Raw genomic sequence first — 114,957 nt, 5'->3', positions numbered from 1 at the left:
TCCTGACCTGACTGTTTCATTACTCACCTTCACTCATCGTTTTGATGTGCCAACTTTTCTTGTTCACGGCGATACCAGTAATACGCACCCTTGGAGATCATCCGCAGCTGCAATACCAGCCGCTCTTCGAGCTGCTTGCGTTGTTCGATGCTGACGTCCAGCGCTTCGGCACCCGCGCTGAAAACAATGGTCACCATCGCCTCTGCCTGAGCTTCAGTAAACGCACGCGGCATATGGTTTTCGATTTCGAGATAGTCGGCAAGTTCCGCGATAAAATGCTGAATTTCACGCGCGACCGCGGCGCGAAACGCCGCCGACGTGCCGGAGCGCTCGCGCAGCAAAAGGCGAAACGCGTTAGGGTTATTGCCGATAAACTCCATAAATGTCGACACGGAGGTGCGGATCACGCTGCCCCCTTTGGCGATACGCTGACGCGCCTGGCGCATAAGCTGGCGCAGCATCAGACCGCTCTCATCGACCATGGTCAGGCCCAGTTCATCCACATCACGGAAATGACGGTAGAAGGACGTTGGCGCAATCCCGGCCTCGCGTGCAACTTCTCGCAGGCTTAAACTGGCAAAACTCCGCTCAGCACTCAGTTGACTGAATGCGGCTTCCACCAGCGAACGCCGGGTTTTCTCTTTTTGTTGTGCTCTTACGCCCATCACGATAGTTGAATCCTTCCAAAGGCCCGTTGGCACTATACCAGAGAATAAAATTAATCTGTTTGCTCAGCTTTGTGAATGATTGTTTACGCGCGGTTTGTGCTCCACTGCCCGAAAAAAGCACAACGATAATTGGGTTACCCCGGCAATGATGTTATGATTCTGTTGCTTTTATGTATAAGAACAGGTAAGCCTTGCCATGCCACATTCCTACGATTACGACGCAATAGTTATTGGTTCCGGCCCCGGCGGCGAAGGTGCTGCTATGGGTCTGGTAAAACAGGGAGCCAGAGTAGCGGTAATAGAGCGCTACCATAACGTCGGCGGCGGTTGCACCCACTGGGGCACCATCCCTTCAAAAGCCCTCCGCCACGCCGTTAGCCGCATTATTGAATTTAACCAGAACCCTCTTTACAGCGACCACTCCCGACTTCTTCGTTCCTCTTTTGCCGACATCCTGAACCACGCAGACACGGTCATTAACCAGCAGACGCGCATGCGTCAGGGTTTCTATGAGCGTAACCACTGTGAAATTCTGCAAGGAAACGCGCATTTTGTGGACGAACACACCCTGGCCCTGGAGTGTCATGACGGTTCGGTTGAGACACTCACCGCTGAAAAGTTTGTGATCGCCTGCGGTTCACGCCCGTATCATCCGGCAGACGTGGATTTCTCGCACCCGCGCATTTACGACAGCGACTCCATCCTGAGCCTGCACCATGAACCTCGCCATGTGATTATCTATGGCGCAGGCGTTATTGGCTGTGAATATGCGTCTATCTTCCGGGGAATGGAGGTCAAAGTTGACCTGATCAACACCCGCGACCGCCTGCTGGCGTTCCTCGATCAGGAGATGTCAGACTCCCTCTCCTACCACTTCTGGAACAGCGGCGTGGTGATCCGTCACAACGAGGAGTACGAGAAGATCGAGGGCTGCGACGACGGTGTGATTATGCACCTGAAATCCGGTAAAAAGCTGAAAGCGGACTGCCTGCTGTATGCCAACGGCCGCACCGGCAACACCGATTCCCTGCAGCTGGCAAACATCGGGCTCGAAACCGACAGCCGCGGCCAGCTGAAGGTCAACAGCATGTACCAGACCGCGCTGCCGCACGTTTACGCGGTAGGCGACGTGATTGGTTACCCAAGCCTGGCATCAGCCGCTTACGATCAGGGGCGCATTGCCGCTCAGGCGCTGGTAAAAGGTGAAGCGACCGCGCATCTGATTGAAGATATTCCGACGGGGATCTACACCATTCCGGAAATCAGCTCCGTAGGGAAAACCGAGCAGCAGCTGACTGCCATGAAGGTGCCTTACGAGGTGGGCCGTGCTCAGTTTAAACATCTGGCGCGGGCGCAAATCGTGGGAATGAGCGTGGGTACGCTGAAGATCCTGTTCCATCGCGAGACGAAAGAGATCCTCGGCATTCACTGCTTTGGTGAACGCGCGGCGGAAATCATTCACATCGGCCAGGCGATCATGGAGCAGAAAGGTGGCGGTAACACCATTGAGTACTTCGTTAACACCACCTTTAACTACCCGACAATGGCGGAAGCCTATCGGGTAGCCGCGCTAAACGGCTTAAACCGCCTGTTTTAACGCGCTGTCGAAATGGCCATCCATCGCACCGCGGATGGCCTCTGCCAGCTGCTCATAGCGGCTGCGCAGCGGTGACCCCGGACGATACACCAGGCCAATCGTACGACGCGGCTCCGGCTTAATGCACGGCAGATAGACCACGCCATCACGCTTACGCTCGCGCGGCACGGCCAGTGCAGGCAGCAGCGTAATTCCGCTTCCCGCCGCGACCATATTACGCAGCGTTTCCAGGCTGGTTGCGCGAAAATGGGTATCTTCGTCAGCGCCCGCCTCGAAGCAGAAGCCCATCGCCTGATCGCGCAGGCAGTGGCCATCTTCCAGCATCAGCAGCTTTTCACCGGCCAGATCGGCCATCGGCACGCGATCGCGGTTCGCCCACGGGTGATCTTCATAGATCGCCAGCATCATCGGCTCATCGAACAGCGGCACTTCAATAAAGGCTTCACTCTCTTTTACCAGCGCCAGAATCGCGCAGTCGAGCTTGCCGCTGTCCAGCTGCGCCAGCAGCTGATGGGTTTGCGCTTCATGCAGATACATTTCGAGTTTCGGGAACGTCTGGTGCAGCATGGGAATGATGTGCGGCAGCAGATACGGGCCAACGGTTGGGATCAGGCCGATGTGCAGCGGGCCGGACATCGCCTCCCCCTGCTGGCTTGCCATTTCCTTGAGCACTTTGACCTCGCGCAGCACGGTGCGCGCCTGATCCACCAGCAGCAGACCTGCCTGTGTGAACAGAACCTTACGACTGGTGCGCTCCAGCAGCATCACGCCCAGCTCGTCTTCCAGCTTGCGGATCTGGCCGCTCAGCGTGGGCTGGCTGACGTGGCAGGAATCTGCCGCGCGGCGAAAATGACGGTGCTCGGCTAACGCTACCAGGTATTCAAGATCACGAATATTCATTATTCATCCTCCGTCGCCACGATAGTTCATGGCGATAGATAGCATAGCAACGAACGATTATCCCTATCAAGCATTCTGTTGAATAATACATCACACAGACGAGGCGGAACGTGTTTGACCCTTGACGACCCGTCACCGTCATCGAGTTTCTCTCAAAACTCGAACAACTAAAGCCAACGTGAACTTTTGCGGACCCCGTGGTCCGCTTTTTTTTTGCGTAAAAAAGCCTGGCACTAAGCCAGGCTCTGTTTTTCTCCCTCTCCCTGTGGGAGAGGGCCGGGGTGAGGGCACCAGCCCGCACGGTTCAAACCAGCCGGCTCTTCGCGTCCGCTATCGCCTGCGCCACCTGCTTAGGCGACACGCCGCCTTTCGCCGCACGCTTGTCCAGGCAGGACTGCAGCGCCAGAATCGGATACACATCATCCCCGATAGCCGCGCTGAATTTTTGCAGATCGGCAAGCGGCAGATCTTCCAGCGGTTTACCCTGACGAATGGCTTCCACCACCGCTTCGCCCACGATGTGGTGCGCTTCGCGGAACGGTACGCCTTTCGCCACCAGGTAGTCCGCCAGTTCGGTAGAATTGGCATAGCCCTGCTGGGCCGCTTCCTGGCAGCGCGGACGTTTCACCTGAATGCCGTCCAGCACCAGCGCGCCCATGTGCAGGCAGTCCAGCCAGGTGTCGAGCGCGTCGAACAGCCCCTCTTTGTCTTCCTGCATGTCTTTGTTGTACGCCAGCGGCAGCCCTTTCAGGGTCATCATCATGCCGGTCAGCGCACCCTGAACGCGGCCACACTTCCCGCGGATCAGCTCCAGCGCGTCCGGGTTTTTCTTCTGCGGCATCAGGGAAGAGCCTGACGTCACGCGGTCGGACAGCTCGACGAAACCGGCTTCGCCCGAGTTAAAGAAGATCAGGTCTTCTGCAAAGCGCGACAGGTGCACCATGCCAATAGACGCGTTTGAGAGCAGCTCCAGCACGTGGTCGCGGTCAGACACGCTGTCCAGGCTGTTGCGGGTAGCAGAGGCAAAGCCCAGCCAGCCTGCCAGCTGTTCACGGTCGATTTCATACGCTGTTCCCGCCAGCGCACCGCTGCCCAGCGGGCTCACGTCCAGGCGCTTGAGCGTATCCTGAAGACGACTTTCGTCACGCGCCAGCATCTCAACGTAGGCCAGACACCAGTGCGCAAAGGTCACCGGCTGCGCGCGCTGCAGGTGGGTATAACCCGGCATGACCGCGTCCTGGTTGTTCTGCGCCGTTTCCACCAGCGCGCTCTGCAGCTGACGGTTAGCCGCCAGCAGTTCGCCAACGGTCTCTTTACACCACAGCTTCAGATCGGTCGCGACCTGGTCGTTACGGCTACGGCCGGTGTGCAGCTTTTTACCCAGCTGGCCCACTTTGTCGATCAGTTTGCCTTCCACCCAGCTGTGAATGTCTTCCGCATCGCTTTGCAGGATTTGCTGCGGATCCAGCCGCACCTCTTCCAGCAGTTTATTCAGCGCCTCTTCAAGCTGCTGCTGTTCATCTGCGGTCAGCACGCCCACGGTCACCAGCGCTTTGGACCAGGCCACAGAGCCGACAATATCCTGTTCGGCCAGGCGGTAGTCGAAGCGCAAAGAGTCATTGAACTGTTTGAACCGCTGATCCGCTGCCTGTGTAAAACGCCCACCCCAAAGTGCCATAACATGCTTCCTTAATATCTTTGAATGTCATTGCCCGGCGGTGCTGCGCTTGCCGGACCTGCAAAACAGAAAATCGATTACGCCAGAATACGCGTGCCAATCGGCGTGCCGTTAAACAGCGCCGGAAGCTGCTCCGCGTGACGCCAGGAGGCGATATCCACCGGGCGACCCAGCGTGCGAGCCGCATCCAGCGCGGCGTTGACTTTGACGATCATGCCGTCGGTAATAATGCCCTGCTCAATCAATTGCTCGGCTTTCGCGGCGGTCATTTCCGCAATGCGCTGGCCTTTGCCGTCCAGAATACCGCTTACGTCAGAGAGCAGGATCAGGTCTGCGCCCAGCGTTGCCGCCAGCGCGGTTGCCGCCTGGTCCGCATTCACGTTCATCAGCTCGCCCTCTTCGGTCACGCCGATAGAGCTCACCACCGGCAGGAAACCGCCTTCCAGCAGCGTGTTAATCAGCTCAGGCGAACCCGGCTGCGCCAGCCCAACGTGGCCGAGCGCTTCGTCGAGCTGGGTCACTTTTACGCTGTCGCCATCGCCGAGATAGAGCCCAACGGACGCGATACGGTGTTTCTTCGCCCACGCCAGCAGCGTTTTGTTCGCCGTACCCGCCAGCGCACCGGTAATGATGTCGATCTGGTCGGCAGGCGTGACGCGCAGGCCGTTTTTCTTTATCACCGGCAGGTTGAGACCTTTCATCAGCTCGTCCACCACGCAGCCGCCGCCGTGCACAATCACCAGCGGACGCTGGTGCGATTCGCGATAGTTAACCAGCGCGGTAAACAGACGCTCCAGCGCTTCTTCGCTGTCCAGCAGCACACCACCGAGTTTGATAATTAATGGGTTCATCATCACACCTTAAATAAGAGCCTGCGTTTCAGGGAAGCCGAAACGAATATTTGCACACTGCATTGCCTGTGCGGCAGCGCCTTTGAGTAAGTTATCTTCTGCGGCGACCACAATCAGGTGCTCGCCCTGAACGGCAAAGCCAATATCGCAGAACGGCAGGCCGACCACGTTTTTCAGCGCCGGCACGCCTTTGTCGTACAGACGCACCAGCGGTTTATCCGCATACGCCTGCGTGAAGGCTTCACTTACCTGTTCTTTGGTCACGCCCGGCTTCAGGCGGCAGGTAATGGTTTCGAGGATCCCGCGCGGGAAGCTGCCCAGATGCGGCGTAAAAATCACGTCCGCGCCCAGATGGGTGGTGATTTCAGGATGATGGCGATGGTTGAACACGCCATACGGCTGAAGGCTCACTTCGCAGAAGCTGTTGGAGATCGCCGCCTTGCGCCCGGCACCGCTCACGCCGCTGGTGGCGTTGATCACCGGCCACTGGTTCAGATCCAGCAGGCCCGCGTCGATCAGCGGCTTAAGGGAGAGCTGCGCCGCCGTCGGGTAACAGCCCGGCACGGCAATCAGATTCGCTTCCTTGAGTTTATCCGCGCTCCACTCCGCCAGGCCGTACACCGCTTTTTCGAGCAGATCCGGGTGCTGATGGGTAAAGCCGTAATATTTTTCGTAGAACGCACCGTCGTTAACGCGGAACGCGCCGGAGAGATCGAAGACTACACAGCCAGCCGCCAGAAACTGCGGCGCCAGGTCGTGGCTGACCTCGTGCGCGGTGGCTAAAAACACCACGTCGACGCCGTCGGTAAACTCGCTGATGTCAGACATTGGCTGCAGCGGCAGATCGACAATGCCCTTAAGCCACGGATGCAAATCGGAAATTAACTTTCCGGCATCATTGCTTTGCGCTGACACGGTCAAAGCGGTTATGGTCATATGAGGGTGGCGATTCACGTAGCTTACAAGCTCTGCGCCCGCATAACCGCTAGCGCCTACAATCAGCGTATTCAACATCGGGTTCCTTTATGCTCAACGTTAATGTATTTTTATTCACATTTATTGCATGAATATTGATACTATCACGACCTAAGGTGTGTCAACAATGAAAATGAACTTACCGCCATTTATCGAGATTTACCGCGCCCTGATTGCCACACCCTCCATCAGCGCGACCGAAGAAGCACTGGATCAGAGCAATGAGTCTTTAATCAATCTGCTGGCGGGTTGGTTTAGCGATCTTGGGTTTAACGTTGAGGTTCAGCCCGTCCCCGGAACCCGTCACAAGTTTAACCTGCTCGCCAGCACCGGTACCGGTGCGGGCGGCCTGCTGCTGGCCGGTCACACCGACACCGTGCCGTTTGACGATGGCCGCTGGACCCGCGACCCGTTCACCCTGACCGAGCACGACAACAAGCTCTACGGCCTGGGCACGGCGGACATGAAAGGCTTCTTCGCCTTTATCCTCGACGCGCTGCGTGACGTGGACGTGACGAAGCTGAAAAAACCGCTCTACATTCTGGCGACCGCCGATGAAGAGACCAGCATGGCGGGCGCACGCTATTTTTCTGAAAACACGTCGATTCGCCCGGACTGCGCGATCATCGGTGAGCCAACCTCTTTGCAGCCGATCCGTGCGCACAAGGGCCATATTTCCACGGCGGTGCGCGTGCTCGGTCAGTCCGGTCACTCCAGCGATCCGGCGCGCGGCGTGAACGCCATTGAGCTGATGCATGACGCCATCGGCCGCATAATGACCCTGCGCGATGACCTGAAAGAGCGGTATCACTACGACGCGTTCACCGTGCCGTATCCGACCCTGAACCTCGGCAGCCTGCACGGCGGCGATGCCTCCAACCGTATCTGCGCCTGCTGCGAGCTGCACATGGACATCCGCCCGCTGCCGGGCATGACGCTGAGCGATCTCGACGGCTTGCTGAACGAAGCGCTGGCTCCGGTAAGCGAGCGCTGGCCGGGCCGCCTGACGGTCTCCGAGCTGCATCCGCCGATCCCGGGCTATGAGTGCCCGCCGGATCACCAGCTGGTTGAAGTGGTGGAAAAGCTGCTCGGTGAGAAAACCGACGTGGTGAACTACTGCACCGAAGCGCCGTTTATTCAGACCCTGTGCCCGACGCTGGTCCTTGGCCCTGGCTCTATCAACCAGGCGCACCAGCCGGATGAATATCTGGAAACCCGCTTCATCAAGCCAACCCGCGAACTGATTACCCAGGTCGTGCATCACTTCTGCTGGCATTAAGACCGCACCGAAGAGTCCCCTCTCCCTGTGGGAGAGGGTTAGGGTGAGGGCAACAAATCCCGCGATCTCCGTCACATTCCCATAAGCATCTCTTATCTGACGCAAAGCGAATTAAATTTCGTAAATTACCCACATTTATTCATCTGCTGAACCGTTTTCGCAGCAATTGACGACGGGGGTTTTACGTGGCTTTATAAAGGGAGATGACAAAATATTGTCCAGAAAATTTTCGCCTGGGCATAAACAAAAATGATGGGGTGACTGGGTTTTTATGAACGAACAATATTCCGCGTTGCGTAGTAATGTCAGTATGCTCGGCAAGGTGCTTGGAGATACCATCAAAGACGCGTTGGGGGAAAACATCCTCGACCGCGTTGAAACCATCCGCAAGCTGTCCAAATCTTCCCGTGCCGGTAACGAGGCGAACCGTCAGGAGCTGCTCACCACCTTGCAGAACCTCTCTAACGATGAGCTGCTGCCCGTTGCCCGCGCGTTCAGCCAGTTCCTTAACCTGGCAAACACCGCTGAGCAATATCACAGCATTTCGCCAAAAGGCGAAGCGGCCAGCAACCCGGAAGTCATTGCCCGCACCCTTCGTAAACTGAAAGATCGGCCAGACCTCAACGAAGACACCATCAAAAAAGCGGTGGAATCCCTTTCGCTGGAGCTGGTTCTGACCGCGCACCCAACCGAAATCACCCGTCGTACGCTGATCCACAAAATGGTGGAAGTGAACAACTGTCTGAAGCAGCTGGATAACAAAGACATTGCCGACTACGAACGTAACCAGCTCATGCGTCGCCTGCGTCAGCTGATTGCCCAGTCCTGGCACACCGACGAAATTCGTAAGCATCGTCCAAGCCCGGTTGACGAAGCCAAATGGGGCTTTGCGGTGGTGGAAAACAGCCTGTGGGAAGGGGTGCCGAACTACCTGCGCGAGCTGAACGAACAGCTGGAAGAGAACCTCGGCTACCGCCTGCCGGTCGACTTTGTGCCGGTTCGCTTCACCTCCTGGATGGGCGGCGACCGCGACGGCAACCCGAACGTGACGGCGGACATTACCCGCCACGTTCTCCTGCTGAGCCGCTGGAAAGCAACCGACCTGTTCCTGAAAGATATTCAGGTGCTGATCTCCGAGCTGTCGATGGTTGAAGCCACGCCGGAACTGCGCGCGCTGGCCGGTGAAGAAGGCGCCAGCGAGCCGTACCGGTTCCTGATGAAAAAACTGCGCGGCCAGCTGATGGCCACTCAGGCCTGGCTGGAAGCGCGCCTCAAAGGGCAGCGCCTGCCGAAGCCGGAAGGTCTGCTGAGCCAGAACGAACAGCTCTGGGAACCGCTGTACGCCTGCTATAAATCGCTCCAGGCCTGCGGGATGGGCATCATCGCCAACGGTGAACTGCTCGACACCCTGCGCCGCGTGAAGTGTTTCGGCGTGCCGCTGGTGCGTATCGACGTACGTCAGGAAAGTACCCGTCATACCGAAGCGCTGGGCGAGCTGACCCGCTATCTCGGCATCGGTGACTATGAAAGCTGGTCAGAAGCCGACAAGCAGGCGTTTCTAATCCGCGAGCTGAACTCCAAGCGCCCTCTGCTGCCGCGCAACTGGGAGCCAAGCAACGACACTCGCGAGGTGCTCAACACCTGTAAAGCGATAGTGGATGCGCCGAAAGGATCGGTGGCCGCCTATGTGATCTCCATGGCGAAAACCCCGTCCGACGTGCTGGGCGTTCACCTGCTGCTGAAAGAAGCGGGCATCGACTATGCCCTGCCGGTGGCACCGCTGTTTGAAACCCTCGACGACCTGAACAACGCCAACGACGTGATGACCCAGCTGCTGAACATCGACTGGTATCGCGGCTTTATTCAGGGCAAGCAGATGGTCATGATTGGCTATTCCGACTCCGCAAAAGATGCGGGCGTGATGGCGGCATCCTGGGCGCAGTATCAGGCGCAGGACGCGCTGATTAAAACCTGCGAGAAAGCCGGCATTGAGCTGACCCTGTTCCACGGACGCGGTGGCTCAATTGGCCGTGGCGGTGCGCCAGCACACGCAGCGCTGCTCTCTCAGCCGCCGGGAAGCCTGAAAGGCGGCCTGCGCGTGACCGAGCAGGGCGAGATGATCCGCTTCAAGTACGGCCTGCCGGAAGTGACCATCAGCAGCCTGTCGCTCTATACCAGCGCGATCCTGGAAGCAAACCTGCTGCCGCCGCCGGAGCCAAAAGAATCCTGGTGCCGCATTATGGATGAGCTGTCTGACATTTCCTGCGACCTGTACCGCGGCTACGTGCGTGAAAACAAAGACTTCGTACCTTACTTCCGTTCAGCAACGCCTGAGCAGGAGCTGGGTAAACTGCCGCTGGGCTCGCGTCCGGCCAAGCGTCGTCCGACCGGCGGCGTTGAATCCCTGCGCGCCATTCCGTGGATCTTCGCCTGGACGCAAAACCGCCTGATGCTGCCCGCCTGGCTGGGTGCCGGTGCGGCGCTGCAAAAAGTGGTGGAAGACGGTAAGCAGAGCGAGCTGGAAACCATGTGCCGCGACTGGCCGTTCTTCTCCACCCGTCTGGGCATGCTGGAGATGGTCTTCTCGAAAGCCGACCTGTGGCTGGCGGAATACTACGATCAGCGCCTGGTGAAACCAGAGCTGTGGGCGCTGGGTAAAGAGCTGCGCGAGCTGCTGGAAGGCGACATCAAGGTGGTGCTGGATATAGCCAACGACTCCCACCTGATGGAAGACCTGCCGTGGATCGCCGAGTCAATTCAGCTGCGCAACATCTACACCGACCCGCTGAACGTTTTGCAGGCTGAACTGCTGCACCGTTCGCGTCTGGCGGAAGAGGAAGGTAAAGATCCCGATCCACGCGTTGAACAGGCGCTGATGGTGACGATTGCGGGCGTTGCGGCGGGCATGCGTAACACCGGTTAATGCTCAGTCCCCGGGGCGCTACGCCTGCCCCGGCCTGCGACAGGCAGGCCGGCTAAGCGTTAGCGCCGCCCGGCAATACCTCGGTATTTACACCATGCAGCACGATATTACCCACATCCTGACTGACCTGATCGGCGGCACGACGCCGCTGCGTCAGGTGCATTTCGCCAACCCAGCCCTCTGCGCACCCGAGCTCGCCCTGCAGGTCGATTTCCCCCGTCTGGAGATCGTGCTCGAAGGCTCGGTGAAAGACCCGGCGGCTTGCGTATTACAGCAGGGTGACGTTTTATACGTCCCGGCTGGCGGCTGGAACGATCCGCAATGGCACATGCCCGCGACAACGCTGAGCATCCTGTTTGGCAAACAGCAGCTTGGATTTAGCCTTTTGCACTGGGACGGCGTAGACGTTCGTAACCTTGCAAAACAGCACGTTGCCCGTCGTGGCCCCCGCATCGGCTCCTTCCTGCTACAGACGCTTCATGAAATGCAGATGCAGCCGCACGAGCAGCAGACGGCGCGGCTGGTTGTCGCCAGCCTGCTTAGCCACTGCGTCGACTTGCTGGGTAGTCAGATCCAGACCGCCTCCCGCAGCCAGGCGCTGTTTGAAGCCATTCGCGTTTATATCGATGAACATTATGCGACCCCGCTTACCCGGGAATCCGTAGCGCAGGCGTTTTACATCTCTCCGAACTATTTATCGCATCTTTTCCAGAAAACCGGCGCGGTCGGTTTTAATGAATACCTGACCCACACGCGGCTGGAGCACGCGCGTCAGCTGCTGAAAGGGTATGACTTAAAGGTAAAAGAAGTGGCGCATGCCTGCGGTTTTGTCGACAGTAACTATTTCTGCCGCTTATTCCGTAAAAATACGGAGCGCTCGCCGTCGGAGTACCGTCGCCAGTATCACAGCCAGCTGACCGGGAAAGCGGCTAGTCCAGAATGACCTGCGTATGCTGCGGTGCGGATACCATTTTTCGTACCGCTGCCATGACCTTTTGCGGATCCCGCAGGAAAGCATTAATCCCGCATTTCACATAGCGGGCGGATTCGAAGCGTTCGTTACCCGCCAGCTCAATATCCGTGATAAGCAATACGACATCGGCGCGGCGGATATCGTCCTCCGTCAGTTCACTTTCAATGCCTAACGCCCCCTGCGTCTCAATGCGCACTGACCATTTCTCCTGCTGGCAAATCCGCTCCAGCCGTTCTGCGGCCATGTAAGTATGCGCCACGCCGCTCACGCATGCGGTTACCGCCACCAGATGACGCCCTGCTATTACTGTCATTTTTAACCTCCAGTGGTGACATGAAACCCTTTATCTTCGGCCATACGGCGCATTGCCGCGACCTCGTCAGCTGTCGGAGGATTGACCTCCCGCATCGACCATTGTTGCCCAAGCAGACGGTATTTTGGTTCACCATAGGAGTGAAACGGTAATAAATGCAGCTGCCGTATCCCTGAAGGTAACAAAAATGCCAGCACGCGCGCCATGTTGGCGTCGGTTAGCGTATAGCCGGGAATAAGCGGCACGCGGGGGATGACGTTGATGCCTTCGGCCACCAGCTGCGTAAGGTTTTCCAGCACTCTGGGAAGATTTACTGCCGTCACCGCGCGCGCCTGCTCAGGATCCATAATCTTCAGATCAAACAGCACTTCGTCACACTGGCGTGCCAGCGGCAGCAGTCGGGACAGGGGCGCATCTCCCGCCGTCTCAATAGCGGTGCGAATACCGTAGCGGCGCAAACGCTTAAGCAGCTGCGTCGCAAAGGGTGACTGCATTAATACTTCCCCGCCTGACAGCGTCACCCCGCCTCCCGATGAGCGAAAGAAGACATCATCCTTCATCACCTCGCGTTCAAGCTCGTCCAGCGTCACGTCGCGCCCGATGCGCTCAAACGCCCCGGACGGGCACTCGTCCGCATCGCGCAGGCAGGGTGCGCAGTGCAGACATTTGCTCTCCCGGCGAACCGTCTCAATTTTCGGCGAGATCGACTCCGGGTTGGCGCACCACGGGCAACGGTGAGGGCAGCCTTTGAAAAAGACTACCGTGCGAATACCTGCCCCGTCGTTCAACGAATAGCGCTGAATATTGAAAATACGCGCTACGTCGGGGCGTGCTTCAACCACGTCACAGCTGATGCGCGGTCCGACGGATAATGTCATCCTGGATCTCCTTCGACAGCTCAACAAAGAAGGCGCTGTAGCCGGCAACGCGCACCACCAGCCCGGCAAAATCCTGCGGACGCCGCTGCGCCTCACGCAGGGTTTCCGCGTTGACCACGTTGAACTGGATATGCTGCAGCTTAAGCTGCGTAAACGCGCGGAGGAAGTCCGCCAGCTTCTGCAGCCCGGCATCGCCTTCCAGCGTGGCGGGGGTGAACTTAACGTTTAGCAGCGTACCGTTAGATAACAGGTAGTTATCCAGCTTGCTTACCGATTTCAGCACGGCCGTCGGCCCCTGCATATCCTGGCCGAGCATCGGAGAGAGCCCTCCATCCGCCAGCTGTTCGCCCGCCAGGCGGCCATCCGGCGTAGCGCCCACGACCGCGCCAAGCGGCACGTGCGCAGAGACGGTATACGAGCCAGGCGTGAAGATCCCACCGCGCGGGTTGCGGTATTTTTCGACCTCTTTACAGTAATGGCGCAGCAGCTCCGCGCTGATATTGTCGACATCGTCGATATCATTACCGTATTTCTCAAAGCGATTGATCAGCCGCGCGCGCACCTTTTCGCCCTCCGGGGTGGCAAAATTCGCTTTTAGCACCGCCAGCAGCTCGTCAAAACTTAAGCGCTGCTGTTCAAACACCAGCCCTTTCAGGGCATGAAGCGAGTCGCTCAGATTGGCAATGCCAATCCCCTGCACGCCGGAGAAGTTATAGCGCGCGCCACCGTCAGTAATGTCTTTCCCCGTTTCCAGACAATCGCTGATAAAGGAGGAGAGCAACGGCACGGGCGCCCAGTCGCGATGGCCGATATCGCAAATGTTGCTCCCTTCCACCATCAGCGCAATATAGTGATTAATCCTGCCGCGTATGTGTTCAATTAACCCCTCGTACGTCAGCCCGCTATTGCCTTCATTCTCCTGCATAGCGATTTCCATTACCTTCAGCAGGTTAAACATGGCGATATCGTGCAGGCCGTAAGTTTTACCTGGAATCGACAGTTCAACGCAGCCGACAACCGCGTAGTCACGCGCGTCTTCCAGCGACACGCCGCGATTTAAAAACGCAGGTACTATCACTTCATCGTTGAAAATCTGAGGAATTCCGGTGCCCAGGCGAATAGTCTCCGCTGTTTTCAGCAGGAAAGGTCGGTCGATCAGTTCGTTTACCCGTACGCCGAGGTTAGGCTGGGGAAGCTGAACGCTCTGGTAGGCGTCCAGGCACAGGAACGAAAGCACGTTCACCGCGCTACGCCCGCTTTCCGTCAGGCCGCCCAGCAGCGCGGTATACCCGGTCGGGAACCCGGCAAAATAACGGGCGCTGCTGGTCGAGCGCAAGAGCACCACGTCGTTACACTTCACCCACAGCGATTCCAGCAGCTCTTTCAGAAACGCCGGATCGTCTCCCTGCATTAACGAGGCCTGATAAAACGGCAGCATATACTGGTCAAAACGCCCGATGGAGAGCGAACTGGCGTTGGATTCGTACTGCAAAATGACGTTCATGTACCAGAATAGCTGACACGCCTGCCAGAAGGTTTGCGGCTTATGCTGCGCGTTATGCCGCGAGATGTCGGCCATTGCCAGCAATTCTTCGCGACGTGCCGCATCGCTGCTCTGAGCCAGTTCTTCAGCGAGCGTTGCATAACGCAGAATATGGCGCTGGGACGCTTCAAGCAGTATCAGCGCCGCCGCATAGAACGTGTTTTGCGCATCGCGAGCGCAGCGTTCACGCATTTCCGCCACCAGCGCTCCCAGCCCGTTATTGAGCAGGCGCGGATAATCAATAATGATATGCCCCTGCCCTTTATCCGTCTGGTTGACGCTAAAAATCTGCGTCCCGACCGCGGCTTTCACCTCATCCGTCATCTGGCCGTTGATAAAATCTTTCATCGACCGGTTTTCCCAGTAGGGATACAGCACTTCACGGTAGGTCTGCTTATCCTCATCGCTGATTTCAAAGCGGTCCTGTGGACGGGTGGCGAACTGGTCCAGCTCCTTGAGCAGCCAGTAGGGATCCATCTCCGGGGACATAATGCCTGCACGCGGCTTAACGGTGCGGTTTCCGGCAATCAGTTCTTCATCACGAATCGCGATTTCCACATGGTCGAGAATGTGTGCCGTTGCTTTCGCGCGCCGGAGAATAACCGGCTCGCCTTCCGTCTGCCGATGGCTGGCGGTATAGAGCAGCGCACGCTCAAGCGAGATTTCGCGAGGGTTGGCAAAGAGCGCATCTTTCAGGCGCGGTATACGATTCGTCATGAGGGAACTCCTGTAACGGAAAAAACCAGCCCGCCCCGAAGGGCGGGAGAGCATCAGGCGGTTTGCGCCAGGTGGGCATCGATTTTGTTCATGATGGCGTCGGCACGTTTTACCGCGTCGCTGATATTGACGCGCACGATGGTTTTCCCGGCAAAACGCTCCTCGAATTTAATGCCGATGTCTTTAGTCAGGATCGCGATATCTGCTGCGGCGATATCCTCCGCCGTCAGTTCGTTCTCAAGACCAATCGACCCCTGCGTTTCTACCTTCACTTCCCAGCCTTTGGCTTTTGCGGCGCTTTCCAGCGCTTCGGCAGCCATGTAGGTATGGGCTACGCCAGACGGACATGCTGTTACTGCGATAATTCGGGCCATGTTCTCTTCCTCACTCAGTTAATTTCGAAATCCAGATCCAGGTCATCCTCTTTTTCCTCGACCTGCTTTGTGTTCTTACGGGCAATACGCTTCAGCACGTTGACGCTGACTGCCGTCACCACTGCACCCACGGCAACCGCTGCGATATAGCCGAGCTTGCCGTCCACCACGGGAAGCACAATCAACCCGCCCCATCCGGCATAGCATTGCGCGCCCATAACGGCAGCCGTGACCGCGCCGCAGGCGGAGCCCAGCATAATGGAAGGAATCACGCGCAGCGGATCGGCTGCGGCAAACGGAATCGCTCCCTCGGTGACGCCCACGCAGCCCATCACCAGCGCCGCTTTACCTGCTTCACGTTCTTCACCGGTAAAATTTTTGCGGCCAATCAGCGTCGCCAGGCCTAACCCCAGCGGCGGTATGCAAATAGCCACGGCGGCAATCGCAACGATGGTGTAGACGCCCTGCGCGACGCAAATCAGCATGAAGGCGTACGCCACTTTGTTAACCGGGCCGCCCATATCGAACGCCAGCATGAGGCCGATAATGATGGCGAGTACCACGATGCTGCCCTGCTGCATTCCTTGCAGCCACTGGGTGAGACCGGTGGTAAGCGCGCCTACAGGTTCGCCAAGCCCCCACATCATGATGCCTGCCGTGATAAACGTGCCGATAATTGGGATGATGAAGATAGGCATGACGGAGCGCAGCACTTTCGGCACGGGCAGCTTTTTCAGATACCAGACGACAATGCCGCCGAAAATCCCGGCGATAATCGCGCCAAAGAACCCCGCACCGAAGCTGTTGCCCACCCAGGCGGCAATAGCACAGGGGGCCAGCGCGGCACGTTCTGCAATGGAGTAGCCGATATAGGCGGCGAGAAACGGCACCATCAGCGTCAGACCCGCCACGCCGATATCAAAGAGCTTTTTCAGATTGGGATCGGTTGCGGCGTCGGGTACTGCACCTTTGCCGTAAAGCATGACCGAAACCGCCAGCAGAATGCCGCCCGAGACCACAAACGGGATCATGTGCGACACCCCTGTCATCAGATGCTGCCGCGTGTTCTTGAGAATATGCACCAACGCTTTCATATGCCGCTCCAGGCCTTTATCCACAAAGATGTTGTGGCAAACAATAGGCAATCAGGAAGACGGCGGACAGGAGACAAAAAGGCCATTTACTGGATTTTTGTAATGTCGGAATGAAAATGCGATCCGCCTCGACATTTCGCACTGACCTCACATTAAGCAAACCGTCACAACCTGTGAGTGAAATCTCACTTTTAAGGTGACATTACATTTGTCCAGCTTTTGGCAGTTTTGTCACATGGCGCGCCTCATCATCACGCTCGTATGCTGTTTCGCATAATTGACGATTGGTTTCAGGAGTGTGTATGGCTCTGGTAGTGGAATTTACCTGTGAACTGCCCAACGGCGTTCACGCGCGTCCGGCAAGTCATGTGGAAACGCTGTGCAATACGTTTATCTCGCAAATTGAGTGGCATAACCTGCGTACGGATCGTAAAGGCAATGCCAAAAGCGCGCTGGCGCTGATTGGTACCGATACGCTGGCGGGCGATGCCTGCCGCCTGCTGATCGATGGTGAAGACGAGCAGCATGCCCGGCAGCAGCTGGAACGGTGGCTAAAAGAGGAGTTTCCGCATTGCGACGCGCCGCTTGAAGGGGTAATCAGCACGGAGCTGGATCCGTTGCCGGAATCGCTGACACGCCTGAACCCGACGCTGTTTCGCGCCACTCCGGTATGCAGCGGCAGCGCACACGGCATCCTGACGTTACTGACCTCGCTGGACCTCAACGCCCTGACCGATTTACCCGACGCGCAAAGCGTTGAAGCCGAGCAGTCGGCGCTGGATAACGGGCTGACGCTGCTGGTCAAACACATTGCGCTGCGCGCGCTGGACAGCGACAGCACCGCCAGCGCTATTCTTGAAGCCCACCGCTCGCTGGCTACAGATACCTCGCTGCGTCAGCACCTCCTGTCAGGAGTCAGCCAGGGCCTAAGCTGCGCCCAGGCCATCGTCGCCACGGCAAACCATTTCTGCGACACGTTCTCCCGTTCCAGCAGCGCCTATTTGCAGGAGCGCGTGCTGGACGTGCGCGACGTCTGCTACCAGCTTTTACAACATATCTACGGTGAAGCGCGTTTCCCGGCTCCCGGCCAGCTGACGCAGCCGGGCGTCTGCCTCGCGGACGATCTTACTCCCGGGCAGTTCCTTGAACTTGATAAAACGCTGCTTAAAGGGCTGCTGCTCAGAAGTGGCGGCACCACCTCGCATACCGTGATCCTCGCGCGCTCCTTTAATATTCCGACGCTTGTGGGCGTCGACAGCGAAAGCCTGCTGCAATGGCGCAATCAGCCTGTATTTGTGGACGGCAATGCCGGTGCGGTGGTCGTCAATGGCAGCGATGCCGTGGCGCGTTATTATCGGCAGGAAGCGCGCGTCCAGCAGGCGATACGCGAGCAACAGCGCGTCTGGCTTGACTGTGAAGCCAGAACCGCCGACGGCCTGCGCATTGAAATTGCCGCCAACATTGCCCACGCGGTGGAGGCCCGGGCAGCGTTTGGTAATGGTGCCGAAGGCGTGGGCCTGTTCCGCACTGAAATGCTCTATATGGATCGTGCCAGCGCACCCGGCGAAAACGAGTTGTACAACATTTTCTGTCAGGCGCTGGAAAGTGCAAATGACCGCAGCATTATTGTGCGCACCATGGATATCGGCGGCGATAAGCCGGTGGAGTACCTGAATATCCCGGCCGAGAACAACCCGTTCCTCGGCTACCGCGCCGTGCGCATATATGAAGAGTATTCACCGCTTTTCACGACCCAGCTTCGGGCGATCCTTCGCGCCTCTGCCCACGGAAACCTTAAGATCATGATCCCGATGATCTCCTCCATGGAAGAGATCCTGTGGGTGAAGGAGAAGCTCGCCGAAGCGAAGCAGCAGCTCCGTGCTGAACATATTCCGTTTGATGAGAAAATCCCGCTCGGCATTATGCTGGAAGTCCCTTCGGTGATGTTCATCATCGATCAGTGCTGCGAAGAGATTGATTTCTTTAGCATCGGCAGCAATGACCTGACGCAGTATCTGCTGGCCGTGGACCGCGACAACGCCAAAGTCACGCGCCACTACAACAGCCTGAACCCCGCCTTCCTGCGGGCGCTGGACTACGCGGTGCAGGCCGTTCACCGCCAGGGTAAGTGGATTGGCCTCTGCGGGGAGTTAGGCGCGAAAGGATCGGTACTGCCGCTGCTGGTGGGTCTGGGGCTGGACGAACTGAGCATGGGCTCCCCTGCCATTGCTGCCACCAAAGCACGCCTGGCGCAGCTTGATAGCCGCGCCTGCCGCCAGTTGCTGAACCAGGCCATGGCGTGTCGCACCTCGCTTGAAGTAGAGCACCTGCTCGCCCAGTTCCGCATGAACCAGCAGGATACGCCGCTGGTCACGCCACGCTGTATTTCGCTGGATAACGACTGGAACAGTAAAGAAGAGGTCATGAAAGGCATGACCGATAACCTGCTGCTTGCCGGGCGATGCCGCTATCCGCGCAAGCTGGAGGCCGACCTGTGGGCGCGCGAAGCCGTATTTTCAACCGGGCTGGGTTTTGGTTTCGCCATTCCACACAGCAAATCCGAGCATATTGAACAATCCACCATCAGCGTCGCCCGCCTGAAAGCGCCTGTGATGTGGGGGGACGAGGAGGCGCAATTCATCATCATGCTGACGCTGAACAAACACGCCGCCGGCGACCAGCATATGCGCATTTTCTCCCGCCTGGCCCGCCGCATCATGCATGAGGATTTTCGCAGTGCTCTGGTTAATGCCAGCTCTCAGGAGGCTATCGCTTCCCTGCTGCAACACGAATTAGAACTCTAAAACGAGGAAGAGTGATGGAACTGTATCTGGATACCGCCAACGTGGCGGAAGTTGAACGCCTTGCACGTATTTTTCCGATTGCGGGCGTGACCACCAACCCAAGCATCATGGCCGCCAGCGGCGAATCTGTCTGGGAGGTGCTGCCGCGCCTGCAGCAGGCTATCGGCCCGGAAGGCAGGCTGTTCGCCCAGACCATGAGCCGCGACGCAGAAGGAATGGTGGCGGAAGCAAAACGGCTGAGCAATGCCCTGCCGGACATCGTGGTAAAAATTCCCGTCACCGCGCAGGGGCTCATCGCGATTAAGGCGCTGAAGAAAGAGGGAATTACCACGCTGGGAACCGCCGTTTACAGCGCCGCTCAGGGGTTACTGGCCGCGCTGGCAGGTGCAAAGTATGTCGCACCGTATGTAAACCGCGTCGACGCGCAGGGCGGTGACGGCATTCGCACGGTACAGGAGCTGCAATCCCTGCTGGAACAGCATGCGCCAGAGAGCATGGTGCTGGCTGCCAGCTTTAAAACGCCGCGCCAGGCGCTGGACTGCCTGCTGGCCGGCTGCGAGGCAATCACGCTTCCCTTAGACGTAGCGCAACAAATGCTCGGCACGCCGGCGGTAGAGTCAGCTATAGAGAAGTTCGAGCAGGACTGGAAAAACGCGTTTGGTAACCTCAACCTCTAAGGGAGAAATGTTATGGACCGTATCATTCAATCGCCGGGGAAGTACATCCAGGGCGCTGATGTTCTCACTCGTCTCGGCGACTACCTGAAGCCGCTGGCGGCTCGCTGGCTGGTGGTGGGCGATAAGTTTGTGCTGGGTTTTGCCGAAGAAACCCTGCGCCAGAGCTTTAAAAAAGCTGAACTTCATGCTGAAATCGCGCCGTTTGGCGGCGAATGTTCGCAAAACGAAATCGATCGCCTGAAGAAACTGGCCGACAGCGCCGACTGTCTGGCAGTGCTGGGCATCGGCGGCGGCAAAACGCTGGATACCGCCAAGGCGCTGGCGCACTTTATGGACGTGCCGGTGGCCATTGCGCCGACCATCGCCTCCACCGATGCGCCGTGCAGCGCCCTTTCCGTCATTTACACCGACAGCGGCGAGTTCGACCGTTACCTGATGCTGCCGCACAACCCGAACATGGTGATTGTCGATACCAAAGTGGTTGCCGGCGCGCCCGCGCGCCTGCTGGCCGCCGGGATTGGCGATGCCCTCGCAACCTGGTTTGAAGCACGCGCCTGCTCGCGCAGCGGCGCCACGACCATGGCGGGAGGCAAGTGCACCCAGGCAGCGTTAGCGCTGGCAGAGCTGTGCTACAACACGCTGGTTGAAGAGGGCGAAAAAGCGATGCTCGCGGCGGAGCAGCACGTCGTCACCCCCGCGCTGGAACGTATTATCGAAGCGAACACCTATCTGAGCGGCGTGGGATTCGAAAGCGGCGGGCTGGCGGCGGCGCACGCCATTCACAACGGCATGACGGCGGTGCCGGATGCACATCATTTCTACCACGGTGAAAAAGTGGCGTTCGGCACGCTGACGCAGCTGGTGCTGGAGAACGCGCCGGTTGAAGAAATCGAGACCGTCGCCGCGCTTTGCCACAGCGTTGGGCTGCCGATCACGCTGGCGCAGCTGAACATTAAAGAGGATATTCCGGCCAAAATGCGTCTGATTGCGGAGGCATCTTGCGCAGAGGGAGAAACCATCCACAACATGCCGGGCGGCGTGTCGCCGGATCAGGTGTACGCGGCGCTGCTGGTAGCCGACCAGTACGGGCAGCGGTTCCTGGAAGAGTGGGAGTAAACCGCGTTAATAAAAATCCCCGCACCGGCGGGGATTTTTTTGCCTGCGGCCTGGCCAGCGTTAGCGCTGACCGGCGAAGGGCTACTTCAGGTCAAAGCGATCCAGATCCATGACCTTCGCCCATGCGGCAACGAAGTCGCGCACGAACTTCTCGTGTGCATCGCTGCTGGCGTAAACTTCGGCCAGCGCGCGCAGAACGGCGTTAGAACCGAATACCAGGTCGGCGCGGGTCGCGGTGTATTTCACCTCACCGCTGGCGCGATCGCTGCCGGTAAACAGCTCGTTTGTGTCGTCGGCTGCTTTCCACTGGGTGTTCATATCCAGCAGGTTCACGAAGAAGTCGTTGCTCAGCACGCCCTCGCGGTTGGTGAACACACCATTCTTGCTGCCATCGAAGTTTGCGCCCAACACGCGCAGACCGCCGATCAGCACCGTCATCTCCGGCGCGGTCAGCGTCAGCTGCTGGGCTTTATCAATCAGCAGTGACTCGGTTGTGGACACATCCACCTCGGCACGGTAGTTGCGGAAGCCGTCGGCAATCGGTTTGAGCAGGTTGAACATCTCAATATCCGTCTGGTCCTGACGCGCATCCACGCGGCCCGGGTTAAACGGTACGTTGACGTAAACGCCTGCCTCTTTTGCCGCCAGCTCAACGCCCACGACGCCCGCCAGCACGATAATATCGGCCAGTGACGCTTTGTTGGTGGTGCGCTGGATAGCTTCCAGAGCCGGTAACGCGCGCACGGCAGCGGCGTTAACGTCCCAGTCGCGCTGAGGCGCAAGCGCCAGGCGCGCACCGTTGGCGCCGCCACGCTTGTCGCCGCCGCGGAAGGTCGATGCAGACGCCCAGGCGACCGAGACCAGCTCGCTTACGGAGAGACCAGAGGCTGCGATTTCCGCCTTCAGGCTTTCGATATCCTCTTTCGACGGGCTGAACACCGGCTGCGGCAGCGGATCCTGCCAGATCAGATCTTCTTTCGGCACTTCCGGACCGATGTAGCGCGCTTTTGGCCCCATATCGCGGTGGGTTAGCTTGAACCACGCGCGCGCAAAGGCTTCGTTGAAGGCCTGCGGATCGTTCAGGAAGCGACGGGAAATCTTCTCGAATTCCGGGTCAAAACGCAGCGTCAGGTCGGTGACCAGCATGGTTGGCTTGCGTTTTTTCGACGGGTCGAACGGGTCCGGCATGATCTCAGGCGCGTCTACGGCTTCAAACTGAATCGCACCTGCCGGGCTGCGGGTCTGCACCCATTCGTACTTGAACAGGTTCTCGAAGAAGTAGTTGCTCCACTGGGTCGGGGTTTGTGACCAGATAACCTCCAGCCCGGAGGTAATGGCGTCAGCGCCAATACCGGTACCGTGCGTGCTGGTCCAGCCTAAGCCCTGCGCTTCAATCGGTGACGCTTCCGGGTCGGTGCCGACGTGCGTCGCTTCACCTGCGCCGTGGGTTTTGCCGAGCGTGTGGCCGCCCGCAATCAGCGCAACGGTCTCTTCGTCATTCATGCCCATGTTGCCGAAGGTGGCGCGGATCGCGGCTGCCGCAGACAGCGGTTCACCGCTGGCGTTTGGCCCTTCCGGGTTTACGTAAATCAGACCCATTTCAGTGGCCGCCAGCGGGCGCTTCGCCAGCGCTTCGGGGTCACGGTGGGTCAGCCAGGCTTTTTCATCGCCCCAGTTCACGTCCAGATCCGGTTCCCAGACGTCTTCACGCCCGGCGCCGAAACCAAAGGTACGGAAACCTGAGTTCTCCAGCGCCACGTTACCCGCGAGGATAAACAGGTCAGCCCAGGAGATTTTTTGTCCGTATTTTTGCTTGATTGGCCACAGCAGGCGACGAGCCTTATCCAGGCTGACGTTATCAGGCCAGGAGTTCAGAGGCGCAAAGCGTTGTTGACCGCGTCCGGCACCGCCGCGCCCGTCAACGGAGCGGTAAGTCCCCGCGCCGTGCCAGGCCATACGGATGAACAGGCCCGCATAGCTGCCCCAGTCGGCAGGCCACCACGGCTGTGAGTCGGTTAACAGCGCCTTGAGATCGCCCTTAAGCGCGGAATAATCGAGCTTGCTGAATTCTTTGCGATAGTCGAAGTCTTCACCCAGAGGGTTAGAACGATTGGAATGTTGGTTTAAAAGATCGATGCGGAGTTGTTTAGGCCACCACTCTTTGCTGCTGGTACCTGCACCCGCGCTGTGATCGACGCCGCCCTGGTGGAACGGGCATTTGCCGGCGGATGCCGCGTTATTGGTCTCGTCTGACGTGCTCATCGCTATGCTCCCTTTACAGTGTTACCGTTACGATATACACCACTAGCGATAAGAGATAGTTGAATTAATCCACAGATTCGATAGTTAATACCTTTTAACTATCGGTTCGATTAAAAAACCCTCACACTTGTGAGGGTTTTTACCTTACAGGGCAGGACGAACGCCAAGCGTATGGCAAATGGCGTAGCTCATTTCCGCGCGGTTCAGGGTATAGAAGTGGAAATCTTTCACCCCTTCTCGGCTCAGGATCTTAACCATGTCCATGGCGATATTGGCCCCCACCAGCTTGCGGGTTTCCGGATCGTCGTCCAGCCCTTCATACATTTTGGACATCCACAGCGGAATGCGCACGTTGGTCATATCAGCGAATTTCTTCGCCTGCTTAAAGTTTGAGACCGGCAGAATGCCCGGGATGATTTCGACGTCAATACCCGCTGAGACGCAGCGGTCACGAAAGCGCAGGTAGCTTTCCACATCAAAGAAGAACTGAGTTATGGCGCGGTTGGCACCGGCCTCCACTTTACGCTTCAGGTTAAGCAGGTCTGCCTGGGCGCTTTTCGCTTCCGGATGCACTTCAGGGTACGCCGCAACGGAGATGTCGAAGTCGGCAACCTCTTTCAGCAGCCCGACCAGATCGGCGGCAAACATCTCTGGCTTGCCGCTGCCCGGCGGGAGGTCGCCGCGCAGGGCCACAATGTGGCGAATACCGTTGTTCCAGTAGTCCTGGGCAATGGCGCGCAGTTCGTCTCGGGTGGCGTCGATACAGGTCAGGTGCGGTGCCGCTTCCAGACCGGTTCTGTCTTTAATGCCCTTGATGATGCTGTGCGTGCGGTCACGTTCACCGGAGTTCGCGCCGTACGTCACGGAGACAAACTTTGGCTTCAGGCTGCTCAGGCGATCGATAGAGCTCCACAGGGTTTGCTCCATTTCACTGGTGCGCGGCGGGAAAAATTCAAAAGAGACGTTAATCTGGCCGTTAACTTCGGCCAGGCTCTGATTCAATGCTTCCCGCTGGTTGGCGTGAAAAAAGCTCATACCTTACCTCTATCTTTCGCGTGTCGTTGTTTGTTGTGTTGTGAACTTCTATACGTTTAGACGTCCAGATGTAAAAATGACGGAAAAGCGGAGTGACGTCAACAGAAATAATCAACAATAACGGTGAGGATTGTTCAGGGAAGATGAAGGGCGTTCATGATGGGGGTGAAAAGGCCCCTCACCCCGGCCCTCTCCCCAAAGGGGCGAGGGGGAAAAGACCGCGCCGAGCAGTCCCCTCTCCCCTTTGGGGAGAGGGTTAGGGTGAGGGGTGGATTACAGCAGCTTAGCCAGACGGTTGATGTCCGACTGGATCGCGCCGGCGGTTACATCGCGTCCCGCGCCCGGGCCACGGATCACCAGCGGGTTATCGCGGTACCAGCGGCTTTCGATGGCGAAGACGTTATCGCACGGCAGCAGTGCCGCCAGCGGATGCTCAGGGCGCACCGCCTCAACGCCCACGCGCGCTTTACCGTTAGCCTCGAAGCGCGCCACGTAGCGCAGCACCAGCCCCATCTCGTTAGCCGCTTCCAGACGTTGCACCATCTGCTCGTTCAGCTCGTCACCGTTCTCGAAGAAGTGATCGACAGACCCCTCCTCGCAGCCCGCAGGCACCAGCGACTCAACGCGAACCTGGCCCGGCTCAATGTCGTAGCCCGCTTCACGCGCCAGGATCACCAGCTTACGCATCACGTCTTTACCGGCAAGGTCAACGCGCGGATCCGGCTCGGTTAAGCCCTGCTGCCACGCCTGATCCACCAGGTCGGTGAACGGTACGGTGCCGTCAAATTGCAGGAACAGCCAGGAGAGCGTCCCGGAGAAGATGCCGCTCAGCGCCAGAATGCTGTCGCCGCTTTCGATCAGGTCGCGCACGGTATGGTTAACCGGCAGTCCCGCGCCAACGGTGGCGTTATAGAGCCAGTGACGACCGGTTTTTTCGAAGGCGTCGTGGATCTGGCGGTATTTATCGGTGCTGCTCGCCCCCGCCAGCTTGTTGGCGCTGATGACGTGGAAACCATGGCTGGCGAAATCCAGATACTGATCGGCCAGCTGTTCGCTGGCGGTGACGTCCAGCACCACCAGATCGTCATACGGGTGCGCGCGCATCCACAGGAACAGCGACTCTTCGTCCTGCTCAACCGCTTCATCGTTAAAGAAGGCCAGCGCCCGGCTGGCGTCCAGCCCTTCGTATTTCAGCAGGCTGCGGCGGCTGTCCACCACGCCCGCAAGAATAAATTCAAACCCGGTACGCGCCGAAAGGGTAACCTGCTCGCGGGCGAACAGCTCCAGCCAGCGGGAACCGATATTTCCTTTCCCAAACAGCACCAGGCCGATGCGTTTCTCCGCGCGGAACAGCGAGGTATGCAGACCCTGAATCAGGCTTTCGGTTGGCCCTTTACGCAGCACGGCCACAAGGCTAATGCCCTCTTCCGACTGCCAGGTAAACTCAACCGGCTGGCCTTTCAGCTGCTGCCAGAAACGGTGGCAGTGCAGCGGGTTACGGGTGACGCCCGCCCCCACCATCGCCACCAGCGCCAGCCCCTGACGCAGACGAAGCTCGCCCGGCAGGCCCGCTTCATCAAGAATTTTCAGGGCGCTGTCCACCACTTCAGCGGTGTAGCAGAACTGCAGCAGCTGGCGATCGTTATGCACGCCCACGGCCAGCGGACGCACCTGGGCACGTTTCAGGATCGTGTCGATATCTTTATGCGCCAGCCTGAAGTCCTGGCCCGCGGGCACCTGAAACTCAATCAGGCAGATGTCATCGTGGCTGGTAACAATACGCGCCCCGGTACCGGATGCCAGCACGCGTTCGATGCGCGTGGAACCCTGATCTGGCGTATAGCTACAGCGCAGCTGTAGATCGATGTCGCTGCCGGAAACCGGCTGCAGCGTGCGGGCGTGCAGCACCGGTGCCGCCAGACGGGCCAGCTCGCTGGCTTCGTCGAGACGCAGCAGCGGCAGCAGGCAGGCGTCTTTCACCTTGCGCGGGTCAGCGCTGTACACACCGGCCACGTCGCTCCAGATGGTGACGCGGGACACCCCCGCCAGCGCGCCGATCTGCGTTGCCGAATAGTCAGACCCGTTACGCCCCAGCAGCACGGTCTCGCCCGCATTGCTGCGGCTGATAAAGCCGGTGACGACGATACGTTTACCCGGATGCTGCACCAGCAGCTGTTGCAGCAGCGGGTAGGACAACCCTTCATCCACCTGCGGCTGTGCGGCGCGTTCTGCGCGCAGGAAATCACGCGCGTCGAGCCAGGCCGCGTCCACACCCAGGTGTTGCAGCACGGCAGCCATCAGGCGCGCGGACCACACTTCACCGTGGCCGACCACTTCGGCGTACACCGCATCGGTGATCCCGCTGTCCAGCAGGGCAGCCAGGCGCTCAAGGTCATGCGTGAAGGCGCTAATCAGCCCGTCCGCCACGTCCGCAGGCAGCAGGCCGGCAATCAGCTCGCTCTGGTAACGACGTAAGGACTGTTGCACCTGATGCGCAGAGAGGCGATCGGTCTGGCTGAGCTTCAGCCAGCTAATCAACTGGTTGGTGGTGCTGCCCGCCGCGGAGACAACCATCATGTCCCCCGGCTGTGAATACTCTGTCATGATCCCTGCTACGCGCAGGTAACATTTCACATCAGCAAGACTACTACCACCAAACTTGTGCAGCTGACGACCCTTCGCCCCTGCCTGCGCTATCACACTCATGATTACCCCTTGGCTGCGACCCGGAAGCCATTTTCCAGATCGGCAATTAAATCTTCAGAATCTTCAATACCGGTCGAGATACGCAATAGCGTCTCGGAAATCCCGGCGGCGGCACGTGCTTCTGGTGCCATACCCGCGTGCGTCATCGTCGCGGCGTGGGAGATCAAGCTTTCAACCCCACCTAAGGATTCCGCCAGCGTAAACAATGACAGCCCGCTCAGGAAGCGACGCAGCGTTTGCTCGTCGCCGTCCAGTTCAAAACTTAACATCGCGCCAAATCCCTTCTGCTGGCGCGCGGCAATCTCGTGCCCCTGGTTTTCCGGCAGCGACGGGTGATAGAGCTTCTTCACCAGCGGCTGGGTTTTCAGGAAATCGACAATCGCCTGGGCATTGCGCTGCGCCACGTCCATACGCGGTGAAAGCGTACGGATGCCGCGCAGCAGCAGGTAGCTGTCGAACGCACCCGCGGTGACGCCAATGTTATTGGCCCACCATGCCAGTTCCGTGACAACGTCGGGATCTTTGGCAATTACCACGCCCGCTACCACGTCAGAATGGCCGTTCAGATATTTAGTGCATGAATGCAACACCAGATCGGCACCCAGTGCGAGTGGGTTCTGAAGGGCCGGACTGAGGAACGTATTATCCACTACACTTATCGCTCCCGCATCCCTTGCGAGCTGACAAATTTTCGCAATATCGACGACGCGCAGCAGTGGATTGCTTGGACTTTCCACCAGAACCAGCTTTGGCCGCTCGGCCAGCGCCTGTTTTAGCGCCTGTTCGTCGTTTTGCTCGACAAACAGCACGCGGTAGCAGCCGCGTTTCGCCAGGCTATCAAAAAGACGATAGCTGCCGCCGTAGCAGTCGTGCGGCGCAACCAGCAGGTCGCCCGGCTTCAGGAAAACCGTTGTCACCAGGTGAATAGCGGACATGCCGGTATTGGTTAATACTGCACCTGCGCCACCTTCCAGCTCCGCCAGCGCGCGCTGGGTCACGTCACGCGTAGGGTTGCCACGACGCGAGTAATCATGCGCGCGGGGTTCATTAAATCCGGTGAAGTTATAGGTACTGGAAAGATGAATGGGCGGGACTACGCAGCCGTACTGCTCGTCATCATTTAATCCGCTACGCACTGCGATAGTGGCCTGTTTACGCGTCATGGTGAGGGCTTCCTGACGAATGAGGTGAAAAGTCAGTCACCAGAGTAAACACTGAAAGTATGGACGTCAATACATCTGGACATCTAAACTTCTTTGCGTATAGATTGAGCAATGCGCAAATAGCCGTTAAAATTATATGCTTTAGGACACGCTGCAGCGGCAATATCCGTGCCTCGGTATCGTCTCTACGGTAAACTACGCAAGATTACGGTTCAAAACCGTCAGTTACCGGTTTTGCACCTTTAGATTAATGACTGAGAGGATTAAAGGTATCTCATGGCTGAATGGAGCGGCGAATATATCAGCCCATACGCTGAGCACGGTAAGAAGAGTGAGCAAGTAAAGAAAATTACGGTTTCCATTCCTCTGAAGGTGTTGAAGATCCTCACCGATGAACGTACGCGTCGTCAGGTGAACAACCTGCGTCACGCAACCAACAGCGAACTGCTTTGCGAAGCGTTCCTGCATGCGTTTACCGGCCAACCGTTGCCGAACGATGACGATCTGCGCAAAGAGCGTAGTGACGAAATCCCGGAAGAGGCGAAGGTGATCATGCGTGAACTGGGTATCGACCCGGAGACGTGGGAATACTGATAAGCGGATACAAAAAAGGCACCTCGCGGTGCCTTTTTTTCGGGAAACTTATTTAGCGCCCGGGATGCTGAAACGCTTGTTGAAGCGGTCAACACGGCCACCGGTTGCAACATCACGCTGCTTACCAGTGTAGAACGGGTGGCATTTGCCGCACACGTCCAGGTTCAGATCGTGACCCACGGTAGAGCGGATCTGGATAGAGTTACCGCAAGAGCAGTTTGCAGTAATCATTTCGTATTTCGGGTGAATATCTTTTTTCATGGGAGAACCTCAGTTAAGGCCGCGTCGCTCTTCCAGCCCTAACGCCAGACACCACGCGATGTTGAATGTAAGTTCTTTGGCGTAAACTACACCAAAGGCGGCGAATCATACAGAATTTGACCAACGTATGCAAACTGATCCGCACGCCGCTTTCACTAATGTGTATACTAACGCGCCACTTTTCAAGTCAGGAAGATTCGATGCCCGTCGCTCACGTTGCCCTGCCCGTTCCGCTTCCCCGCACCTTTGACTACCTGCTGCCCGACAGCATGAGCGCCAAAGCGGGCTGTCGCGTAACCGTGCCGTTTGGCAAACAGCAGCGCGTAGGGGTCGTGGTATCCGTCAGCGAACAGAGCGAACTGCCGCTTAACGAGCTGAAATCGGTTGTTGAGGTCCTGGACAGCGAGCCCGTTTATTCTTCCAGCGTCTGGCGACTGCTGCTGTGGGCGGCAGACTATTATCACCATCCGGTGGGGGATGTCCTGTTCCACGCGCTGCCAATCATGCTGCGCCAGGGCAAGCGCGCCAGCCATGCGCCGATGTGGTACTGGTTTGCCACCGAGCAGGGTCAGGCCGTGGATATCAACAGCCTGAAGCGCTCGCAGAAGCAGCAGCAGGCGCTGGCGGCGCTGCGCCAGGGAAAAATCTGGCGCCATCAGGTCGACGAGCTTGAGGTCAGCGAAGCCGCGCTACAGGCATTACGAAAAAAAGGGCTGAGCGAGCTGGCCAGCGAAGCACCCGCTCTTCACGACTGGCGCGACGGCTTTTCCGTCTCGGGCGATCGCCTGCGTCTTAACACCGAGCAGGCCACCGCCGTGGGGGCGATTCACAGCGCCTCCGACCATTTTTCCGCCTGGCTGCTGGCGGGCGTCACCGGCTCCGGTAAAACCGAAGTTTATCTGAGCGTGCTGGAAAACGTGCTCGCGCAGGGCAAACAGGCGCTGGTGATGGTGCCGGAAATCGGCCTGACGCCGCAAACCATCGCCCGCTTTCGCGAGCGCTTTAATGCGCCCGTTGAGGTGCTGCACTCCGGCCTGAACGATAGCGAACGCCTCAGCGCCTGGCTGAAGGCAAAAAATGGCGAAGCGGCGATTGTGATCGGCACCCGTTCCTCGCTGTTTACGCCGTTTAAAAATCTCGGCGTTATCGTAATAGATGAAGAGCACGACAGTTCCTATAAGCAGCAGGAAGGCTGGCGCTATCACGCCCGTGACTTAGCGGTATACCGCGCGCACAGCGAGCAAATTCCCATTATTCTCGGCTCCGCCACGCCCGCGCTTGAAACGCTGCACAACGTTCGCCAGCGCAAGTACCATATGCTGCGCCTGACCCGCCGCGCGGGAAATGCCCGTCCGGCGATCCAGCACGTGCTGGATCTGAAAGGTCAGCAGGTGCAGGCCGGGCTAGCCCCGGCGCTGATTAGCCGCATGCGTCAGCACCTGCAGGCGGGCAACCAGGTGATCCTGTTCCTTAACCGACGCGGCTTCGCGCCCGCCCTGCTGTGCCACGACTGCGGCTGGATTGCCGAGTGCCCGCGCTGCGATCACTATTACACCTTCCACCAGGCCCAGCGCCACCTGCGCTGCCACCACTGCGACAGCCAGCGCCCGGTACCGCGCCAGTGCCCGTCCTGCGGCTCAACGCATATCGTGCCGGTCGGTCTGGGCACGGAACAGCTTGAACAGGCGCTCGTGCCCTTCTTCCCGGACGTGCCGGTTTCCCGTATCGACAGGGACACTACCAGCCGTAAAGGGGCGCTGGAACAGCAGCTGGCGGAAGTGCATCGCGGCGGCGCGCGCATCCTGATTGGCACCCAGATGCTGGCGAAAGGGCACCATTTCCCGGACGTGACGCTGGTCGCCCTGCTGGACGTCGACGGCGCGCTGTTCTCAGCAGACTTCCGCTCCGCCGAGCGTTTCGCCCAGCTTTATACCCAAGTGGCGGGTCGTGCCGGGCGCGCGGGGAAACAGGGCGAGGTGGTGCTGCAAACGCACCATCCTGAACACCCGCTGCTGCAAACCCTGCTGCACAAAGGCTATGACGCCTTCGCAGAGCAGGCGCTGGCCGAACGCCAGACGATGCAGCTACCCCCGTGGACCAGCCACGTCCTCATCCGCGCGGAAGACCATAACAACCAGCAGGCACCGCTTTTCCTGCAACAGCTGAAAAACCTGCTGCAAGCCAGCCCGCTGGTGGACAATCAGCTGTGGATTTTAGGCCCGGTGCCCGCGCTCGCTCCGAAGCGCGGCGGCCGTTTCCGCTGGCAAATTTTACTTCAGCACCCCTCGCGTATCCGTTTGCAGCAGATCGTCAGCGGCACGCTGGCGCTAATTAATACCCTGCCGGAAGCGCGCAAAGTAAAGTGGGTACTGGACGTCGATCCGATTGAAGGCTGAATGCGGATCGAAAAATTTAACGCGCCTCACACTTTTTATGAAAATTCTGTAACCGATTCCATTAACTATCTGTAAAAATGGTGATGTCCGCAGTTCGGTGTTCAGGCGAGGAGAAGACGTTGAAGTCCAGGAAAGAGGTTGCCCCGGCGACCATGAAAGACGTTGCCGAGAAAGCACAAGTTTCAACGGCAACCGTGTCCCGCGCATTGATGAACCCTGACAAAGTCTCCCAGGCGACCCGAAACCGGGTTGAAAAGGCGGCGCTCGAGGTCGGTTATTTCCCGCAGGCCATGGGGCGCAACGTGAAACGCAATGAATCCCGCACCATTCTGGTGATTGTGCCGGATATCTGCGATCCCTTCTTTAGTGAAATTATCCGCGGCATTGAAGTGACGGCCGCAGCCCAGGGCTATCTGGTGCTGATTGGCGACTGCGCCCATCAGAACCAGCAGGAAAAAACGTTCATTGACCTGATTATCACCAAGCAGATTGACGGCATGTTGCTGCTTGGCTCACGCCTGCCGTTTGATGCCAGCATCGAGGAACAGCGCAATTTGCCGCCGATGGTAATGGCTAACGAGTTCGCGCCGGAGCTGGAGCTGCCGACGGTGCATATCGACAACCTGACCGCCGCGTTTAACGCCGTGAACTATCTTCAGGAGCTGGGGCATAAGCGTATCGGCTGTATTGCCGGGCCGGAAGAGATGCCGCTGTGCCATTATCGCCTGCAGGGCTATGTTCAGGCGCTGCGCCGTACCGGTGCTGTCGTCGATCCGCACTACATTGCGCGCGGTGATTTCACCTTTGAAGCAGGCGGACAGGCGCTGGAAAAACTGCTGGCCTTGCCGGAGCCGCCTACCGCGGTCTTCTGTCACAGCGACGTGATGGCGCTGGGTGCCTTATCGTACGCTAAGCGCCGGGGCCTGCGCGTGCCGCAGGATCTGTCGATTATCGGCTTTGATAATATTTCGCTTTCGGAATTTTGCGATCCGCCGCTTTCTACCGTCGCACAACCGCGGTATGACATCGGCCGGGAAGCGATGCTGCTTTTACTCGATCAGCTGCACGGTCAAACAGTTAGCAGCGGGTCACGGCTACTGGACTGTGAGCTAATTGTACGTGGCTCTACCCAGGCATTAACTTAAAGTAAATACCTTTCGGCACCCTTATCTGGTCAAAGCCCCGTCGCTTAAGTAACATGGCGGGCTGACGAACGAATAAATACAGCGAAACGATAGTGGCACAACGAGATTATGTACGTCGCGGCCAGCCGGCACCTTCGCGACGCAAAAAGAGTAGTTCAAAAAGCAAGCAACGTAGCCTGTCTGCTGTCTCGCCAGCTATGGTCGCCATTGCTGCGGCTGTGCTGGTGGCCTTTATTGGCGGCCTCTACTTCATTACGCACCATAAAAAAGAAGAGTCTGAAGCCCTTCAGGGTAATAAGGTTGTCGGCAACGGCCTGCCTCCGAAGCCTGAAGAGCGCTGGCGCTACATTAAAGAGCTGGAAAGCCGCCAGCCTGGCGTACGTGCGCCTACCGAACCCTCAGCCGGGGGAGAAGTGAAGAATGCCGACCAGCTGACGGACGAACAGCGTCAACTGCTTGCTCAGATGCAGGCGGACATGCGCCAGCAGCCTACGCAGCTGAACGAAGTGCCGTGGAATGAACAAACCCCGGCGCAGCGTCAGCAAACGTTGCAGCGCCAGCGTCAGGCTCAGCAGCAAACGCAACAGCAGCAGTGGACGCAAACGCAGCCGGTACAACAGCCGCGCACGCAACCGCAGCAGCAGACGCGTACCGCACAAACGCAGCCTGTCCAGCAGCAGCCGAAAGCGCAGCCGCAAAAGCAAACGGCTCAGCCGTATCAGGATCTGCTGCAGACGCCTGCGCATACGACCGCGCAACAGCCTAAAACGCAGCAGGCTGCGCCGGTCTCCAGAGAGACCGAAGCACCAAAGCAGACGGCTGAGAAAAAGGATGAACGTCGCTGGATGGTTCAGTGCGGTTCATTTAAAGGCGCAGAGCAGGCAGAAACGGTGCGTGCTCAGCTGGCATTTGAAGGATTCGACTCACGCATCACCACCAATAACGGCTGGAATCGCGTGGTGATTGGCCCGGTCAAAGGCAAAGAAAATGCCGATGGCACCATTTCCCGTTTGAAAGTGGCTGGCCATACAAACTGCATTCGACTCGCCTCCGGGGGTTGAAACCCCCAAAATCTCCCCCATCTATCATTTAATTCAGCCCTGAGCACAGGCTCAGGGCTTCTGTTTCCCGAATTTGTAACCAGGGGGTCTGCTCGTGACAACAATAGTAAGTGTACGCCGTAACGGCCAGGTGGTAATTGCCGGTGATGGCCAGGCCACGCTGGGTAATACCGTCATGAAAGGCAACGTGAAGAAAGTGCGTCGTCTTTATAACGATAAGGTGATCGCCGGTTTCGCAGGCGGCACGGCGGATGCCTTCACGCTGTTTGAACTGTTTGAACGCAAGCTGGAAATGCATCAGGGCCATCTGGTGAAAGCCGCCGTTGAGCTGGCAAAAGACTGGCGTACCGACCGCATGCTGCGCAAGCTCGAAGCGCTGCTGGCCGTGGCCGACGAAAACGCCTCACTGATCATCACCGGTAACGGTGACGTGGTTCAGCCAGAAAACGACCTGATTGCCATCGGCTCTGGCGGCCCGTACGCCCAGGCTGCAGCCCGTGCGCTGTTGGAAAATACCGACATGAACGCGCGCGATATCGCGGTGAAAGCGTTGGATATTGCAGGTGATATCTGCATCTATACCAACCACAATCACACCATCGAAGAATTACCGTCTAAAGCGTAAGGATCGCCCATGTCTGAAATGACCCCACGCGAAATTGTCAGCGAACTGAACAAACACATCATCGGCCAGGATAACGCCAAGCGCTCCGTGGCTATCGCCCTGCGTAACCGCTGGCGTCGTATGCAGCTCGACGAAGAGCTGCGCCACGAGGTGACGCCGAAAAACATCCTGATGATCGGCCCGACCGGTGTCGGTAAAACCGAAATTGCCCGTCGCCTGGCCAAACTGGCTAACGCGCCGTTCATCAAAGTAGAAGCCACCAAGTTCACCGAAGTGGGCTACGTGGGTAAAGAAGTGGACTCCATCATCCGCGATCTGACCGATTCCGCGATTAAAATGGTGCGCGTCCAGGCTATCGAGAAAAACCGCTATCGCGCTGAAGAGATGGCCGAAGAGCGTATTCTCGACGTGCTGATCCCACCGGCAAAAAACAACTGGGGCCAGGCTGAACAGCAGTCTGAACCTTCCGCTGCGCGTCAGGCATTCCGTAAAAAGCTGCGCGAAGGCGAGCTGGACGACAAAGAGATTGAAATCGATCTCGCTGCCGCGCCAATGGGCGTTGAAATCATGGCCCCTCCGGGCATGGAAGAGATGACCAGCCAGCTACAGTCCATGTTCCAGAACCTGGGCGGCCAGAAGCAGAAAGCGCGTAAGCTGAAAATCAAAGACGCGATGAAGCTGCTGATTGAAGAAGAAGCCGCGAAGCTGGTTAACCCGGAAGAGCTGAAGCAGGACGCTATCGACGCGGTTGAACAGCACGGTATCGTGTTTATCGACGAAATCGACAAAATCTGTAAGCGCGGAAACGCGTCCGGCCCGGACGTCTCCCGCGAAGGCGTACAGCGCGACCTGCTGCCGCTGGTGGAAGGCTGCACCGTCTCCACCAAGCACGGGATGGTGAAAACTGACCACATCCTGTTTATCGCCTCTGGTGCGTTCCAGATTGCCAGCCCGTCTGACCTGATCCCGGAGCTGCAGGGTCGTCTGCCAATCCGCGTTGAGCTGCAGGCGCTGACCACCGAAGATTTCGAACGCATCCTGACCGAGCCAAACGCCTCTGTAACCGTACAGTACAAAGCGCTGATGGCGACCGAAGGCGTGAACATCGAGTTCACCGACGACGGCATCAAGCGCATCGCCCAGGCCGCGTGGCAGGTCAACGAAACCACCGAGAACATCGGTGCGCGTCGTCTGCACACCGTCCTGGAACGTCTGATGGAAGACATCTCTTACGATGCAAGCGACCTGAACGGCCAAAGCATTACCATTGACGCAGAATACGTGGGCAAACACCTGGATGCGTTAGTGGCAGATGAAGATCTGAGCCGTTTTATTCTATAATCGCGTTCAATGCATTTTCATCACTGTTGATGGGGGCTATGGCCCCCATTTTTATTGGCTAAATAACTATGACTGATATCAGCCGTACGCAGGCCTGGCTCGAAAGTCTGCGCCCTAAAACGCTTCCTCTGGCTTTTGCCGCCATTATTGTCGGCACCACTCTTGCCTGGTGGCAGGGCCATTTCGATCCGCTGGTTGCGGGTCTGGCGCTGATTACCGCAGGACTTCTGCAAATCCTCTCTAACCTCGCGAACGACTACGGCGATGCGGTAAAAGGCAGCGACAAGCCTGACCGTATCGGGCCACTGCGCGGAATGCAAAAAGGGGTGATTACCCAGGCACAGATGAAGCGCGCGCTGATTATCACCGTGGTACTGATTTGTCTGTCAGGGCTGGCGCTGGTGACGGTCGCCTCGAAAACCACCAGCGATTTCATTGGCTTCCTGGTGCTGGGTCTGCTCGCTATTATCGCGGCCATTACCTATACCGTTGGCACGCGCCCTTACGGATATATTGGCCTGGGCGATATTTCCGTGCTGGTGTTCTTCGGCTGGCTGAGCGTAATGGGAAGCTGGTATTTACAGGCGCATACGGTGATCCCTGCCCTGTTCCTCCCCGCGACCGCCTGTGGCCTGCTGGCGACGGCGGTACTTAACATCAACAACCTGCGCGACATCAACAGCGATCGTGAGAACGGCAAAAACACGCTGGCCGTGCGTCTGGGGCCGGTGAATGCACGCCGCTATCACGCCTGCCTGCTCATCGGCGCGCTGGTTTGCCTGGCGCTGTTTAACCTGATTTCGCTGCACAGCCTGTGGGGCTGGCTGTTCGTGCTCGCCGCACCGCTGCTGATTAAACAGGCCCGCTTTGTCATGCGTGAACTCAGCCCGGCCGCCATGCCGCCGATGCTGGAGCGCACCGTAAAAGGCGCATTGCTGACTAACCTGCTGTTCGTCATCGGGATTGTCTTAAGCCAGACGCTCAGTTAGCTGACAAATATCAATTAACAATTGATGATTTTGCCAACAACGCATTTCGCACGATATACTGAACACATTCGCAGCAACAGAGCGTTAAACCTATGAAATACGATACCTCCGAGCTTTGCGACATCTACCAGGAAGATGTCAACGTCGTTGAACCCCTGTTCTCCAACTTTGGCGGACGGTCGTCGTTTGGCGGGCAAATCATTACGGTGAAATGTTTCGAGGACAACGGGTTGCTGTACGATCTGCTCGAAGAGAACGGCCGTGGCCGCGTCCTGCTGGTCGACGGTGGCGGTTCGGTGCGCCGTGCGCTTATCGATGCGGACCTCGCTCGCCTCGCCGTGCAAAACGAGTGGGAAGGCATTGTGGTCTACGGCTCCGTACGCCAGGTAGACGATCTGGAAGACCTGGATATTGGTATTCAGGCCATCGCGGCCATTCCGGTAGGCGCGGCGGGTGACGGCATCGGCGAAAGCGACGTGCGCGTTAATTTTGGCGGCGTGACCTTCTTCTCCGGCGACCACCTTTACGCTGACAATACCGGCATTATCCTTTCCGAGGATGCGCTGGATATTGAGTAGTTAATCGGTAAGCGAGATGCATAAAAAAACCGCCAACAGGAATGTGGCGGTTTTTTTGTCCCTCGGGATTCGCGGTCCGTTGGGTGATATTGCAACCTTTAACCAGGATTTTTATCTTATCCTGGTTCATTCCTCACGTAACCCCTGTCGACCCTTTATAAATTCCTAATTATGTGTGGAAACCTTAACTCCGCAGCTGTTGCTCATTATGATGCTGTGTCCCTTTCCGCCATCTCGCAAATGGGCATCGGTCCTGGGAAAGGTGTATTCACAACCGTAAAGCAACCTTTAACCGGGCTTGTGTCCACCGACTTATCACCGGTGGTGAACGGTGGAGCGGTAAGCAGCAGGGACCGCATAATGAAACGCTATTTATGTATCGCGTTCATTGTCGCCAGCGTACTCGTTGTAAAGAGTGATGAACCTATTGGGTTTGTTGCTTTTACTACGACAGCGCAGGACAAGTAGCGTTAAGGCCGCCTCGGGCGGCCTTTTTTATGGGTATTGTCAGTTGACGAAAACCATAAAAAAAGCCGGGTGGCGGCTTCGCCTTACCCGGCCTACTCAATTCATTCCTAAAGGAAATCAGACTTCTTCCATACGTCCCAGCAGCGCCTGAAGGCGATCCTGCCAGCCGTTCTGCTGTTCGCGCAGCTGGTTGTTTTCGCGCTCCAGTTCTTCGCGGCTGTGCTGAGCGTTCTGAACTTCCTGAGACAGGGAGTTGTTCTTCTCTTTCAGCTCTTCAATTTCCATTTGCAGCAGCGTGATGGTGTCAATCGCCTGCTGTACTTTCGATTCCAGTTTCTCAAACACTTCTAAAGACATGATCCTACCTCTCCTGAATTGCAAGGCGACGCTTTAACGTAAACGCGCACAACATATGTTCTGATTGTATGGAGCGCCGTCGCCCCTGTCCAGCGGCATGCCACGCAGATCGCGGTTTGCAACACTTTTCGGCCTCGTCCTGGTGCGTTCGCGGCATATACCCCTAAGTTGTTAACCCATAAGTTAAAGAAATGATTCAGCAGGCTTTCATCGGTTGATGCAAAAACGCGCTTTATGACGCGAAAACGCTCATTTTATTGACGCGTACCACACATTTTGATTTCGATATTTCTCGTTTTTGCTCGTTAACGATAAATTAACACTGTGTCTACAGGACATCGTGACCGTCACGGGCAGTCACGCTAACAATAAACATTACTCTTATGCAGGATTCCGATTATGAGTCAGACATCAACCTTAAAAGGCCAGTGCATTGCCGAGTTCCTTGGTACCGGGTTGTTGATATTCTTCGGAGTAGGCTGTGTTGCTGCACTGAAAGTGGCGGGTGCCAGTTTCGGTCAGTGGGAAATCAGTATCATCTGGGGTCTGGGCGTGGCGATGGCCATCTACCTGACCGCAGGCGTTTCCGGCGCACATCTTAACCCGGCGGTGACCATCGCATTATGGCTGTTCGCGTGCTTTGACGGACGCAAAGTTGTTCCCTTCATCATTTCTCAGTTTGCCGGCGCCTTTTGCGCAGCGGCGTTAGTTTACGGGCTTTATTACAATCTTTTCATCGACTTCGAGCAGACGCATCATATGGTGCGTGGTAGTGTCGAGAGTCTGGATCTGGCTGGCATTTTCTCAACGTACCCAAATCCGCATATCAATTTTGTGCAGGCGTTCGCTGTTGAAATGGTGATTACCGCTATTCTGATGGGCGTCATTATGGCGCTGGGCGACGACGGCAACGGCATTCCGCGTGGTCCGCTGGCGCCGCTGCTGATTGGCCTGCTGATTGCGGTGATTGGCGCATCAATGGGCCCGCTGACCGGCTTTGCGATGAACCCGGCGCGCGATCTGGGTCCAAAAACCTTCGCCTTCTTTGCGGGATGGGGCGACGTCGCCTTCACCGGTGGCAAAGACATTCCTTACTTCCTGGTTCCGCTGTTCGGGCCGATCGTAGGGGCTGCGCTGGGCGCCTTCGGCTACCGCAAATTAATTGGTCGCCACTTGCCGTGCGACACCTGTGTGGAGGAAGAGAAAGAGACGACTTCCACCACACAACAAAAAGCTTCGCTGTAATCTGACTACGGGACACATACCATGACCGAAAAAAAATATATCGTTGCGCTCGACCAGGGCACCACCAGCTCCCGCGCTGTCGTAATGGATCATGACGCGAACATTGTCAGCGTATCTCAACGCGAATTTGAGCAAATTTATCCGCGTCCAGGCTGGGTTGAGCACGACCCGATGGAGATCTGGGCGTCACAAAGCTCCACGCTGGTGGAAGTGCTGGCGAAAGCCGATATCAGTTCCGACGAAATCGCCGCGATCGGTATCACCAACCAGCGTGAAACCACCGTGGTCTGGGAGCGTGAAACCGGAAAACCGATTTACAACGCCATCGTCTGGCAGTGCCGCCGTACGTCAGAGATCTGCGAACAGCTGAAGCGCGACGGAATGGAAGAGTACGTGCGCAGCGCCACCGGCCTGGTGGTTGACCCCTATTTCTCCGGCACCAAGGTGAAGTGGATCCTCGACCACGTGGAAGGTTCACGCGAGCGCGCAAAACGCGGCGAGCTGCTGTTCGGCACCGTCGATACCTGGCTTATCTGGAAGATGACCCAGGGGCGCGTCCACGTTACCGACTACACCAACGCCTCGCGTACCATGCTGTTCAACATCAACACTCTGGAGTGGGACGACAAGATGCTGGACGCGCTGGACATTCCGCGCGCCATGCTGCCGCAGGTGCGTAAATCGTCAGAAGTGTACGGCCAGACCAACATCGGTGGTAAAGGCGGCACGCGTATTCCTATCGCCGGTATCGCCGGTGACCAGCAGGCGGCGCTGTTCGGCCAGCTGTGCGTCAAGGAAGGGATGGCGAAGAACACCTACGGTACCGGCTGCTTTATGCTGATGAACACCGGCGAGAAAGCGGTGAAATCGGAGAACGGCCTGCTGACCACCATCGCCTGCGGCCCGCGCGGCGAAGTGAACTACGCCCTGGAAGGCGCGGTATTCATGGCGGGAGCGTCCATTCAGTGGCTGCGTGACGAGATGAAGCTGATCGGCGATGCGTTTGACTCCGAATACTTCGCGACCAAGGTGAAAGACACCAATGGCGTATACGTGGTGCCCGCGTTTACCGGCCTGGGCGCACCGTACTGGGATCCGTATGCCCGCGGCGCGATTTTCGGCCTGACGCGTGGCGTGAACGCTAACCACATCATTCGCGCCACGCTGGAATCCATTGCCTACCAGACGCGCGACGTGCTGGAAGCGATGCAGGCTGACTCCGGCATTCGCCTGCACGCCCTGCGCGTGGATGGCGGTGCGGTGGCCAACAACTTCCTGATGCAGTTCCAGTCCGACATTCTGGGTACCCGCGTAGAGCGTCCTGAGGTGCGTGAAGTGACGGCCCTGGGCGCGGCGTATCTGGCAGGTCTGGCGGTAGGCTTCTGGCAGAACCTCGACGAGCTTCAGGAAAAAGCGGTGATCGAACGCGAATTCCGCCCCGGCATCGAAACCACCGAGCGTAACTACCGCTACAGCGGCTGGAAGAAAGCGGTGAAACGCGCCCTGGCGTGGGAAGAGCACGACGAGTAAGACAGACTCACCCCTCACCCCTCACCCTAACCCTCTCCCCAAAGGGGCGAGGGGACTTAAAACACCCTCTCCCCTTTGGGGAGAGGGCCGGGGTGAGGGGCTCCGGCCGCACCGGTTCCCTCACCCTTCTCCACTCTATGATAAACTTCGTGCAATTCCTTTTGATTGTACGAGTACCTCATGAAACGTGAACTTGCTATCGAGTTTTCCCGCGTCACCGAAGCGGCCGCCCTCGCAGGCTATAAGTGGCTGGGTCGTGGCGACAAAAATACCGCAGACGGCGCGGCTGTCCATGCCATGCGTATTGTGCTTAATCAGGTCAATATTGACGGCACTATCGTCATTGGCGAAGGCGAAATCGACGAAGCCCCGATGCTCTACATTGGCGAAAAAGTCGGAACCGGCAAAGGCGATGCGGTGGATATCGCGGTCGATCCGATTGAAGGCACGCGCATGACGGCGATGGGCCAGGCCAACGCGCTGGCAGTGCTCGCCGTGGGCGATAAGGGCTGCTTCCTTAACGCGCCCGATATGTATATGGAAAAGCTGATTGTCGGCCCCGGCGCGAAGGGCGCTATCGACCTCAGCCTGCCGCTGGACGCTAACCTGCGCAATATCGCGGCGGCGCTGGGCAAGCCGCTCAGCGAGCTCACCGTGACCATTCTGGCAAAACCACGCCACGACGCTACCATCGCATACCTGCAAACGCTGGGCGTGCGCGTGTTTGCCATTCCGGATGGCGACGTTGCCGCGTCTATTCTGACCTGCATGCCGGACAGCGAGGTCGACGTGCTGTACGGCATCGGCGGCGCGCCGGAAGGCGTGGTCTCTGCGGCAGTGATCCGCGCGCTGGACGGCGATATGCAGGCGCGCCTGCTGCCGCGCCATGAGGTCAAAGGCGACAGCGACGAGAACCGTCGCATCGGTGAGGACGAGCTGGCGCGCTGCGCGGCAATGGGCATCGAAGCCAATAAGGTGCTCGCGCTGAACGAGATGGCGCGCAGCGATAACGTGGTCTTCTCCGCAACCGGCATTACCAAAGGCGATCTGCTGGACGGCATTACGCGCAAGGGCAACATGGCGACCACCGAGACCCTGCTTATCCGCGGTAAATCGCGCACCATTCGCCGCATTCAGTCTATCCACTATCTGGATCGTAAAGACCCGGACGTGCAGACGCACATTCTGTAAAACCGTTTGATCGATCGAGCTTTCCGGCCCGAAGGGGCTGGAAATGTTTCCCATAAGTACGGAAGATAGAACAGAGAAACAGCACAGGAGAAGATCATGGCGGACTGGGTAACAGGTAAAGTCACAAAGGTACAGTTCTGGACCGATGCGCTATTTAGTCTCACCCTTCACGCTCCCGTTCATCCGTTTACCGCCGGGCAGTTTGCCAAGCTCGGGCTGGATATCGACGGTGAACGCGTACAGCGGGCCTACTCTTACGTTAATGCGCCTGATAACCCGGATCTCGAGTTCTACCTTGTTACCGTCCCGGACGGTAAGCTCAGCCCGCGCCTTGCCGCGCTGAAACCGGGCGATGAAGTGCAGATTGTCAGCGACGCGGCGGGGTTCTTCGTGCTGGATGAAATCCCGGACTGCGAAACGCTCTGGATGCTGGCGACCGGCACGGCCATCGGCCCGTATCTCTCTATTTTGCAGTACGGTAAAGATCTGGATCGCTTTAAAAACATCGTGCTGGTTCACGCCGCGCGATACGCCGCAGACCTGAGCTATCTGCCGCAGATGCAGGCGCTGGAACAGCGGTATGGCGGGAAGTTAAAAATTCAGACGGTGGTCAGCCGGGAAAACGCGGCCGGCTCGTTAACCGGTCGCGTTCCGGCGCTGATTGAAAGCGGCGCGCTGGAAGGGGCGGTTGGTTTGCCGATGAACACTGAAACCAGCCACGTGATGCTGTGCGGCAACCCGCAGATGGTGCGCGACACGCAGCAGCTGCTGAAGGATACCCGGCAGATGACGAAGCACCTTCGCCGCCGGCCGGGCCATATGACCGCCGAACACTACTGGTGATCAGCGGTACTTCACCTCAAGGGTATCTTTTCCGTATTTGTTCTCGCTCTGGGTGCCGATAAACGCGCCCAGCTCGACCACCATCATCACAAAAATAATGGTCGGTAGCAGCCTGCCTACCACCCAGGGAAGGATCGATGGCAGCATCGCCCAGTTCCCCGCCACCAGCATCCACGCCAGAATAATCAGAAATGCCCATGCGCCGGAGCGGCCACGATCGTGCAGACGCTTAACCACCACGGCGGCGGTTGGCCACAGTAAACAGACCAGCGCAAACGCCGCGGTTTGCGTGCTCAGCCACGCGTTGAAGGCAACAAAAAACAGAAGCAGCATGGCGATAACCCACGTTGCCATCCAGATCCAGAAGTCACGGCGTCCAATACGCCCTTTGAATGAAAACAGCCACTGCTGTATGGTCATGTAAGGTTCCTTATTATCGTTTAGCCCGCATTTTACCCTGGAGTTGTGACCTTTTGACAAGCCGACCAGATATCGTTTTAATCATGGGCAATAACGGCCAGGGGCAATGTTGATGAAAAGTTCGGCACACTCTCTTTTTATGTGTTTAGCGATGTTGAGCGCCAGTTTCACCCTGCATGCCGCGGAAAACGCGTCCCCGGTCACCGCCCCCTATCTTCTGGCGGGCGCCCCCTCTTTCGATCGGTCAATCAGCCAGTTCCGCGAGGCCTTTAACAAAGACAATCCCTCGCTTCCGCTGGGAGAGTTCCGTGCGATTGACAGCGCCCGCGATACGCCGACCCTGACCCGCGCGGCCAGCAAAATTAACGAGAATCTGTATGCCTCCACCGCGCTGGAGCGCGGAACGCTGAAAATCAAAAGCATGCAGATCACCTGGCTGCCGATTCAGGGGCCAGAGCAAAAAGCGGCGAAAGCAAAAGCGCTGGAGTATATGAGCGCTATCCTGCACGCCTTTACGCCCACCTTCACCAAAGCGCAGAGCCAGCAAAAGCTGCAAAAACTGCTCGCTGCCGGTAAAAACAAACGCTATTACGCCGATACGGAAGGTGCCGTTCGCTATGTTGTGGCAGATAACGGCGAAAAGGGGCTGACCTTCGCAGTTGAACCGATTAAGCTGGCACTATCAGACGCACTCGAGGGGGCGAATTAATGACAAAAAGCAAAGCCTTTCGAGGGAAAATCTCTATACTGATTCACAGACCATGCTGCCCTTAAGGGTGGCCATATTCCTTAATTCGCTTATTGAGCGTGGAGAATTGAAATGCGACATCCTTTAGTGATGGGTAACTGGAAACTGAACGGCAGCCGCCACATGGTAAACGAACTGGTTGCTAACCTGCGTAAAGAGCTGGCTGGCGTGACCGGCTGCGCGGTTGCTATCGCTCCGCCGGATATGTACCTGGATCTGGCTAAACGTGCCGCTGACGGCAGCCACATCGTGCTGGGCGCGCAGAACGTTGACGTTAACCTGTCCGGCGCATTCACCGGTGAAACCTCCGCTGAAATGCTGAAAGATATCGGCGCGAAATACATCATTATCGGCCACTCTGAGCGTCGCACCTACCACAAAGAATCTGACGAGTTCATCGCGAAGAAATTCGCCGTGCTGAAAGAGCAGGGTCTGATCCCGGTTCTGTGCATCGGTGAAACCGAAGCAGAAAACGAAGCGGGCAAAACTGAAGAAGTGTGCGCTCGTCAGATCGACGCCGTGCTGAAAACTCAGGGTGCGGCAGCGTTCGAAGGCGCGGTTATCGCTTACGAGCCAGTATGGGCGATCGGCACCGGCAAATCTGCAACGCCAGCGCAGGCTCAGGCGGTGCACAAGTTCATCCGTGACCACATTGCTAAAGCAGACGCGAAAGTGGCTGAGCAGGTTATCATCCAGTACGGCGGTTCCGTTAACGCATCCAACGCTGCCGAGCTGTTCACCCAGCCAGACATCGACGGCGCGCTGGTTGGCGGCGCATCCCTGAAGGCTGACGCTTTCGCGGTGATCGTTAAGGCAGCAGAAGCGGCAAAACAGGCGTAATGCTGTTGTGGCGGGTGGCGCTTGCGCTTGCCCACCGCTCTTCTCCTCCCTCTCCCTGTGGGAGAGGGTTGGGGTGAGGGGAAACCCCTCGCACCGAACTACACTTTCCCCAACACGCTAAACCACAAGTAATCCAGCGGCAGCAGCACCAGATACGTCGCAATCGCCAGCGCCAGGCAGAGCAGCATTCCCGCCTTCGCGGGCACTTTCCCTAAGCCCATCGCCACCACAATCGGCGACGCCTGATACGGCAGCAGCGGCGTGGAGTACCCCAGCACCTGAATCATAATCACCGACAGCAGCGGAAAACCGGTCGCGTCGGAAAAGCTCTGCGCCAGCGTGGTATAGAGCGCCGGAACGCCGTTGGCGGTCATAATGAAGTTGAGCGCCGTGGTGATCCCGGTCAGCGCCAGGAAGCTGGTAAACGGTCGGTCCGCATCCAGCGGCATGATATGAAGCAGCGCCTCTCCCACAGCCGAACCGATACCGGTTTGCGTCACGACGATCGCCAGCCCGAGAATACCCGCAACGTAAATACAGGTGCGCATATTTACCCCCGCCGAGAACTCCTCGCCGGTGATAAAACCAATGCGCGGGAGCATGACAATGATCGAGGCCGCCAGCCCCGTCCACGCCGGCCCCACGCCGTGCCAGCTCTCCGTCACCCACATCACCAGCACCACCGCCAGCAGCCAGGCGAGACGCTTTTCGTCACGCCCCATCGGTTCAGACGGCGTGAGATCCTTCGCCGGTTTCGGGCTGCCGGGGAACAGCCAGCAGATCAGGCCAATCAGAATCAGGCCCTTGAGCATGCCCAGAACAGGCGTGTGCAACAGCAGGTAGGGAACGTAGTTCAGGTGAATGCCGTACGAGCCTTCCGCCGCGCCGCTCATGACCAGGTTAGGCACGTTGGCGGGCAGGATAGTGGCCGAGAGCTGGAAGGTGCCGAAGCCGACCGCCAGCGCCAGGCCAAACCAGGCGCGCGAGCCGTCGGGAATGTCGGCCCGCTTCGCCATGGCCGCGACAATCGGCATCAGCAGCGCAATACGCCCCATGTTTGACGGCATCACGAACGCCAGGGCGTAGCTCAGCAGCACCACGCTCGCCACCATCAGCACCCAGGAGTCGGTGAGTTTCGCCGACAGCGCCCGGGCGGCCCTGTCTGCCAGACCGGTTTTACGGATCGCCACGCCCAGCACAAAGCCGCTGAATACCAGCCAGAAAGCCGACGAGGCAAAACCGCCGAAGATCGCTTCCGGCGGGGCAATTCTGGCGGCCATCGCCGCCGTGAAGAACAGCAGCGCGGTGATAAATTCCGGCAATAGCGACGTCGCCCACAGGACGATGGTGACGCCGACGATCAGCGAGGGAAGCAGCAGAGGATGCGTTAACCAGAGCGACATACCTGTCTCCTGTAGAATTTTTCAGCAAGTCTACGGCGACAGGCAGGACGAGTAAACGCTATTTATGGTGGGGTCACTTCAGGATATCGCATTGATGATCCTGTAATTCCTCAGCCGACGCGCGGTTAAAGGCAAGCCAGTTACGCTCCGTCGCCAGCAGCACAAACGATCCGTCAGACTGCTGCGCCATCGCCAGCGCGAAGCGCCCCATATGGTCGCGCGCTTCCGGCAGCTCCTCCGCCAGCATCATAAACGGACTGCGCTGCACCAGCTCGTTCTCCGTCACCCGACGGGCAAGGTACTCGTGCCCTTCCAGCCCGCCCGGAAGCGGTAGCCACTGGGTGCTAATTTGCCCCTGCGCCGCGTTAAGCTTCTCGCGCACGTCCGGGCGCAGGCAGGAGATATGGATATGGAAATGGTTTTGCGTGCGTCCGGTCGGGGAGTTGATGGTCAGCGAAACGGCGCTGTCGGGTACCTCAGCTCCCCGCTTCATGCTCATAAAGTTACGCGACTGCCATGCCAGCCAGAAGAAGTTCGGCGTCTGAGGCTCGGTCAGCAGCGGGCTTTCGGTGCCGTTGATACGGTAGGTGGGCATCAGAAGATATTGCAGCGGCCCGTTGCGGTCTTTAAACACCACGTAGCCGGCATCCGGCTTCACCTCAGCGCACGGCGTCGGATTATGGTTTTGCAGCTGGTTGGGCACACACTGGTCGAGAACGATATGGCGCAACGCATTCGGATTACCCGCTTTCATCCAGTACACGCCGCCTGCGGCAAGGGCGATAATAATCAGGATCGATAAGATAATTTTTTTCACAACGCGTTCCCTGTTTTCAATAAAGGCAAAAGAGTAACGCAAAATGATGACCAAATAAAAAACCCGGTGGATTTCTCACACCGGGTAACCGTGTCGTGCGTTGCGAAACGCTTAACGCTTGCTGATCTGGTCGAAGGTGCCGCCGTTAGAGAAGTGCTCCTTCTGCGCTTTCGTCCAGCCGCCAAACACCTCATCGATAGTGAACAGCTTCAGCTTCGGAAAGGCGTTTTCATACTTCTTCGCGACAGATTCATCCCGTGGGCGGTAGTAATTTTTCGCCGCGATTTCCTGGCCTTCCGGCGAGTAGAGATACTTCAGGTAAGCTTCCGCCACCGCCCGTGACCCTTTTTTATCCACGACCTTATCGACCACGGAGACGGTCGGCTCGGCCAGAATGGATTCGCTCGGGGTCACGATCTCAAACTTGTCTTTACCCAGCTCGTGGGTTGCCAGCAGGGCTTCGTTTTCCCAGGCAATCAGCACGTCGCCAATGCCGCGCTCAACGAAGGTATTGGTCGCGCCGCGCGCGCCGGAGTCCAGCACTTCGACGTTTTTAAACAGCGCCTTGACGAAGTCCTGCGCTTTCGCCTGGTCACCGCTGTTGTGGTGCAGCGCATAGCCCCAGGCCGCCAGGTAGTTCCAGCGTGCGCCGCCGGAGCTTTTCGGGTTCGGAGTAATGACGGACACGCCCGGCTTAACCAGATCGTTCCAGTCTTTGATCTGTTTCGGGTTGCCTTTACGCACCAGGAAGACAATGGTCGAGGTATATGGCGCTGAGTTATCCGGCAGGCGCTTGATCCAGTTTTTGTCGATACGGCCACGTTCGGCAATCGCGTCCACGTCATAGGCCAGCGCGAGGGTGACCACATCGGCTTCGATGCCGTTGATCACGGACGTCGCCTGCTTGCCGGAACCGCCGTGAGACTGGCGAACCACCACGTTATCGCCGGTTTCCTGCTTCCAGTGCGCCGCGAAGGCCTTGTTGTACTGGTCGTACAGTTCACGCGTCGGATCATACGACACGTTCAGTAGCTGAATGTCCTTTGCCAGTACGCTGGTCGATGCCAGCAATAATGTTAACCCCACGCCCCATTTGTTCATCGCCCGGCTCTCTTATGCAGTGTTTTGATGAATGCAGCGTGCCAGAAAGCGAATGGATGATTAAAGAATAAAAAAAGATTGGCTATAACGTGAGGGAATAAAAAAGTGGATGAGTGGCCTGATGCTCTCACCCCAGCCCTCTCCACAGGAGAGGGAGCACACAAAAAAAACGGTAACCCTGGGGTTACCGTTTTGCATTTATCCTGAATGCCGATCAGTACAGTTTTTTCGCGCAGTCCAGCCAGTCACCTTTAAACGGACGCTTCATGTTTTCAATCGCGTCGATGATGTCATGGTGAACGAGCTGTTCGTTCTGGATGCCGACACAACGACCGCCGTGACCCTGCAGGAGCAGCTCGATAGCGTACGCGCCCATGCGGGACGCCAGGATGCGGTCGTATGGACCCGGGGAACCGCCACGCTGGATGTGGCCCAGAACGGTCGCACGGGTTTCGCGTTTGGTTTCGGTTTCGATGTACTTCGCCAGTTCATCAACGTCACAGATGTGCTCGGTGATGGCAACGATCGCGTGTTTTTTACCCTTCGCGATACCGGCTTTGATTTCAGCAACCAGATCTTCGCGGCTGAATTCCACTTCCGGAACCACCACGAACTCACACCCACCGGCAATGGCCGCCGCCAGGGTCAGGTCACCGCAGTAACGGCCCATCACCTCAACGATAGAAATACGCTGGTGCGAAGAAGAGGTATCACGCAGGCGGTCGATAGCTTCCACAACGGTACCCAGCGCGGTGAAGTAACCGATGGTGTAATCGGTGCCTTTGATATCGTTATCGATGGTGCCAGGCAGGCCGATGCACGGGAAGCCCATTTCGGTCAGACGTTTTGCACCCATGTATGAGCCGTCGCCGCCGATAACCACCAGCGCGTCCAGGCCGCGTTTTTTCATGTTTTCGATAGCCACTTCACGGATGTGTTCGTCACGGAATTCCGGGAAGCGCGCGGAGCCGAGGAATGTACCACCACGGTTGATCATGTCAGACACGCTGTAACGGTCGAGTTGAACCATGCGGTCTTCATACAGACCCAGATAACCGTCATAGATACCAAAAACTTCCAGACCTTCCGTCAGCGCTGCACGGACAACCCCACGAATTGCCGCGTTCATGCCCGGCGCATCACCGCCGCTTGTCAACACACCGATTTTCTTAATCATGACTACCTCTGAACTTAGGAATGCAAAATTGAAATCTGCTGCCGGAAGAAACTGCTCAACCGTCGAATACTGCAAATAGTATATCAATCCCTTCCAGCTGAATTGATTCAGGTCAGGCCATATGGTGGTAATTTATCCACAAAATGCTGGTCTGGCTCACTTTTTTACAACGAATTACGAAAGCTCAAACGCCCTGGGAACGACCGAGCACGGATCCTGGTGAATAATGACGTCTGACCCAGGGAAACGCTGCAAAATCGCCTGCTCCACCTGTTCAGCTATCATATGCGCCTGAACCAGCGGCAGGTTGTCTTCCATTTCCAAATGAATCTGAATAAAGCGGGTCGGCCCTGACTGCCGCGTACGAAGATCGTGGGCACCACTGACGCCAGGCCAGGAGGTCACGATGGTATAAATTTCATCACGTTCTGCGTCGGGTAGCGCACGGTCCAGAAGCGACTGTACCGCGTCATACCCCATGCGCAACGCGCTGTACAAAATATAGATCCCTATCCCTAACGCAAACAACGCGTCGGCCCGGTGCCAGCCATACCAGGCCAGACCAAGCGCAATAAGAATAGCCCCATTCATCATAACATCAGACTGATAATGAAGCATATCTGCCCGTACCGCCTGGCTTTGTGTTTTTCTTACTACCCAGCGCTGGAACGTTACAAGAACAAGTGTGCTTATAAGTGCAACTACCGTTACGACTACGCCAACGCCCGGATCGTTCATCGGAGAAGGCGAAATGAGGTGCTGAATGCCGGTTAAAAACAGGAACAGCGCCGAGCCAGAAATAAACATACTTTGCGCCAGCGCGGCCAGCGATTCCGCTTTGCCGTGGCCGAACGTATGTTCTTCATCCGCCGGTTGCAGCGAGTAGCGCACCACCAGCAGGTTGGTCAGCGAGGCGGCGATATCCACCAGAGAGTCCACTAACGCCGCCAGAATACTGACCGACCCGGTGTACCACCACGCGAAAATTTTAATGATCAGCAAACACGACGCCATTACCGTCGCGGCTATTGCGGCCCGGCTTACCAGCCGTCCATAGGATTGATTCATAAACACTCCTGTCATGCCATGGCGCTAGTATAACGGATGGTGGTGGAGTGAAAGGATGAATAAAGCGTTAACAAACCTGAACGACGGGCAAAAAAAACCCCCACATCATGTGGGGGAAGACAGGGATGGTGTCTATGGCAAGGAAAACAGGGTTTACTGGTTACTACGGGTACTGCTATTGCTACTGAAAAGCGTCATATCTGAGCTTCGCTGCATCCGTGCAACCTCACGCAGCTGGTTCATACGCTGCTGATGTTTGGTATTCAAAACCGCCTGCTGCTCGGGCGTTAACAGGTGGAACATCTGGTTGCGGACCTTCGCCATTTCTACCTGGCGGGCAACCTGTTCCTGCGCCATTTTTTCTGCCTGAGCGCGTACAGCGCTTTCGTCAAAATTTTCTGCGGTGACAAGGCGATGCATTGTCTCCATTTCGCTAACATTAACAGGGGGCTGATCGTGTCGTGCCCTCTGCATCAGATCTCGCATCTGTTGACGCTGATGTTCGGTTAAACTTATGCCGTCAAACATATGGCTTTGGCTGCTGTGCTGCGTTGCGCCCTCCAGTGAGGAACCGTTATCGCTGTTGATAGCTACAGCAGCCTGGCTAAACGCACTGAACGCCAGCGTTGAGGCCATGACGGCAGCGGTAACTTTGCGCATCACTTGCTCCCAAAATCTTTCGTGTCGCGATTCAACGAGAGACAGTCTACGATTCAGGCTGCAAACATGCGTCAGGGGGTGTAAAACAACGTAAAGTCATGGATTAGATAGCCTTGATGTCGTAATTTCTGCCTCGGAGGTATTTAAACAATGAATAAAATCCTGTTAGTTGATGATGACCGAGAGCTCACATCCCTTTTAAAGGAGTTGCTCGACATGGAAGGTTTCAACGTCCTGGTTGCCCATGATGGGGAACAGGCGCTGAGTCTCCTTGACGACAGCATCGATCTACTTTTGCTCGACGTAATGATGCCGAAGAAAAACGGTATTGATACGCTGAAAGAGCTTCGCCAGACACACCAGACCCCCGTTATCATGCTGACCGCGCGCGGCAGCGAGCTTGACCGTGTACTCGGCCTTGAGCTGGGTGCGGATGACTATTTACCTAAGCCGTTCAACGATCGTGAACTGGTGGCCCGTATTCGCGCCATCCTGCGCCGTTCCCACTGGAGCGAGCAGCAGCAGAATACCGACAACAGCTCACCAACGCTGGAAGTTGACTCCCTGAGCCTGAATCCGGGCCGTCAGGAAGCGAGCTTCGACGGTGAAGTTCTTGAGCTGACCGGCACCGAGTTCACCCTGCTGTATCTGCTGGCGCAGCATCTCGGCCAGGTCGTGTCGCGTGAGCATTTAAGCCAGGAAGTGCTGGGTAAACGCCTCACGCCGTTCGACCGCGCTATCGATATGCATATCTCGAACCTGCGCCGTAAGCTGCCGGAGCGTAAAGATGGTCATCCGTGGTTTAAAACCCTGCGTGGTCGCGGTTATCTGATGGTTTCCGCTTCATGATAGGCAGCTTAACCGCCCGCATCTTCGCCATCTTCTGGCTGACGCTGGCACTGGTTTTAATGCTCGTTTTGATGTTGCCAAAACTCGACTCACGCCAGATGACGGAGCTGCTGGACAGCGAGCAACGTCAGGGCGTGATGATCGAGCAGCACGTGGAAGCGGAGCTGGCAAACGATCCGCCGAACGATTTAATGTGGTGGCGCAGGCTGTTTCGCGCTATCGACAAGTGGGCGCCCCCCGGACAACGCCTTTTGCTGGTGACCAGCGAAGGCCGCGTCATTGGGGCCGATCGCAATGAGATGCAGATTATCCGCAACTTTATTGGCCAGGCGGATAACGCCGATCACCCACAGAAAAAGAAATATGGTCGGGTAGAGATGGTTGGCCCTTTCTCGGTACGGGATGGGGAAGACAACTACCAGCTCTATCTGATTCGCCCAGCGAGCAATTCCCAGTCCGACTTCATCAACCTGCTGTTTGACCGTCCGCTTCTGCTGTTGATTGTCACGATGCTGGTCAGCTCTCCGCTGCTGTTATGGCTGGCATGGAGCCTGGCGAAACCGGCGCGTAAGCTGAAAAACGCGGCGGACGAAGTGGCACAGGGCAACCTGAGGCAGCATCCGGAGCTGGAATCCGGGCCGCAGGAGTTTCTGGCCGCGGGAACCAGCTTCAACCAGATGGTAAGCGCTCTCGACCGCATGATGACCGCACAGCAACGCCTGCTGTCGGACATCTCGCATGAACTGCGTACGCCGCTCACGCGCCTGCAGCTGGGTACCGCCCTGCTGCGTCGCCGCAGCGGCGAGAGCAAAGAGCTGGAGCGTATTGAGACGGAAGCCCAGCGGCTGGACAGCATGATCAACGATCTGCTGGTGATGTCGCGCAATCAGCAGAAAAACGCGCTGGTGAGCGAAACGGTGAAAGCCAATCAGCTGTGGCACGAGGTGCTGGACAACGCGGCGTTCGAAGCGGAGCAGATGGGCAAATCCTTCACCGTCAATTTCCCGCCGGGCCCGTGGCCGCTGTACGGTAACCCCAATACGCTGGAAAGCGCGCTGGAGAATATCGTGCGTAACGCCCTGCGCTATTCCCATACGAAGATTGAAGTGGCGTTTTCGGTGGATAAAGACGGGATCACCATCAACGTGGACGACGACGGTCCAGGCGTCAGCCCGGAAGATCGCGAGCAAATTTTCCGTCCGTTCTATCGTACCGACGAAGCGCGCGACCGCGAATCTGGCGGTACGGGGCTTGGACTGGCGATTGTCGAAACCGCCATGCAGCAGCACCGCGGCTGGGTGAAGGCCGATGACAGCCCGCTGGGCGGGTTGCGGTTAACGCTGTGGCTGCCGCTGTATAAGCGTTCGTAATCCCCTCACCCTAACCCTCTCCCCATAGGGGAGAGGGGACGGCTCGGTGCGGTCTTTTCACCCTCGCCCCTTTGGGGAGAGGGCCGGGGTGAGGGGCATTATTTACCCCACAATCTCCGCGAACTGCTCTCGATCTTCCCGCTTATCCGCCGCTTCTGCATCGTTCTGGTCCAGCTTGTCGACAGCCCCGCCGCCGACAGGAGCCGATGATACTGCTCGTCATTGAACGGCATATGCCATGCAATGGCGCAGGCCTCATGCACGGAGACATCGCTCAGGCGTGAGGCGAGCGCCAGCGGCGCATCCGCAGCAACCTCTCCCGCCTGCACCACGCGGTACAGCCAGCCGGTTTTAGCCGCGTTTTGCAGCTGGGCCGACATATCCTGAATGCCGAAATGGTAGTTAAGCTTGAAGCACGGCGAGCGTGGCTGCGTCACCTGAATCAGGACATCGCCCCAGCGGTAAATATCGCCGATAAAGACGTTCTTCTCCGTCAGCCCTTCGGTCGACAGATTTTCACCAAACGCCGGCGCGACGAACAGGTCCGCCCGTTCAGGAAATTCGGTTTTCCAGTGCTGATAGTGCTCGCGCGGATAGTGGCACAGCGCGCGCTCGGGCCCGCCGTGGATCTTCTTTTCAGCCTGCTGGTCACCCGCCAGGCCGAGCTCGGTCAGCGTCAGCTCGCCGTCGACCTGCACCTTGGCGATGGCGCTCGGGCGGCTGCCGTCGTACTCCCTTACCTTGCCTGTAAACACATTCACCGGGTAATGCATCTCTACTCCTTCAGATACAAAAAAAGCGAGTCATCAGACTCGCTTCTCACAGGCGTCAATGCAACCTTATTTTTTAGCGGCGAAACGCGCTGCTGCTTCGTCCCAGTTCACTACATCCCAGAACGCTTTGATGTAGTCAGGGCGACGGTTCTGGAACTTCAGGTAGTAAGCGTGCTCCCACACGTCCAGACCCAGGATTGGGAAACCGGATGCGCCAGAAATAGCTTCACCCATCAGCGGGGAGTCCTGGTTTGCGGTAGAAACAACCGCCAGCTTGTCGCCTTTCAGCACCAGCCACGCCCAGCCAGAACCGAAACGGGTTGCAGCCGCTTTTTCGAATTCCGCTTTGAAGTTATCAACGGAGCCGAAGTCACGCTCGATAGCCGCTTTCAGGTCGCCCTGAAGGGTGGTGCCGGTTTTCAGGCCTTTCCAGAACAGGCTGTGGTTAGCGTGACCGCCAGCGTTGTTACGCAGCACGGTTTTTTTGTCTGCCGGCAGCTGGTCCAGTTTGGTAATCAGCTCTTCAACAGGCAGGTTTGCGAACTCTGGCAGGCTTTCCAGCGCAGCATTCGCGTTGTTCACGTAGGTCTGGTGGTGTTTAGTGTGATGGATTTCCATCGTCTGCTTGTCGAAATGCGGTTCCAGTGCGTCGTAGGCATACGGCAGGGATGGCAGTGTATAACTCATAATCCTCTCCATTAGTGTCGGGCGGCACAGCTGTTAATGCCGCGTAAGCAGTTGGTTCATTATAGTTAATTAAATGATATTGAAAATGATTATCAATGCCGTAGTTTTTATAAGGTTATTCATGTTTCGATAAATCACAAAATTGTGAGTCTGCTCACCTGCTTAACGTGATAATTGCCACCCTGAACAAAAGTGCGGCAACCTTCTCAAGGTTACTGAACCGCCTAATTTTTACACTCATCAGGTCGGCGGGAAGCCACCGACTATAAAAACGATGAGGATGTAAAAATGAATCATGCGATTACGATGGGTATCTTCTGGCATTTGATAGGCGCGGCCAGTGCAGCCTGTTTCTATGCCCCGTTTAAAAAGATTAAGGGATGGTCATGGGAAACCATGTGGTCCGTTGGCGGTACGGTCTCATGGCTGATTTTGCCCTGGACCATCAGCGCCATGCTGCTTCCGGATTTCTGGGGCTACTTCTCCTCCTTCAGTGCCTCCACCCTGCTGCCGGTGTTTCTGTTCGGCGCGATGTGGGGCATCGGTAATATCAATTACGGCCTGACCATGCGCTACCTCGGCATGTCGATGGGGATTGGCATCGCGATTGGCATTACGCTGATCGTCGGCACGCTGATGACGCCGATCCTCAACGGCGACTTCGACGTGCTGATCAACAGTCAGGGCGGGCGGATGACCCTGCTGGGCGTGCTGGTAGCGGTGATCGGCGTGGGTATCGTCACCCGTGCGGGCCAGCTGAAAGAGCGCAGGATGGGCATCAAGGCCGAAGACTTTAACCTGAAGAAAGGGCTGCTGCTGGCGGTGATGTGCGGCATCTTCTCGGCGGGCATGTCGTTCGCCATGAACGCGGCGAAGCCCATGCACGAAGCGGCCGCCGCGCTGGGCGTCGACCCGCTGTACGTGGCCCTGCCAAGCTACGTGGTGATCATGGGCGGCGGCGCGCTGGTAAACCTCGGCTTCTGCTTTATTCGTCTGGCAAAGGTGAAAAATCTGTCGGTAAAAGCCGACTTCTCGCTGGCAAAATCCTTAATCATTACCAACGTGCTGCTCTCCGCCCTTGGCGGCCTGATGTGGTATCTGCAGTTCTTTTTCTACGCCTGGGGCCACGCCAGCATTCCGCCGCAGTACGACTACATAAGCTGGATGCTGCACATGAGCTTCTACGTCCTGTGCGGCGGGCTGGTTGGGCTGGTGCTGAAGGAGTGGAATAACGCCGGACGTCGTCCGGTGGGCGTGCTGAGCCTGGGCTGCGTGGTGATTATCATTGCCGCCAACATTGTCGGCCTCGGCATGGCGAGCTGATCAGGCCGCCTTTCGACTGCGATGACGCCACTGAACCGGCGTCATCCCCACCTCGCGGTTAAACACCACCGAAAAGTAGTTACTGTCCTCAAAGCCGCAGCGCATCGCCACCTCGCTGACCATCAGCTCCGTATGCTGCAGCAGGTACTGGGCGTGGCAGATGCGCAGCTGGCGCAGGTAGTGGTTCACCGTCATCCCCGTCTGGGTGCGGAACTGCTGGCGCAGCGCGCGCTCGCTGCACTGCTCCTGCTCGCAGAATTTTTCCAGCACGAAGCTTTTGTTCAGGCTGCCCGCGAGCCGGGCGATCAGCTTGTCCAGCAGCGCTTCCTGCGCGGTAGCGGAGGGGTTATCGGTGGCGTAACGATGGCGCCTGAGGGTTATAACCAGCTGGGCGAAAAGCAGTTCCGCCATCTGGTTAGCGACCGGATCGCTTTTCTGGCTCTCCTGCTCAAGCTGGGCGATCGTCTGGCGCACCTGAGCCATGCCGCTGCTGCTTAAGCGCCAGTGCGGTTCGCCGCCGGCATCAAGAAAACGGGGGATGCTGGCCGCCCAGTCGATATTCAGCCTGAGCCTGTCCGGGCAGTAGATGACGTTCTGCAACACCAGATCGTTAACCGAGGCGTAGGCGTGCTTGTCTTCGGCGCGGATGTAGAACAGATCCCCGCGCGTGATGCGGTAGGGCCGGTCGTTGAGGATGTGTAAACCGTTGCCGCGCCACACGAGCACCAGCTCGCAGAACTCGTGGGTGTGCCCGGCAAAGACGTTTTGCGGGTAGCGGTCCGCCACCGCGACGGCCTGACTCGCGGAGGCGAAAAAATCATCTTTGCGAAGAATTAACTGAGCGGCCACACCACAACCTCTACGGTGAATAACCGGACATTATTAGCCTTTTTGCGGTCTGAAAACGGTGACTGCCCTCGCGTTACTGAAGCAACGCGTCTTTCCCCTGCCGGATATCGCGCGGCGACCAGCTGAATTCCCGGCGAAACAGGGTAGAAAAGTGATTGCTGTCGCCGAAACCGCAGCGATAGGCGATATCCGTGACGCTTTCGTCGGTGTGGCGTAAAAGATGGCGCGCCTTGATCAGGCGCAGGCGGTTAAGGTAGCGCTGCGGCGTCAGCCCGGTGCGCTGCTTAAGCTGACGATGCAGCGTGCGCAGCGACAGCGAATAATCCTCCGCCAGCGTCTCCCAGCACACGTCCTCGGCAAAATGGTCCTCTAGCCAGGCCATCAGCTGGTTCAGCCGCGCGTCGTTATTTTCCAGGCCTTCCACCAGGCTGCCGCGGCGCAGCAGCACCAGCAGCTGCATGAACAGCAGCTCGCGGGTGACGATAGCGTGCGTCTCCTGCCCGTCTTCGCCCTGCTCCATCTGGCTCACCAGCTGGCGCACCTGCTGCAACGTGGACTGATTTACCCGCCAGTGCGACGGATAGTGTCCGTCCTGCTCCTGGGGCAACAGCTGGTTCAGCCCCGAAATAAACTGGAACGCATCCGGTGAACGATAGAGCACATTGGTCAGGCACAGGTTGTCGGTATGTTCATACAGGTGCCTGTCGTGGTCGCGCACGAAGCACACCGTGCCGCCGCTGATGGTATACGGCTGTCCGTTGAAGACATGAATGCCCGTGCCGTGCTCCACAATCACAATCTCATGAAAATCATGGTGATGTTCTGGAAACGCAGCCTGAGGAAGCCGTGGCTCAATCGCGACCGGAGACGCTCCCGAAGGAAAAAAATCGACGCTGTGCAGTACGGTCATAACGGCCTCCACCAATGAGAAAAGTTCTCAAAATAGTAATTAAGGCCTTTCGCGCTCACCTTAAATTTTTGACACCAAACCGCGCAAAAGCTGCCGATTTTTCAAGAAACAGGCGGAAAGATCGGGAAATGCGGTCAGCGTCACACTGCCTGAAAACCCCGCCATTCCTGGAAACTGTGAACTCCCTCACGTTCATCTTTGCTTTCTTGCCAGCGCGAGTTTTGGGCTGTCAGTGACGAGAAGGTGGCCTTTTCTTCCCTTTTTTACACTCAGCGCTAATGACTTAAGAAGGGACCTGACCATGACTTTTCGCCATTGTGTGGCTGTCGATTTAGGCGCATCCAGCGGCCGCGTAATGCTCGCCACCTGGGACTGCGGCCAGCGCGCTCTTACGCTTCGCGAAATGCACCGCTTCGCCAACTGCCTGCAAAAACGGGACGGCTTTGATACCTGGGATATTGATGCCCTGGAAGCGGAGATCCGCATCGGGCTGAACAACGTCTGCAACGACGGCATTCGCATCGACAGCATCGGGATTGATACCTGGGGCGTGGACTACGTTCTGCTCGACGGCCACGGCGAACGCGTCGGCCTGCCCGTCTCGTATCGCGACGGCCGCACCGACGGGCTGATGGCGCACGCCATCGCGCAGCTTGGCAAGGACAGCATCTACGGCCGCAGCGGCATTCAGTTTCTGCCGTTTAACACGCTGTATCAGCTGCGTGCGCTGGTTGAGCAGCAGCCGGAGCTGGCCGCAAAGGTGGCGCACGCGCTGCTGATCCCGGACTACTTAAGCTACCGGCTGACCGGCAACATGAACTGGGAATACACCAACGCCACCACCACGCAGCTGGTCAACATCAACACCGATAGCTGGGATGAAACCCTGCTTGCCTGGACCGGCGCTTCGCCTTCCTGGTTCGGCACGCCGACCCATCCGGGTAACGTGATCGGGCAGTGGATTTGCCCGCAGGGGAACGCCATCCCGGTTGTCGCCGTCGCCAGCCACGATACCGCCAGCGCGGTGATCGCATCGCCGCTGGCCGATAAAGACGCGGCCTACCTCTCTTCCGGCACCTGGTCGCTGATGGGCTTTGAGAGCAAAACGCCGTACACCAGCGACGCCGCTCTGGCGGCGAACATCACTAACGAAGGCGGTGCCGAAGGGCGCTACCGCGTGCTGAAGAACATCATGGGCCTGTGGCTGCTCCAGCGGGTGCTGAAAGAGCAGCACATTGCCGACCTGCCTGCGCTTATCGCAGAAACCGAAAAGCTGAAGGCCTGCACGTTCCTGATCAACCCGAACGACGACCGCTTTATCAACCCGGTGCATATGAGCGCCGAAATCCAGGCCGCCTGTTTTGAAGCCGGGCAGCCGGTGCCTTCGCGCCCTGCCGAGCTGGCGCGCTGTATTTTTGACAGCCTGGCCCTGCTCTATGCCGACATCCTGAGCGAGCTGGCGAGCCTTCGCGGTAAACCGTTTAGCCAGCTGCATATCGTGGGCGGCGGCTGTCAGAACCAGCTGCTGAACCAGCTCTGCGCTGACGCCTGCGGCATCACCGTGGTGGCGGGTCCGGTGGAGGCCTCGACGCTCGGCAATATCGGCATTCAGCTGATGACCCTGGACGAACTTTCAGACGTCGACGATTTCCGTTCGGTAGTCGCCGCGAACACCCGTCTGACCACCTTCATCCCCAATCCCTGCCATGAAATTGCCCGCTACCGGGCGCAGTTTCAGCAAAAACGACTGACTAAGGAGCTTTGCGCATGACCACTCAACTTGAACAAGCCTGGGACTTGGCTAAACAGCGTTTCGCCGCCGTCGGCGTGGATGTCGAAGCGGCGCTGCGCCAGCTCGACCGTCTGCCGGTCTCCATGCACTGCTGGCAGGGCGATGACGTGGCCGGCTTCGAGAACCCGGGCGGTTCTCTGACGGGTGGCATTCAGGCGACGGGTAACTACCCGGGCAAAGCGCGCAGCGCGAGCGAGCTGCGTGCGGATCTGGAGCTGGCGCTGAGCCTGATCCCGGGGCCAAAACGCCTGAACCTGCACGCGATTTATCTGGAGTCCGACGAGCCGGTGGCGCGTAACGAGATCAAACCAGAACACTTTAAAAACTGGGTGGAGTGGGCGAAAGCTCATAAGCTGGGCCTGGACTTTAACCCCTCCTGCTTCTCGCACCCGCTGAGCGCGGACGGCTTTACCCTCGCCCACGCCAACGACGACATCCGTCAGTTCTGGATCGACCACGTCAAGGCCAGCCGCCGCGTCTCGGCGTATTTTGGCGAGCAGCTCGGCACGCCGTCGGTGATGAACATCTGGATCCCGGACGGCATGAAGGACATCACCGTCGACCGTCTGGCCCCGCGTCAGCGCCTGCTGGCCGCGCTGGATGAAGCCATCAGCGAAAAGCTGAACCCGGCGCACCACATCGACGCGGTGGAGAGCAAGCTGTTCGGCATTGGCGCAGAGAGCTACACCGTCGGCTCGAACGAGTTCTACATGGGTTACGCCACCAGCCGCCAGACCGCCCTGTGCCTGGATGCCGGCCACTTCCACCCAACAGAAGTGATCTCCGACAAAATCTCCGCCGCCATGCTCTTCGTGCCGCGCCTGCTGCTGCACGTCAGCCGCCCGGTGCGCTGGGACAGCGACCACGTGGTGCTGCTGGATGACGAAACCCAGGCGATTGCCAGCGAAATCATCCGCCATGACCTGTTTGACCGCGTGCACATTGGCCTCGACTTCTTCGACGCCTCCATCAACCGCATCGCGGCGTGGGTGATCGGCACCCGCAACATGAAGAAAGCGCTGCTGCGCGCCCTGCTGGAGCCAGTCGCCGCGCTGAAACAGCTGGAAGCAAACGGCGACTACACCGCGCGCCTGGCGCTGCTGGAAGAGCAAAAATCCCTGCCGTGGCAGGCGGTGTGGGAGATGTACTGCCAGCGTCACGACGCCCCGGCAGGCAGCCAGTGGCTGGAAAACGTGCGGGCGTATGAAAAAGACGTATTGAGTCAGCGCGGGTAACTGCCCCCTCACCCCTGCCCTCTCCCCAAAGGGGAGAGGGAGCAAACCATCCCCTCTCCCCTTTGGGGAGAGGGTTAGGGTGAGGGATTTCACCTCACCGCGATAACTGGAAAAGAAAACTATGCAGACCATCACTACCTCCTGGTTCGTCCAGGGCATGATCAAAGCCACCTCCGACGCCTGGCTGAAGGGCTGGGACGAGCGTAACGGCGGCAACCTCACGCTGCGCCTGGACGACGCGGATATCGAGCCGTTCGCCGCCGATTTTCATCAGAAGCCGCGCTATATCGCCCTGAGCCAGCCCATGCCGCTGCTCGCAAATACGCCGTTTATCGTCACCGGTTCCGGCAAGTTCTTCCGCAACGTCCAGCTCGACCCGCAGGCCAACCTCGGCGTGGTGAAGGTGGACAGCGACGGCGCGGGCTACCACATTCTGTGGGGGCTGACGGACGACGCGGTGCCAACGTCCGAGCTGCCGGCACACTTCCTCTCCCACTGCGAGCGCATTAAGGCGACCAGCGGCAAGGACCGCGCGATCATGCACTGCCACGCCACCAACCTGATCGCCCTGACCTACGTGCTGGAAAACAGCTCGGACTTCATCACCCGCAAGCTGTGGGAAGGCAGCACCGAGTGCCTGGTGGTCTTCCCGGACGGCGTCGGCATTCTGCCGTGGATGGTGCCGGGTACCGACGAGATCGGCCAGGCGACCGCCAGAGATATGCAAAAACATTCACTGGTGCTGTGGCCGTTCCACGGCGTCTTCGGCAGCGGCCCGACGCTGGATGAAACCTTTGGCCTGATCGACACCGCTGAAAAATCGGCGGAGGTGCTGGTGAAGGTCTATTCCATGGGCGGTATGAAGCAAACCATTACCCGCGAAGAGCTTATCGCGCTCGGCAAGCGCTTCGGCGTGAGCCCGCTACGGTCAGCGCTGGAATTATACGCGTAACCCCTCGCTGGCCGGACGGTACTGGCGATAGTTAAGGAGAATTATCATGAGCTTTATGTTGGCACTTCCAAAAATCAGCCTGCACGGCGCGGGCGCAATCGGCGACATGGTCAGGCTGGTGGCAAACAAGCGGTGGGGAAAAGCGCTGATTGTCACCGACGGCCAGCTGGTGAAGCTGGGCCTGCTCGACAGCCTGTTTACCGCGCTGGACGCCCATCAGATGCCGTATCACCTGTTCGACGAGGTGTTCCCGAACCCGACGGAAGCGCTGGTGCAGAAAGGATTCGCAGCGTACCGGGACGCGGAGTGTGATTATGTCATTGCCTTCGGCGGCGGCAGCCCGATTGATACCGCCAAAGCCATTAAGATCCTCACCGCTAACCCCGGCCCGTCCACCGACTACTCCGGCGTCGGCAAGGTGAAAAACCCGGGCGTGCCGCTGGTGGCGATCAACACCACCGCGGGCACGGCGGCGGAGATGACCAGCAACGCGGTGATTATTGACTCCGCGCGCCAGGTGAAGGAGGTGATCATCGACCCGAACATCATCCCGGACATCGCCGTGGATGACGCCAGCGTGATGCTTGATATTCCCGCCTCCGTGACCGCCGCCACCGGTATGGACGCGTTAACCCACGCCGTTGAGGCCTACGTCTCCGTTGGCGCACACCCGCTGACCGACGCCAACGCGCTGGAAGCAATTCGCCTGATTAACCGCTGGCTGCCGGAAGCGGTCAACAATGGCCATAACCTGGAAGCGCGCGAGCAGATGGCGTTTGGGCAATACCTGGCGGGCATGGCGTTTAACAGCGCTGGCCTTGGCCTCGTGCACGCCCTCGCGCACCAGCCGGGCGCGACGCACAACCTGCCGCACGGCGTGTGTAACGCCATCCTGCTGCCGATCGTCGAAAACTTTAACCGCCCGAACGCCGTAGCCCGCTTCGCCCGCGTGGCGCAGGCGATGGGTGTCGACACGCAGGGTATGAGCGACGAGGCGGCCAGCACGTCAGCGATTCAGGCGATTCGCGACCTGAGCGCCCGCGTCGGCATTCCGTCCGGCTTCAGCCAGCTTGGCGTCAGCAAAGCCGATATCGAAGGCTGGCTGGATAAAGCCCTCGCTGACCCGTGCGCGCCGTGCAATCCGCGCACCGCCAGCCGCGACGAGGTTCGCGAGCTCTACCTGGAGGCATTATGATCCGCAAAGCCTTTGTCATGCAGGTTAACCCGGACGCGCACGAGGAGTACGCGCGCCGCCACAATCCGATCTGGCCCGAGCTGGAATCGGTGCTGAAAGACCACGGCGCGCACCGCTACGCCATTTATCTCGACGGTGAACGCAGCCTGCTGTTTGCCACCGTGGAGATTGAATCGGAGGAGCGCTGGAACGCGGTAGCGAATACCGACGTCTGCCAGCGCTGGTGGAAACACATGCGCGATGTGATGCCGTCGAACCCCGACAACAGCCCGGTGAGTGCCGGGCTGAAAGAGGTGTTTTACCTGGACTGACCGGTTAACGCTGCCGCGCCCGCGGCAGCGGCAATCTCCTGCCTGCTGCTCAGCGTAAACGCCGACACCACCGTAACCGCCAGCACGAAGCAGCCCAGCATCAGATACGTCTCCTGAAAGCCGATCCGGTCATACATATTCCCGGCAAAGGCGGAGAGGAAGATCGCTGCCGACTGCTTGGCAAACTGGAAGCCAATCAGGTAGATGGTGGCCGACAGACGCGTATCAAACACGCCGGTAATATACTTGAACGCCCCCACCAGCAGGAACGGGACCTCCAGCGCGTGCAGCATCTTCAGGGCAATCACCTCCACGGCGGTGGTGGCGAAAGACGAGCCGATGATACGCGTCGCCATAATCACCCCGGCGATCAGCAGCGTGTTTTTCGCGCCGATGCGGTTAATGATCCACGGCGAGCAGAACATGATGATGGCGTTGCAAATTTCTCCCGCCGTCGTCGCAAAACCAAAGGCGCGGGTGCCCTCCTGCGGCGTGGCGAAGAAGGTTTTGAAGAAGGTGGCAAACTGCTGGTCGAAAACGTCATACACGCAGGCCACGCCGATCACGTACAGAATAAACATCCACATTCTGCGCTGGCGGAACAGGCTGAACACGGTTCTGGCGGTGATCTGCGGCTGGTTCGCGCCCAGGGCGTTCATCACCTGCGCCGTCTGGTTGGGCTTCGGCTTCGCGACCACCAGCAGCAGCATCAGCAGCAGCGCCGCCCCCGATCCCATCCAGAAAACGTACGACGGATCGATGCCGAACAGAATACCGCCGGTTGAGGCGCACAGCCCCCAACCGAGGCAGCCGAACATGCGCGCCTTGCCGTATTCAAAAAAGCTGTTGCGGCTCACGCGCTCGATGTAGGCCTCAATCGCTCCCGACCCCGCCGAAAAGACAAAGCCGATATACAGCCCGCCGCTCAGCGCGCCCAGCCAGATATTGGTTTTCAGCAATGGCGCAAAGACGTACAGAAAGAATGGCGCGAAGAGAAACAGCAGCACCGAGATAATCCACAGCAGGTGTTTTTTCAGCCCCAGCTTGTCCGAAATCACCCCCAGCACCGGCTGGAAGGCGATAGCCGAGAGCGAAATGCAGGAGAAAACGATGCCGGTATGGGTTTTATTCAGGCCGATGATGTCCGACAGCCAGATAGGCAGAAACGGAAAGCAGGTGGCCATGATGAAGAAGTAGAGAAAGAAGAACAGCCCAAAAATCCAGAAGTTAGGGTTGTCTTTGTGGGTACAGGTTGTTGTGTTCATTATTTTTATCCTCAACGGAGGGCCGGCTCCCCGGCCCGTCACCCTTACACGCGTTCCACGCCAATCAGAATGGCGGTCTCCGGATCCAGAATCGGCAGCGCAATACCCGCCTGCATCAGCCACTCACCGCTTGCCGTTTGCGGCGCGTTCATCCATGCCGGGAGCTTGCGCATGGTGTGCCCGCCCTCTCCCGTAATCTGAATATTCGGGTGATCCAGCAATGTGATGCGGTACTGCGCGCTGGCGTCCAGCCCCGGCATGCGCAGCGGCATCATCAGGGTGTAATCCGGCATCGCGAGCTGGCTGACCATAAACAGCCCGTGCTTCCTGTCGTCGCTCACTATACCCTGCGCCAGCGTGGTGGCGTCCGGCATATCCACCCGCCACTGGGTGCCGCGGTGGATCACCTCGCGCCACTGCTTGTGCAGCGCGGCGTAATGGCGATAGCCTTCGCGCTCCTGCGCGTCCACGGTGAGCGGATCCAGCTCCAGCCCCATATGGCCAAACAGCGCCGTCAGCCCGCGAAAGGCAATGCTGTGCTGGCGGAAGGTGGCATGACATTTATGATGACCGATATGCGCGCCCATCACCTCCGGCGGGAAAAAGTAGCTCATGCCGCGCTGAATGGTGCTGCGCTCCAGCGCGTCGTTATTGTCGGATGCCCAGAAGCGGTGGCTGCGGGCCAGCACCTCGTAATCAATACGTCCGCCGCCGGACGAGCAGGATTCAAATTCAACGTGCGGGAAGCGCTCGCCCAGCACGTCCAGCAGGCGATAAAACTGGCGCGTCTGGGCGTCTGCGGCGGCTTTGCCGTTGTGCCCTGGCTGCACCAGCTCGCGGTTCATGTCCCACTTCACGTAGTCGACCGCATGTTCGCCCAGCAGCCAGCTCATGCGCTCCACCAGGTAATCAAAGGCTTCCGGAATGTTCAGGTTAAGCACCAGCTGGTGTCGTCCGGTCGCCTGCGCGTATCCCGGCAGCGCCAGAACCCAGTCAGGATGCGCGCGGTATAAATCAGAATCCGGGTTAATCATCTCCGGCTCAACCCAGATGCCAAACTCCATGCCGAGCCGTTTAACGTGGTTAATCACCGGCGTCAGGCCGTTCGGGTATTTTTTCTCGTCCAGATACCAGTCGCCCAGCGCGGCATGGTCGTCGTTGCGGCCTTTGAACCAGCCGTCGTCAATGATAAAGCGCTCCACGCCCAGCGCCGCGGCCTCGTCGGCCATGCGCATGATGTATTCCGGATCGTGGCTGAAGTAGATCCCCTCCCAGGTGTTGAGGTGTACCGGACGCGGTTTGTTTTCCGGGAAGCGGATGATGTTGTCGCGCAGGTAGCGGTGGAACTGCTGGCTCATGCCGTTCAGCCCGTGCGCGGAGTAGCTGGCATACAGGCGCGGCGTCCAGAGCGTTTCGCCCTCGTCAATCGCCATTTCACCCGGCAGGTAGAGCGCTTCGGCCTGCATATAACGGCGGCCATCGGTTTTTGCCTCCGCGCGCAGGCGGTGGTTACCGCTCCAGCCCAGGTGAACGCCCCAGACGTCGCCGTGCATTTCGCTGAACGACGGCGTGCCCGAAATCAGCGCCGGGAAGTGTTCGTGGGAGGTTTTACCCCGACGGTTTTCGATGACAAAGCTGTCGTGCTCAAGCATGACGCGGTGCGGCTGAAATTCTCTGATCCAGCGTCCGTGGAAGGCCATTACCTCCCGCGCGCGCTCGGCCACCGGCAGCGTAACGGCGAAACGATCCACCTGCCACGCCTGCGGTTTCAGGTTGGTTACGCCGTGGCGCACCACCAGCACGCCGCTGGCGTCCAGCGCCAGCTCGCTGGTCAGGCGCAGGCCCGCGTGTTCATCTTCTGCCGTTATCGTCAGGGTTTGCCCCTGCTGCTGCACGTTCGTGGTGCTGAAAACCGGGGAACCGTCCAGCCCCTGCCGGTGCCCCTCAATGCCGGGGGAACCAAACAGGCCGTGCCCCAGCTCGGCCATCAGCGTAACCGGTGAATCCACATCAAGCCTGCCGTTAGCCACCGGGCGCGCGAGCGTAGCGGCATCCTGCGGCGAAAAGTGCTGAAGGTGCGGCCCCCAGTAGAGAATTTCGGCGAGCGGGCGCGTTTTTATTACCACGTCCACCGCGTTGCTTACGAGTCGAAATACGGAATCTTGCATCAGACATCTCCTGTCATCGGGATGTCCTGAGTGTTGATCCGAAACGTTTCGGATACAAACCAAAACGTTTCGGATCTGTGATCGGGTTTGGAATTTTGCGTAGTTTAGGCCGTCTGGCCCGGGGAGAATTCAGGCTGCCAGAGCACCTGAAGCGTGCTGATGTCGTCGCCGTTAATCAGCTGGCGCACCATACCGGCAATCTGTTTTCCAACGCCCTGACGGGTTGACTGGATCACCGCCGCAACGTCGACATCCACAATGCTGTCCTGCGGTAAGCCGTCGTAGACCACCAGCGAGACGGCGTTTTCACCAGACAGGCGACCCATCTGCGCCAGCGCCATTGCCGCGCCGTCGCCGTGGGTATTGCAGTCGGTGATGATGGCCGTGGGCGGCTGCGGCAGAGAGAGAAGTTCTTTCGTGGTGGCATACCCCACGCGGCGCGAAGGCGGCATGGCGCGCAGCCATTCGCTGGAAAGCCCCGCTTCACGCAGCGCGTCGAGATAGCCCTGACGACGCTGGGTAATAAATGCCTGATTGTTGCTTTCGCCCAGCAGGGCAATGCGCTGATGGCCCTTCTCAATCAGCCAGCGGGTGGCCTGATAGGTGCCGGCATAGTTGTCAAAATCGAACCACGCGTACGGCTGCGGCAGCTGGCTGCGCCCGAGCGCCAGGAACGGAAACCCGGCGGCCTGAAGCTGCTCCAGGCGCGGATCGTGATCCAGCGTGTGCGCCACAATCAGCGCGTCCACGCGGCGGCTTTGCACCATGCGCATATAGCTGTGCTTGTCCGCCAGATCGTCATCGGCGATGAGCAGCAGGTCGATCTCATGTCGCGCCAGTTCGTGGCTAATTTCGCCGACCATGTCCATAAATACGCTGTTATTGAGCGGAACGGGATGGACCGGGAAAATAAGCCCGACGGCGTCAATTTTGCCCATCTTCAGGCGACGGGCAAAGGTATTAGGCCGGTAGCCACGGCGCTGGGCCTCCGCCTCCACGCGGGCGCGCGTCTCAGCGGAGACGTCATCATACCCGTTGAGGGCGCGGCTGACGGTGGTGACGGACAGCCCCAGTTCTTTAGCAATGGCTTTAAGCGACATGATTTTCCGTATCTTCGTTAATTTTGTTCAGCCACCAGAAGCGCGTGCGTGTCTGGCTCCAGCGCCTTAAAGATATGCGGCTGGTCGGCGGGGTAGCAAATGTAATCTCCCGGACCAAGCTCTTCCGCCGCGTCGACCAGGCCAACCATCGCCCGCCCCTGCGTCACGATAATATGTTCGACCGAGCCGGGCGGATGCGGCTGGGAAATACGGTCGGCTCCCGGCTGAGTCAGCAGCAGATAAATATCACGACGCGCGCCCGGCGGACACGCCGCCAGCAAAATAGCCTCGTAGTTCGCCTGCCCGGCGACCACTTTTGTTCCTTCGCCGCGGCGGATCACCTGCGTGGCAGGCTGCTGCGGCTCCAGAAGCCGGGCGAAGGGAATATCCAGCGCCACGCACAACGACCAGAGCGTTTCCAGGCTAGGATTGCCGTTGCCGGACTCCAGCTGAGAAAGCGTGGATTTGGCGATCCCGGCACGGCGGGCAATCTCCGCCAGCGAAAGCCCGGTTCGCAGGCGTTCCCGCACCAGGCTTTTGGCGATTACGCTGATTGGCTGCGTCATAGAAACGGCCTCTGTCTCTCTATAACGAACGAATCGTTCGTCTTGTAAAACGTTTTTGATGCGTTCATTATAATGGAAATACGTTCGATATGGCTAAAATGGTATGAAACATCACCTCTCTTGCCTGAAAGGCGACACGATAAAAGCGATTGTCCTGGTCTGCCTCGCGGTGGGCGTGGTCGGCATGTCCTACGGCTCGCTGGCGATGGCCTACGGCTTCCCGCTCTGGGTGCCGTTTGTCCTCTCCCTTACCGTGCTGGCAGGCGCGTCTGAATTTATGTTTATCGGCATCGTGGCGAGCGGCGGCAACCCGCTGGCGGCTGCCGCTGCGGGTTTACTGGTGAACGCCCGCCACGTGCCGTTCGGCGTAACGGTGCGCGACCTGGTGGGCAAGCGCGGCCTGAGCCTTTTGGGCTGCCATATCATGAACGATGAAAGCGTGGTGTTCGGCCTGTCGCAAAAAACCGCCGAGCAGCGAAAGGCGGCCTACTGGCTGTGCGGCCTGGGTGTGGCGATCGTCTGGCCGCTCGGGGCGGTGCTGGGGGCGCTGGTCGGCACGCTGCTGCCGGCCCCGGAAACCATCGGGCTGGACGCGGTGTTTCCGGCGATCCTGCTGGCATTAGTGGTACCGGCATTTAAAAACCGCACCACGCTTATCCGCGCCTGCAGCGGCGCGGCGCTGTCGCTGGCCGCCGTGCCGTTTGCGCCGGTGGGCCTGCCGGTTCTGCTCTCTTTACTGGGTCTCGCCGCGAGGAAAAAATAATGGACAACATGACGGTCTTTATCCTCGGCATTGCCATTTTATCTGCGGGAACCTATCTGATGCGCCTTGGCGGAGCCAAACTCGGCAGCCGGCTGGCGCTTTCTGAACGCTCGCAGGCGCTGCTTTCAGATGCGGCAACGGTGCTGCTGTTCTCCGTCGCGCTGGCGACAACGTTTTATGAAGGGGAACATTTTGCCGGGATGGCGCGCGTGCTGGGCGTGGGATTCGCGGTGTTTCTGGCCTGGCGCAAAATGCCCTTAATCGTGGTGATCGTGGCGGCGGCGGTAGTGACGGCGCTGCTGCGCCTGGCAGGAGTTGAGTAAGCCCGACAGCGCGCGTCCGTCGGGCAAGGCGGCGTTTACTGCGCCGCGAGGGTAACGTAATTCACCGTCAGCATTTCTTCGAGCTCCGCCGTATTGCCCGTCTTAAACGCGTTATCGTTAAGATAAGTGACCACGGAGAGCGTAACGACCAGCTGTTTGCCCGCCACCTCGCTGCCGCTCACCGCCACGAGAGACATATCCGGCGGCAGCACGACCTCCGCCGCGCCAGCGGTTATCTGCGCCGATCCGCGCGGCACGGCTGCCAGCTGCACGGCACCATTATCCATGCGGGCCTCTTTCGCCGTGATTTTCAGCACGCCGCTGTCGCTGAAGCGATACGCCTTGTTTCCACGGGCCGGGCCGTCCACCTGAAGTCGGATCCTGCGCGCGTCCGGGCAGATCGCCGACACCTGGATCTCACGCTCTGACGAGGCGTAACCCCGGTACGTTTTTCCGCCAATATCCGTGCTGACCTCGCGCATCGTCTCCCGACGCAGCAGACCATTATTGATACTCTTCACTGAAGAAACGACCTGACACTCCTCTTCGGCCAGGACGGAGGAAGCGTGGCTGAGGGCGACGCAGGCCAGCAGCAGTAAACACGTGCGACGAATAATCAGAGACATTTTCCGTTTATCTCCTCGTAGAATTGAGTGGGGTCCGCTTCCGGCAAGGTGAAGCTCAGCGTGCAGCGGCCAGTATCCAGCTTCGCGTACAGCGTCTGGCTGGCGGAAATATCATTCAGGAAGATGATGCCGTCCTCCGGTGCAGAGGTGACGTACTCCCCTTTGCCGTTCACAACGGAGACGCCTTTCGGTAACGGCGTGCCGTCCGCGCGCGTAATGTTCAGCAGCACGCGGCGCTGGCTCAGGGTGGTAAACTTCCAGTGAGCAAATGCCCCGTGGGAGGCCTTCAGCGACGCGTGGCCGTTGCTGACGTCCAGGTTGCCCGGCAGGCTTTGGGTATCTATCTCAACCGCACTTTCGCTAAACGGCGTCAGGGCGGGGACAACCGCTCTGCCCCATTTGTCCGTCCAGACGTTGCCGCGCGGGGTGCCGATCGCCACTCCGGCAACGGGCTTGTCCAGCGCCACAACCGCATAGGTATCCGTCACCGGATAGGGAGAGAAGGTGACGCCATTACCGTGTGCGACAATGCCGCCGCTCAGCGCGATCGAGGAGTTACGGTTGCTTTCATTGTCACCGCCTATCCCCACCGCGAGCGTGGTGTAGTGGAGGTTACTGTTCAGCGAACCATCCCAGCTGGTTACGCTGTCGTCGCGATCCTGAGAGACGCCCACCGTGTAGGTATTTTCATCGTTAAGTGACCCCATGGCGCGGGTCCCGTAAGAGGCTTTGCCCTCGTTTTCACGATACCAGCTGTTGGTGGATACGCCGGTGCGGCCCAGAGGCACAGAGACGTTCACGTAAAACATATCGCTGTCGCTGGCGTACTTATCACCGTGGCTGATGTCTGACTCCCAGTTTACGCTGACGTTGAAATAGCGGAACGACCGGGACCATGACGAAATGATGCGGCGGCTGTCGTATTCGCTGTTCCAGGTCTGGTTGTTGTAATAGCTCAGCGAGAAACGGCCCAGCGTCGTGTTAGCCCAGCTTACGCCAACGTTGGTGTCGTATTTCGTGGTCGAGTAATCGTCGTCGTCGCTGTAAAGCTCCTGCATTTCCCGGTACTTCGGCGTACCGTAGCTCCCGCCAAGCGACAGGCCGAGCCCCCACGGCAATGCGTAGCCGAGATCCAGCGTGGTTTTGTTACCGTCGGTCTGCGAGAGGTTATCAACGGAGCCGAGAAAGCCCAGCGAGGCGTACATATGCTGCATCGGCACGGTGTCAACGTTGGCGGAGAAGCCGTAATAGTGGTTATCCGCCATCACCATGCCGGCGAGAAAGTTCATCCGGCTGTTGATGGACCAGCCGTTTGACGCGGCGACAATCCACGGCTGCGCAAAGCTCGTCTCCATGTCCTCCGCACGCCCGACGGCCAGGGAAAAGCCCGGCGCGCGGCCCACGTGGTTGCTACGAAAGGTGCTGGCGGCGACCGTGAAATGGCTTTCGCTGCCGTCGGTTTCCGCCACCGTGACGCTTAAATCCGTGTTCAAGTTGGCAATGGGTACATCGCTTAGGGTGAACGGCCCGGCCGGCACCAGCGTGGAGTAAATCAGCTGTCCGCCCTGGCGAATGTCCACGCGCGCCTGAGCGTTGCGGGCGATACCGCTCACCTCAATGCCGCTGCTATAGCCCGGCTGAAGGGCGTTATCCGGCATCATCTGTACGCCATAAATCCCGGGGATACTGAAGCGGCTGTTGGCGATGTTAATTTGCCCCCCCTGAACCATCACGCCGTAGTCGGTAAAGGTGCGTTGTGCGTAGGTGTAAAGCGATTCGCTCTCGAAGTCCATGCCGCTGCCGTCGCTGATAAACTGCGAGCTGCGCACAATCCAGTCGCCGGCGTTAAAGCCAAACTCAAACGAAGACTGAAAGCGATCGGATTTATCATCATCGAAGTCGTAATGGGTGCCAAACATGGAGTAGTTCAGCATAGCCGCGCGTCCGCCGCGCACGTCAGCCACCTGACGGCCGCTTTCCGGGTTAATGGCCTCCGGCGGAACAACCAGCGAAATTTCGTCGACGTCCGGAGAAGTGACCACCGTTGCGTTTTTCCAGTACTGATGAATTAAGGGGCACGCTTCACGCTTGAGTTTTTTATATAACCCGGCGGCGTCCAGAAATTCGCTATCAATACAGGGAAGACCTTCATCATTAAACTTCACGGGCATAATGCCGCGCTTTTTGCCGTTAATTACCACGGTGACATTATGATAGCCCGGTATAAATCGCGGGGAGACGGCATAATAGTCAGCAATTGCCGGATCGAGGCCACTCTGTTTTAACGCTTCGGTATCGAAAAACGCTCTTGCCAGCTCCATAGCGGGCGCTGTAGTGGGATGAATTTCTGCACGAATGCCGAACGCCACCGCGCTCAGGCAAAATGCCAGCACGCCTGTTTTACAGGTGGAAATTATCATGGCCACTCCGTCTGTTATTATTTTAATTCAGCAACGTAAGAACCGGCTTTATAGCCAAAGCGGGTGGCAGGGTACATTTCCACCTTGTTATTCTGCCCTGATAATGTGTTATCCGACGCCGCTATCATCGTCTGGCCGGGAAGAATATAGCTTTTGTCGAATTTCACCTTAATTCCGGACGGTAGTAATTTTGCGTGTTGCTCCATACGCACCACATAAGGGGTATCGTTTATCACCGTCAGGCTGCCGTTTTTAATCTGCCAGCGCAGATCTTTCCAGGGCTCCATATTCACGTCGAGACCTGCCGGGCGAATAATGACGGGCAGATTCTGGCTGAAAACCATTTTCACTTTATTCTGCTCTCGTTGCGGAATAGTGGAAAAGATGACGCGCTTTAAGTGTTCAGTTTTTAATTTTTCCGCGCTGTCTTTTAAGACAAAGCGTACGCGCTGCGTTTTTCCGGCGTTTACGCGCACCACCGGTTGAGTGACAACCACGCCGGGTTTTGGATCGTCCGGTAAATCGACAATGCGGGTATAGAGAAGTTGGGCGGTATCGTCGCTATTTTTCACATCCATGCTCGCTCCCCGCTCGTCTTCGTTAATTAACAGCAGAGAAGTTTCTGGCACCATACCGGCGGCAAACGTCTGCAACGACGAAAACAGGCAAACGCAGAGCAACGTTTTTTTAGAGAGAATCATAATATTAGTCCGTTAATATTGATGGAAACTGCTCCCCGGTTCTGAGGAGCAGTGAATTATCAGCAGGCCTGATAATCAGAGGTAAACCAGCTCGACGTTGGTTAAACCGTCCAGCGTCACTTCATCCGTAACGTTTAAATCGTTGGTTGGGTTAATTGTGGCGCTTACAGCAACTTTGAAGTTGATCTTACTTTGAGCAGAAAGCTCGGTACCCGATCTCTCCGTACTAAATCCATATATTTCAGAGTTATTGCTGGTAATCTGCAAATAGTCGATACCTTTAGTGCCCCAGGTTTTACCAGCATCTACGCTCGCCATTGGGTAAAGCGATTCGCCAGTATCGTTGGTGTTAACACCTTGCGTGCGGGATAACGCTAATGCATAGGCACCAATTTTTTTATCGTTATACAATCCCAGGCCAAACATATAAAATGGTGAACCCGAAAAATTACTATTAATTTTGACACTTTCTGTAGGAGAAGAGTCGTCACGCGCATCGGTAAACTTCACCGCAACACGCGTGGCCTCTTCACAGGTAATGGTAACGGGAATTTCTTTGATGTCCGTCAGCGGGGTCATGCTGGTTGAGTTGAGGGAGGCCGCCTTCATGGTACCGAAGTCAGCAATACCGCCGCCGCTTGGGAAGGCTGGGGTACAGGATGACGGAAGAATTTTACCGGTGACCTTAATATCAATGCTTTGTGCAGCCATGGCCGTATTAACCGACATGGCTAACGCTGTAACCAGCACTCCTTTTTTGATAAGCGCGTTCATTCAATTTCCTTATTAAGGTGAAGTACAAATAAAGCCAAATGCCAACATTTGACCAGGGGGTTAGAAAATCAATATTAATTGCAGGAAAATACCAGCATCAATAACCCCTATCAATTATCTGCTTCATCTTTAGGATTAACGCCTGAGGAATTCCTTAATTATTAAGATCAAACATTTGGAAAACGAATATAACAAGCAAGAAAATTGCTTCAGGTGAGAAAAAGCATAGATTTAAATAATATTATCGCCAACCTGGCCAGAAATATTATTTTAGAGGTTTATTTAACGACGAAGGATAAACAGAAGAGACAATAAAGAGGAAATAAAGAGGGGTAAAGCCTTTGCCAGCAATATTTAATTTACACCTGTCCCCGCTCCGAAGAGCGAGGGACAGTGGCAATACGGCTTATTTGTTCAGTTCAGCGGTCATGTGCACGCGGTTACCGGTGAACGCCTGAGTAATTTTGTAGGATGACGCGCCCGCTTCCTGAGCCTGTGCGGCGATTTTCGCTTCTGCACCATCCAGCGTGGAGGCGGAAGCGGTGACGGTCTGTGCAGCGAAAGAACCGAATGAAGCAGCCAGAGCGATTACAGCGACAAAAGTTTTGATGCTTTTCATGATTTAAACCCTTTCGTTAAGTTGTTTAGGTAAGGCACCGTGCCTTGATGAGATAAATATTAGTCCTCATCCCGTTCAACTGATAGCGGAAGGATTTGCTATTATCATTCAAAATTACTGATTAACTATTAACCGCTGTGGATGGGTATAAATCGTCGCTCTTCCCGGCTTGCAGAAACCCACCAGCGTCAGGTTGCAGCGCTCCGCCACTTCCACCGCCAGCGTGGTTGCCGCCGACACCGCAAACAGGATCTCTACCCCGCACATCGCGGACTTTTGCACCATCTCATAGCTGGCGCGGCTGGAAACCAGTGCCGCGCCCTGCTGCCAGAGCGTGCTTTCCCGTGCGCGGCGGCCTAACAGCTTATCCAGCGCCACGTGACGGCCCACATCTTCATGTCCGCCTGCAATATCCCCGGACGGCAAAACCCACGCCGCCGCGTGCGTACAGCCGCTGAGCTGGCCGACAGGCTGCACGTCGTTCAGGTGCCCGAGCGCCCGGTCAAGATGCGCCAGATTAAACGTCTGGGTAAACGGCAGCGGGACAATGGGCTTGCCGATATCGTTAAGCTGTTCAACGCCGCACACGCCGCAACCGGTTCGTCCGGCCAGCGCGCGGCGGCGCGCTTTCAGCCCCATAAAGCGACGGCTGGAGAGCTCAATTTGCACTTCAAGACCGTTGCAGGCCTGCACGACGTCCATGCCGTAGATCTCCTGCGGATGCGCAATGATGCCTTCAGAGAGGGAAAAACCAATGGCGAACAGCTCAAGATCTTTCGGCGAGGCCATCATCACCACGTGCGAAATACCGTTGTACACCAGGGCAACGGGAACTTCTTCCGCCAGAAAATCCGGCGTGGCATGCGAAATGTGGGGCGGTCTGTGCACCGACAGTTCCACGATGCCCGCAGGCAGTGGCGACGCGTGGGTAGCACGGTTTTGTTTAGACACAACGGTATTCCTGAACAACCACGGAAGTGAGCCTGCTATTGCAGCATAAATCACAGGCGATACGCATAGTATGGATCAACTTTTCAGCAGCCATCTTCGACAAGTTTACCTACTCACTTGGGAGCGGTGCAACCTGCCTCCTGCTACACCCCTTTAACATGCAGGGTTAATATTGTGATTGATATCACATTTTATAATCAATGAAGTGATAATACGTTCACTTTGTTTTAACGCTGTTGGAACAGGCGTACCGACATTGTGGTATTCTGGGCATATCCCTCGGAGACATGAGGGATTAACGCAAATTTTTCTCCTTTGCGGTCCATTCTCAACCGCGAAGTAAAAACTACATATATAAGCAATGTCGAACAAGGAGTGACCCATGCAGGTCAGCAGAAGGCAGTTCTTTAAGATCTGCGCTGGCGGTATGGCAGGCACCACGGCGGCGGCACTGGGCTTTGCGCCCGGCGTAGCGCTGGCGGAAACGCGGCAGTACAAACTGCTGCGTACCCGCGAAACCCGTAACACCTGTACGTACTGCTCCGTCGGCTGTGGGCTGTTGATGTATAGCCTCGGCGACGGTGCGAAAAACGCCAAAGCATCTATCTTCCATATCGAAGGCGACCCGGATCACCCGGTCAACCGCGGCGCGCTGTGCCCGAAAGGGGCCGGTCTGGTGGACTTTATCCACTCCGAAAGCCGCCTCAAATTCCCGGAATACCGCGCGCCTGGCTCCGACAAGTGGCAGCAAATTAGCTGGGAAGAGGCGTTTGACCGCATCGCAAAACACATTAAAGAAGACCGCGATGCCAACTTTATTGAGAAAAACGCCGACGGCGTCACGGTTAACCGCTGGCTCTCCACCGGGATGCTGTGTGCTTCAGCGTCCAGTAACGAAACCGGCTATTTAACCCAGAAATTCACGCGCGCACTCGGCATGCTCGCGGTCGACAACCAGGCGCGTGTCTGACACGGACCAACGGTAGCAAGTCTTGCTCCAACATTTGGTCGCGGTGCGATGACCAACCACTGGGTCGACATCAAGAACGCCAACCTTATCGTGGTGATGGGCGGTAACGCCGCTGAAGCGCACCCTGTCGGGTTCCGCTGGGCGATGGAAGCCAAAATCCACAACGGTGCGAAACTGATTGTGATCGATCCCCGCTTTACGCGTACGGCGTCAGTGGCGGATTTCTACACCCCTATTCGTTCAGGTACTGACATCACTTTCCTGTCAGGCGTATTGCTGTACCTGATGACCAACGAAAAATATAACCGCGAATACACCGAAGCCTATACCAACGCCAGCCTGATCGTGCGCGAGGATTACCACTTCGAAGATGGCCTGTTCAGCGGTTATGACGCCGAAAAACGCAGATACGACAAAACCAGCTGGAACTACGAGCTGGACGAAAACGGCTTTGCGAAGCGCGACACCACCCTGCTACACCCGCGCTGCGTGTGGAACCTGCTGAAAGAGCACGTTTCCCGCTATACGCCGGACGTTGTGGAAAACATCTGCGGAACGCCGAAGGCGGATTTCCTGAAGGTCTGCGAGCTGATTGCGGAAACCAGTGCGAAGGATAAAACCGCGTCGTTCCTGTACGCGCTCGGCTGGACGCAGCACTCCATCGGCGCGCAGAACATCCGCACCATGGCGATGGTTCAGCTGCTGCTCGGCAACATGGGGATGGCAGGCGGCGGCGTGAACGCCCTGCGCGGCCACTCCAACATTCAGGGTCTGACCGACCTCGGCCTGCTGTCACAAAGCCTGACGGGATACATGAACCTGCCAAGCGAGAAACAGACCGACCTGCAAACCTACCTGACGGCCAGCACGCCAAAACCGCTGCTCGAGGGCCAGGTGAACTACTGGGGCAACTATCCGAAGTTCTTCGTCTCGCTAATGAAAGCCTTCTACGGCGACAAGGCGACGGCGGAAAACAGCTGGGGCTTTGACTGGCTGCCGAAGTGGGACAAAGGTTACGACGTACTCCAGTACTTCGAGATGATGCACCAGGGCCAGGTCAACGGCTACATCTGCCAGGGCTTCAACCCTGTGGCGTCGTTCCCGAACAAGAACAAGGTTGTCGAGTCTCTGTCGAAGCTGAAGTTCCTGGTGACCATTGACCCGCTCAATACCGAAACCTCGACCTTCTGGCAGAACCACGGTGAATCGAACGACGTCGATCCGTCGAAAATTCAGACCGAAGTGTTCCGTCTGCCATCGACCTGCTTCGCGGAAGAGAACGGTTCTATCGTCAACTCCGGCCGCTGGCTGCAGTGGCACTGGAAAGGCGCGGACGCCCCGGGCATCGCCATGAACGACGGCGAGATCCTGGCCGGTATCTTCTTACGCCTGCGTAAGATGTACGCGGCTGAAGGCGGCGCGAACCCTGAACCGGTTCTGAACATGACCTGGAACTACTCGACGCCAGAAAACCCAGCGCCGGAAGAAGTGGCGATGGAGAGTAACGGTAAGGCGCTGGCGGACGTTATCGACCCGGCTACCGGTGCGGTTCTGGCGAAGAAAGGCGATCAGCTTAGCACCTTCGCGCACCTGCGCGATGACGGTACCACCTCAAGCGGCTGCTGGATTTTTGCCGGTAGCTGGACGCCGAAAGGCAACCAGATGGCCAACCGCGACAACGCCGACCCGTCGGGTCTGGGCAATACGCTCGGCTGGGCATGGGCATGGCCGCTGAACCGCCGCATCCTCTATAACCGCGCCTCCGCTGACCCGCAGGGCAACCCGTGGGATCCGAAGCGTCAGCTGCTGAAGTGGGACGGCGCGAAATGGGGCGGCGTGGATATTCCGGACTACAGCACTGCCGCACCGGGCAGCGATGTCGGGCCGTTTATCATGCAGCCTGAAGGGATGGGCCGTCTTTTTGCTATCGACAAGATGGCGGAAGGGCCGTTCCCGGAACACTACGAGCCGTTTGAAACGCCGCTGGGCACTAACCCGCTGCACCCGAACGTGGTCTCTAACCCGGCAGCCCGTATCTTCAAGGGCGACTTTGAAGCGCTGGGTAAAAAGGACAAGTTCCCGTACGTGGGTACTACCTACCGTCTGACCGAGCACTTCCACTACTGGACCAAGCACGCGCTGCTTAACGCCATCGCGCAGCCGGAACAGTTTGTGGAGATCGGCGAGAAGCTGGCGAACAAGCTCGGCATTGCCCATGGCGATACCGTGAAGGTCTCCTCCAACCGTGGCTACATTAAGGCCAAGGCGGTGGTGACCAAGCGTATTCGCACGCTGAACGTTCACGGTCAGCAGGTGGATACCATCGGTATTCCGATCCACTGGGGCTATGAGGGCGTGGCGAAGAAAGGGTTCATTGCGAATACCCTGACGCCGTTCGTCGGCGATGCGAACACGCAGACGCCGGAGTTTAAGGCCTTCCTCGTGAACGTGGAAAAGGTGTAACGGAGACGACTTATGGCTTATCAATCTCAGGATATTATCCGTCGTTCCGCGACTAACGGTTTCACGCCCGCGCCTCAGGCGCGGGACCATCAGCAGGAAGTGGCGAAGCTTATCGACGTAACCACCTGTATCGGCTGTAAAGCCTGTCAGGTGGCCTGTTCGGAGTGGAACGACATCCGTGACGAAGTGGGTCACAACGTCGGGGTGTACGACAACCCGGCGGACCTGACCGCCAAGTCCTGGACGGTAATGCGCTTCTCGGAAGTGGAGCAGAACGACAAACTGGAATGGCTTATCCGCAAAGACGGCTGTATGCACTGTGCGGATCCGGGCTGCCTGAAGGCGTGTCCGTCAGAAGGGGCTATCATTCAGTATGCCAACGGTATCGTCGACTTCCAGTCCGAGCAGTGCATTGGCTGCGGCTACTGCATCGCGGGCTGTCCGTTCGACGTGCCGCGCATGAACCCGGAAGACAACCGCGTCTACAAATGTACGCTGTGCGTTGACCGCGTAAACGTCGGCCAGGAGCCAGCGTGCGTGAAGACCTGCCCGACGGGCGCTATCCACTTTGGCTCCAAAGAGGATATGAAGACGCTGGCGGCCGAGCGCGTGGGCGAGCTGAAAACCCGTGGTTACGATAATGCGGGCCTGTACGATCCGGCCGGGGTTGGCGGCACGCACGTGATGTACGTGCTGCACCACGCCGACAAGCCGAATCTGTATCACGGCCTGCCGGAGAACCCGGAAATCAGCGCCACCGTGAAGTTCTGGAAAGGCATCTGGAAACCGCTGGCAGCGGTCGGTTTTGCTGCCACCTTCGCAGCGAGCATCTTCCACTACGTCGGCGTCGGTCCGAACCGCGCGGAAGAGGAAGACGACAACCTGCATGAAGAGAAAGACGAGGTGCGCAAATGAGAAAACGTGACACCATCGTGCGCTACACCGCGCCGGAACGTATCAACCACTGGGTTACCGCCTTCTGCTTCATGCTGGCGGCGATAAGCGGACTGGGGTTCTTCTTCCCGTCCTTCAACTGGCTGATGCAGATATTGGGTACGCCGCAGCTGGCGCGCATCCTTCACCCGTTCGTAGGTGTGGTGATGTTTGCCTCGTTTATCATCATGTTTTTCCGCTACTGGCACCATAACCTAATCAATCGGGATGATATCTTTTGGGCGAAGAATATTCGTAAGATCGTCGTCAACGAGGAAGTAGGTGATACCGGGCGTTATAACTTCGGCCAGAAATGCGTATTCTGGGCGGCGATTATCTTCCTGGTCCTGTTGCTGGTGAGCGGCGTGATCATCTGGCGTCCGTATTTTGCGCCTGCTTTCTCAATCCCGGTGATCCGATTTGCGCTGATGCTGCATTCATTTGCCGCAGTAGCGTTAATTGTGGTTATCATGGTGCATATTTACGCCGCCCTTTGGGTGAAAGGCACCATTACCGCGATGGTGGAAGGATGGGTAACCAAAACGTGGGCGAAGAAACATCACCCGCGCTGGTACCGTGAGGTCCGCCAGAAACAGGAAAAGTCATCTGAATGAGTATTCGCATAATCCCGCAAGATGAGCTGGGGTCGAGCGAGAAACGTACGGCGGAGTATATTCCGCCGTTGTTATTCCCCAGACTCAAGAACCTCTACAACCGCCGCGCAGAGCGCCTGCGCGAGCTGGCAGAGAACAACCCGCTGGGCGATTTTCTGCGTTTTGCCGCGCTGGTAGCCCATGCGCAGGAAGTGGTGCTGTACGACCACCCGCTGCAAATGGACCTCACCGCACGCATCAAAGAAGCCAACGAGCAGGGCAAGCCGCCGCTGGACATTCACGTCCTCCCGCGCGACAAGCACTGGCATAAGCTGCTGCATTCGCTGATTGCCGAGCTGAAGCCCGAGATGAGCGGCACGGCGCTGGCGGTCATTGAGAACCTGGAAAAAGCCTCCGATCAGGAGCTGGAAGAGATGGCGAGCGCGCTGTTCGCGTCCGACTTCTCGCTGGTGAGCAGCGATAAAGCGCCGTTCATCTGGGCCGCGCTGTCGCTCTACTGGGCGCAGATGGCGAGCCTGATCCCGGGTAAAGCCCGCGCCGAATACGGCGAAGCGCGCCAGTTCTGTCCGGTGTGTGGCTCAATGCCTGTTTCCAGCATGGTACAGATCGGCACCACTCAGGGGCTGCGCTATCTGCACTGCAACCTGTGTGAAACCGAGTGGCACGTGGTGCGCGTGAAGTGCAGCAACTGCGAGCAGACTCGCGATCTGAACTACTGGTCGCTGGAAAATGAAGACGCGGCGGTGAAGGCCGAAAGCTGCGGCGACTGCGGGACCTACCTGAAGATTCTGTATCAGGAAAAAGACCCGAAAGTCGAAGCGGTGGCCGACGATCTCGCCTCGTTGATTCTGGACGCCAAAATGGAGCAGGAGGGCTTTGCCCGTAGCTCTATCAACCCGTTCCTGTTCCCGGGTGAAGGGGAGTAATCTCCACCAAAGCCCGGTGAGCCTCTGTGCAGCCGGGCTAATTACTGCGATAGCGCAGGGATGACATGTTGAGGGTCGTTAGCTATGGCGCGCAACAGTGCTTTAGCCGGGCCTGTTGGCGAGCGTCTGCCTTGCTCCCAGTTACGCAACGTATCAACGCTGACCGAGATTAAGTTCGCGAATTTACTCTGCGACAACCCGGACGCCTGGCGAATTTCTTTGATTTTCATCGCATCGATTTGAAAGGTGCGCGACGGCGCACGTTGGCCTCCGGCAATCTCGTTCATTTGCGCAATGCTATGGGTTAATCGCTCAAATAGCGCCTTATCCATTTACCACCTCTCAATCATCTTTTTCAGAATGGCTTTCTCCCCCGCGGACAGGTCATCTTTGATCCCTTTGCGGTAGATAAGCAGCAGCCTGATTTCAAACTCGCACGTACGGTGAAAATAAATAATCCTTACTCCACCACGCTTTCCCCGGCCCCCTGAAAGCCAGCGAATCTTTCGCAGGCCTCCCGTATTCTGGATCAGATCGCCATAATCAGGTTGCGTTGCCAGAAAAACCTGAAGCTTATGGTATTCGTCGTCATCCAGTAACGTTTTGACGTCTTCTGTGAAGATATCCGTTTCAATGAATAGCATAAAATATACGCCATTGGCTTAGAGTAACACATCTCCAATGTACGTCAATGACGTACCCCTGTGAGAAATACGTTATTGAGATTTCGGTAACTTATCCATTGAATTCAATGAATGAAGCAAGTTTTTGCGAGCCTTTTTCCAGATCTCAATTTTCACCCACGTTGATTGTTTTCTTCCGAATTAATACAGGTTATAAGACTGTGTATGCATACAGCTAAAGGACATAACCATGGCTCTGGAAAAGGGTATTGATAAGCTTGTACAGGGATTTATTGCAGCAGGGCGGCCTTCATCGCGAAAGCAGAGTATTGATGACCGGAGAGCCGGGTATGTAGCCAGTACGGCGCTGGCCGGGAAGACAGAAACGCGCGTTCAGGTTGAAACGTTTGTTCTTGAGGAGATGACCTTTAGGATCTTTTCGCCTCTCAATGCTCCTGAAACGTTACCTTCTGCCCTCTACTATCATGGCGGTTGTTTTGTTAGCGGTGGGTTTGAAACCCATGATAATCAGCTTCGCCAGCTGGCGTTTTACGGTAACTGCCGGGTCATTGCGGTTCAGTACAGACTCGCACCCGAACATACGTTCCCCGCTGCGCATGACGATGCAGAGAGAGCGGCGGATCTAGTCTGGCAAAACGCAGAGATATTAGGCGTGGATAATAACCGGATTACGCTTTGTGGTGACAGTGCGGGAGGCCATCTTGCGCTGGTAACCGCGCTTCGGCTCAAGGCCAAAGGTCTCTGGGAGCCGGCGCAGCTCATTCTTATCTACCCCATGCTCGACGCCACGGCCAGCTTTGAAAGCTATACCCTCAACGGCATGGATTATGTGATTACGCGCGATACCCTTCTGAGCGGCTATGAAATGTATCTGGCTGGTGCCGATCGTCAGCATCCTGAAATCAGCCCCCTGTGGCGGGAAGACTTTAGCGGTCTGCCGCAGGTTCATATTATTACCGCTGAGTATGATCCGCTATGCGATGAAGGTGAGGCGCTTTTTCAGCGCCTCACGAAGCAGGGAGTTAAGTGTACCGCTCAGCGATGGCTGGGTGTTATTCATGGCTTCATTCAGCTTGGCGGGGTTAGCCAGTCAGCGCGAGATGTTTTACGGGATATCGCCTGGCGATTTAATCAAGCCAGACGCTAGCAAAGAGGAGATTACTCCTCCTCGTTCCCGCCCTCTTCATACGCGCCATACGGCTTAGCGGGAAGCACGATATAGGTGCCTTCAAACACCGCGCCCAGGGTTTCATCCCCGAACAGCTCGACCTGCATCTGCACGCGTGCTTTACGTCCGCGCGCCAGACGGTCGAGATCGCCACCCAGCGCGCCCAGGTCAGCCACCGCGCTCGGCTTGCCGCTGATCGGCGCGCTGTAGCGGATATGGGCATCGGCGAGAATAATAGTGCCGCCCAGATGACGCTCGCGCAGCATGAGCCAGATCAGCCCCCAGCCGGTGAGCGTGGCCAGCGAAAACAGGCTGCCGGCAAACAGGGTATGGTGCGGATTCTGGTTGCCGGTTTCCGGCATGGTGGTGATGAACTTTTGCCCGGTATATTGCTGAATGCGCACGCCCATTTTTTCACTGAGCGGGATATGTTGATACCAGGCCTGCTGGAGCTGCCCGCACCAGTCGGCGCGATGGAGAATGTCATCGAGCGTGGCGATGGGTTTGATCATTAAGAAGTGACGGATCGGCGTGGTTTGCGGGGCGGCGATTTCCCCCTGATTCACAAAACCGAGCTTAGCAAAGAACTCGACGGCATCTTCGCGGGCGCTACAGGTCACGCGCTTCACCCCTTCCTGACGGGCGACGGATTCCAGCGTCATCGCCATCAGCGTGCCGAGGCCTTTGTCCTGAACGGAGGGGTGAACGGCCATAAAGCGAATAGAGGCTTCGTTGTCGGCGTTGATATACAGACGCCCCACGGCGACGAGGTTACCCTCTTCATCAACCACCATCTGGTGATGCGCCATTGCATCCCAGGCGTCGCGTTCAGATCCTTTCGGTTGATGTAATGGCTTGCGCAGCATTTCCCAGCGGAAATGGTAATAAGCGTCTAATTCTTCTTCCGTTTGCGGTACTCGAAGGTGATACATAGCTGTACTCTCTCTTGTTACCCGCGGCCAGGCCGCCAGTTGGCTCATACCTGGAGCCAGAACGTGACGGGGCCATCGTTTACCAGCGATACCTGCATATCCGCAGCGAATCGTCCGGTTTGTGTAGGCATTTCCTGTTGGCGACAGCGCTCAACAAAATATTCGTAAAGGGCTTCTGCGCGATCCGGGGCCGCGCCTTTTGAGAAACTCGGGCGCATGCCGCGTTCGGTATCGGCGGCCAGCGTAAACTGGGAGACCACCAGCACGCTGCCGCCAGCCTGCTGGACGTTCAGGTTCATCTTGCCCTCCGCATCGCTGAAAATGCGGTAGCCCAGCACGCGCTCGCACAGGCGGTTGGCTTTTTGCTCGTCGTCATCCTTTTCGACACCCAGGAGCACCAAAAGTCCTGGGCCGATTTCACCCGTCACCTCATCCGCCACGGTGACGCTGGCACGGGTTACGCGCTGAATTAATGCAATCATGGTTGGTCTGCTTCTTGTTGTTTTTCAGCTTCTGCTGCTTTTTTGAGTTCCCGGTAGACCCCGAGAGTGACAGTTATTTCCGCACCAAGCAAGACGATACACCACGTCCAGTAGACCCAGACAAACAAAATGGGGATCACCGCCAGCACGCCGTAAATCAGCTGATAGGAGGGGAACATGGTGATATAAAGCGCGAATCCTTTCTTGCCCAGCTCAAAGAGCAACGCCGCCACCAGCGCGCCGATAACCGCGTCCCGGTTGGGTACGCGGATAGTCGGCACTACGCTGTAAAGCAGCCAGAACGAGAGCCACGACAGGATCAGCGGGAAGATGCGCAGCACGTTATCAATCACGCTGTTTAAATCACTCGCCCAGCGCAGCGAAAGAAGATAGGAGCTGATGGCCAGGCTTGCCCCCGCCAGCAACGGGCCGAGGGTTAAAATCATCCAGTAGACGGCAAAGGAATACACCTTCGGCCGGACTTTTTTACTCCGCCAGATGGCGTTGAGCGCGCTGTCGATGGAGTACATCAGCAGCAGCGCGGTGACGATAAGCCCGCACGCCCCCACCGCCGTCATCTTGCTGGAGTTAGCCACAAACTGTTCTATGTAGTTCTGGATAACGTCGCCGGTGGCAGGAATAAAGTTCGCGAAAACGAAGTGGCGAAGCTGCATGCTCACATCGGCAAACATCGGAAACGCGGAAAAAAGCGCAAAAACCACCGCCACCAGCGGCACCAGCGAGAGCAACGACACGTAGGCGAGATTGCCCGCCAGCGTGGTCATGTTGTCCTCATCGATGCGGTGCCAGAGGAGCTTCAGCCACGCCCTCAGCGGGCGCGTGTGGTGGTTGGCTTTTTGATGAACGGTTTTTAGCATAACTGCTTCGCAAAGTAGTTCGGTATCGTCTCTTTTCCGGTCACCAGAATTGAGGTGATACCTGTCTGGTTAGCTCCCTCTATATTATCGACGTTGTCGTCGAAAAAGACCGCATCCGCCGCCGTGAATCCTTCCTCCTGCAACACCGCCTGATAGATCCGCGCCTCCGGTTTACGCATCCCCATCTCCTGGGAGAGATACACTTTATCTGCCGCCGCGTGGATTTCCGGGTATTCATCCGGCCAGAAGGTGGTATGCAGGCGGTTAGTATTCGACAGCACAACGACGCGATGCCCCTGCGCGCGAAGCTTGTGCATGATGTCGATCACCTCCGGGCGGATCGCGACAAATACCGCCTGCCAGCCGTGGGAAAACTGCTCGTAGCTCAACGAGAGCCCCATTTCCTGACAGAAACGTTCAGCGAACGCTTCGTCGCTGATTTCTCCGCGCTCGTGCAGGTGGAAAGTCTCGCCCATCGCGAAATTCTGCTTTAACGTCGCCAGCGGAACACGGCTAAAATCGCTCCATGCGCCCAGCACCCGGTTAAAATCGATATCGACGATTACATTTCCTAAGTCAAAGATATAAAGCATGTTTATCTCCTTTCGCCGTGGAAAACTAACTGTAGCGGGAAAGAGAAACTTTAGCTATGCGCCAGATTCAGCTTAAAGAGAGGAATGGCCCGAAACGGAATATCGGGCCATATGACGATCAGCCAGCCTGCTGCTCTTCTCCTGAATGCACCTCGACAACCTCAACCTTGCTGGATTTAAGATGGCTGTGCAGCGCCGTGCCGGGCAGCTCATCGGTGAAAAGCGCCGTTGCCTGAGCCACGTTGCCGATTTCAACCGCCGCGGAGGCGTGGTATTTCGTATGATCGGCTGCCAGTAAAATATGGCGGGAGTGGGCGATCATGGCCTTCACCACGCTGGCTTCATTGACGTCAAACTCCATCATGGCGCCGTCGTGTTCAATCGCCCCCACGCTGGTCACGAGATAATCCGCCCGGAAGCCGGACACGAAGGCCGTCGCCGCCGGGCCGATAATGCCGCCGTTGTGCGGGCGCAGCGTACCGCCGGGCACCATCACCTCAAAACGCGGATTCTTATAAAGAATGTGCGCCACCCGCAGGCTGTTGGTGATGATGCGCAGATGATTATGGTTAAGCAGCGCCCGGGCAACGTGCTCCACGGTCGTCCCGATAGTGATAAAAATGGTTGAGCCATCGGGAATATAGTCCGCAATCGCTTCGGCAATCGCCCGTTTCTCTTCGGTAAGCGAGACTTCGCGCTGCTCAAATGCCGTGTTTACCACGCTGGATGCCCTGCCCGCGCCGCCATGATGCCGCGTGATCAGCCCCTGCTCGCTGAGCTTGCGGATATCCCGGCGCACCGTTTGCGTCGACACATCCAGCAGCTGGGCCAGTTCATCAATGTTCATATAGCCGCGTTCGGCAATCAGCGTCAGCAGACGATCGTGGCGCGGGTTGCCGGTCAGTTCGGTAAGGCTCATGGGCTGTCCTCTGAAAACCATCACGCCCCGCATTTTATACAAAAAGTGACAAAAAAGAGCGGGTTTGATCACAGTCGGGTATACCCGCGCGCCCGCCGGGCCTGGTACATTTCAGCGCGGCGACAGCGCTGGCAAAACGCACGGCGTCTGCGGCGGTGGAGTGCTGGGCCAGGCTGAACGCCAGCGCGCCGTGGAAAACGTCGCCCGCGCCGGTGGTATCGATGACGTTCACCTCAAAGCCCGGCTGATGGCATAACGCGCCGTTCTCCAGCCAGAAGCAGCCGTCTCGCCCCTGGGTGACGTATACGTGACCATTTGTGAGCGTTTGTGCTTTTTTCAGCGCCTCTTCAGCCTCATCCCGCTGCGTTAAGCGCCGCAGTCCCGGCGCGGAGAAGGCCGCGTGGTCGCTCAGGGCAACCAGCTCTGCGATGTCCTGCGGGGTAACATCCGCATCAAGCAGGGTCGGCACGCCCCGCTGGCGGGCAAGGGTAAACGCCTGTTTTGCCCCGTCATGCCAGCGCACGTCCGCTAACACAATATCCCACTGAGAGAAGTCGATTTCATGCAGCCAGTCTGCCGCAGCAGGGAGATCCGGGCTGGGGTAGTTTGCAATGACGCGCTCCCCGCTCGCGTCCACCAGCACCGCCGACTGTGACGAACGGGCCCCCTTAAACACGCGCGTGTAGCGGGTATTCACCCCCAGGGAGCCCAGCTCCGCAAGCAGCCGTCGGCCGGTATCGTCGTCGCCCACCCGGCCAATAAAATCCACTTCCGCGCCCAGCTTCGCCGCTGCCACCGCAGCCGTTGCCGCCGGGCCACCGCCCACTTCCGTATAGTCTTTTGCGACATATTTCCCACCTTCTTTTGGTAAATCATCGAGATACCAGATGCGATCCAGCACGGTAATGCCGACACAAGCAATGCGAGTCATGGTGATTCCTTCTGCGATTTCTGATGCCTTCATTTTAATTTCAGCAAATGTTTAAAAAGTGACCCCTGTCAATTTTTTGACTATAAATTACAAATACGATCAAAAACAGACAACACAAACGCGCAGAAATTGACACGATATGACAGGAGAGAGGCATGTCAGCAATCGCATTTATCGGTTTAGGGCAGATGGGCGCGCCAATGGCGAAGAATCTGTTGAAGCAAGGTCACCGGCTTCAGGTCTTTGATGTGAACCCGCAGGCGGTTCAGGTCCTGGTGGAGAGCGGCGCGAAGGCGGCGGCAACGCCCGCACAGGCCGTAACGGATGCCGAGTTCGTCATCACCATGCTGCCCAACGGCGACCTGGTGCGCAGCGTACTGTTCGGCGAGCACGGCGTGTGCGAAGGGTTATCCCGCGACGCGCTGGTGATTGATATGTCGACCATTCATCCCCTGCAAACCGACGCGCTGATCCGCGACATGGCTGACCGCGGCTTCAGCCTGATGGACGTGCCCGTCGGACGCACGTCTGACCATGCCATCGCCGGCACGCTGCTCCTGCTGGCAGGCGGCACGGCGCAGCAGGTTGAGCGCGCCACTCCCGTATTGATGGCGATGGGCAACGAGCTGATTAACGCCGGTGGCCCGGGCATGGGCATCCGCGTGAAGCTCATCAATAACTACATGAGTATCGCCCTCAACGCCCTCTCCGCCGAGGCGGCCGTGCTGTGTGAAGCCCTCGGCCTCTCCTTTGAGGTGGCGCTGAAGGTGATGAGCGGCACGCCGGCGGGCAAAGGCCACTTCACCACCTCATGGCCGAATAAGGTGCTGAAAGGGGATCTTTCCCCCGCCTTCATGATCGACCTTGCACATAAAGATCTGGGGATCGCCCTGGACGTGGCCAACCAGCTCCACGTGCCGATGCCGCTGGGCGCGGCCTCCCGCGAAGTTTACAGCCAGGCCCGCGCCGCCGGGCGCGGGCGCGAAGACTGGACGGCCATTCTTGAACAGGTTCGCGCATCTGCCGGGCTGAAAAAAACACACTGATACGAAAGGACTGAGGAATGACGATGTACACCCTGAAAGATATCACCCGACCTTCCGGCGGTTTTGCGATGCTGGCCGTGGATCAGCGCGAAGCGATGCGCCTGATGTTTGCTGCGGCAGGCGCGCCGGTGCCGGTAACCGATCAGCACCTGACGGATTTTAAGGTCAATGCCGCGAAAATTCTGTCCCCGTACGCCTCTGCGATCCTCGTCGATCGGCAGTTCTGCTATCGCCAGATTGTGGAGCAGCAGGCCGTGGCAAAAAGCTGCGCGATGATTGTGGCGGCCGACGAGTTTATTCCGGGGAACGGTATTCCCGTCGACAGCGTGGTGATAGACAAGAGCATCGACGCTCAGGCCGTGAAACGCGACGGCGGCAAGGCGCTGAAGCTGCTGGTGCTGTGGCGCAGCGATGAAGATCCGCAGCAGCGGCTTGAGATGGTGAAGGCGTTCAACACGCTGTGCCACGACAGCGGGCTGCTGAGCATTATCGAGCCGGTTGTGCGTCCGCCGCGCCGCGGTGCCGCGTTTAACCGCGAACAGGCGATTATCGACGCGGCCAAAGAGCTGGGCAACAGCGGTGCCGACCTCTACAAAGTGGAGATGCCGCTGTTTGGCAAAGGCACGCAGCAGGAGCTGCTGGCGGCCTCGCAGAGGCTGAACGAGAACATCGCCATGCCGTGGGTGATCCTCTCCTCCGGCGTGGACGATAAGCTATTCCCGCGCGCCGTGAGCGTGGCGATGCAGGCGGGGGCATCGGGCTTTTTAGCCGGACGCGCCGTCTGGTCATCGGTGATTGGCCTGCCGGACACCGGGCTGATGCTCCGCGATATTTCCGTACCAAAACTGCAGCGTTTGGGTGAGATCGTCGACGAAATGATGGCTCGCCGTTAAGAAAGGACCCGAACATGAAATGGTTTAACACCCTGAGCCACAACCGCTGGCTCGAACAAGAGACCGACCGCATTCTTGATTTCGGCAAAAACGCCGCCGTACCGACCGGCTTTGGCTGGCTGGGCAATAACGGACAGGTTCGCAGCGATATGGGCACGCATCTGTGGATCACCGCCCGTATGCTGCACGTTTACGCGGTGGCGGCGAACATGGGACGTCCCGGCGCGTACGTCCTGGTTGAGCACGGCATCAATGCCCTCAACGGCCCGCTGCGCGACAAACAGCACGGTGGCTGGTACGCCTGCGTTAACGATGAAGGCGTGGTGGATGCCTCCAAGCAGGGCTATCAGCACTTCTTCGTGCTGCTCGGTGCGGCAAGCGCCGTTACCACCGGCCATCCGCAGGCGCGCAGGCTGCTGGACGACGCTATCGAGGTGATTGAGCGCTACTTCTGGAGCGAACGGGAGCAGATGTGCCTCGAGTCCTGGGATGAAGCCTTTAGCAAAACGGAAGATTACCGCGGCGGTAACGCCAACATGCACGCCGTGGAAGCCTTCCTCATCGTGTATGACGTAACCCACGATCGTAAATGGCTCGACCGCGCCCTGCGCATCGCCTCGGTGATTATTCACGACGTGGCGCGCAAAGGTGAGTATCGCGTTAACGAGCACTTCGACACCGACTGGAACCCGATTCGCGACTACAACATCGATAACCCCGCCCACCGCTTCCGCGCCTACGGCGGCACGCCGGGACACTGGATCGAGTGGGGCCGCCTGATGCTGCACCTGCGCGCCGCGCTGGAGGCCCGCTTTGAAACCCCGCCGGCGTGGCTGCTGGAAGATGCGAAAGGGCTGTTCCACGCCACCATCCGCGACGCCTGGGCGCCCGACGGGGCCGATGGGTTCGTCTACTCCGTAGGCTGGGACGGCAAGCCTATCGTGCGCGAACGCGTGCGCTGGCCGATCGTCGAAGCGATGGGTACGGCCTACGCCCTCTACACCGTGACCGGCGAGGCGCAGTACGAAGCCTGGTATCAGAAATGGTGGGATTACTGCATCAAATACCTGATGGATTACGAGAACGGATCCTGGTGGCAGGAGCTGGACACCAATAACGAAGTGACCACCAAAGTCTGGGACGGCAAGCAGGATATTTATCATCTGCTGCACTGCCTGGTGATCCCCCGCCTTCCGCTGGCGCCGGGCTTAGCGCCTGCCGTAGCCGCCGGATTACTGGATAGCCAGGCCAAATAATAAAGACGGAGTTTTTATGCGTACCCTACACAATATTGACCTGAAAAATAATGAAAATGGTTTCACCCTCAGCTGGGAGAACCGACTGATTTTGTCCCACTCCACGGACGAGCCTTGCCTGTGGATCGGCGCGGGCGAGGCCGATATCGAGATGTTTCGCGGCAACTTCAGCATTAAAGACAAGCTCAACGAAAGGATTGCCCTGACGGACGCGACCGTTACGCGGCAAAGCGCGGGCTGGGCGATCCGCTTTACCCGCGGCGACGCGGTGAGCGCCACGCTGCTGGTGGGTGTGGATGCAGAAGGCCGTCTGGAGCTGAAGCTTAAAAATGATGCCACCTGCCATAACCGCATCTGGCTGCGGCTGGCGGCGCAGCCGGAGGAGCATATCTACGGCTGCGGCGAGCAGTTCTCGTACTTCGATCTGCGCGGCAAGCCGTTCCCCCTGTGGACCAGCGAGCAGGGCGTAGGCCGCAATAAGCAGACCTACGTGACCTGGCAGGCCGACTGCAAAGAGAACGCGGGCGGCGATTACTACTGGACCTTCTTCCCGCAGCCTACCTTCGTGAGCACCCGGAAGTACTACTGCCACGTGGACAACAGCTGCTACATGAACTTCGACTTCAGCGCGCCGGACTTTCACGAGCTGGCGTTCTGGGAGGATAACGCCACGCTGCGCTTCGAATGTGCGGAAACCTACGTCGATCTGCTGGAAAAACTTACCGGCCTGCTGGGGCGACAGCCAGAGCTGCCGGACTGGGTTTACGACGGCGTAACGCTGGGTATTCAGGGCGGCACCGGGGTGTGTCAGCAGAAGCTAGACGCCATGCGCGAGGGCGGCGTAAAGGTGAACGGCATCTGGGCGCAGGACTGGTCGGGCATTCGCATGACCTCCTTCGGTAAACGCGTGATGTGGAACTGGAAGTGGAACAGCGAGCTGTATCCGCAGCTCGACGAGCGTATTGCGCAGTGGAAGCAGGAAGGCGTGCAGTTCCTTTCCTATATCAACCCGTACGTCGCCAGCGACAGAGACCTTTGCGAAGAGGCGGCCAAACGCGGCTATCTGACTAAAAATGCCGACGGCAAGGACTACCACGTCGAGTTCGGCGAGTTCTACGCGGGCGTTATCGACCTGACCAACCCGGAAGCCTACGGCTGGTACAAAGAGGTCATCAAAAAGAACCTGATTGAACTGGGCTGCGGCGGCTGGATGGCCGATTTCGGGGAATATCTGCCGACCGATACCTTCCTGCACAACGGCGTCAGCGCGGAGATCATGCACAACGCCTGGCCCGCACTGTGGGCGAAATGTAACTACGAGGCGCTGGAAGAGACCGGCAAGCTTGGGGAGATTTTGTTCTTCATGCGCGCGGGCTACACCGGCAGCCAGAAGCACTCGGTAATGATGTGGGCGGGAGATCAGAACGTCGACTGGAGCCTGGACGACGGTCTGGCGTCCGTCGTACCTGCTGCGCTGTCGCTGGCGATGACCGGGCACGGGCTGCACCACAGCGACATCGGCGGCTATACCACCCTGTTCGAGATGAAGCGCAGCAAAGAGCTGCTGCTGCGCTGGTGCGACTTCAGCGCCTTTACGCCGATGATGCGTACCCACGAGGGCAACCGCCCCGGCGATAACTGGCAGTTCGACGGCGACGCTGAAACCATCGCGCACTTCGCGCGCATGACCACCGTATTCACCACCCTGAAGCCGTATATCAAAGCCGCCGTCGCGCAGAATGCGAAAAGCGGCCTGCCGGTGATGCGTCCGCTGTTCCTGCACTACGAGGACGACGCGCGCGCCTACACGCTGAAATACCAGTATCTGTTTGGCCGCGACCTGCTGGTGGCGCCGGTTCATGAAGAGGGACGCCGCGACTGGACGCTCTATCTGCCGCAGGACAGCTGGGTGAATGCGTGGACCGGGGAAATCTGCCGGGGCGGTGACGTGACCGTTGATGCCCCGCTCGGCAAGCCGCCGGTCTTCTATCGCCAGCAAAGCGAATGGGCAGATCTGTTTAGCACCTTACGTCATATCTGATAAGGCTCGCCCGCAGGAAAGCCTGCGGGCAGACGGAGAACAATAATGAGTCAACATACTTCCGATCCGGCAACCCTGCGCCTGCCGTTTAAAGAAAAACTCGCCTACGGGATGGGCGATCTCGGCTCTAACATCCTGCTGGATATCGGCACGCTGTATCTGCTGAAATTTTACACCGACGTGCTGGGCCTGCCGGGCACCTACGGCGGGATCATCTTCCTGATTGCCAAATTCTTTACCGCCTTCACCGATATGGGTACCGGGATCATGCTCGACTCCCGGCGCAGGATCGGCCCGAAAGGGAAATTCCGCCCGTTCGTGCTGTATGCCGCCTTCCCGGTGACCTTGCTGGCGATTGCCAACTTCGTCGGCACGCCGTTTGAGATAACCGGCAAAACGGTGATGGCAACGGTGCTGTTCATGCTGTACGGCCTGTTCTTCAGCATGATGAACTGCTCTTACGGCGCGATGGTGCCCGCCATTACCAAAAACCCGGACGAGCGCGCCTCGCTGGCCGCCTGGCGTCAGGGCGGCGCCACGCTGGGCCTGCTGCTCTGTACAGTGGGCTTTGTCCCGGTAATGAACCTTATCGAGGGCAACGACCAGCTTGGCTATATCTTTGCCGCCACGCTGTTCTCGCTGTTCGGACTGTTTTTTATGTGGTGGTGCTACAAGGGCGTGACCGAGCGTTACGTCGAGACGCAGCCTGCTAATCCGGCGCAAAAACCGGGCCTGCTGCAGTCGTTTCGCGCCATCGCCGGTAACCGTCCGCTGTTTATCCTGTGCATCGCCAACCTGTGCACGCTGGGCGCGTTTAACGTCAAGCTCGCCATCCAGGTTTACTACACGCAGTACGTGCTGAACGACCCGATCCTGCTGTCGTACATGGGCTTCTTCAGCATGGGCTGTATTTTTATCGGCGTCTTTATGATGCCCGGCGCGGTGCGGCGCTTCGGCAAGAAAAAGGTCTACATCAGCGGGCTGATGATTTGGGTGGCGGGCGATCTGCTTAACTACTTCTTCGGCGGCGGCTCGGTGAGCTTTGTGGCGTTCTCCTGCCTGGCGTTCTTCGGCTCCGCGTTCGTGAACAGCCTGAACTGGGCGCTGGTGTCCGATACCGTGGAATACGGCGAGTGGCGCACCGGCGTGCGCTCCGAGGGGACGGTCTATACCGGCTTTACCTTCTTCCGTAAGGTCTCGCAGGCGCTGGCGGGTTTCTTCCCGGGGATCATGCTCACGCAGATCGGCTATGTGCCCAACGTGGTGCAGTCCGCCGGAACGGTTGAGGGGCTGCGGCAGCTGATTTTTATCTATCCGAGCCTGCTGGCGGTCATCACCATTGTGGCGATGGGCTGCTTCTACAACCTCAACGAGAAGATGTATGTGCGCATCGTGGAAGAGATCGAACTGCGCAAACGTACGGCATAAATGACGTGATAGGGCGCCCCTGCGCGGCGCTCTGAGGATCGACCATGACACACAATACTGATCCGTTAACCTTGAAACTGAGCCTGCGAGAGAAGTGCGCCTACGGGATGGGCGATTTTGGCTCGAATCTGATGCTCTGTATTGGCACGTTGTATCTGCTGAAGTTTTACACGGACGAGCTGAGCATGCCCGCGTTCTATGGCGGCATTATTTTCCTGGTGGCGAAGTTTTTTACCGCGTTCACCGACATGCTGACCGGCGTGCTGCTGGACTCCCGGCGTAATATCGGCGCGCGGGGAAAATTCCGGCCGTTTATTCTGTACGCCTCCGTCCCGGTGGCGCTGGTCGCCGCGGCGCAGTTTATGGCCAACGACTTTAGCCTGACGGTGAAAACGGCCCTCGCCACCGTGCTCTTCATGATGTTTGGCCTCTGCTACAGCCTGATGAACTGCGCCTACGGTGCAATGGTCCCTGCCATCACCAAAAACCCGAACGAGCGCGCGCAGCTTGCGGCGTGGCGTCAGGGCGGCGCAACGGTGGGGCTGCTGCTTTGCACCGTCGGCTTTATGCCCATCCAGGCGCTGTTTGTCAGCCAGCCCTCCCTCGGCTATCTGGTGGCCGCGCTGGTGTTTGTCACCGGCGGCCTGTTCTGCATGTGGTGGTGCTACAGCGGGGTAAAAGAGCGCTACGTGGAGATCGCGCCCGATCACCATAAGCCGGGTATTCTGAAGTCGTTCTGCGCGATTTTCCGCAATCCGCCGCTGCTGGTGCTGTGTATCGCCAACCTGTGCACCCTCGCCGCGTTTAACATCAAGCTGGCGATCCAGGTCTATTACACCCAATACGTGCTGAACGATCTGCATCTGCTGTCGTGGATGGGCTTTTTCAGCATGGGCTGCATTCTGATTGGCGTGTTTCTGGTACCCGGCGCGGTAAAGCGCTTTGGCAAGAAGCCGGTCTATCTGGGCGGGCTGGCGCTATGGGCGGTAGGCGACGTGCTGAACTTCTTCTGGGGGTCCAGCTCCCTGCTGTTCGTGCTGTTTTCCTGCATGGCCTTTTTCGGCACCGCGTTTGTTAACAGCCTGAACTGGGCGCTGGTGCCGGATACCGTCGATTACGGCGAGTGGAAAACCGGCATTCGCGCCGAGGGGTCGGTTTATACCGGCTATACCTTCTCGCGCAAAATCTCCGCGGCCCTCGCCGGTTTTCTGCCCGGCATCATGCTGACCCAGATTGGCTACGTTCCCCATGCGGTACAGAGCGCAGGCACGCTGCTGGGCCTGCGTCAGCTGATTTTCCTCTGGCCGTGCGGCCTGGCGATAGTTGCCGCCGTGACCATGGGGCTGTTTTATAAACTCAACGAAGCGCGCTTCGCCTTTATTATTGAGGAGATTGGAAAACGGAAAAAAGAATCAGCACATCCCCCTGAGATAACCAACAACAATAAAGCGTCAGCAGTCACTTTATAACAATAAAACCGGCCAGTATTTCCTTCCTGTTAATCAGGAGGGAGGCCTTTCTGTACCTGATACATGGACAAATTATGAAAAGAATCATCACTGTACTGATCGTGTCGTCTGTGTCCTGCCCGGTATTTGCCGGGGCTTATGTCGAAACCCGCGAAGCATACAATACGGCCTCTGAGCTGCACGAAGTTATCCTGCGCGCCGGCTATAACTTCGATATGGGCGCGGGGCTGATGTTCACCAACGCCTATAACGTGGGGAAATGGGATGAGCTGAAGCACAGCTATAACGAAATAGAGGGGTGGTATCCGCTCTTTAAACCAACCGACAAACTTACCTTCCAGCCCGGCGGATTGATTAACGACAGCAGCGCAGGGTCCGGCGGTGCGGTCTATTTAGATACCAACTACAAATTTACGGACGGGTTCAACCTGACGTTCCGCTATCGCTTTAACCATAACAACTACGACACGCCGGACTATAACGGGCAGATGGACAAGAACGACACGCACGAATTTGCTAACTACTGGAATTTCAAAGTGACGGAGGCGTTTTTCTACACCTTTGAGCCGCACTTTTTCCAGCGGGTAAATGATTACCACAGCAAAAATGGCAAAGACCATCACTGGGAAATCACCAACAAGTTCAGCTACAGGATCGACAGAAACTGGCTGCCGTACCTCGAGCTTCAGTGGCTGGACAGATGGAATGATTACAACCGGGAGCAGTACCGGATTCGCCTGGGGTTACGCTATTCGTTTTAATAAAAAAAGCCGCTGATCTCTCAGCGGCTTTTTAACCTGCCGGGTGGCGCACGCGCTTCCCCGGCCTACGGCATAACCGAATTACTCTTCTTTCGCACCGCGCATAGCACGTTTACGATCGTTCTCGGTCAGGTGACGTTTACGGATACGAATTGACTGAGGCGTCACTTCTACCAGCTCGTCGTCATCGATGAATTCCAGAGCCTGCTCCAGGGTCATCTTGATCGGTGGAACCAGAACCGTTGCTTCGTCAGTACCGGACGCACGCATGTTGGTCAGTTTCTTACCGGTCAGGCAGTTTACCGTCAGGTCGTTAGAACGGCTGTGAATACCGATGATCTGGCCTTCGTAAACTTCAGCACCGTGACCCAGGAACAGCTTACCGCGATCCTGCAGACCGAACAGCGCAAACGCAACCGCTTTACCCTGACCGTTGGAGATCAGTACGCCATTGTTACGCTGGCCCACTTCGCCCGGACGAACGTCGTCGTAGTGGCTGAAGGTGGAGTACAGCAGACCGGTACCGGACGTCATGGTCATGAACTCAGAACGGAAGCCGATCAGGCCACGGCTTGGGATCACGTAGTCGAGACGTACGCGGCCTTTGCCATCTGGATTCATGTTTTTCAGGTCGCCTTTACGCTCGCCCAGCGCCTGCATTACAGAACCCTGGTGCTGCTCTTCAACGTCCAGCGTCACGTTCTCGAATGGCTCTTGTTTACGGCCATCGATTTCGCGGAAGATAACTTTCGGACGGGAAACCGCCATCTCGAAACCTTCACGACGCATGTTTTCGATCAGAACTGACAGGTGCAGTTCGCCACGACCGGAAACGCGGAAGGCATCAGCGTCTTCCGTTTCTTCAACGCGCAGCGCAACGTTGTGCACCAGCTCTTTGTTCAGGCGGTCAAGGATCTGACGAGAGGTAACAAACTTACCTTCTTTACCACAGAACGGAGAGGTGTTGACGTTGAAGAACATGGATACGGTTGGTTCATCAACGGACAGGGCTGGCAGCGCTTCAACGTTCTGCGGATCGCAGATGGTGTCGGAGATGTTCAGTTCACCCAGACCGGTGATGGCGATGATGTCGCCAGCTTCAGCGATGTCGCTCTCGATACGCTCAAGTCCCAGGTGAGTCAGTACTTTACCGACTTTACCGTTACGGGTTTTGCCTTCGCTATCGATGATAGTGACCTGCTGGTTAGGCTTCACTTTACCGCGCTTGATACGGCCGATGCCGATAACGCCAACGTAGTTGTTGTAGTCGAGCTGGGAGATCTGCATTTGCAGCGTGCCTTCCAGGTCAACGTTTGGCGCAGGAACACGGTCAACAATCGTCTGGTACAGCGGAGTCATGTCTTCAGCCATGTCTTCGTGATCCAGACCGGCAATACCGTTCAGCGCAGACGCGTAAACGATAGGGAAGTCCAGCTGTTCGTCGGTCGCGTCGAGGTTAACGAACAGGTCGAATACCTGGTCAACAACCCAGTCAGGACGCGCGCCTGGACGGTCTACCTTGTTGATAACAACGATAGGTTTCAGGCCGTGGGCAAATGCTTTTTTGGTCACGAAGCGCGTTTGCGGCATCGGGCCGTCAAATGCGTCAACCACCAGCAGCACGGAATCCACCATGGACATCACGCGCTCAACTTCACCACCGAAGTCGGCGTGCCCTGGGGTATCAACGATGTTGATACGGTAGTCATTCCATTTGATAGCGGTGTTTTTGGCGAGGATGGTAATCCCACGCTCTTTCTCCAAATCGTTGGAGTCCATCACACGCTCTTGAGTTTCGGCACGAGCATCAAACGTACCGGACTGCTGCAGCAGCTTATCAACCAGGGTAGTTTTACCATGGTCGACGTGCGCGATGATGGCGATATTACGCAATTTTTCGATCACAACTTTGCCTCAGGCATTTAGAAATAGCGCGTTATTGTACACGGATTAATCGCACTACAAAACAGGATCACAAACATCCCCCGCAAACAAGTATTGCAGAGATGCTTTGTGATCGCTTTCACGGAGCGGTAAAAGGGCACTTTAACGTAAATTGCACCAATATGGTGCTCAATGTTCACATCGAAGCACTATAATGGTGCAAAGAATCCAATGTGGTGCAGCCCTTCTGCACTATGGTGCGCATGATAACGCCTTTTTGGGGTGTTTTAAAAGTTGGCACAGATTTCGCTTTACAGAAATACAGTAAAAATATGGCAGCCCAGCCGATTTGAAGACCTCGTTACCACGACGACAATGACCAATCTGGAGAGTTAAGTATGTCCGCTGAACACGTTTTGACGATGCTGAACGAACATGAAGTGAAGTTTGTTGATCTGCGCTTCACCGATACCAAAGGTAAAGAACAGCACGTCACTATCCCTGCTCATCAGGTGAACGCCGAATTCTTTGAAGAAGGCAAAATGTTTGACGGCTCCTCCATTGGTGGCTGGAAAGGCATTAACGAATCCGACATGGTTCTGATGCCAGACGCTACCACCGCGCTCATTGACCCGTTCTTCGAAGAGCCTACGCTGATCATCCGCTGCGATATCCTGGAACCAGGCACGCTGCAGGGCTACGACCGCGATCCACGCTCCATCGCAAAACGTGCTGAAGAGTACCTGCGTTCTACCGGCATCGCGGACACCGTTCTGTTCGGGCCAGAGCCAGAGTTCTTCCTGTTCGACGACATCCGTTTCGGCGCGACCATCTCCGGTTCCCACGTGGCTATCGACGACATCGAAGGCGCATGGAACTCTTCCACCAAATACGAAGGTGGTAACAAAGGTCACCGTCCAGGCGTGAAAGGCGGTTACTTCCCGGTTCCTCCGGTCGATTCTTCACAGGACATCCGTTCTACCATGTGTCTGATCATGGAAGAGATGGGCCTGGTTGTTGAAGCGCACCACCATGAAGTGGCAACGGCTGGCCAGAACGAAATCGCCACCCGCTTCAACACCATGACCAAAAAAGCGGACGAGATTCAGATCTACAAATACGTTGTGCACAACGTTGCGCACCGTTTCGGTAAAACCGCGACCTTCATGCCAAAACCAATGTTTGGCGACAACGGTTCCGGCATGCACTGCCACATGTCCCTGTCCAAGAACGGTACTAACCTGTTCTCTGGCGACAAGTACGCGGGTCTGTCCGAGCAGGCGCTGCACTACATCGGTGGTGTTATCAAACACGCTAAAGCGATCAACGCCCTGGCGAACCCAACCACTAACTCCTACAAGCGTCTGGTCCCTGGCTACGAAGCACCAGTAATGCTGGCGTACTCTGCCCGTAACCGTTCTGCTTCTATCCGTATCCCGGTGGTGGCATCTCCGAAAGCGCGTCGTATTGAAGTGCGCTTCCCGGACCCGGCGGCTAACCCATACCTGTGCTTCGCAGCGCTGCTGATGGCAGGCCTGGACGGTATCAAGAACAAGATCCACCCGGGCGAAGCGATGGATAAAAACCTGTACGACCTGCCGCCAGAAGAAGCGAAAGAGATCCCACAGGTTGCCGGCTCTCTGGAAGAAGCCCTCCAGGCGCTGGACGCAGACCGCGAGTTCCTGACCGCTGGCGGCGTGTTCACCGATGAAGCTATCGACGCTTACATCGCGCTGCGTACCGAAGAAAACGACCGCGTTCGCATGACGCCGCACCCGGTTGAGTTCGAGCTGTACTACAGCGTTTAACTGATTTGTTTTACCCGGCGTTTTCGCGTCGGGGGTAGTTGCCGTGGAAACTTTAGCCCATCTTCGGATGGGCTTTTTTCTCCACCAACAACCTGATCTCACGCGCTTTTTACCTCTAAAACGCTATACTGCACTAAAATAGTGCAACAACTCTAGGAGACTGCTGAATGGCAACTGGCACGCTGCCCGATGCTGGGCAGATCCTCAATTCTTTGATTAACAGCATCCTGCTGGTCGACGACGAGCTGGCAGTGCATTACGCCAACCCGGCGGCGCAGCAGCTGCTCGCCCAAAGCTCACGAAAGCTGTTTGGCACGCCGCTGCCGGAACTGCTGAGCTATTTCTCGCTGAATATCGGCCTGATGCGCGAGAGTTTGCAGGCGGGCCAGGGGTTTACCGATAACGAAGTGACGCTGGTGATCGACGGACGCTCGCATATTTTGTCCCTCACGGCACAGCGTCTGCCGGACGGCCTGATCCTGCTGGAAATGGCGCCGATGGATAACCAGCGTCGTCTCAGCCAGGAGCAGCTTCAGCATGCGCAGCAGATTGCGGCGCGCGACCTGGTGCGCGGGCTGGCCCATGAGATCAAAAACCCGCTGGGCGGCTTACGCGGTGCGGCGCAACTTCTGACCAAAGCGCTGCCCGACCCCGCGCTGGCGGAGTATACCAACGTCATTATTGAGCAGGCGGACCGTCTGCGTAATCTGGTCGACCGGCTGCTCGGGCCGCAGCAGCCGGGGATGCACGTATCGGAAAGCATTCACAAGGTCGCTGAGCGGGTGGTGAAACTCGTCTCGATGGAGCTGCCGGACAACGTCACGCTGGTGCGTGATTACGACCCAAGCCTCCCCGAGCTGGCGCACGATCCGGACCAGATTGAGCAGGTGCTGCTAAACATCGTGCGTAACGCGTTGCAGGCGCTGGGCCCGGAGGGTGGCGAAATCATTCTGCGTACCCGCACCGCGTTCCAGCTGACGCTGCACGGCGTTCGCTATCGCCTGGCGGCACGTATTGACGTGGAAGATAACGGGCCGGGTATTCCGCCGCAGCTGCAGGATACGCTCTTTTATCCGATGGTCAGCGGTCGCGAAGGCGGTACCGGGCTGGGCTTATCCATTGCCCGTAACCTGATTGACCAACACTCCGGCAAAATTGAATTTACCAGTTGGCCGGGACATACCGAGTTCTCGGTTTTCCTGCCGATTAAAAAATAAAGGTGACGTTTATGCAACGAGGGATAGTCTGGGTAGTCGATGACGATAGCTCCATCCGTTGGGTGCTTGAACGCGCGCTCACAGGAGCGGGATTAAGCTGCACGACGTTTGAGAGCGGCAGCGAGGTGCTCGACGCGCTCACCACCAAAACGCCGGACGTGCTGCTCTCGGATATTCGCATGCCGGGGATGGACGGGCTGGCGCTCTTAAAGCAGATCAAACAGCGCCACCCGATGCTTCCGGTCATCATAATGACCGCCCACTCCGACCTGGATGCCGCCGTTAGCGCGTACCAGCAGGGCGCGTTTGATTACCTGCCAAAACCGTTTGATATTGACGAAGCCGTTGCGCTGGTTGAGCGCGCTATCAGCCACTATCAGGAGCAACAGCAGCCCCGCAACGCTCCCGACTTTGGGCCAACGACGGACATCATCGGTGAAGCGCCGGCCATGCAGGACGTGTTTCGCATCATCGGCCGCCTGTCGCGTTCATCCATCAGCGTATTGATTAATGGCGAATCCGGGACCGGTAAAGAGCTGGTGGCTCACGCCCTGCATCGCCACAGCCCGCGGGCGAAAGCGCCTTTTATCGCCCTGAACATGGCGGCGATCCCGAAGGATTTGATTGAATCTGAGCTGTTCGGCCACGAAAAAGGGGCGTTTACCGGGGCGAATACCATTCGTCAGGGGCGCTTTGAACAGGCGGACGGCGGCACGCTTTTCCTCGATGAAATCGGCGATATGCCGCTGGATGTCCAGACCCGTCTGCTGCGCGTGCTGGCGGATGGCCAGTTTTATCGCGTGGGCGGCTATGCGCCGGTGAAGGTGGACGTGCGTATTATCGCCGCGACGCACCAGAACCTGGAGCTGCGGGTGCAGGAGGGGAAATTCCGTGAGGATCTTTTCCATCGCCTGAACGTGATCCGCGTTCATCTGCCGCCGCTGCGCGAGCGCCGGGAAGATATTCCGCGCCTGGCGCGCCACTTCCTGCAGGTGGCAGCCCGCGAGCTGGGCGTAGAAGCCAAGCAGCTTCACCCGGAAACCGATGCTGCCCTCACCCGTCTGGCGTGGCCGGGCAACGTGCGTCAGCTGGAAAATACCTGCCGCTGGCTGACGGTGATGGCCGCCGGACAGGAAGTATTGATTCAGGATTTACCGGCAGAGCTGTTTGAAGCCACCGTGCCGGAAAGCAGTACCGGACACGCGCTGCCGGACAGCTGGGCGACGCTGCTGGCGCAGTGGGCGGATCGCGCGCTGCGTTCCGGTCATCAAAACCTGCTTTCTGAGGCTCAGCCTGAAATGGAGCGCACGCTGCTGACCACCGCGCTTCGCCATACGCAGGGACACAAGCAGGAAGCGGCTCGCCTGCTGGGATGGGGCCGAAACACCCTGACGCGCAAGCTGAAAGAGCTGGGCATGGAGTGATCGTTACCGCTGTGTAAAGATGATTAATTGAGCGCAAACTGTCGTTATTTTGCGCTTTACTGTTCCGATGAGTTTTGTATGATCGTGCCCGGAAATTTGGGGGGACCATCATGCTGGAATCACTAGTGTCTTTACTGTCGAGCGGAGCAGCTGAAAGCCACACGCCGCAAACCGCCGTTGCTGCGGTATTGTGCGCGGCGCTGGTTGGGCTGTTTAGCTAGCGCGTTGCAGATGAAAAGCCGGGTGGCGGCTTCGCTTACCCGGCTTTGCGCCTTAAATCACCCGCGAGAACTGCTGCATACGCGCCTTCTGGCGCAGATACGCGTCAAAGCACATGCAGATATTACGAATCAGAAGGCGCCCTTTCGGCGTGACCTCCACCGCGCTCTCCGACACATCCACCAGCCCGTCTTTCGCCAGCGGCGCCAGAAGCTTCAGGTCATCCGCAAAATAATCGCTGAACGTCAGATCCCACTGCGTCTCCACGTCGCTGAACTCAAGACGGAAGTTGCAGATAAGCGCCTTGATCGCGTCACGGCGAATGCAGTCATCGCGGGTTAACGCAATGCCGCGCCACAGCGCATTGCCGGTGTCGTCTACCTGCTGGTAGTAAAGCTTCAGCTCTTTCTGGTTCTGGGCATAGCTGTCACCGATCATGCTGATGGCGGAGACGCCCATTCCGAGCAGATCGGTGTCGCCCTGGGTGGTATAGCCCTGGAAGTTGCGGTGGAGCACGCCCTCACGCTGGGCAATTGCCAGCTCGTCATCCGGGCGGGCAAAGTGATCCATGCCGATAAACTGATAGCCCGCTTCTGTCAGCGATGCGATGGTTTCCTGCAGAATATCCAGCTTCTGCTGAGCGGAGGGCAGATCCGCATCTTTGATTTTGCGCTGAGCAGCGAACAGCGTCGGCAGGTGCGCATAGTTAAAGACGCTCAGGCGGTCCGGGTTGAGTTCAGCCACGCGCTTTAGCGTGAAGGCGAAGCTCTCTGGCGTCTGCTTCGGCAGGCCGTAAATCAGATCAATGTTGGTCGAGGTAAAGCCTATCTCACGCGCATGGTTAAGCAAGGCGAAGATAAACGCTTCGTCCTGCTCGCGGTTTACCAGGCGCTGCACCTCTTTGTTGAAGTCCTGCACGCCCATGCTCAGGCGGTTAAAACCTTCTTTGCGTAAGTGATCCAGTACATCCAGCTCTATTTCACGCGGATCAACCTCGATCGAGATTTCGGCGTCGTCGTTAAACGTGAAGTTGCCGCGCAGCAGCGCCATCAGGCGGCTTATTTGCGCTTTATTCAGGTAGGTTGGCGTGCCGCCGCCCCAGTGAAGCTGGCTCACCTGGCGTCCTTTAAACAGCGGTGCGCGGTGCACAATTTCCTGCTCGAGCGCATCGAGGTACCGATCGGCTTTATGCTGCTGGCGGGTAACGATTTTATTGCAGCCGCAGAAGTAGCAGAGCTTGTGGCAGAACGGAATATGGACGTAGAGCGACAGCGGGCGTTCCGGATAGCGCGCAACGGCCTGCTGAAAATCCGCCTCGCCGAAAGCCCCGGAGAACTCCAGCGCGGTGGGGTATGAGGTATAACGCGGCCCGGAATAGTTATATTTCTGGATCAGGGCCAAATCCCAGTCGATAGATGGTAAAGACATGCTCACTCCTTCCGTTGGTGTCGCGTTCGTATACGGCGGCCCGTTCTGGCTCCGTTGCGGGCCATCATTCGGGTGCGCAGCCACTTCTGTCGCCGCGACAACCGCCGTAGTTTAACGAATAACCACACCAGATAACATATAACCGGAAGGGTTATAAGCAGGGCAAGCGTACCTGCCGGGTGCAAATGTTAGTTTCCACCTTTCAGGAGACGCATCATATCTTCCTGCTTTTCGTCTTCCTCTTCGTCTTCTTCATCGTCGTACGACAGACCGAGCTTCTGCATCAGTTCGTCAATGCGATCCAGTTTGGCATCCACCCATGTCTGCTCTTCAGCGGTCAGGGTTTCACCCTCTTCAAGACGTTCCAGCAGCGCATCCAGGCGCTCATCGTTCTCCAGCAAATCCAGCTCAGCCTGCGGTGAAAGCATAGGTTTCTCGCTCTTTGGTTTGTGCTGCTTAGTGACCGGGGTGTCTGTCACGCCCAGTGGAATGGGAGTTTTACTGCCGATACGAGGATCTTTCTGCTGTTTGCCTTTTGCAGAAGCGCCCGCGGCACCGCCACCGTTAGCACGGCTGCCCGCAGCATGGCCACGATGTTTTTTATCGCGTTTGCGATCGCGCGCTTCCTGATTCAGTTCTTCGCGCGTTTTGCGGCGTGCTTTTGCAGGGCGTTTCGCGCCCGCTGCGGAGGTCGGTTTTTTCATGATGTTTTATCTTTAAGTCGTTTTCTTCAGTATAGAATTGCGGCGAAATCTAGCAGAAAGCAAGCAAAGAAAAAAGGCGACAGAGCAATCTGTCGCCTTTTTTCCTGACTCACAACCCTTAACGGGTTACACATTCCCTGTTTACCTACAACAAACCCTGTTTATCCTTTGGCTGCTACCGTCCGTGATACGGTTCCGTTTCCTGTTAAAACGCCTCCAAGGCGCCGGTCATCCTGACAATCCTGAGTCTTCGCCTCCTGGCGCTCCTGACCCTTGTCCTTAAGTCGTAATCCTGTTGGCATCCTCGCCATGGCGCACACTTTACCTTGTTTCACTAAACGCACAAGCAACGAAAAGGTACAAAACCGGATTTTCAGAATATTACTCATTATCAACCCTTTGAATTTAAATGGTTTGGCTTTTTTGAGGCCTGCGATTTCTCTTAAATGTCTTATAACCTCAGGAGCGGATGTCTCACATTTCTCAGGGTTTACGCTCACACGTCAATGACGATGGGAAAAGCCTTTTGCCCGCATTCAGGTATAATCCCCGCAGATTACGATTTTTGGAGACGACCACGTGACTACCTGGAACTACCAACAGACGCATTTTGTCACCAGTGCGCCCGATATTCGCCACCTGCCCTCAGACACGGGGATTGAAGTGGCATTTGCTGGCCGCTCCAATGCGGGAAAATCCAGCGCCCTGAATACGCTGACCAATCAGAAAAACCTGGCGCGTACCTCAAAAACACCTGGCCGTACCCAGCTGATTAACCTGTTTGAAGTGGCTGAAGGCAAACGCCTGGTCGACCTGCCGGGCTACGGCTACGCGCAGGTGCCGGAAGAGATGAAAATCAAATGGCAGCGTGCGCTGGGTGAATACCTGGAAAAACGCATGTGCCTGAAAGGGCTGGTGGTGCTGATGGACATCCGCCATCCGCTAAAAGATCTCGACCAGCAGATGATTGACTGGGCAGTGGCAAGCAATATTGCGGTGCTGGTGCTGCTGACAAAAGCGGATAAGCTGGCGAGCGGCGCGCGCAAAGCGCAGGTGAACATGGTTCGCGAAGCGGTGCTGGCGTTCAACGGTGATGTGCAGGTTGAGCCGTTCTCCTCGCTGAAAAAGCAGGGCGTGGACAAGCTGCGTCAGAAACTCGACAGCTGGTTCAACGATCTCGAACCGGCGACAGAAGCGGAAGCAGAGTAACGATGGGCGCGGCGATGACCGCGCTTTTTTTTGCCTGACGTTTTCTTTGCCGCAATAAAAAACGCCCCAGTCATTACTGACTGGGGCGGCTAAAATATTCAGCCAAATCCGATTACGTGAAGTAAAAGGTCTGAAAGATAGAACATCTTACCTCTGTACCCTACGTCGTTAACTCTACTCTTTTTTTGTCGCCTGAAAAAGCACTTTTTGTAGTTTTTTTTCATTCTTTACATAGGGAATTCTAATGATCGTCACAAAACGCGCGTACTTATGTTGCTTACTTACATAAAACGCGCGTTATTCCGATAACGCTTAGTGAGCCTGATCCCAGTTTTCGCCGCTACCCACTTCCACCAGCAACGGCACGTCCAGCTTCATGCTGCTTTCCATCAGTTCATGGATCTTCTGAGAGACCTTTTCCAGGTCGTCTTTATGAACTTCAAATACCAGCTCATCGTGTACCTGCATGATCATTTTTACGCGCGGTTTCTCTTTTTCCAGCCAGGCATCAACGGCAATCATTGCACGTTTGATGATGTCTGCCGCAGTACCCTGCATCGGGGCATTGATAGCAGCGCGTTCAGCGCCAGCGCGGCGCGCCGCGTTGCTGGATTTGATGTCCGGAAGGTAAAGACGACGGCCATCCAGCGTTTCAACGTAGCCTTTCTCTTTCGCCTGCGCGCGGGTACGTTCCATATATTCCAGCACGCCCGGATAGCGCTCAAAGTAGAGATCCATATACTTCTGCGACTCTTTACGCGGAATATTGAGCTGGCGTGAAAGGCCAAATGCGCTCATACCGTAAATAAGGCCGAAGTTAATCGCTTTTGCGCTACGACGCTGTTCGTTTGTCACGCTGTCCAGCGGCAGGCCAAACACTTCGGCAGCCGTCGCCCGGTGGATATCCTTCCCTTCGGCAAATGCCGTCAGCAGGCCTTTGTCACGCGACAGGTGCGCCATAATGCGCAGTTCAATTTGCGAGTAGTCCGCGGAGACAATCAGATAATCTTCTGGCGCGATAAACGCCTGACGAATACGGCGGCCCTCTTCATTACGCACCGGGATGTTTTGCAGGTTAGGATCGGTCGACGAAAGTCGCCCGGTTGCCGCGACAGCCTGATGATATGAGGTATGCACGCGGCCCGTTTTCGGATTGATCATCAGCGGCAGCTTATCGGTGTAGGTCGATTTTAGCTTCGCCAGGCCACGGTATTGCAGAATAACTTTTGGCAGCGGGTAGTCCAGCGCCAGCTCTTCCAGCACCTCTTCAGAGGTTGAAGGCGCGCCGCCCGGGGTTTTCTTCAGCGGTTTGATACCCTGCTTTTCAAACAGGATGGTCTGCAGCTGTTTCGGTGACGACAGGTTGAACGCCTCGCCCGCAAGCTCGTGCGCTTTCTGTTCAAGCTCCGTCAAACGCTGCGCCAGTTCGCCAGAGTGGTTATGCAGCACCGTTGGATCGATTTTAACGCCGTTGCGTTCAATGCGGGACAGCACGGGCACCAGCGGCATCTCAACGTTCTGGAACACGTTCAGAGGCCCTTCGTGCTTCTGCAATTTTGGCCACATCTTCAGGTGCAGCTGTAGCGTAACGTCAGCATCTTCCGCGGCATAGCGGCCTGCTTCTTCCAGCGCAATCTGGTTAAAGGTCAGCTGATTTTTGCCCTTACCGGCAATTTCTTCAAAGGTAATGGTTTTGTGCTTCAGCCAACGGTCCGATAAGGAATCCATATCGTGACGGCCCGCCACGCTGTCCAGAATGTAGGATTCCAGCATGGTGTCGAAGGCAATACCACGCAGTTCGATACCGTAGTTTTGCAGAATGCCGCGGTCGAATTTCAGGTTCTGACCGACTTTCAGCGCTTTCTCGTCTTCCAGAATTGGCTTCAGCAGCGCTAAGGCGCGCTCGCGCGAGATCTGCTCTGGCGCATCCAGATAGTCGTGAGCAACAGGAACGTAGGCTGCAATACCCGGCTCCGTCGCGAACGACAGGCCCACCATATTGGCAGAAATGTTATCGAGGCTGTCCGTTTCGGTATCGAACGCAAATACCGGTGCTTTTTTCAGCTTTTCAATCCAGGCGACGAGCTGTGACTCTTCGAGAATGGTTTCATAGTTATCGAAGGAGAGCGCTGTCGCCGCTTCTTCTGCCTCTTCTTCGGCATCTACGACGAGGGTTTCCTTCGGCTTAGCCGCGGGTTTCGCTCCTTTAGCCTGGAGCCATTTACCGCCTTCCACATCGGTGATCCAGCGTTTAAATTCATACTTCCTGAACAGGCCAAGCAGTTCGTCGGCGGCGGGTTCCTGTACTTCAAGCCGATCGCAGGTAAGTTCCAGCTCTACGTCGGTTTTGATGGTGGCCAGCTGATAGGAGAGGTAAGCCACCTCTTTATTATCGGCGAGCTTTCCGGCCATGGTTTTTGCGCCACGGAAGGTAAGCCCGGCAATTTTCTCAGGCTCGGCGTATAGCGTATCCAGCCCGCCCAGCCCTTGCAGCAGCGCCTGAGCCGTTTTTTCGCCCACGCCCGGTACGCCAGGAATGTTATCGGAGGAGTCACCCATCAGGGCGAGGAAATCGATAATGAGCTCTGGCGGCACGCCGTATTTGGCGACAACTTCTTCCGGGCCCAGAATGGTGTTGGTCATGGTGTTGATCAGCGTGATCCCCGGCGTCACAAGCTGCGCCATGTCTTTATCACCGGTACTGATCAGCACCGGGCGACCTGCCTTTTCGGCTTCACGCGCCAGGGTGCCAATCACGTCGTCAGCCTCAACGCCCGAGACAGCCAGCAAAGGCAGCCCCATTGCTTTCACCATAGCGTGCAGCGGTTCAATCTGCGCACGCAGATCGTCAGGCATAGGAGGGCGGTGAGATTTGTAGTGTTCGAATAATTCGTCGCGGAAGGTTTTGCCCTTCGCATCAAAGACGACAGCCGCATGCGTCGGGTGATACTGCAAAATCAGGCTGCGCAGCATATTCAGCACGCCGTACATTGCGCCGGTAGGTTCTCCTGCGCTGTTGGTCAGAGGAGGAAACGCATGATACGCCCGATAAAGGTAAGAAGAGCCATCGACGAGTATAAGTGGGTTTTCTGGGATCTGAACCATAATGTCCGTGCCTTTAATTAATTTATGGATAAAGGATGCCACAGAAGGATGAAAACATCAGGTTTTAGCGCCTGATAGCGGAAAAGATTTTGCGATCGTGAAGATCGCTCGCAAAATCAAACTGTGGATAAGTTTGTGAATATTTTCAATACAGGTGAATAACAGTTCTTTAAGTTTGAGGTTTTATTTTAATTTACCTAGTAAAATCAATAAAATAATTAACGATCGTGCGAGATCACCCCTTACTGATGGTTATTTAGTCTTTGTGGATATAAGACGTAAACACGCTTCCTGCATGGATAAATTCGCTGCCATGAGGCACGGGCCGCCGCCTCTTCGCGTGAAAGCGCCCTGCTGTGAGCGAATTTCTGATAAGATCGGCACCCAGCACCGGATAGCCGGCTGCTCATTTACAGCTAACTATCTGAAAAAACTGATTATGTCGAAAATACTCGCTGCAATAACATTATTGCTTAGCGTCATTTTAACCATTCTGGTTACCATCGCCTGTTCTGTGCCGATCATTATTGCCGGAATAATTAAGCTGCTGTTGCCTGTTCCTGCGGTATGGCGCGCGGTTTCTGCTTTTTGTAATTTTATGATGTATTGCTGGTGTGAAGGGCTGGCGATCCTGCTGCACCTTAACCCCTGGCTTAAGTGGGATGTTCAGGGTCTCGACATGCTGAACAAAAAGAACTGGTATCTGCTGATCTGCAATCATCACAGCTGGGCCGACATCGTTGTATTGTGCGTGCTGTTTCGCAAACGCATACCGATGAATAAGTACTTTCTGAAGCAGCAGCTGGCCTGGGTCCCTTTTATTGGGTTGGCCTGCTGGGCGCTGGATATGCCGTTTATGAAACGCTATTCGCGCAGCTATTTGCTTCGTCATCCGGAACGCCGTGGTAAGGATGTTGAAACCACGCGCCGCTCTTGCGAAAAGTTTCGCGCGCATCCCACGACGATAGTTAACTTCGTTGAAGGGTCCCGCTTTACCGAAGAGAAGCGCCAGCAGACTCGCTCCCCCTATCAGAACCTGTTGCCGCCAAAGGCGGCGGGTATAGCCATGGCGCTCAACGTGCTGGGTGCACAGTTCGATAAGCTGCTGAACGTGACGCTCTGCTATCCCGAGAACGACAGGACGCCGTTCTACGATATGCTGAGCGGCAAGCTGACGCGTATTGTTGTTCGTGTTGATCTGGTGCCGGTCGACACGGCACTGCATGGCGATTACGTAAACGATAAAAACTTCAAACGTCGTTTCCAGCTTTGGCTTAATACGCTCTGGAAAGAGAAAGACGAGCAGATAGCGAGTATCAAATCTTCATACAAAAACGCCGGTCAGTGACCGGCGTTTTTCGTTATGTCTGTTACTTCTTCTCAACCAGATACTTCACGGTATCAGCGTACTGTTGTACGAAGATATCCATGCTGGTCGTATCCATACCACGCGTATTCACCTGGTATTTGCCGTTAACATACATCGCCGGAACGCCCTGCAGCTGAAGGTCTGAAGCCGCTTTTTCCTGCTGCGCCACGAGGGATTTCACCACAAAACTGTTCCAGGCGGCGTCGTAGTCTTCACCTTTCACACCGGCATCCACGAACACTTTGCGGATATCTGCGGCGGTCTGCACGGTCTGGGTTTTCTGTACGGCTTCAAACATTGGCGCGGTGATCTTATCTTCCACACCCAGCGCAATTGCAACCGCCCACGCCTGAGTCAGATCTTTACCCAGCGGGCCAAGGAACTCAACGTGATATTTGGTCATTTTGGTGCCTTCCGGCAGTTTTTTCTTCACGTTATCAGAAACATGAAGTACCTGCTCAAACTCGTAGCAGTGCGGGCAGTAGAACGAGAAGAACTCCAGCACCTGCGGCTCGCCAGCAACAGGCTTGTCCAGCGTGATGTACTGCTTGCCGTCGGTAAACTGCGCAGCAGATGCGCTAAATGCCAGAATCATACCAGCCAGCGCCAGCCAAATTTTTTTCATGATTAACTCTCTCCTGGGTGTGTCCAATTAATACATCGGCGTTAATTGCAAAGGTGGTTCCTGCAAAACCTTAACCTGCTCGGTAAATGTGGATATCTGGTTGCGCCAGTAATCCTCCCCGGTAAGCCAGGGGAAATTTCGGGGAAACGCCGGGTCTTCCCAACGCCTGATTAGCCACGCGAGATAATAAACAAAACGCATCGCACGTAAAGGCTCCATCAAGGCAATTTCGTCTGAATTAAAGGGGCTAAATTCTTCATAAGCTTCAATTATGGTCTCAAGCTGCATGCGCTGCTCGGCTTTATCACCGTTGAGCAACATCCACAGATCCTGAACCGCTGGGCCCATACGGGCATCGTCGAGATCGACAAATAGCGGGCCGTCGCGCCAGAGAATATTCCCGGCGTGGCAGTCACCGTGCAGACGCAGCGTCGAAATATCCTCTCGCCAGCTGGCTTTTACGGCATCAATAAGCTTATCGGTCGCCGCGAGGAAATTATCCTTTAACGCCTTCGGAATTAGCGTCGACGTTTCGAATATATGTCGCGGCTCGATGAGATATTCCTGAACACCAATGGTCGGACGGGCCATAAACGGTGTTTTACGTCCCGTCTGATGAATACGCCCCAGATAGCGAGCGACCCATTCCATCTGATCGATATTATCCGCCTCAAACTGTCTTCCACCCAGGCTCGGAAATACCGCGTAGTAAAACCCCTGATGGGTCAACAGCGTTTGGTTATTGAATGCGAGCGGTGCGGCAACGGGAACATCATCATTCAGGAGATCGCGGGCAAACTGATGCTCTTCCTGAATTTGTTGTGCGGACCAGCGCTGCGGGCGGTAAAACTTTACGACAAAGCGCTGGCGCTCTTCGTCCTGAAACTGATAGACGCGGTTTTCGTAGCTGTTTAAAGGGGTTAACCCGGAATCCACCCGAATACCCTGCTCGAACAGCGCATCCATAATGGTATCCGGGTGTAAAGTCTGGAAAGTAAAAGCCTGGTCGTTCATCCGATCATCCGGAAATTATACGAATGATTCAGGATATCATCTTGTGGCGATTTCGGTGGCTCCGCTTACAAGCTTTTACTCTTTAATTACGCCTCTGGCGCGCAGCAGTGCGGTTTTAAAATCTTCCTCATAGTCTTTCTGAATACCAGGAATAACAGCATCTTTAGCTGAGTCGCGCATTTTAAGGTGGTAGATCAGGATGTCGTCAGAAAGGTCTGCCAGTTCGCCATCAAAACCTGACTCTTTGGCCAGTTTCTGTAAAAATTGCATCAGATTCAGCTCTGGCTCTTTCTGCCATGCCGGCTGGAGGAGTTCAATGACTTCATTTAGACGTTTACATTTCATGGTAGTGCTCCTTTCATTTAGAGAGACACGTTAGCAGGGTCAATCCCACAATAAAAGAGGCGATATTCGTGAATCAACGCCAGGAAATCATCGGGGTCGTTCTGGCCGGTGGCAGAGCAACGCGAATGGGCGGAAAAGATAAGGGGCTTCAGCTCCTGAACGACAAACCGTTATGGCAGCATGTTGCTGATACGCTGACAGATCTGGTCTCGTCGATGGCAATCAGCGCTAACCGGCATCTCGACATCTACCAGCGCAGTGGATATCCGGTTTATCAGGATAAGCAGCTCGATTACCCCGGTCCGCTGGCGGGAATGCTTTCCGTTATGCAGCAGTCGCGGGGCGAGTGGTTTCTCTTTTGTTCGTGCGATACGCCCTGTATCCCGTCTTGTCTGGTTGAACGTCTGGTGCAGCGGCGCGGTGATGCTCCCGTCGTATGGGTACACGACGGTGAGCGCGATCATCCAACTATCGCTTTGATGAACCGCTCGTTAACGGCTGCGCTGGAAGCTTACCTGGCCGCAGGAGAACGGCGGGTAATGGTATTTATGCGCCAGGCCGGTGGGCATTCCGTTGATTTCAGCGACATGAAATCTGCGTTTGTGAACGTGAACACCACGGAAGATTTGCAGATGATGCAGGAGAAGAAATGATACCCGTTTTAGCGATCTCAGCCTGGAGTGGTACCGGAAAAACCACGCTGCTAAAAAAACTGATACCAGCACTTTGCGCCAAAGGCATTCGTCCCGGATTGATTAAGCACACGCACCATAACATGGATGTCGATAAGCCGGGGAAAGATAGCTATGAGCTACGCAAGGCTGGCGCTGCGCAAACGATGGTGGCGAGTAATCAGCGCTGGGCATTGATGACAGAAACCCCGGATGAAGCGCCGCTGGATCTCGCTTATCTGGTCAGTCGAATGGATCATTCCAGGCTGGATCTGGTGCTGGTTGAGGGGTTTAAGCATGAGGCCGTGCCTAAGATCCTGCTGTTCAGAAGCGGTGCCGGGCATGATGTCAGCGAGTTAACACTTGATGAGCACGTGATTGCAGTGGCGAGTGATGTTGCTTTGCCTCTGGAAGTACCGGTACTGGATTTAAATGATGTGGATGGCATTGCGGAGTTTATTTTGAGGTGGAGTGCGGTCTGATGCCCGCTTTCACAGGGGAGGAGGAAAACCCCAAAACGCAAAAAGGCCATCCTTCCGGATGGCCTTTTCACTTATTTGATGCCTGGCAGTTCCCTACTCTCACATGGGGAGACCCCACACTACCATCGGCGCTACGGCGTTTCACTTCTGAGTTCGGCATGGGGTCAGGTGGGACCACCGCGCTAAAGCCGCCAGGCAAA

Annotated in this window: 104 protein-coding genes, 1 rRNA gene and 1 pseudogene (1 of these 106 only partly in view); 51 read left to right on the top strand and 55 right to left on the bottom strand. The window is 57.2% G+C overall.

Translation table 11 applies throughout. The features are described 5' to 3' along the window. Positions 1 to 20, bottom strand: partial view of a YijD family membrane protein gene (locus tag OWK27_RS19110; RefSeq protein ID WP_148422580.1) — the 5' end (the start) only. The gene continues 340 nt to the left of window position 1, outside the view; the window shows 20 of its 360 coding nt (coding positions 1–20); its start codon is at positions 18 to 20; its stop codon lies beyond the left edge, outside the window. Between the two features lie 9 nt (positions 21 to 29). Then, positions 30 to 668, bottom strand: a complete 639-nt coding sequence (gene fabR, locus OWK27_RS19105) for an HTH-type transcriptional repressor FabR (protein WP_267590982.1) — start codon at positions 666 to 668, stop codon at positions 30 to 32. Between the two features lie 196 nt (positions 669 to 864). On the opposite strand from fabR, the gene sthA reads away from it, so the two are divergent. Then, entirely contained in the window at positions 865 to 2,265 is a 1,401-nt protein-coding gene (gene sthA, locus OWK27_RS19100; RefSeq protein WP_242174142.1) for a Si-specific NAD(P)(+) transhydrogenase, read from the top strand. On the opposite strand, the gene oxyR is transcribed toward sthA, so the two are convergent. The 4 genes from oxyR to argC all read right to left on the bottom strand — a co-directional run bounded on the left by oxyR (position 2,248) and on the right by argC (position 6,708). After that, the gene (oxyR, locus tag OWK27_RS19095) at positions 2,248 to 3,165 is read right to left on the bottom strand and encodes a DNA-binding transcriptional regulator OxyR (protein WP_025758848.1); all 918 of its coding nucleotides are present in this window, start codon (positions 3,163 to 3,165) and stop codon (positions 2,248 to 2,250) included. The genes sthA and oxyR overlap by 18 nt on opposite strands. 304 nt (positions 3,166 to 3,469) lie before the next feature. Continuing rightward, positions 3,470 to 4,843 carry an argininosuccinate lyase gene (argH, locus tag OWK27_RS19090; RefSeq protein ID WP_267590981.1) on the bottom strand — a complete coding sequence of 458 codons (1,374 nt, stop codon included), beginning with the start codon at positions 4,841 to 4,843 and terminating at the stop codon, positions 3,470 to 3,472. Positions 4,844 to 4,920: 77 nt separating this feature from the next. After that, positions 4,921 to 5,697, bottom strand: coding sequence for an acetylglutamate kinase (argB, locus tag OWK27_RS19085; protein WP_148422577.1), 777 nt, complete (start codon positions 5,695 to 5,697; stop codon positions 4,921 to 4,923). Positions 5,698 to 5,703: 6 nt separating this feature from the next. Beyond that, entirely contained in the window at positions 5,704 to 6,708 is a 1,005-nt protein-coding gene (gene argC, locus OWK27_RS19080) for an N-acetyl-gamma-glutamyl-phosphate reductase (protein WP_242174149.1), read from the bottom strand. Positions 6,709 to 6,796: 88 nt separating this feature from the next. Between argC and argE the strand changes: the two genes are divergently transcribed. From argE to OWK27_RS19065, 3 genes are all read left to right on the top strand, one after another. Continuing rightward, positions 6,797 to 7,948 (top strand): acetylornithine deacetylase, encoded by a 1,152-nt coding sequence (gene argE, locus OWK27_RS19075; RefSeq protein WP_023309677.1) that lies wholly within the window; start codon positions 6,797 to 6,799, stop codon positions 7,946 to 7,948. A gap of 271 nt (positions 7,949 to 8,219) precedes the next feature. Next, positions 8,220 to 10,871 (top strand): phosphoenolpyruvate carboxylase, encoded by a 2,652-nt coding sequence (gene ppc / locus OWK27_RS19070; protein WP_242174153.1) that lies wholly within the window; start codon positions 8,220 to 8,222, stop codon positions 10,869 to 10,871. Positions 10,872 to 10,965: 94 nt separating this feature from the next. Beyond that, positions 10,966 to 11,814, top strand: a complete 849-nt coding sequence (locus OWK27_RS19065; RefSeq protein ID WP_242174155.1) for a helix-turn-helix transcriptional regulator — start codon at positions 10,966 to 10,968, stop codon at positions 11,812 to 11,814. Here the strand turns inward: OWK27_RS19065 and OWK27_RS19060 are convergent. Genes OWK27_RS19060 through OWK27_RS19040 form a run of 5 tightly spaced genes read right to left on the bottom strand, consistent with a single transcriptional unit; the run spans position 11,801 to position 16,763 of the window. Further along, on the bottom strand, positions 11,801 to 12,157 hold the full coding sequence (locus OWK27_RS19060) for a PTS fructose-like transporter subunit IIB (RefSeq protein WP_029882885.1): 357 nt from the start codon (positions 12,155 to 12,157) through the stop codon (positions 11,801 to 11,803). The two genes, OWK27_RS19065 and OWK27_RS19060, sit on opposite strands and share 14 nt — an antisense overlap. A 2-nt stretch (positions 12,158 to 12,159) precedes the next feature. Then, positions 12,160 to 13,035 carry a [formate-C-acetyltransferase]-activating enzyme gene (locus OWK27_RS19055; RefSeq protein ID WP_267590980.1) on the bottom strand — a complete coding sequence of 292 codons (876 nt, stop codon included), beginning with the start codon at positions 13,033 to 13,035 and terminating at the stop codon, positions 12,160 to 12,162. Beyond that, the gene (locus OWK27_RS19050; RefSeq protein WP_267590979.1) at positions 13,001 to 15,295 is read right to left on the bottom strand and encodes a formate C-acetyltransferase; all 2,295 of its coding nucleotides are present in this window, start codon (positions 15,293 to 15,295) and stop codon (positions 13,001 to 13,003) included. Before OWK27_RS19050 ends, OWK27_RS19055 begins: the two co-directional genes overlap by 35 nt. 53 nt (positions 15,296 to 15,348) lie before the next feature. Next, positions 15,349 to 15,669 (bottom strand): PTS fructose-like transporter subunit IIB, encoded by a 321-nt coding sequence (locus tag OWK27_RS19045; protein WP_148422570.1) that lies wholly within the window; start codon positions 15,667 to 15,669, stop codon positions 15,349 to 15,351. 14 nt (positions 15,670 to 15,683) lie between these two features. After that, entirely contained in the window at positions 15,684 to 16,763 is a 1,080-nt protein-coding gene (locus OWK27_RS19040) for a PTS fructose transporter subunit EIIC (protein ID WP_252005278.1), read from the bottom strand. A 302-nt stretch (positions 16,764 to 17,065) separates the two neighbouring features. Here OWK27_RS19040 and ptsP point away from each other — a divergent pair, with 302 nt between their 5' ends. The 3 genes from ptsP to gldA are packed head-to-tail and all read left to right on the top strand — an operon-like array spanning position 17,066 to position 21,360. After that, positions 17,066 to 19,567, top strand: coding sequence for a phosphoenolpyruvate--protein phosphotransferase (gene ptsP, locus OWK27_RS19035; RefSeq protein ID WP_267590978.1), 2,502 nt, complete (start codon positions 17,066 to 17,068; stop codon positions 19,565 to 19,567). 14 nt (positions 19,568 to 19,581) lie between these two features. After that, positions 19,582 to 20,244: a fructose-6-phosphate aldolase gene (gene fsa, locus OWK27_RS19030; RefSeq protein ID WP_252005276.1), complete on the top strand. Its 663-nt coding sequence runs from the start codon at positions 19,582 to 19,584 to the stop codon at positions 20,242 to 20,244. Between the two features lie 12 nt (positions 20,245 to 20,256). Beyond that, on the top strand, positions 20,257 to 21,360 hold the full coding sequence (gldA, locus tag OWK27_RS19025) for a bifunctional L-1,2-propanediol dehydrogenase/glycerol dehydrogenase (RefSeq protein ID WP_176609197.1): 1,104 nt from the start codon (positions 20,257 to 20,259) through the stop codon (positions 21,358 to 21,360). Between the two features lie 81 nt (positions 21,361 to 21,441). On the opposite strand, the gene katG is transcribed toward gldA, so the two are convergent. The 4 genes from katG to metB form a co-directional block, all read right to left on the bottom strand. Beyond that, complete coding sequence (gene katG / locus OWK27_RS19020; protein ID WP_252005275.1) at positions 21,442 to 23,622, bottom strand: catalase/peroxidase HPI; 2,181 nt, start codon at positions 23,620 to 23,622, stop codon at positions 21,442 to 21,444. A gap of 144 nt (positions 23,623 to 23,766) precedes the next feature. Next, on the bottom strand, positions 23,767 to 24,657 hold the full coding sequence (gene metF, locus OWK27_RS19015; protein WP_063449726.1) for a methylenetetrahydrofolate reductase: 891 nt from the start codon (positions 24,655 to 24,657) through the stop codon (positions 23,767 to 23,769). 273 nt (positions 24,658 to 24,930) lie between these two features. Then, complete coding sequence (locus OWK27_RS19010) at positions 24,931 to 27,363, bottom strand: bifunctional aspartate kinase/homoserine dehydrogenase II (RefSeq protein WP_148422565.1); 2,433 nt, start codon at positions 27,361 to 27,363, stop codon at positions 24,931 to 24,933. Positions 27,364 to 27,365: 2 nt separating this feature from the next. Then, positions 27,366 to 28,526, bottom strand: a complete 1,161-nt coding sequence (gene metB, locus OWK27_RS19005; protein ID WP_267590977.1) for a cystathionine gamma-synthase — start codon at positions 28,524 to 28,526, stop codon at positions 27,366 to 27,368. Positions 28,527 to 28,802: 276 nt separating this feature from the next. On the opposite strand from metB, the gene metJ reads away from it, so the two are divergent. After that, entirely contained in the window at positions 28,803 to 29,120 is a 318-nt protein-coding gene (gene metJ, locus OWK27_RS19000; protein WP_003862042.1) for a met regulon transcriptional regulator MetJ, read from the top strand. Between the two features lie 48 nt (positions 29,121 to 29,168). Here the strand turns inward: metJ and rpmE are convergent, their stop codons facing one another. Then, on the bottom strand, positions 29,169 to 29,381 hold the full coding sequence (gene rpmE / locus OWK27_RS18995) for a 50S ribosomal protein L31 (RefSeq protein WP_003862040.1): 213 nt from the start codon (positions 29,379 to 29,381) through the stop codon (positions 29,169 to 29,171). Between the two features lie 200 nt (positions 29,382 to 29,581). Here rpmE and priA point away from each other — a divergent pair, with 200 nt between their 5' ends. The 7 genes from priA (at position 29,582) to rraA (ending at position 37,516) form a co-directional block, all read left to right on the top strand. Further along, positions 29,582 to 31,777, top strand: a complete 2,196-nt coding sequence (gene priA / locus OWK27_RS18990) for a primosomal protein N' (RefSeq protein WP_267590976.1) — start codon at positions 29,582 to 29,584, stop codon at positions 31,775 to 31,777. Positions 31,778 to 31,896: 119 nt separating this feature from the next. Next, positions 31,897 to 32,922 (top strand): DNA-binding transcriptional regulator CytR, encoded by a 1,026-nt coding sequence (cytR, locus tag OWK27_RS18985; RefSeq protein WP_176609192.1) that lies wholly within the window; start codon positions 31,897 to 31,899, stop codon positions 32,920 to 32,922. Positions 32,923 to 33,014: 92 nt separating this feature from the next. Further along, a complete protein-coding gene (gene ftsN / locus OWK27_RS18980; protein WP_193355901.1) occupies positions 33,015 to 33,983 on the top strand; it encodes a cell division protein FtsN in 969 nt (322 codons plus the stop codon). A gap of 94 nt (positions 33,984 to 34,077) precedes the next feature. Beyond that, positions 34,078 to 34,608, top strand: a complete 531-nt coding sequence (gene hslV / locus OWK27_RS18975; protein ID WP_003862036.1) for an ATP-dependent protease subunit HslV — start codon at positions 34,078 to 34,080, stop codon at positions 34,606 to 34,608. Between the two features lie 9 nt (positions 34,609 to 34,617). Next, positions 34,618 to 35,949: an HslU--HslV peptidase ATPase subunit gene (hslU, locus tag OWK27_RS18970; protein ID WP_148422560.1), complete on the top strand. Its 1,332-nt coding sequence runs from the start codon at positions 34,618 to 34,620 to the stop codon at positions 35,947 to 35,949. 68 nt (positions 35,950 to 36,017) lie between these two features. Next, a complete protein-coding gene (menA, locus tag OWK27_RS18965; RefSeq protein ID WP_193355902.1) occupies positions 36,018 to 36,938 on the top strand; it encodes a 1,4-dihydroxy-2-naphthoate polyprenyltransferase in 921 nt (306 codons plus the stop codon). Between the two features lie 92 nt (positions 36,939 to 37,030). Next, the gene (gene rraA / locus OWK27_RS18960; RefSeq protein ID WP_023304635.1) at positions 37,031 to 37,516 is read left to right on the top strand and encodes a ribonuclease E activity regulator RraA; all 486 of its coding nucleotides are present in this window, start codon (positions 37,031 to 37,033) and stop codon (positions 37,514 to 37,516) included. A 585-nt stretch (positions 37,517 to 38,101) separates the two neighbouring features. On the opposite strand, the gene zapB is transcribed toward rraA, so the two are convergent. Beyond that, on the bottom strand, positions 38,102 to 38,341 hold the full coding sequence (zapB, locus tag OWK27_RS18955; protein WP_022649799.1) for a septal ring assembly protein ZapB: 240 nt from the start codon (positions 38,339 to 38,341) through the stop codon (positions 38,102 to 38,104). A 399-nt stretch (positions 38,342 to 38,740) separates the two neighbouring features. On the opposite strand from zapB, the gene OWK27_RS18950 reads away from it, so the two are divergent. The 4 genes from OWK27_RS18950 (at position 38,741) to fpr (ending at position 43,150) form a co-directional block, all read left to right on the top strand. Next, positions 38,741 to 39,586, top strand: coding sequence for an MIP/aquaporin family protein (locus OWK27_RS18950; RefSeq protein ID WP_003862030.1), 846 nt, complete (start codon positions 38,741 to 38,743; stop codon positions 39,584 to 39,586). A gap of 21 nt (positions 39,587 to 39,607) precedes the next feature. Continuing rightward, complete coding sequence (glpK, locus tag OWK27_RS18945; protein WP_176609189.1) at positions 39,608 to 41,116, top strand: glycerol kinase GlpK; 1,509 nt, start codon at positions 39,608 to 39,610, stop codon at positions 41,114 to 41,116. Between the two features lie 180 nt (positions 41,117 to 41,296). Further along, positions 41,297 to 42,307, top strand: a complete 1,011-nt coding sequence (glpX, locus tag OWK27_RS18940) for a class II fructose-bisphosphatase (protein ID WP_148422776.1) — start codon at positions 41,297 to 41,299, stop codon at positions 42,305 to 42,307. A gap of 96 nt (positions 42,308 to 42,403) precedes the next feature. Beyond that, positions 42,404 to 43,150 (top strand): ferredoxin--NADP(+) reductase, encoded by a 747-nt coding sequence (gene fpr, locus OWK27_RS18935; protein ID WP_267590975.1) that lies wholly within the window; start codon positions 42,404 to 42,406, stop codon positions 43,148 to 43,150. On the opposite strand, the gene OWK27_RS18930 is transcribed toward fpr, so the two are convergent. Beyond that, complete coding sequence (locus tag OWK27_RS18930) at positions 43,151 to 43,570, bottom strand: DUF805 domain-containing protein (protein WP_148422774.1); 420 nt, start codon at positions 43,568 to 43,570, stop codon at positions 43,151 to 43,153. It lies immediately after the preceding gene. Positions 43,571 to 43,682: 112 nt separating this feature from the next. Here OWK27_RS18930 and OWK27_RS18925 point away from each other — a divergent pair, with 112 nt between their 5' ends. Together OWK27_RS18925 and tpiA are read left to right on the top strand one after the other, a co-directional pair. Then, the gene (locus tag OWK27_RS18925) at positions 43,683 to 44,279 is read left to right on the top strand and encodes a DUF1454 family protein (protein ID WP_176609187.1); all 597 of its coding nucleotides are present in this window, start codon (positions 43,683 to 43,685) and stop codon (positions 44,277 to 44,279) included. 111 nt (positions 44,280 to 44,390) lie between these two features. Beyond that, positions 44,391 to 45,158, top strand: a complete 768-nt coding sequence (tpiA, locus tag OWK27_RS18920; protein WP_006808674.1) for a triose-phosphate isomerase — start codon at positions 44,391 to 44,393, stop codon at positions 45,156 to 45,158. 98 nt (positions 45,159 to 45,256) lie between these two features. Here the strand turns inward: tpiA and OWK27_RS18915 are convergent, their stop codons facing one another. The 6 genes from OWK27_RS18915 to cpxP all read right to left on the bottom strand — a co-directional run bounded on the left by OWK27_RS18915 (position 45,257) and on the right by cpxP (position 51,384). Then, entirely contained in the window at positions 45,257 to 46,561 is a 1,305-nt protein-coding gene (locus OWK27_RS18915) for an SLC13 family permease (RefSeq protein WP_176609186.1), read from the bottom strand. A gap of 73 nt (positions 46,562 to 46,634) precedes the next feature. Beyond that, positions 46,635 to 47,378, bottom strand: a complete 744-nt coding sequence (locus OWK27_RS18910) for a CDP-diacylglycerol diphosphatase (protein ID WP_267590974.1) — start codon at positions 47,376 to 47,378, stop codon at positions 46,635 to 46,637. Between the two features lie 111 nt (positions 47,379 to 47,489). Next, positions 47,490 to 48,479, bottom strand: coding sequence for a sulfate ABC transporter substrate-binding protein (locus tag OWK27_RS18905; RefSeq protein ID WP_267590973.1), 990 nt, complete (start codon positions 48,477 to 48,479; stop codon positions 47,490 to 47,492). Positions 48,480 to 48,693: 214 nt separating this feature from the next. After that, entirely contained in the window at positions 48,694 to 49,656 is a 963-nt protein-coding gene (gene pfkA / locus OWK27_RS18900; protein ID WP_028014852.1) for a 6-phosphofructokinase, read from the bottom strand. 174 nt (positions 49,657 to 49,830) lie between these two features. Then, positions 49,831 to 50,724 (bottom strand): CDF family cation-efflux transporter FieF, encoded by an 894-nt coding sequence (gene fieF, locus OWK27_RS18895; protein WP_148422769.1) that lies wholly within the window; start codon positions 50,722 to 50,724, stop codon positions 49,831 to 49,833. Between the two features lie 153 nt (positions 50,725 to 50,877). After that, positions 50,878 to 51,384 carry a cell-envelope stress modulator CpxP gene (cpxP, locus tag OWK27_RS18890; protein WP_148422768.1) on the bottom strand — a complete coding sequence of 169 codons (507 nt, stop codon included), beginning with the start codon at positions 51,382 to 51,384 and terminating at the stop codon, positions 50,878 to 50,880. Between the two features lie 150 nt (positions 51,385 to 51,534). Here cpxP and cpxR point away from each other — a divergent pair, with 150 nt between their 5' ends. Next, positions 51,535 to 52,233, top strand: a complete 699-nt coding sequence (gene cpxR / locus OWK27_RS18885) for an envelope stress response regulator transcription factor CpxR (protein ID WP_148422767.1) — start codon at positions 51,535 to 51,537, stop codon at positions 52,231 to 52,233. Further along, on the top strand, positions 52,230 to 53,603 hold the full coding sequence (gene cpxA, locus OWK27_RS18880; protein ID WP_267590972.1) for an envelope stress sensor histidine kinase CpxA: 1,374 nt from the start codon (positions 52,230 to 52,232) through the stop codon (positions 53,601 to 53,603). The genes cpxR and cpxA overlap by 4 nt, the downstream gene beginning before the upstream one ends. 98 nt (positions 53,604 to 53,701) lie before the next feature. On the opposite strand, the pseudogene yiiM reads toward cpxA, so the two are convergent. After that, positions 53,702 to 54,435 (bottom strand): annotated as a pseudogene (gene yiiM, locus OWK27_RS18875) (6-hydroxyaminopurine reductase). 7 nt (positions 54,436 to 54,442) lie between these two features. Then, positions 54,443 to 55,063, bottom strand: coding sequence for a superoxide dismutase [Mn] (gene sodA, locus OWK27_RS18870; protein ID WP_003861999.1), 621 nt, complete (start codon positions 55,061 to 55,063; stop codon positions 54,443 to 54,445). Positions 55,064 to 55,351: 288 nt separating this feature from the next. Between sodA and rhaT the strand changes: the two genes are divergently transcribed. After that, positions 55,352 to 56,386, top strand: a complete 1,035-nt coding sequence (rhaT, locus tag OWK27_RS18865) for an L-rhamnose/proton symporter RhaT (protein ID WP_267590971.1) — start codon at positions 55,352 to 55,354, stop codon at positions 56,384 to 56,386. On the opposite strand, the gene rhaR is transcribed toward rhaT, so the two are convergent. Beyond that, positions 56,387 to 57,235, bottom strand: coding sequence for an HTH-type transcriptional activator RhaR (rhaR, locus tag OWK27_RS18860; protein WP_267590970.1), 849 nt, complete (start codon positions 57,233 to 57,235; stop codon positions 56,387 to 56,389). It abuts the gene before it with no gap. 73 nt (positions 57,236 to 57,308) lie between these two features. Then, the gene (gene rhaS, locus OWK27_RS18855) at positions 57,309 to 58,145 is read right to left on the bottom strand and encodes an HTH-type transcriptional activator RhaS (protein WP_148422510.1); all 837 of its coding nucleotides are present in this window, start codon (positions 58,143 to 58,145) and stop codon (positions 57,309 to 57,311) included. Between the two features lie 301 nt (positions 58,146 to 58,446). On the opposite strand from rhaS, the gene rhaB reads away from it, so the two are divergent. The 5 genes from rhaB to rhaM all read left to right on the top strand — a co-directional run bounded on the left by rhaB (position 58,447) and on the right by rhaM (position 63,630). Next, complete coding sequence (rhaB, locus tag OWK27_RS18850) at positions 58,447 to 59,916, top strand: rhamnulokinase (protein WP_252005204.1); 1,470 nt, start codon at positions 58,447 to 58,449, stop codon at positions 59,914 to 59,916. Further along, positions 59,913 to 61,172: an L-rhamnose isomerase gene (gene rhaA, locus OWK27_RS18845; RefSeq protein WP_176609179.1), complete on the top strand. Its 1,260-nt coding sequence runs from the start codon at positions 59,913 to 59,915 to the stop codon at positions 61,170 to 61,172. Before rhaB ends, rhaA begins: the two co-directional genes overlap by 4 nt. 121 nt (positions 61,173 to 61,293) lie before the next feature. Next, positions 61,294 to 62,124, top strand: a complete 831-nt coding sequence (rhaD, locus tag OWK27_RS18840) for a rhamnulose-1-phosphate aldolase (protein WP_148422513.1) — start codon at positions 61,294 to 61,296, stop codon at positions 62,122 to 62,124. Positions 62,125 to 62,170: 46 nt separating this feature from the next. Further along, positions 62,171 to 63,319 (top strand): lactaldehyde reductase, encoded by a 1,149-nt coding sequence (fucO, locus tag OWK27_RS18835; RefSeq protein ID WP_267590969.1) that lies wholly within the window; start codon positions 62,171 to 62,173, stop codon positions 63,317 to 63,319. Continuing rightward, positions 63,316 to 63,630 (top strand): L-rhamnose mutarotase, encoded by a 315-nt coding sequence (gene rhaM / locus OWK27_RS18830; RefSeq protein ID WP_176609176.1) that lies wholly within the window; start codon positions 63,316 to 63,318, stop codon positions 63,628 to 63,630. The genes fucO and rhaM overlap by 4 nt, the downstream gene beginning before the upstream one ends. Here the strand turns inward: rhaM and OWK27_RS18825 are convergent. The 4 genes from OWK27_RS18825 to OWK27_RS18810 all read right to left on the bottom strand — a co-directional run bounded on the left by OWK27_RS18825 (position 63,618) and on the right by OWK27_RS18810 (position 68,729). Then, a complete protein-coding gene (locus OWK27_RS18825; protein ID WP_176609175.1) occupies positions 63,618 to 64,895 on the bottom strand; it encodes an MFS transporter in 1,278 nt (425 codons plus the stop codon). The genes rhaM and OWK27_RS18825 overlap by 13 nt on opposite strands. Positions 64,896 to 64,939: 44 nt before the next feature. Then, a complete protein-coding gene (locus OWK27_RS18820; RefSeq protein WP_267590968.1) occupies positions 64,940 to 67,063 on the bottom strand; it encodes an alpha-galactosidase in 2,124 nt (707 codons plus the stop codon). Positions 67,064 to 67,167: 104 nt separating this feature from the next. Further along, entirely contained in the window at positions 67,168 to 68,163 is a 996-nt protein-coding gene (locus tag OWK27_RS18815; RefSeq protein WP_252005208.1) for a LacI family DNA-binding transcriptional regulator, read from the bottom strand. A 17-nt stretch (positions 68,164 to 68,180) separates the two neighbouring features. Then, complete coding sequence (locus OWK27_RS18810) at positions 68,181 to 68,729, bottom strand: helix-turn-helix domain-containing protein (protein WP_148422519.1); 549 nt, start codon at positions 68,727 to 68,729, stop codon at positions 68,181 to 68,183. Between the two features lie 103 nt (positions 68,730 to 68,832). Between OWK27_RS18810 and OWK27_RS18805 the strand changes: the two genes are divergently transcribed. After that, a complete protein-coding gene (locus OWK27_RS18805; protein ID WP_252005209.1) occupies positions 68,833 to 69,492 on the top strand; it encodes an AzlC family ABC transporter permease in 660 nt (219 codons plus the stop codon). Then, positions 69,492 to 69,815: an AzlD domain-containing protein gene (locus OWK27_RS18800; protein ID WP_148422521.1), complete on the top strand. Its 324-nt coding sequence runs from the start codon at positions 69,492 to 69,494 to the stop codon at positions 69,813 to 69,815. Before OWK27_RS18805 ends, OWK27_RS18800 begins: the two co-directional genes overlap by 1 nt. 35 nt (positions 69,816 to 69,850) lie before the next feature. Here the strand turns inward: OWK27_RS18800 and OWK27_RS18795 are convergent, their stop codons facing one another. The 6 genes from OWK27_RS18795 to fdhD form a co-directional block, all read right to left on the bottom strand. Then, positions 69,851 to 70,441 (bottom strand): hypothetical protein, encoded by a 591-nt coding sequence (locus OWK27_RS18795; RefSeq protein ID WP_267590967.1) that lies wholly within the window; start codon positions 70,439 to 70,441, stop codon positions 69,851 to 69,853. Further along, positions 70,432 to 72,861 (bottom strand): fimbrial biogenesis outer membrane usher protein, encoded by a 2,430-nt coding sequence (locus OWK27_RS18790; protein WP_267590966.1) that lies wholly within the window; start codon positions 72,859 to 72,861, stop codon positions 70,432 to 70,434. Before OWK27_RS18790 ends, OWK27_RS18795 begins: the two co-directional genes overlap by 10 nt. A gap of 17 nt (positions 72,862 to 72,878) precedes the next feature. After that, positions 72,879 to 73,562 carry a fimbria/pilus chaperone family protein gene (locus OWK27_RS18785; RefSeq protein ID WP_267590965.1) on the bottom strand — a complete coding sequence of 228 codons (684 nt, stop codon included), beginning with the start codon at positions 73,560 to 73,562 and terminating at the stop codon, positions 72,879 to 72,881. Between the two features lie 75 nt (positions 73,563 to 73,637). Beyond that, positions 73,638 to 74,336, bottom strand: coding sequence for a DUF1120 domain-containing protein (locus tag OWK27_RS18780; RefSeq protein ID WP_267590964.1), 699 nt, complete (start codon positions 74,334 to 74,336; stop codon positions 73,638 to 73,640). Between the two features lie 406 nt (positions 74,337 to 74,742). Continuing rightward, positions 74,743 to 74,955, bottom strand: a complete 213-nt coding sequence (locus OWK27_RS18775; RefSeq protein WP_015569916.1) for a DUF1471 domain-containing protein — start codon at positions 74,953 to 74,955, stop codon at positions 74,743 to 74,745. 114 nt (positions 74,956 to 75,069) lie between these two features. Beyond that, positions 75,070 to 75,906: a formate dehydrogenase accessory sulfurtransferase FdhD gene (gene fdhD / locus OWK27_RS18770; protein ID WP_148422526.1), complete on the bottom strand. Its 837-nt coding sequence runs from the start codon at positions 75,904 to 75,906 to the stop codon at positions 75,070 to 75,072. Between the two features lie 382 nt (positions 75,907 to 76,288). Between fdhD and fdnG the strand changes: the two genes are divergently transcribed. The 4 genes from fdnG to fdhE are packed head-to-tail and all read left to right on the top strand — an operon-like array spanning position 76,289 to position 81,812. After that, positions 76,289 to 79,339, top strand: coding sequence for a formate dehydrogenase-N subunit alpha (gene fdnG, locus OWK27_RS18765; RefSeq protein ID WP_267590963.1), 3,051 nt, complete (start codon positions 76,289 to 76,291; stop codon positions 79,337 to 79,339). Between the two features lie 12 nt (positions 79,340 to 79,351). Next, a complete protein-coding gene (gene fdxH, locus OWK27_RS18760) occupies positions 79,352 to 80,254 on the top strand; it encodes a formate dehydrogenase subunit beta (RefSeq protein WP_003861960.1) in 903 nt (300 codons plus the stop codon). Beyond that, positions 80,251 to 80,886: a formate dehydrogenase cytochrome b556 subunit gene (gene fdoI / locus OWK27_RS18755; RefSeq protein WP_015569914.1), complete on the top strand. Its 636-nt coding sequence runs from the start codon at positions 80,251 to 80,253 to the stop codon at positions 80,884 to 80,886. The genes fdxH and fdoI overlap by 4 nt, the downstream gene beginning before the upstream one ends. Next, entirely contained in the window at positions 80,883 to 81,812 is a 930-nt protein-coding gene (gene fdhE, locus OWK27_RS18750) for a formate dehydrogenase accessory protein FdhE (protein ID WP_022652077.1), read from the top strand. The genes fdoI and fdhE overlap by 4 nt, the downstream gene beginning before the upstream one ends. 41 nt (positions 81,813 to 81,853) lie before the next feature. On the opposite strand, the gene nadS is transcribed toward fdhE, so the two are convergent. After that, positions 81,854 to 82,144 carry a NadS family protein gene (nadS, locus tag OWK27_RS18745; RefSeq protein ID WP_148422528.1) on the bottom strand — a complete coding sequence of 97 codons (291 nt, stop codon included), beginning with the start codon at positions 82,142 to 82,144 and terminating at the stop codon, positions 81,854 to 81,856. Then, a complete protein-coding gene (locus OWK27_RS18740; protein ID WP_267590962.1) occupies positions 82,145 to 82,456 on the bottom strand; it encodes a type II toxin-antitoxin system RelE/ParE family toxin in 312 nt (103 codons plus the stop codon). 229 nt (positions 82,457 to 82,685) lie between these two features. Here OWK27_RS18740 and OWK27_RS18735 point away from each other — a divergent pair, with 229 nt between their 5' ends. After that, entirely contained in the window at positions 82,686 to 83,603 is a 918-nt protein-coding gene (locus tag OWK27_RS18735) for an alpha/beta hydrolase (RefSeq protein WP_267590961.1), read from the top strand. A gap of 11 nt (positions 83,604 to 83,614) precedes the next feature. Here OWK27_RS18735 and fabY read toward each other — a convergent pair whose 3' ends face one another. The 6 genes from fabY to OWK27_RS18705 form a co-directional block, all read right to left on the bottom strand. Next, entirely contained in the window at positions 83,615 to 84,556 is a 942-nt protein-coding gene (gene fabY, locus OWK27_RS18730) for a fatty acid biosynthesis protein FabY (RefSeq protein WP_267590960.1), read from the bottom strand. A 44-nt stretch (positions 84,557 to 84,600) separates the two neighbouring features. Continuing rightward, positions 84,601 to 85,038, bottom strand: coding sequence for a D-aminoacyl-tRNA deacylase (gene dtd, locus OWK27_RS18725; protein ID WP_148422532.1), 438 nt, complete (start codon positions 85,036 to 85,038; stop codon positions 84,601 to 84,603). Beyond that, a complete protein-coding gene (locus tag OWK27_RS18720) occupies positions 85,035 to 85,916 on the bottom strand; it encodes a virulence factor BrkB family protein (protein WP_176609164.1) in 882 nt (293 codons plus the stop codon). Before OWK27_RS18720 ends, dtd begins: the two co-directional genes overlap by 4 nt. Next, a complete protein-coding gene (gene yihX / locus OWK27_RS18715; protein WP_148422534.1) occupies positions 85,910 to 86,509 on the bottom strand; it encodes a glucose-1-phosphatase in 600 nt (199 codons plus the stop codon). Before yihX ends, OWK27_RS18720 begins: the two co-directional genes overlap by 7 nt. Positions 86,510 to 86,627: 118 nt before the next feature. Beyond that, positions 86,628 to 87,428, bottom strand: coding sequence for a DeoR/GlpR family DNA-binding transcription regulator (locus OWK27_RS18710; protein WP_148422535.1), 801 nt, complete (start codon positions 87,426 to 87,428; stop codon positions 86,628 to 86,630). A 34-nt stretch (positions 87,429 to 87,462) separates the two neighbouring features. Further along, complete coding sequence (locus OWK27_RS18705; RefSeq protein ID WP_267590959.1) at positions 87,463 to 88,359, bottom strand: sugar kinase; 897 nt, start codon at positions 88,357 to 88,359, stop codon at positions 87,463 to 87,465. Between the two features lie 155 nt (positions 88,360 to 88,514). On the opposite strand from OWK27_RS18705, the gene yihU reads away from it, so the two are divergent. The 7 genes from yihU to ompL all read left to right on the top strand — a co-directional run bounded on the left by yihU (position 88,515) and on the right by ompL (position 97,253). Next, positions 88,515 to 89,405, top strand: a complete 891-nt coding sequence (gene yihU / locus OWK27_RS18700) for a sulfolactaldehyde 3-reductase (RefSeq protein ID WP_267590958.1) — start codon at positions 88,515 to 88,517, stop codon at positions 89,403 to 89,405. A 17-nt stretch (positions 89,406 to 89,422) separates the two neighbouring features. Continuing rightward, positions 89,423 to 90,298, top strand: coding sequence for a sulfofructosephosphate aldolase (gene yihT / locus OWK27_RS18695; RefSeq protein ID WP_252005220.1), 876 nt, complete (start codon positions 89,423 to 89,425; stop codon positions 90,296 to 90,298). A 14-nt stretch (positions 90,299 to 90,312) separates the two neighbouring features. After that, the gene (yihS, locus tag OWK27_RS18690; RefSeq protein ID WP_267590957.1) at positions 90,313 to 91,554 is read left to right on the top strand and encodes a sulfoquinovose isomerase; all 1,242 of its coding nucleotides are present in this window, start codon (positions 90,313 to 90,315) and stop codon (positions 91,552 to 91,554) included. A gap of 16 nt (positions 91,555 to 91,570) precedes the next feature. Continuing rightward, the gene (locus OWK27_RS18685) at positions 91,571 to 93,595 is read left to right on the top strand and encodes an alpha-glucosidase (RefSeq protein WP_242174230.1); all 2,025 of its coding nucleotides are present in this window, start codon (positions 91,571 to 91,573) and stop codon (positions 93,593 to 93,595) included. Between the two features lie 45 nt (positions 93,596 to 93,640). Continuing rightward, positions 93,641 to 95,023 carry an MFS transporter gene (locus OWK27_RS18680; protein WP_126787024.1) on the top strand — a complete coding sequence of 461 codons (1,383 nt, stop codon included), beginning with the start codon at positions 93,641 to 93,643 and terminating at the stop codon, positions 95,021 to 95,023. Positions 95,024 to 95,067: 44 nt separating this feature from the next. Beyond that, the gene (locus tag OWK27_RS18675; protein WP_267590956.1) at positions 95,068 to 96,492 is read left to right on the top strand and encodes an MFS transporter; all 1,425 of its coding nucleotides are present in this window, start codon (positions 95,068 to 95,070) and stop codon (positions 96,490 to 96,492) included. Positions 96,493 to 96,566: 74 nt separating this feature from the next. Then, positions 96,567 to 97,253 carry a porin OmpL gene (ompL, locus tag OWK27_RS18670; RefSeq protein ID WP_148422542.1) on the top strand — a complete coding sequence of 229 codons (687 nt, stop codon included), beginning with the start codon at positions 96,567 to 96,569 and terminating at the stop codon, positions 97,251 to 97,253. Positions 97,254 to 97,334: 81 nt separating this feature from the next. On the opposite strand, the gene typA is transcribed toward ompL, so the two are convergent. Continuing rightward, positions 97,335 to 99,158 (bottom strand): ribosome-dependent GTPase TypA, encoded by a 1,824-nt coding sequence (gene typA / locus OWK27_RS18665; protein ID WP_006808726.1) that lies wholly within the window; start codon positions 99,156 to 99,158, stop codon positions 97,335 to 97,337. A 377-nt stretch (positions 99,159 to 99,535) separates the two neighbouring features. On the opposite strand from typA, the gene glnA reads away from it, so the two are divergent. From glnA to OWK27_RS18645, 4 genes are all read left to right on the top strand, one after another. Further along, positions 99,536 to 100,945: a glutamate--ammonia ligase gene (gene glnA, locus OWK27_RS18660; RefSeq protein ID WP_040077943.1), complete on the top strand. Its 1,410-nt coding sequence runs from the start codon at positions 99,536 to 99,538 to the stop codon at positions 100,943 to 100,945. A 167-nt stretch (positions 100,946 to 101,112) separates the two neighbouring features. Further along, positions 101,113 to 102,162, top strand: a complete 1,050-nt coding sequence (gene glnL, locus OWK27_RS18655; protein ID WP_148422543.1) for a nitrogen regulation protein NR(II) — start codon at positions 101,113 to 101,115, stop codon at positions 102,160 to 102,162. A gap of 11 nt (positions 102,163 to 102,173) precedes the next feature. Next, positions 102,174 to 103,586 (top strand): nitrogen regulation protein NR(I), encoded by a 1,413-nt coding sequence (glnG, locus tag OWK27_RS18650; protein ID WP_148422544.1) that lies wholly within the window; start codon positions 102,174 to 102,176, stop codon positions 103,584 to 103,586. A gap of 110 nt (positions 103,587 to 103,696) precedes the next feature. Next, positions 103,697 to 103,807 carry a YshB family small membrane protein gene (locus tag OWK27_RS18645; protein WP_148422545.1) on the top strand — a complete coding sequence of 37 codons (111 nt, stop codon included), beginning with the start codon at positions 103,697 to 103,699 and terminating at the stop codon, positions 103,805 to 103,807. 52 nt (positions 103,808 to 103,859) lie between these two features. On the opposite strand, the gene hemN is transcribed toward OWK27_RS18645, so the two are convergent. The 3 genes from hemN to OWK27_RS18630 form a co-directional block, all read right to left on the bottom strand. Further along, complete coding sequence (gene hemN, locus OWK27_RS18640; RefSeq protein ID WP_267590955.1) at positions 103,860 to 105,233, bottom strand: oxygen-independent coproporphyrinogen III oxidase; 1,374 nt, start codon at positions 105,231 to 105,233, stop codon at positions 103,860 to 103,862. 188 nt (positions 105,234 to 105,421) lie between these two features. Continuing rightward, positions 105,422 to 105,937 carry a Der GTPase-activating protein YihI gene (gene yihI, locus OWK27_RS18635; RefSeq protein WP_148422548.1) on the bottom strand — a complete coding sequence of 172 codons (516 nt, stop codon included), beginning with the start codon at positions 105,935 to 105,937 and terminating at the stop codon, positions 105,422 to 105,424. A 161-nt stretch (positions 105,938 to 106,098) separates the two neighbouring features. Continuing rightward, the gene (locus tag OWK27_RS18630) at positions 106,099 to 106,326 is read right to left on the bottom strand and encodes a hypothetical protein (RefSeq protein ID WP_176678614.1); all 228 of its coding nucleotides are present in this window, start codon (positions 106,324 to 106,326) and stop codon (positions 106,099 to 106,101) included. Positions 106,327 to 106,516: 190 nt separating this feature from the next. Here OWK27_RS18630 and yihA point away from each other — a divergent pair, with 190 nt between their 5' ends. After that, positions 106,517 to 107,146 (top strand): ribosome biogenesis GTP-binding protein YihA/YsxC, encoded by a 630-nt coding sequence (gene yihA / locus OWK27_RS18625; RefSeq protein WP_267590954.1) that lies wholly within the window; start codon positions 106,517 to 106,519, stop codon positions 107,144 to 107,146. Between the two features lie 312 nt (positions 107,147 to 107,458). On the opposite strand, the gene polA is transcribed toward yihA, so the two are convergent. Then, the gene (gene polA, locus OWK27_RS18620) at positions 107,459 to 110,251 is read right to left on the bottom strand and encodes a DNA polymerase I (protein WP_193355931.1); all 2,793 of its coding nucleotides are present in this window, start codon (positions 110,249 to 110,251) and stop codon (positions 107,459 to 107,461) included. A gap of 439 nt (positions 110,252 to 110,690) precedes the next feature. Between polA and OWK27_RS18615 the strand changes: the two genes are divergently transcribed. Beyond that, positions 110,691 to 111,599: an acyltransferase gene (locus OWK27_RS18615; protein WP_193355932.1), complete on the top strand. Its 909-nt coding sequence runs from the start codon at positions 110,691 to 110,693 to the stop codon at positions 111,597 to 111,599. Between the two features lie 22 nt (positions 111,600 to 111,621). Here OWK27_RS18615 and dsbA read toward each other — a convergent pair whose 3' ends face one another. From dsbA to OWK27_RS18600, 3 genes are all read right to left on the bottom strand, one after another. Beyond that, positions 111,622 to 112,245 carry a thiol:disulfide interchange protein DsbA gene (dsbA, locus tag OWK27_RS18610; protein WP_148422553.1) on the bottom strand — a complete coding sequence of 208 codons (624 nt, stop codon included), beginning with the start codon at positions 112,243 to 112,245 and terminating at the stop codon, positions 111,622 to 111,624. 27 nt (positions 112,246 to 112,272) lie between these two features. Beyond that, entirely contained in the window at positions 112,273 to 113,259 is a 987-nt protein-coding gene (locus OWK27_RS18605; protein WP_267590953.1) for a serine/threonine protein kinase, read from the bottom strand. Between the two features lie 75 nt (positions 113,260 to 113,334). Then, a complete protein-coding gene (locus OWK27_RS18600; protein ID WP_003861904.1) occupies positions 113,335 to 113,604 on the bottom strand; it encodes a YihD family protein in 270 nt (89 codons plus the stop codon). 68 nt (positions 113,605 to 113,672) lie between these two features. Here OWK27_RS18600 and mobA point away from each other — a divergent pair, with 68 nt between their 5' ends. Both mobA and mobB read left to right on the top strand, forming a co-directional pair. Further along, the gene (gene mobA / locus OWK27_RS18595; protein WP_267590952.1) at positions 113,673 to 114,257 is read left to right on the top strand and encodes a molybdenum cofactor guanylyltransferase MobA; all 585 of its coding nucleotides are present in this window, start codon (positions 113,673 to 113,675) and stop codon (positions 114,255 to 114,257) included. Beyond that, a complete protein-coding gene (gene mobB / locus OWK27_RS18590) occupies positions 114,254 to 114,757 on the top strand; it encodes a molybdopterin-guanine dinucleotide biosynthesis protein MobB (protein WP_267590951.1) in 504 nt (167 codons plus the stop codon). The genes mobA and mobB overlap by 4 nt, the downstream gene beginning before the upstream one ends. A gap of 80 nt (positions 114,758 to 114,837) precedes the next feature. Here mobB and rrf read toward each other — a convergent pair. Then, positions 114,838 to 114,953, bottom strand: a 5S ribosomal RNA gene (gene rrf, locus OWK27_RS18585). Between the last annotated feature and the right edge of the window lie 4 nt (positions 114,954 to 114,957).

Origin of the sequence: Enterobacter cloacae complex sp. 2022EL-00788 (assembly GCF_026627565.1) — a bacterium.
In the GTDB taxonomy this organism is placed as follows: Bacteria; Pseudomonadota; Gammaproteobacteria; order Enterobacterales; family Enterobacteriaceae; genus Enterobacter; species Enterobacter pasteurii.
This window is presented reverse-complemented; position numbering and strand designations above follow the sequence as displayed.

Bases quoted from the DNA above. Each gene is read 5' to 3' on its own strand.
- sthA (WP_242174142.1), top strand. From the start codon at position 865: ATGCCACATTCCTACGATTACGACGCAATAGTTATTGGTTCCGGCCCC.
- oxyR (WP_025758848.1), bottom strand. From the start codon at position 3,165: ATGAATATTCGTGATCTTGAATACCTGGTAGCGTTAGCCGAGCACCGT.
- argH (WP_267590981.1), bottom strand. From the start codon at position 4,843: ATGGCACTTTGGGGTGGGCGTTTTACACAGGCAGCGGATCAGCGGTTC.
- argB (WP_148422577.1), bottom strand. From the start codon at position 5,697: ATGATGAACCCATTAATTATCAAACTCGGTGGTGTGCTGCTGGACAGC.
- argC (WP_242174149.1), bottom strand. From the start codon at position 6,708: ATGTTGAATACGCTGATTGTAGGCGCTAGCGGTTATGCGGGCGCAGAG.
- argE (WP_023309677.1), top strand. From the start codon at position 6,797: ATGAAAATGAACTTACCGCCATTTATCGAGATTTACCGCGCCCTGATT.
- ppc (WP_242174153.1), top strand. From the start codon at position 8,220: ATGAACGAACAATATTCCGCGTTGCGTAGTAATGTCAGTATGCTCGGC.
- OWK27_RS19065 (WP_242174155.1), top strand. From the start codon at position 10,966: ATGCAGCACGATATTACCCACATCCTGACTGACCTGATCGGCGGCACG.
- OWK27_RS19060 (WP_029882885.1), bottom strand. From the start codon at position 12,157: ATGACAGTAATAGCAGGGCGTCATCTGGTGGCGGTAACCGCATGCGTG.
- OWK27_RS19055 (WP_267590980.1), bottom strand. From the start codon at position 13,035: ATGACATTATCCGTCGGACCGCGCATCAGCTGTGACGTGGTTGAAGCA.
- OWK27_RS19050 (WP_267590979.1), bottom strand. From the start codon at position 15,295: ATGACGAATCGTATACCGCGCCTGAAAGATGCGCTCTTTGCCAACCCT.
- OWK27_RS19045 (WP_148422570.1), bottom strand. From the start codon at position 15,669: ATGGCCCGAATTATCGCAGTAACAGCATGTCCGTCTGGCGTAGCCCAT.
- OWK27_RS19040 (WP_252005278.1), bottom strand. From the start codon at position 16,763: ATGAAAGCGTTGGTGCATATTCTCAAGAACACGCGGCAGCATCTGATG.
- ptsP (WP_267590978.1), top strand. From the start codon at position 17,066: ATGGCTCTGGTAGTGGAATTTACCTGTGAACTGCCCAACGGCGTTCAC.
- fsa (WP_252005276.1), top strand. From the start codon at position 19,582: ATGGAACTGTATCTGGATACCGCCAACGTGGCGGAAGTTGAACGCCTT.
- gldA (WP_176609197.1), top strand. From the start codon at position 20,257: ATGGACCGTATCATTCAATCGCCGGGGAAGTACATCCAGGGCGCTGAT.
- katG (WP_252005275.1), bottom strand. From the start codon at position 23,622: ATGAGCACGTCAGACGAGACCAATAACGCGGCATCCGCCGGCAAATGC.
- metF (WP_063449726.1), bottom strand. From the start codon at position 24,657: ATGAGCTTTTTTCACGCCAACCAGCGGGAAGCATTGAATCAGAGCCTG.
- OWK27_RS19010 (WP_148422565.1), bottom strand. From the start codon at position 27,363: ATGAGTGTGATAGCGCAGGCAGGGGCGAAGGGTCGTCAGCTGCACAAG.
- metB (WP_267590977.1), bottom strand. From the start codon at position 28,526: ATGACGCGTAAACAGGCCACTATCGCAGTGCGTAGCGGATTAAATGAT.
- metJ (WP_003862042.1), top strand. From the start codon at position 28,803: ATGGCTGAATGGAGCGGCGAATATATCAGCCCATACGCTGAGCACGGT.
- rpmE (WP_003862040.1), bottom strand. From the start codon at position 29,381: ATGAAAAAAGATATTCACCCGAAATACGAAATGATTACTGCAAACTGC.
- priA (WP_267590976.1), top strand. From the start codon at position 29,582: ATGCCCGTCGCTCACGTTGCCCTGCCCGTTCCGCTTCCCCGCACCTTT.
- hslU (WP_148422560.1), top strand. From the start codon at position 34,618: ATGTCTGAAATGACCCCACGCGAAATTGTCAGCGAACTGAACAAACAC.
- menA (WP_193355902.1), top strand. From the start codon at position 36,018: ATGACTGATATCAGCCGTACGCAGGCCTGGCTCGAAAGTCTGCGCCCT.
- rraA (WP_023304635.1), top strand. From the start codon at position 37,031: ATGAAATACGATACCTCCGAGCTTTGCGACATCTACCAGGAAGATGTC.
- zapB (WP_022649799.1), bottom strand. From the start codon at position 38,341: ATGTCTTTAGAAGTGTTTGAGAAACTGGAATCGAAAGTACAGCAGGCG.
- OWK27_RS18950 (WP_003862030.1), top strand. From the start codon at position 38,741: ATGAGTCAGACATCAACCTTAAAAGGCCAGTGCATTGCCGAGTTCCTT.
- glpK (WP_176609189.1), top strand. From the start codon at position 39,608: ATGACCGAAAAAAAATATATCGTTGCGCTCGACCAGGGCACCACCAGC.
- glpX (WP_148422776.1), top strand. From the start codon at position 41,297: ATGAAACGTGAACTTGCTATCGAGTTTTCCCGCGTCACCGAAGCGGCC.
- fpr (WP_267590975.1), top strand. From the start codon at position 42,404: ATGGCGGACTGGGTAACAGGTAAAGTCACAAAGGTACAGTTCTGGACC.
- OWK27_RS18930 (WP_148422774.1), bottom strand. From the start codon at position 43,570: ATGACCATACAGCAGTGGCTGTTTTCATTCAAAGGGCGTATTGGACGC.
- OWK27_RS18925 (WP_176609187.1), top strand. From the start codon at position 43,683: ATGAAAAGTTCGGCACACTCTCTTTTTATGTGTTTAGCGATGTTGAGC.
- tpiA (WP_006808674.1), top strand. From the start codon at position 44,391: ATGCGACATCCTTTAGTGATGGGTAACTGGAAACTGAACGGCAGCCGC.
- OWK27_RS18915 (WP_176609186.1), bottom strand. From the start codon at position 46,561: ATGTCGCTCTGGTTAACGCATCCTCTGCTGCTTCCCTCGCTGATCGTC.
- OWK27_RS18905 (WP_267590973.1), bottom strand. From the start codon at position 48,479: ATGAACAAATGGGGCGTGGGGTTAACATTATTGCTGGCATCGACCAGC.
- pfkA (WP_028014852.1), bottom strand. From the start codon at position 49,656: ATGATTAAGAAAATCGGTGTGTTGACAAGCGGCGGTGATGCGCCGGGC.
- fieF (WP_148422769.1), bottom strand. From the start codon at position 50,724: ATGAATCAATCCTATGGACGGCTGGTAAGCCGGGCCGCAATAGCCGCG.
- cpxP (WP_148422768.1), bottom strand. From the start codon at position 51,384: ATGCGCAAAGTTACCGCTGCCGTCATGGCCTCAACGCTGGCGTTCAGT.
- cpxR (WP_148422767.1), top strand. From the start codon at position 51,535: ATGAATAAAATCCTGTTAGTTGATGATGACCGAGAGCTCACATCCCTT.
- cpxA (WP_267590972.1), top strand. From the start codon at position 52,230: ATGATAGGCAGCTTAACCGCCCGCATCTTCGCCATCTTCTGGCTGACG.
- sodA (WP_003861999.1), bottom strand. From the start codon at position 55,063: ATGAGTTATACACTGCCATCCCTGCCGTATGCCTACGACGCACTGGAA.
- rhaT (WP_267590971.1), top strand. From the start codon at position 55,352: ATGAATCATGCGATTACGATGGGTATCTTCTGGCATTTGATAGGCGCG.
- rhaS (WP_148422510.1), bottom strand. From the start codon at position 58,145: ATGACCGTACTGCACAGCGTCGATTTTTTTCCTTCGGGAGCGTCTCCG.
- rhaB (WP_252005204.1), top strand. From the start codon at position 58,447: ATGACTTTTCGCCATTGTGTGGCTGTCGATTTAGGCGCATCCAGCGGC.
- rhaA (WP_176609179.1), top strand. From the start codon at position 59,913: ATGACCACTCAACTTGAACAAGCCTGGGACTTGGCTAAACAGCGTTTC.
- rhaD (WP_148422513.1), top strand. From the start codon at position 61,294: ATGCAGACCATCACTACCTCCTGGTTCGTCCAGGGCATGATCAAAGCC.
- fucO (WP_267590969.1), top strand. From the start codon at position 62,171: ATGAGCTTTATGTTGGCACTTCCAAAAATCAGCCTGCACGGCGCGGGC.
- rhaM (WP_176609176.1), top strand. From the start codon at position 63,316: ATGATCCGCAAAGCCTTTGTCATGCAGGTTAACCCGGACGCGCACGAG.
- OWK27_RS18825 (WP_176609175.1), bottom strand. From the start codon at position 64,895: ATGAACACAACAACCTGTACCCACAAAGACAACCCTAACTTCTGGATT.
- OWK27_RS18820 (WP_267590968.1), bottom strand. From the start codon at position 67,063: ATGCAAGATTCCGTATTTCGACTCGTAAGCAACGCGGTGGACGTGGTA.
- OWK27_RS18815 (WP_252005208.1), bottom strand. From the start codon at position 68,163: ATGTCGCTTAAAGCCATTGCTAAAGAACTGGGGCTGTCCGTCACCACC.
- OWK27_RS18810 (WP_148422519.1), bottom strand. From the start codon at position 68,729: ATGACGCAGCCAATCAGCGTAATCGCCAAAAGCCTGGTGCGGGAACGC.
- OWK27_RS18805 (WP_252005209.1), top strand. From the start codon at position 68,833: ATGAAACATCACCTCTCTTGCCTGAAAGGCGACACGATAAAAGCGATT.
- OWK27_RS18800 (WP_148422521.1), top strand. From the start codon at position 69,492: ATGGACAACATGACGGTCTTTATCCTCGGCATTGCCATTTTATCTGCG.
- OWK27_RS18795 (WP_267590967.1), bottom strand. From the start codon at position 70,441: ATGTCTCTGATTATTCGTCGCACGTGTTTACTGCTGCTGGCCTGCGTC.
- OWK27_RS18790 (WP_267590966.1), bottom strand. From the start codon at position 72,861: ATGATAATTTCCACCTGTAAAACAGGCGTGCTGGCATTTTGCCTGAGC.
- OWK27_RS18785 (WP_267590965.1), bottom strand. From the start codon at position 73,562: ATGATTCTCTCTAAAAAAACGTTGCTCTGCGTTTGCCTGTTTTCGTCG.
- OWK27_RS18780 (WP_267590964.1), bottom strand. From the start codon at position 74,336: ATGAACGCGCTTATCAAAAAAGGAGTGCTGGTTACAGCGTTAGCCATG.
- OWK27_RS18775 (WP_015569916.1), bottom strand. From the start codon at position 74,955: ATGAAAAGCATCAAAACTTTTGTCGCTGTAATCGCTCTGGCTGCTTCA.
- fdxH (WP_003861960.1), top strand. From the start codon at position 79,352: ATGGCTTATCAATCTCAGGATATTATCCGTCGTTCCGCGACTAACGGT.
- fdoI (WP_015569914.1), top strand. From the start codon at position 80,251: ATGAGAAAACGTGACACCATCGTGCGCTACACCGCGCCGGAACGTATC.
- fdhE (WP_022652077.1), top strand. From the start codon at position 80,883: ATGAGTATTCGCATAATCCCGCAAGATGAGCTGGGGTCGAGCGAGAAA.
- nadS (WP_148422528.1), bottom strand. From the start codon at position 82,144: ATGGATAAGGCGCTATTTGAGCGATTAACCCATAGCATTGCGCAAATG.
- OWK27_RS18740 (WP_267590962.1), bottom strand. From the start codon at position 82,456: ATGCTATTCATTGAAACGGATATCTTCACAGAAGACGTCAAAACGTTA.
- OWK27_RS18735 (WP_267590961.1), top strand. From the start codon at position 82,686: ATGGCTCTGGAAAAGGGTATTGATAAGCTTGTACAGGGATTTATTGCA.
- fabY (WP_267590960.1), bottom strand. From the start codon at position 84,556: ATGTATCACCTTCGAGTACCGCAAACGGAAGAAGAATTAGACGCTTAT.
- dtd (WP_148422532.1), bottom strand. From the start codon at position 85,038: ATGATTGCATTAATTCAGCGCGTAACCCGTGCCAGCGTCACCGTGGCG.
- OWK27_RS18720 (WP_176609164.1), bottom strand. From the start codon at position 85,916: ATGCTAAAAACCGTTCATCAAAAAGCCAACCACCACACGCGCCCGCTG.
- yihX (WP_148422534.1), bottom strand. From the start codon at position 86,509: ATGCTTTATATCTTTGACTTAGGAAATGTAATCGTCGATATCGATTTT.
- OWK27_RS18710 (WP_148422535.1), bottom strand. From the start codon at position 87,428: ATGAGCCTTACCGAACTGACCGGCAACCCGCGCCACGATCGTCTGCTG.
- OWK27_RS18705 (WP_267590959.1), bottom strand. From the start codon at position 88,359: ATGACTCGCATTGCTTGTGTCGGCATTACCGTGCTGGATCGCATCTGG.
- yihU (WP_267590958.1), top strand. From the start codon at position 88,515: ATGTCAGCAATCGCATTTATCGGTTTAGGGCAGATGGGCGCGCCAATG.
- yihT (WP_252005220.1), top strand. From the start codon at position 89,423: ATGACGATGTACACCCTGAAAGATATCACCCGACCTTCCGGCGGTTTT.
- yihS (WP_267590957.1), top strand. From the start codon at position 90,313: ATGAAATGGTTTAACACCCTGAGCCACAACCGCTGGCTCGAACAAGAG.
- OWK27_RS18685 (WP_242174230.1), top strand. From the start codon at position 91,571: ATGCGTACCCTACACAATATTGACCTGAAAAATAATGAAAATGGTTTC.
- OWK27_RS18680 (WP_126787024.1), top strand. From the start codon at position 93,641: ATGAGTCAACATACTTCCGATCCGGCAACCCTGCGCCTGCCGTTTAAA.
- OWK27_RS18675 (WP_267590956.1), top strand. From the start codon at position 95,068: ATGACACACAATACTGATCCGTTAACCTTGAAACTGAGCCTGCGAGAG.
- ompL (WP_148422542.1), top strand. From the start codon at position 96,567: ATGAAAAGAATCATCACTGTACTGATCGTGTCGTCTGTGTCCTGCCCG.
- glnA (WP_040077943.1), top strand. From the start codon at position 99,536: ATGTCCGCTGAACACGTTTTGACGATGCTGAACGAACATGAAGTGAAG.
- glnL (WP_148422543.1), top strand. From the start codon at position 101,113: ATGGCAACTGGCACGCTGCCCGATGCTGGGCAGATCCTCAATTCTTTG.
- glnG (WP_148422544.1), top strand. From the start codon at position 102,174: ATGCAACGAGGGATAGTCTGGGTAGTCGATGACGATAGCTCCATCCGT.
- OWK27_RS18645 (WP_148422545.1), top strand. From the start codon at position 103,697: ATGCTGGAATCACTAGTGTCTTTACTGTCGAGCGGAGCAGCTGAAAGC.
- hemN (WP_267590955.1), bottom strand. From the start codon at position 105,233: ATGTCTTTACCATCTATCGACTGGGATTTGGCCCTGATCCAGAAATAT.
- yihI (WP_148422548.1), bottom strand. From the start codon at position 105,937: ATGAAAAAACCGACCTCCGCAGCGGGCGCGAAACGCCCTGCAAAAGCA.
- OWK27_RS18630 (WP_176678614.1), bottom strand. From the start codon at position 106,326: ATGAGTAATATTCTGAAAATCCGGTTTTGTACCTTTTCGTTGCTTGTG.
- polA (WP_193355931.1), bottom strand. From the start codon at position 110,251: ATGGTTCAGATCCCAGAAAACCCACTTATACTCGTCGATGGCTCTTCT.
- OWK27_RS18615 (WP_193355932.1), top strand. From the start codon at position 110,691: ATGTCGAAAATACTCGCTGCAATAACATTATTGCTTAGCGTCATTTTA.
- dsbA (WP_148422553.1), bottom strand. From the start codon at position 112,245: ATGAAAAAAATTTGGCTGGCGCTGGCTGGTATGATTCTGGCATTTAGC.
- OWK27_RS18605 (WP_267590953.1), bottom strand. From the start codon at position 113,259: ATGAACGACCAGGCTTTTACTTTCCAGACTTTACACCCGGATACCATT.
- OWK27_RS18600 (WP_003861904.1), bottom strand. From the start codon at position 113,604: ATGAAATGTAAACGTCTAAATGAAGTCATTGAACTCCTCCAGCCGGCA.
- mobB (WP_267590951.1), top strand. From the start codon at position 114,254: ATGATACCCGTTTTAGCGATCTCAGCCTGGAGTGGTACCGGAAAAACC.